This window comes from Luteimonas deserti (assembly GCF_013425765.1).
Taxonomy (GTDB): Bacteria; Pseudomonadota; Gammaproteobacteria; order Xanthomonadales; family Xanthomonadaceae; genus Luteimonas; species Luteimonas deserti.
Window position 1 is genome coordinate 1 of the sequence record NZ_JACCJZ010000004.1, and the last position, 115343, is coordinate 115343.

Below are 115343 nucleotides of genomic sequence, written 5' to 3' on the forward strand. Positions count from 1 at the left end.
CCTCCTGGCGCGCGGCTTCGTCGCGCGCGGTCTGCTCGGCGGCGGCCTGCTGCTGGGCGAGCTGGGCCGCGGCCGCCGCCTGCTGCTGTTGCTGCTGCTGCGCGCGGTCACGCTCGAGCTGCTGCTGGCGCTGGGCTTCCTGTTCGGCCGTCAGCACCTGCTGCTCGGCGCGGCGGGCTGCCTGTTCCTCGGCGGCGGTGATGCTCGCACGCAGACGCTCGAGCGCCGGATGCCGGGCATCGGCACGCTCGATCAGGCCGAGCAGGCGGCGGGCTTCGGCGAAGTCCGCCCGGTCGCGGCTCTGCTCGGTGGCGATGACGGTCATCGGCAGCAGGTCGATCAGGGCACTCGATGCCGCGGCGTCACCGGCCTGCTTCTCGCGCAGGGCGAGGTAGTACTCCATCGCGCTCTGTCCGGCCGGCGAGTAGAGCCGGCTCTCCTGGTAGGCCGCGTTGGCGGCCGTGCGCAACTCGTCCACCGACAGGTCCGCCATCGCGCTGTCGGCTTCCTGCTGCTGCCGGGCGGCCTGTTCGGCCGCCTGCTGGCTGACCGCGGCGGCGTCCCCGGCCGCGGCGTCCGGCGCAGCGGCGTCGTCCTTGCTTCCGCAGGCGGCGAGCGCGAGTGCGGCGCAGAGCGTCGCAGCCAGCCGCGCCCGCGACGGCCATACGGACGTCGTTTGCTTCGAGACCATCATCTTTCCCCAAGGATGCATGTCAGCAGATTGCGTAGGACGCGTCAGCGGCGTCGATTTGTCAACCTCTTCACGCGTTTCCGCCGCATCCGGCCGCGACGACGTGAATACGCGAGGCGCCTATTTGCCGATGCAGAAGCTCGAAAAGATATGGCCGAGCAGATCGTCGGGCCGCACCCGTCCGGTGATGGCACCCACCGCGTCGTGCGCGGCGCGCAGCGATTCGGCGGTCAGTTCCAGCGCGCCGCCGTCCACGGTGGCCGCGGCATCGGCGAGCGCGGTCGATGCCTCGCGCAAGGCATCGACATGGCGTTGCCGCGCGGTGAACGCGCCTTCGCCCCCGCCGCCCCCGTCGAGGCGCTGCGCCAGTGCGGCGCGCAACCGGTCCAGGCCGGCGCCGGTGCGCGCCGAGACCGGCACCGCGTCGGCGGCCTCGTGATCCTCGACGAGATCGATCTTGTTGTGGACGAGGAGGCGATCCGGCACCGCGGCGAGATCGTCGGCCACCGTGGACAGCCCGCCGGCCACGTCGCGCGCGTCGAGGACGACCAGGGCCAGGTCCGCACGCTGCAGCTCCGCCCGCGCCCGCCGGATGCCCTCGCGCTCGATGGCATCGCCGGCGTCGCGCAGGCCGGCGGTATCGACCAAGACCAGTTCGGCGCTGCCGATGCGGACGGTTTCCTGGAGCAGGTCGCGGGTGGTACCGGCGATGTCGGTGACGATCGCACGGTCGCTGCCGGCCAGCGCATTGAGCAGCGAACTCTTGCCGGCGTTGGGCGGGCCGACGATCACCACGTGCAGGCCGTCGCGCAACCTGCGTCCGCGTTCGGCGTCCTGCTCCAGCGCCGAAAGCGCCGCGCCCAGCGCGGCGATGCGCCGGGCGACCTCGTCCCCGCCGAGCGTATCGATCGGCTCGTCGGAGAAATCGATCATCGCCTCGACATAGACACGCAGCTGCAGCAACGCGTCGGCGAGCGACGCGCAGCGCTCCGAGAACACCCCGTCGAGCGAGCGCCGCGCGGCGCGGGCGCCACGTACGTCGCCGGCTGCGATCAGGTCGGCCACGGCCTCGGCCTGGGCCAGGTCCAGGCGCCCATTGAGGAAGGCCCGCTCACTGAACTCCCCGGCACGTGCCAGGCGCGCGCCGAGCATGCGGCAGCGGCTCTGCAGCTGCTGCAACACGACCGGGCTCCCGTGCGCCTGGAGCTCCACCACGTCCTCGCCGGTGTAGCTGGCCGGACCGGCGAAGGCGATCGCGATGCCGTCGTCGAGCACCTCGCCGTCCTCGTCGAGGAAGCGCACGTGGTGGGCACGGCGGGGCTCGAGCCGCCTGCCGCAGACCGCGTGGGCGACGTCCCGCGCGCGCGCGCCCGACAGGCGGACGATGCCCACGCCGCCGGCGCCTGCGGGCGTGGCGATCGCGACGATGGTGTCGGTGTCGGCGTGCGTGGTCATGAGGCGATTGTGCCCAAACGCGCGAGCCCGCCGGTGGGCGGGCTCGCGGTGCAGCGCTGGTCCGGGCATCAGGCCTTGGCGGGCACCGGTGCCTCGCTGTAGCGGCGGATCATCCACCACTGCTGCAGCAGGCCGAGGCCGCCGTTGGTCACCCAGTACAGCACGAGGCCCGACGGGAAGAAGATCATGATCACGCCGAACACCAGCGGCATCAGCTGCATGATCTTCTGCTGCATCGGATCCATGCCGACCATCGGCGTGAGCTTCTGCGTGCCCCACATGATCGCGATGTTGAGCACCGGCAGGATGAAGTACGGATCGCGCGCGGTCAGGTCCTGGATCCACAGCATCCACGGCGCGTGGCGCAATTCCACCGACTCCAGCAGCACCCAGTACAGCGCGAAGAACACCGGCATCTGCAGCAGCACCGGCAGGCAGCCGCCGATCGGATTGATCTTCTCCTTCTTGTAGAGCTCCATCATCGCCATCTGGAACTTCTGCTTGTCGTCGCCGTAGCGCTCCTTGAGCTGGGCGATGCGCGGCTGGAACTTGCGCATCTTCGCCATCGACTTGTACTGGGCGACCGACAGCGGATACAGCGCGAGCTTCACCAGCAGCACCAGGCCGATGATCGACCAGCCCCAGTTGCCGAGCAGCCCGTGCAGCTTGGCGAGGATCCAGAACAGGCCCTCGCCGAGCATCGCGAAGATCGAGAAACGGCTGTAGTCGACGACGCGGTCGAGGCCGCGGACACCCTGTGCACGGATCAGGTCGACCTGCTTGGGCCCCACCCAGAGACGGGCGCTGGTGGCGGCCTGCTGGCCCGGGGCCACGGCGAGCAGCGGGCCGAGTTCGCGGATCAGGTAACGCGGCGCACCGGTGCTGCGGTCGACCTGCATCGAGATCTCGCCGGGGTCGTCGGCGCGCGGCACCCAGGCACTGAAGAAATGATGCTGGACCATCGCGATCCAGACCTGGCGGTCGCGCGCATTGAGCGGGCCGTCGTCCTCGAAGTCGCCGAGCTGGCGTCGGCCGTATCCGATGTCGGCGCCGAACCAGGTCGCGCCGATCAGGCTGTACGACTCCGGATTGGTCATGCCGCGCTTGACTTCCGGGGTGGTGCGGATCAGCTGGCGGTAGGCGAAGCCCTGCCAGGGCGCACTGCCGGTGTTGGCGATCTCATCGCGCACCTCGATGGCGTAGTCGCCACGTGTCAGCACGAACTGGCGACGGATCGTGACGCCGTCGGCGCCGGTCCAGACGAACGGCACGACGACGGCGGTTTCGCCATCGACGAGGCTGTGCGTGGTCGCGGTGCCCTCGGGCACGAAGGCGCCCTCGTGGCTCGGGGCCGCATGGCTGCCGCTGACCCAACCGCTCTGCGCAGCGTAGAAGCGCTGCGGATCGGTGTCGAACATCCGGACCGGCGGCGCGCCGTCCGCCCGCGTCTGTGGATACGCCAGCAGGTCGGCCTGGACGACGTTGCCGGCGTCCAGCACCACCCGCAGCACGTCGGTCTGGACCACCACCTGGCGCGATGCCGGCGCGGCACTGGCGCCGGCGCCCGGGACCGAAGCAGCGGGGGCAGCGTCGGTCGGCGCGGTGGGCACGGCCGCGCTTCCCGGGACCGCACTGGGCACCGTGGTCGACGGCGCGGCCACCTGGGTGGACCCCTGCGGTGACACCGCGGGCGCCGCCTTCTCCTTGCCCCATTCCATCCACAGAAGCACGGCCACCATCAGCCAGGCGAGGATCAGGAAGGTACGGATCTGGTTCATCAGGCAGGCAGGCTCATGCGCCGGGCGACGCCGGCGAAAGGGGAATCGGGGAGTCGGGCATTGTGCCGTCCGGGGCCCTCAGCGGCAACGCACGCGCACGCCTGAGCGCTGCTTCGAAGGCGGCGCGCAACGCGGCAGCGTCCGCCGTGGCCGCGGCTGGACGGGCGACGACGACGTAGCTTCCGGGGGCGAGCTGGGGACGCATCAGGCGAAAGGCCTCGCGCAGGATGCGTTTGATGCGATTGCGGCCGACGGCCCGCTTGTCGACCTTGCGCGAGACGGCCAGCCCCATGCGGGCGGCACCGGGTTCGCGAAGCAGATGCACGGCGAGCAGCGGCGATGCGGTGCGCGCGGCGGCGGCGAAGATGCGGTCGAAATCCGCCCGCGCACGCACCCGCGCCTGCCGCGGATAGCGGGCAGTCCGGTTCACAGGACGTACGCGGGTCGGCCGGCGAGCAGGACGATGCAGCTCACCGGCCCGGCAGGATCAGGCCGAGAGGACCTTGCGACCCTTGGCGCGGCGACGCGCGAGGATCTTGCGGCCGTCGGCCGTCGCCATGCGGGCACGGAAACCGTGGTCGCGCTTGCGCTTGAGGTTGCTGGGTTGGTAGGTGCGCTTGGTAGCCATGGTGAGCCCTTGGGGCGACGCGACAAAAAGGAACCGGAAATTCTAGCGGCGCACGTGCGCCCCGGTCAAGCCGGAGTGACGGTGGGCACGGCGGGATGCGGGTCTTCCCGGTCCGGCCACGCAGGGCAGCATGATAGGCTGCCTGCCCTTCTTCCGGCACCGCTGCGCACCCTGCGCGGCCGTGCCCGCTTTTGTCGAAAACCCCGATGACGGATGCCTGGCCCCGCTGCCTCCAACGCCTCGAAGCCGAGTTTCCGGCCGAGGATGTCCATACCTGGCTCAAGCCCCTGCAGGCGCGCGGCGATGCCCACAGCACCGTGCTGTATGCGCCCAATGCCTTCGTTCGCGACGAGGTCCAGGCGCGCTACATGCCCCGCATCCGCGAACTGCTCGAACATTTCGCCGGCACCGCGGATGTGAGCCTCCAGGTCGGCTCGCTGCCCCGGGTGCCGGCGCCAGTCCCGTCCGCGTCCGGCGAGCTGCGCTCCACGACGACGGCCACGCCGATCGAAGCCTTCGCCGGAAACATGGACAGCCACTACACCTTCGACAACTTCGTCGAAGGCCGCAGCAACCAGATGGGCCGCGCCGCCGCCTGGCAGGCCGCGCTCAAGCCCGGCGACCGGGCCCACAACCCGCTGCTGCTCTACGGCGGCACGGGCCTGGGCAAGACCCACCTGATGTTCGCCGCCGGAAACGCGATGCGGCAGGCCAATCCCCGTGCACGCGTGCTGTACCTGCGTTCGGAGGAGTTCTACAGCGCGTTCTTCCGCTCGATCCAGGAGAAGACCTCGGACCAGTTCAAGCGCCAGTTCCGCCAGATCGACGCGCTGCTGATCGACGACATCCAGTTCTTCGCCGGCAAGGACCGCACCCAGGAAGAGTTCTTCCACACCTTCAATACGCTGTTCGACAGCAAGCAGCAGATCATCATGACCTGCGACCGCTACCCGCGCGAAGTGGACGGCCTGGAGCCGCGCCTGAAGTCGCGCCTGGCCTGGGGCCTGTCGGTGGCGATCGATCCGCCCGATTTCGAAACCCGCGCGGCCATCGTGCTGGCCAAGGCCGCCGAGCGCGGGACCCAGGTGCCGGACGACGTCGCGTTCCTGCTGGCCAAGAAGATGCATTCGAACGTGCGCGATCTCGAGGGCGCGCTCAACACGCTGGCCGCACGCGCCAATTTCATGGGCCGCGCGATCACCGTCGAGTTCGCCCAGGAGACGCTGCGCGACCTGCTGCGTGCCCAGCAGCAGGCGATCAGCATGTCCAACATCCAGAAGGTCGTGGCCGACTACTACGGCCTGCAGATCAAGGACCTCCTCTCCAAGCGCCGTACGCGCTCGCTGGCGCGCCCGCGCCAAGTGGCCATGGCGCTGTCCAAGGAACTCACCGAGCACAGCCTTCCGGAGATCGGCGAGGCCTTCGCCGGACGCGACCACACGACGGTGCTGCATGCGTGTCGGCAGATCCGGACCCTGATCGAAAGCGACGGCAAACTGCGCGAGGATTGGGACAAGCTCATCCGCAAGCTCAGCGAGTAAGCTGCGCACGGGCGGGCCGTGGACAAAACCGGGACGGCAGGTGCACAGGGTGTGGACAAGTCGAGGGGCCTGAACTTGTCCACAGGTTCATCCCCTGCTCCCGGGTCTGCTGTCCACCGGGTTTTAAGGTCCAGAAAAGCTCGCAGAATCAAGGGGTTGGATGAGATATCACCCGATTCCGACCTCACCCAGCACCACCAGATTTAGATTTATATCCTTTCGTTAAAAGCACGGACCAAGGGGATAACACCGACATGCGTTTCAGTCTGCAACGCGAAACTCTGCTGAAGCCGCTGGCTCAGGTCGTCAATGTCGTCGAGCGTCGGCAGACCCTGCCCGTGCTTGCCAACCTGCTGGTGCAGGTGACAGATGGGCAGCTGTCGCTGACCGGTACCGATCTCGAAGTGGAGATGGTCTCGCGTCGGGCGGTCGAGGAAGCCCAGGATGGTGAGACCACGATTCCGGCGCGCAAGCTGTTCGACATCGTCCGTGCGCTGCCGGACGGCAGCAAGGTTGCGATCTCGCAGGCAGGCGACAAGATCACCGTGCAGGCGGGCCGCAGCCGCTTCACCCTGGCGAGCCTGCCCGCGGGCGACTTCCCTTCGGTCGACGAGGTCGAGGCGACCGAGACGATCGCGGTGCCCGAGGCCGCGCTGAAGGAGCTGATCGAGCGCACGGCGTTCGCGATGGCGCAGCAGGACGTGCGGTATTACCTCAACGGCCTGCTGTTCGACCTGGGCGATACCCGGTTGCGCTGTGTGGCCACCGACGGTCACCGCCTGGCGCTGTGCGAGACCACCCTGGACACGGCGGTCCAGACCAAGCGTCAGATCATCCTGCCGCGCAAGGGCGTCACCGAGCTGCAGCGCCTGCTCGAAGGCGGCGACAAGACGCTCGAGCTCGAGATCGGCCGCAACCATCTGCGGGTCAAGCGCGACGATGTGACCTTCACCAGCAAGCTCATCGACGGCCGGTTCCCCGACTACGAGGCAGTGATCCCGATCGGCGCCGATCGCGAGGTGACGATCGACCGCGAGTTGCTCCGTGCCGCCTTGCAGCGCGTGGCGATTCTGTCGAACGAGAAGTACCGGGGCGTCCGGATCGAGGTCTCGCCCGGCATGCTGCGCATCAATGCACACAATCCCGAGCAGGAAGAAGCCCAGGAAGAAGTCGAGGCCGACACGAAGGTCGATGAGCTGGCAGTAGGGTTCAACGTGAACTACCTGCTCGACGCCCTGACCGCGTTGCGTGGCGAGAACGTGGTCCTGAAGCTGCGCGATGCGAACTCGTCCGCTCTGGTGCGTGAGGCGACCGACGAGCGCAGTCGACATGTCGTCATGCCGCTGCGCCTCTGACCCCGGCAGACGCGCCTAATACGTTTCACGTGGAACATGACGCCCGGTTCGCCGGGCGTCGTCCGTTTCAACTCTCTTTGGACAGTCGTGCGCCTGACCCGTCTCGATCTCCGCAATCTGCGCAACCTGCAGGACGTCTTGCTGGTGCCCGGCGCCGGCGTCAATCTCCTGATCGGCGACAACGGTGCGGGGAAGACCAGCGTCCTCGAAGGCCTGCACCTGATGGCCTACGGACGCAGTTTTCGCGGGCGCGTGCGCGACGGGCTCGTGCGGCGGGGGGCCGAGGCGCTCGAGGTGTATGCCGAGTGGGTCGAGGCCAGCGGAGGCGATGACCTGCGCGAGCGCCGCGCGGGCCTTCGACACAGCGGACAGGCGTGGTCGGGTCGCCTGGACGGCCAAGATGTCGCGCAACTCGGCGATCTGTGCGCCGCGCTGAAGGTGGTCACGGTCGAGCCGGGCAGTCACGCCCTTGTTTCGGGGAGCAGCGAGATCCGCAGGCGGTTCCTGGATTGGGGGCTGTTCCACGTGGAACACGGTTATCTGCCCCAATGGCGGCGCTACGCGCGCGCGCTGAAACAGCGGAATGCCCTGCTCAAGGTCGGGGGTGCCAACGGTCAGCTCGACGCCTGGGACCAGGAGCTCGCCGATGCCGCAACACCCCTCGATCATCGACGGGATGCGTATCTCGGCCGCCTGCAGAGTTCGTTGCGCATCGTTGCGTCACGGATCGCACCCGGGCTGGTCGCGCCCGAGCTGGAGTTCATCCCGGGCTGGCGCCGCAGCGACCTGTCGTTTGCCGATGCCCTTCTCGTCGCCCGGGAGCGCGACCGCACCGCGGGCTACACGAGCGTCGGCCCCCATCGCGCCGATTGGCGGCTCCGGTTCGAAGGCGGCATCGAACAATCGCTGCTGTCGCGGGGGCAGGCCAAGCAGGCGGCACTGTGTTGCCTCATGGCGCAGGCGCTCGATTGCGCAAGCGAGCAGGCCGGTCACTGGCCTGTCGTCGCGCTGGACGATCTCGCCTCCGAGCTCGATCGGCACCATCAAGCCGAGATTCTCGACTACTTGCGGGCCGGAGATGCGCAGGTATTCATTACCGGGACCGAGATCCCCGCGCACTGGTCCGCGGAGCTTCGCCGGCAGGCGCACATGTTCCACGTGGAACACGGCGTCGTATCGCGTCTCAGTAAGACCTCAGGCTGAACGCATCGCCGTGTTCCACGTGGAACGATGCGGACATCGGACACTGCGACGAGGCGACAACTTCCCGGAGGCGATATCGCCGCCCCGTAAGGCGACGGCGCAACGCGGGGCGGGAAGGCAGCCGGCAGAAGGCGGCTGGACCCCGATGGTACAATGCGTCTCTTGCGGATTCCCCAGCTCGCAGCCGCCGGCCTTCCGGCTTCCGGCTGGTGGACTGGCACCGCGTCCGGCCAGACAGCGAACCGAATGAGCGACGAGACCATCGGCGGCGTCCCCGCCAGCACCGAATACGATTCCAGCCGCATCACCGTGCTGCGCGGCCTGGAGGCCGTCCGCAAGCGCCCGGGCATGTACATCGGCGACGTGCACGATGGCACCGGCCTGCACCACATGGTGTTCGAGGTCGTCGACAACTCGATCGACGAGGCGCTGGCGGGACATGCCGACGACATCGTCGTGACGATCCACGAGGACGGCTCCGTCTCGGTTTCGGACAACGGCCGTGGTATTCCGGTCGACATCCACAAGGAAGAGGGCGTGTCCGCGGCGCAGGTCATCATGACCCAGCTGCATGCGGGCGGTAAGTTCGACGACAACAGCTACAAGGTCTCGGGCGGCCTGCACGGCGTCGGTGTGTCGGTGGTCAATGCCCTGAGCGAGAAGCTCACGCTCGACATCTGGCGTGACGGCTTCCATTACCACCAGGAATACGCGATGGGCGAGCCGGTCGCCCCGCTGGAACAACGCGATGCGTCGAGCAAGCGCGGCACCGTGCTGCGCTTCTGGCCGGCGGTCGCCACCTTCAGCGATGTCACGTTCCACTACGACATCCTGGCGCGGCGCCTGCGCGAGCTCTCATTCCTGAATTCGGGAGTGAAGGTGACCCTGATCGACCTGCGCGGGGACGGCAGGCGCGACCGGTTCGAGTACGAGGGCGGCATCCGATCCTTCGTCGAGCACCTCGCCCAGCTCAAGACGCCGCTGCATCCCCATGTGATTTCGGTCACCGGCGAGCAGAACGGCATCACCGTGGACGTCGCGCTGCAGTGGACCGACGCCTATCAGGAAACGATGTTCTGCTTCACCAACAACATTCCGCAGAAGGACGGCGGCACCCATCTGCAGGGGTTCCGTGCGGCGTTGACCCGCACCCTGACCAACTACATCGAAGCCAACGGCATCGCCAAGCAGGCCAAGGTGGCGCTCTCCGGCGACGACATGCGCGAGGGCATGATCGCTGTGCTCTCGGTTAAGGTGCCTGATCCGAGCTTCTCCTCGCAGACCAAGGAAAAACTGGTCTCCTCCGAGGTGCGTCCGGTGGTCGAGAGTTCCTTCGGTGCCAAGCTGCAGGAATTCCTCGAGGAAAACCCCGGTGAGGCCCGCGCCATCGCCGGCAAGATCGTCGATGCCGCGCGTGCGCGCGAGGCCGCACGCAAGGCGCGCGATCTCACCCGGCGCAAGGGTGCACTCGACATCGCGGGCCTGCCCGGCAAGCTGGCCGACTGCCAGGAGAAGGATCCGGCGCTGTCGGAACTCTTCATCGTCGAGGGCGATTCCGCCGGTGGCTCGGCCAAGCAGGGCCGCAACCGCAAGAACCAGGCGGTGCTCCCGTTGCGCGGCAAGATCCTCAACGTCGAGCGTGCGCGCTTCGACCGCATGCTCGCCAGCGCCGAGGTCGGCACGCTGATCACTGCGCTCGGCACCGGCATCGGCAAGGACGAGTACAACCCCGACAAGCTGCGCTACCACCGCATCATCATCATGACCGACGCCGACGTGGACGGCTCGCACATCCGCACGCTGCTGCTGACGTTCTTCTACCGGCAGATGCCGGAGCTGATCGAGCGCGGCCATGTCTACATCGGCCTGCCGCCGCTCTACAAGATCAAGCAGGGCAAGAACGAGCTGTATCTCAAGGACGACGGTGCGCTCGACGCCTATCTGGCCGGCAACGCCGTCGAAGGCGCGCAGCTGGTGCCAGCCGAGGGGGATCCGCCGATCGAAGGCGTGGCGCTCGAGCGTCTGCTGCTCGACTTCGCAGCGGCGCGCGACGCGATCACGCGCAACGCCCACCGCTACGACCCGGCCGTCCTCGAGCTGTTGCTCGATGCCAAGCCCCTCACCGGCGAGCCCGCCGACGTGCAGACCGCCCTGGCCACCATGGAGGCCAGGCTCAACCAGAACGGGCTCGGCCGGCCGCGTTACCGGTTCGGCATGCAGCCGGCCACCGAAGCCCGGGGTCCGGTGCTCACCATCGACCGCCGCCACATGGGGCTCGACGTCACCCAGCTGCTGCCGCTGGCGTCGCTCGAGAGCGGTGAGCTGCGAGCCATCGGGGAGGCGGCACGGCAGCTGCACGATCTGATCGGCGATGGCGCCCAGATCATCCGTGGTAACCGCGCGCAGCCCGTGCGGAGCTTCGCCGAGGCGCAGGCCTGGTTGCTCGAGGAGGCCAAGCGCGGCCGCCAGATCCAGCGCTTCAAGGGCCTGGGCGAAATGAACCCGGAGCAGCTCTGGGACACGACGGTGAATCCGGAAACCCGTCGCCTCCTGCAGGTGCGGATCGAGGACGCCGTGGCTGCGGACGAGATCTTCAGCACGTTGATGGGCGACGTGGTGGAGCCGCGCCGGGCCTTCATCGACGACAACGCACTCAAGGTCGCGAACCTCGACGTCTGAAGCACGGTGATGGCCGGGTCCCGTCATTGACGGGCCGTTAATCCACCGCGCACTACAACGGTCGTCCTTGAACAGGGGACGACCGCCCATGAAAGCGCTGACCGCCGCACTCGCCACCGCGCTCACGCTCGCCGGCTGCGCCACCACCACGTCGCCCACGGGTCGCACGCAGTACGTGGGCGCGGTGTCGCAAGCCCAACTCAACCAGATGGGCGAGCAGGCCTTCGCCGAAACCAAGAGCAAGATGCGCGCCTCGCCCGACGCCCGGCAGCAGGCCTACGTACGCTGCCTCGTCACCGACATCGTCCGCGAACTGCCTGGCGACTGGCAGCGGCTGAACTGGGAGTCGATCGTGTTCGTGGACGACAACCCCAACGCCTTCGCGCTGCCCGGCGGCAAGGTCGGCGTGCATACCGGCATCCTCAACGTCGCCAAGACCCAGGACCAGCTCGCGGCGGTGATCGCGCACGAGATCGGCCACGTCTACGCCAACCATCACGACGAGCGCATCACCCGGCAGATGGGCGCGCAGGGCGCACTGGGCGTCGCCGGCGCACTGCTCGGCTCGCGATACGGTGAAGGCGCGCAACAGTCCACGAACCAGCTCGGTGGTGCGGCGCTGCAGGCGACCTTCCTGCTGCCGGGCACGCGCATGCAGGAAACCGAGGCCGACGTCGTCGGCCAGGAACTCATGGCCAAGGCGGGCTTCGATCCGCGCGCGGCCGTCGGCCTGTGGCAGAACATGATCGCCGCGAGCGGCGGAAACCGCCCGCCGCAGTGGCTGTCGACCCATCCCAATCCCGAAAACCGCATCAGCGAACTGCAGGCACGTGCGACCTCGCTCGTGCCCACGTTCGATCAGGCGCGCGCGGCCGGGCGTCGACCGAACTGCGGCTGATCCGCGGCCGCATCGCACGCGCTGTGTAACCCGCGGCCGCATCCGCTCGTCCATAATCGCCGTATCCAGTCCATGCCGGCACCGCGCTGCGGTGGCGCCGTCCACGAGGTGATCCGATGTCGAAGTCCCGTCTCTCCAACTCCCTGCTGACCGGCGCCATCGCGACCGCGCTCTTCGCGTTCGCCGCGCCGGTCACCGTGCACGCGCAGGACGAAGGCAGCGACCGCGGCGATCGCAGCGAGCGCGCCGCGCGCGGCGCGCGTTCGAGCGACCGTACCGAGCAGCGCGCCGAGCGCCGCAGCTCGCGTCAGGCGCAGGCACCGAAGGAGGCGCTGTATCCGAACGCGACTCGCGCCGCACCGGGGGTCAGCGCGAGCCAGCGTCTGGCCAAGCAGCTCAATGCCCTGTCCGAAGCCAATACCGCGCAGGATGCCGGGAAGGGTCTGCCACTCGCGGAGGAAATTCTCGCCAACGAGCGCGCCAACGAGTACGACCGGTCGATCGCCGCACTGCTCGCCGGCCAGCTGCTCCTCAACGACGACAACGAGCGCGCGATCACCTACATGCAGCAGGCGATCGACCTCGGTGGCCTCGACAACGACAACCACTTCCAGGCCATGCTCATCATTGCCCAGCTGCGTGCCCAGGAGCAGGACTACGCCGCTGCGTTGACGATGATGGAGCGCTTTCTCGCCGAGTCGGGCTCCACCGATCCGAAGGACCTGGCGCTCAAGGGCAACCTGCTCTATCGCCTGGAGCGTTATCCCGAGGCCATCGCCACCCTGAAGCCGCTGGTGGACGCGGGCGGCGAGGTCGATCCGCAGTGGACGCAGCTGCTGATGGGTGCGTACGCCGAGTCGGGCAACACCGCCGAGGCCACGCGTCTGGCCGAGCAGGTCGCCCAGGCCACGCCGAGCGACAAGCGCTCGCAGATCAACCTCGCGGTGTCGTACCTGCAGACCGATCAGAACGACAAGGCCATCGAGGTCTTCGAGCGTCTGCGCGCGGCCGGCCAGCTCACGGAAGAGAGCGAATACCGCAACCTGTACGCCCTGTACCTCAACGGCGACAGCAAGGAACGCGAAGCGATCGCGGTGATCAACGACGGTCTCGAGAAGAACGTGCTCAAGCCTGACTACCGCACGATGTCCGCGCTCGGTCAGGCGTATTACTTCTCCGAGCAGATTCCGCAGGCGATCGATGCGTGGGGCAAGGCCGCGCCGCTCGCGGAGAACGGCGAAACCTATCTCAACCTGGCGCGCGTGTTGCACCAGGAAGGGCGCAGCGCGGAAGCGAAAGACGCCGCGCGCCAGGCCATCGCCAAGGGCCTGCGTTCCAACACGGATGCTGAACGCATCATCTCGTCACGCTAAGGAAAAATAGGTGCGTGCCACGGATGGTGCACGTCGCTTCTCTTGGTATAAGCTTTAGGGTTCCTGCCGCCCGTAAGGGCGGCGGATCGACTTTCCACCGGGCCCGCCCGGCCTCACCAGAGTTCTTCGCATGACGCCACGTTCGACCACGACCAACAGGAACGACGAAGACGAGGGCTTGAACTGGGCTCGCATCGCCGGCTTCACGATGGTGGTCGCGTTCCATGCCGCCGCGGTCATGCTGCTGCTGGCGCCCGTGAACCCGCCCAACGCAGCGCCGGATGAAGAGATGGCCACGCGTGTCGTGATCATCGAGCCGCCGCCGCCGCCGCCGCCGCCGCCGCCGCCGCCGCCGGAGCCGCCGAAGCCGACCCCGGTGAAGGAGCTTTCGCCGCCGCGGCCGACCCCGGTGCCACCGCCGCCGCAGCAGCCGCCGGTGGTCTTCGACGACCCGTCGCCGATGTCCATCCCGCCACCGCCGCCTGCCCCGCCGGCGCCGCCCGCTCCGGTGTCCAACATCGGCGCCAGTGTCGATATCGCCTCGAAGAACATGAATCCGCCGCGTTACCCGCCTGCCGCCGCGCGCGCGCAGATCGAGGGCACGGTGATCCTGATCATCGACGTCGATGCCAACGGCAACGTCACCAACGTGTCGGTCGAAAAATCCAGCCGCAATCGCGACCTCGATCGCGCTGCGATCGAAGCGGCTCGCAGGTGGTCGTTCGCGCCTGCGATGGAGAACGGCAAGCCGGCCGCTGGCCGGGTGCGTGTGCCGGTCGACTTCAGCCTCAGCTGAGTCGGCAACCCGAACAACGTGCAGGCGTCCCGTCCGGGACGCCCACTCGATCCGCGTCAACGTTCCATACTTCAAACCACTACATCTAGAAGGTACGCGTCATGCTGCAGGAAACCACTAACGCCGCTGTGTCCAATGCTGCAGGTCTGTCGCAGATGGGCTTCGCCGACATGATCGAGCACATGGACGCGGTCAACTGGACCGTGCTCATCGTCCTGATCATCATGTCCGCGATGTCGATCTTCTGGATCATCTTCAACGCGATCAAGAACGCGCGTTTGCGTGGCAGCTCGGATCGCGTGATCAACACGTTCTGGGAAACCCCGAACGCACAGGACGCGATCCGCTTCATGGAAGAGCAGCCCAAGAGCGAGCCCTTCTCGAAGGTCGCCCTCGACGCCGCCCAGGCGGCGGCCCACCACCAGCGTCACGAAGGTTCGCGTCTGGTCGAGTCGCTGAACCGTTCGGAGTTCGTGGACCGCGCCCTGCGCCAGGCCGTGACCCGTGAATCGCTGAAGCTGGAAGACGGTCTCACCCTGCTCGCCACCGTCGGTGCGACCGCGCCGTTCGTGGGTCTGCTTGGTACGGTGTGGGGCATCTACCGCGCCCTGATCCGCATCGGCGCCAGCGGCCAGGCCGACATCGGCGCCGTGGCCGGTCCGGTCGGCGAGGCGCTGATCATGACCGCGATCGGTCTGGGCGTCGCGATCCCGGCGGTGCTGGGCTACAACTTCTTCGTGCGCATCAATCGTGGCCTGAACAACAAGCTCGACACGTTCGCCCACGACCTGCACGACTTCTTCGCCACCGGTTCGCGCGTCGGCGACGTCGCCCCGCCGGCGCCGAAGGTCTGATCAAGAACGTCTCGTAGCAGTCAGCGACAACGGAGTTCCGATATGGCTTTCAGCTCAGGTGGTGGCAACGACAAGGTCAACGCCACGATCAACATCGTCCCGCTTGTCGACGTCATGCTGGTGCTGCTGATCATCTTCATGGTCACGGCGCCGCTGATGGCGCACAAGGTGCAGGTCGACCTGCCGGAAGCCAATCTCGACGAGCGCCCGGAAGGGCCGCCGGCACCGCCACTGACCGTGGCGGTGACGGACACCGGCGAGATCTTCCTCAACGACGAGCCGGTGACCCTCCAGCTTCTGGAGAGCACCTTCTCGGTCGAGGCCCAGAAGACGCCGCAACCGCCGATCAACATCCGCGGCGATGCGACGACGAAGTACAGGACGATCCAGGACGTGGTCAACGTGGCGCAGTCGCAAGGCCTGCGCAAGGTCGGCTTCATCGCAACGATCGAATCCAGGTAAACCGGAGCAACACGCATGGCATTCTCATCCGGTGGCGAAGGCCCGATGGCCGACATCAACATCATTCCGCTCTGCGACGTGATGTTGGTGCTGCTGATCATCTTCATGGTCACAGCGCCCAAGGCGTCCTATCCGATCGATATCGATCTCCCGCAGGCATCCATCACGCCGCCCGACAACCCGGTGGAACCACCGGAGCCGATCAAGCTCCGGATCGACGGGTCGGGCCAGGTGTACTGGAACGACAGCCCGACGCCGATTTCGGCGCTGCGCAACATGATGGAATCGGAAGTCCAGCGCGATCCGACCAACCAGCCGACACTGGAGATCGATACCAGTGGCGATGCCGATTACGGTGTCCTGGCCAAGGTTCTCGCCGAGGCCAAGAACGCGCAGATGCAGAAGATCGGTTTCGTTCGGCAGTAAGGCATCACCCGTCGGCGCGGGCCTGCAGCACGCGCGACGCGATCTTGATCCAGTTGACGCCGCCTTCGGGCGGCGTTTTTTTATGCCAGGCACCGGGAGCGCGCGCGCGGCGATGCGCGTCGTGGTGGCGAGAACCAGCCGGTCATGCCGATCCGGACGCATCCGCGTCGAGCGCGGACTCCTGTCAGCGCGCTGCGGCGAGGATGGCCAGGTACCGGCGCACCGTCACCTCGAGACCCTGGTACAAGGCCTCGCTGATGAGCGCATGCCCGATCGAGACCTCGTCGACGCCGCCGAGCGCCGCGACGAACGCCGCGAGATTGCGCTGGCTCAGATCGTGCCCCGCGTTCACGCCGAGTCCGGCGGCGCGTGCGCGCCGCGCGGTCTCCGCGAACGCAGGCAATACGGTGTCCGGCGTTCCTGCGGCGAACGCGTCCGCCCACGGGCCGGTGTAGAGCTCGATCCGATCGGCGCCGGTGGCGGCGGCGGCGCCGATGTCGCAGGCGGCATCCGCGAACAGGCTGACCCGGCATCCGAGCGCAGTGAACCCGGCCACCATCGGACGAAGCCGCTCGAGCTCGGCTGCGAAATCGAAACCGTGGTCCGACGTGAGCTGACCATCCCCGTCCGGCACCAGCGTGACCTGGGCCGGCCGCGTCTGCTCGCACAGGATCCGAAGACCCGGATAACCGGGACGCGGAGGTGCGAAGGGGTTGCCCTCGATGTTGAACTCGACGCCACGCGCGGCGGTCAGCGCGGCCAGTGCGTACACATCGTCGGCGCGGATGTGCCGTCCATCGGGCCGGGGATGCACGGTGATGCCGTGCGCCCCCGCGTCGAGGCAGGCCTCCGCCACGCGGACCACATCGGGCTCCGCGCCGCCGCGGGAGTTGCGCAGCACCGCGATCTTGTTGACGTTGACGCTCAGGCGGTTCAACGCCCGGACCCCCGTCCGGTCCGCATCAGACGCAACGCATCAGCGCGGCTCGGTCGGCGGCACTGCAGGCGGCGCGGCACCGGCCGTCTCCGCGCGACGGGCCTCGGCCTGTTCGCGCAAGCGGCGCAGCTCGACCGGGTCGACCATCATGGCTTCGCTCCGGCTCTGGTTGCCGACGCGCTGCGCCAGCAGGCCGAGCACGCCGATCACGATGAAGACCAGGGCCAGCAGCAGGGCGATCGCAGCCAGCGGGACCGAGGTGGTGGAGAACGCGAGCACGAGCGCGCCGAGTGCGAGCAGCAGGAACAGCCAGGGCATGCAAGGGTCTCCGCCGGACGTGGGCGCAGTCTAAACCACGGAAACGCCGGACACGCCGCCGGCGGCTCGCCCTCCGTCGGGGCGAGGCCTCCGGCTGTCGGCCGATGGCGCAGCGTCGGCGGCTCGAAGGCGTGGGCCTCTTCGATGCAGGCGACGCAGCAGCGAGTCACCGCCAGGCCTCCGGGTCGCGTCGCGATCGGACATCAGTCAACTGGGCGGATGTGGCCCAGGCCTGCAAGCCCGGATGCCGAGGCACGCGATGACAGGCCCGGGAAGCGGCGCCGCGACAGTGCGATCGGCCCAGTCGCCCGCGCGACGGTGCCGGGGTCGTGCACGCCCCTCCGCGCATGACGGGCGCAGTGCGATGCCCGTGCTTGCGATCGCGCGCTCCGGCCCTGCACGACGGGTGCGATCACAGCGATCCGCGGAAACACCGACGCCATCGCGCTTCGCCGAGCCGCTCCGTTGGTGCAGGAGACATGCACCGGCTGGGGACCGCCAACGGCCGCGCAGATGCAGGCGCGCGGACGTGGGCATGGACCTGCGCGTCCCGGCGAGGGCGACGATGTGCAGCAGCGCATTCGCCGATGCGAGCCCCTTCGAGCTGCCGTGCGCGCGGATCCGCGGTGCTCGCCGCGCGCCTGCGTGCGGGCGCGGCCCTAACTAGAGCAGGGGCGAACACAAGCGGGCGAGCGCCTCGGGCACGCGCGCGGTGAGCAGCGGGCGCCGCCGCCCGCGATGTACGCGGGGCGCGTGCGCGAATTCGCTCTCGATCAGACGCGCGAGCGCACCGGCCACGCCGGGATCGTCGAACAGCACCGACAGCTCGAAGTTCAAGCGGAAACTCCGGTGGTCGAAGTTCGCGCTGCCGATGATCGCGATGTGGTCGTCGACCAGCAGCGATTTGCTGTGCAGCATCCGCGAGCGATACTCGTAGATCTTCACGCCCGCGACCAGCAACTGTCCGAAGTACGAGCGGGCGGCGAGCGTCACCAGCCGTGAATCGCTGACCCGGGGAACCAGCAGGCGTACGTCGAGTCCGGCCAGGGCCGCCGAGGTCAGCGCCATCATCGCCGCCTCGCCGGGGACGAAGTACGGGGTCGTCATCCAGACCCGCTCGCGCGCCGCATGGATGGCACCGACATGCGCGCGATGGATCGCCTCCCACATCGAGTCGGGACCGGACGTCAGGATCTGCGTGCGCACCGGGCCCGGATCGGCCGGGGGCGTCTGCTGCTCCACCTCGGCGAGGAAATCGCGGCGCCCCGTGGCATAGGCCCAGTCCTCGGCGAACACCAGCTGGAGCACGCGCACCGACTTGCCCGTCAGGCGCATGTGCAGATCCCGATAGGCGTCGCTGCGCAGGCGCTCGTCCTGTTCGTCGGTGATGTTCATGCCACCGGTGTAGCCGATGCGCCCGTCGATCACGACGATCTTGCGGTGCGTGCGCAGGTTGGTCCACGGTCGTTTCCAGATGCGACCGAACCGCATCGGATGGAACCAGGCGACCTCGCCGCCGGCCTCCACCAGCGGAGCGAAGAACCGGCGCGAGGCACCCGAACCGACGAAATCCATCAGCAGGCGGACCCGCACGCCGGCGCGCGCGCGTGCCGTCAAGGCATCGCGCAGCGCGGTTCCGGTCGCGTCGGGTTCGTAGATGTAGTACTCGAGGTGCACGTGATGCCGTGCTGCAGCGATGTCCGCGAGCAGCGCGTCGTATTTGGCGGCGCCGTCGACGAGCAGGTCGACGCGGGCCGAGCAGGTCACCGGCAGACCGGTCGTCGCCTGGGCCAGGCGCACCAGCTCGGCGGCCTCGCCGTCCTCGGCGGCGAGCGCGGCATTGTGCATGGCCGCGCGGCTGCGACTGCGGCGCAACCGGTTGCGGCGGATCTTCTGCGGTCCGAAGACGTGATAGATCAGAAAGCCCAGGTACGGCAGCAGTGCCAGGCCGAGCAGCCAGCTGAGCGTGGCCACGGGCTCGCGCTTCTGCAGCACGATCCACGTGCCCAGCACCACGAGATACAGCAGCCAGCCGCCGACCAGCAGCGCGATCAGCGTGGGCGTGGACACCAGCGCGTCCCACGCGCGCATGACGGTTCCGGACATGGGGCACTCGGACACGGCGCACGACGCGCCACGCACAGGGTAGCGGCGCCGCGGCGCGGGTGCCGTCGCGACATGTCACTCGAGGGTGTCACAGCGCGGTGACACCCCGCCACGGCGCACGCCGATGCGGCTGCACCCGCCGCCGGCACGTGGGGATGCCACATCAGTGCGACGCCGGCCAGCGGGAAACAGCCGGGCCACCGATCCCAAACAATTGATTCAAAAGGAAAATAACGACTGGCACGGCGTCTGCGTAATCAGGTCCAACACGTCACAGGGGACCGCCATGCGCCAGCCAATCCAGACCGTCGTCGGCCTGCTCGGTCTAGGGGTCCTCTGCGCGGCACCGATGGTCCATGCAGCCGGCGCGCGGACCGGAGTCGAGCCCCGCCACGGCGAGATGGTGCTGCTGCGTGAGGTCGGCGCGCGGCATGCCGTGCGCCCGGCGCCGCCCGGCATCGCACTGATCGCCGACCCCACGCCCAACCGGCAGCTCCTTCCCGTGCTCGCCGATGGCGAGCTCAGCGACGCCGATTTCCGCGGCCTCGACACCGGGCCCCAGACCGGAGGCGCCGCGCCGAGCGGCGCGGGCCTGGCCGCGCCGATGGTGCGGACACTGGGCAGTGCGGGCCTCGGCGGCCCGACGCGCGACGCAGGCGGACTGCAGGCCACGGGCACCCTTGCAGGTGCGGGCGGGCCCCTGGGCGCGGTGGGTCAGGCCACCCGCGGTATCGCCGGCCACGTCACCGGCGCACTGTCGCAACTGCCTCTCGGTCAGCCGGCCGGCGGGCGCGGACCGTGAGCCGCCGCCTCGCCCTGCTGCTGGCCGGACTGATGGCCGGATCGGCCTCGGCCGACGAGTACGGCGCGATGCTCGGCTATCTGACCGAGTCGCGTGTCGACGGTCAGGCCTTCGCCGGTGCGTCGGGCGCGATCGCACTCAATCTCGCCTCGGGCGATCTCAACCAGCAGGTCAACCTGCGCGCGATCTCGACCGGCCCGCGGGCGCTCGCCCACGCCGACGTGCGCCAGGCGCGCAGTCGCGACGCGGCCGACGCTCCGGACGTGGCCGCAGCGGTCATCGCGGACGGCGCCTTCGCCGGCGCATCCGGACTCGCGGGCATCAATCAGGCCAGTGGCAGCGGCAACTCCGCGTTCAACGCGGTGGCCGTGGCCCTGGCGCAACAGGGCATACGCGAAAGCGACGACGACGGCACGTTGGCGTCCGCGTTCGCGTCGGCGGGGCAACAGCACGGTTTCGAACGGGGGGGCACGACGGCGGGTCGTCGCGTGGCATCCGTCGAGTCCACTGCGCTGCAGGGCTTCGAAGGTGTGTTGCAGCTCAACCAGGTCGCGGGCGCGGGCAACGACACCGGCAATGCATTGTCGATGTCGCTGGCAAGCGGTCCGTGACCCGGCACTTCAACGGGTCATCCACGTGAATCACAAGAGAGAGAGAACGATATGAAGACCATGAAATGGACCGTCCTGGCGCTGGCCGTCAGCGCCGCCGCCGCAAGCACGGCGCACGCGCAGGAGGTCGACTGGCAGATCGTCGACTACGACATCACCATCGACGACGCCCGCAACTACGAGACCAACGTCAGCAACACGACCACCAATCTGGAGCTCAATGCGACCGCCGATCTCGCGCTGACCGCGACCGCGGACCTGTCCCTGCGCCAGAGCCTCGACCAGAGCCTGACCGAGTCGACCGAGCGCCGGATCACCGAAACGATCGACCGCAGCCTGACCGACACCCAGACCGCCAGCGACAATTTCGACCGGAGCGTGAGCATCGACGAGGCGCATCGCCTGCGCACCAACCAGGTGTACGAGACCATCGACCGCAGCGAGAACGTCAGCTCGGACATCCGCCGCGAGCGCAACGAGCACGGCGTGTCGGTGAACCTCGAGAAGAGCCTGTCGCTGAGCTCGGACATCGCGTTCACCGGCGATCCCACGCTCAGCGGCGAGATCGAGATCGATTCGGCCGCGATCGCGGTGGTCGACAACCGCCAGTCGGTCAGCGGCAATCTGGGTCTCAACGAGGCGCTGGAGAACGACGCCGCCATCGACGGCGATGTCGCTTCCGGCGCGTCGGGCAACCTGCTGTTCAACGTCGCCGCGGGCGACAACAACGTGCAGGACAACGCCGCGGCCCTGTCGGCGGCGGATGCGGGCTTCGCCTTCGGCCTGGCCGATGCCGAGGTCTTCGTGAACCAGGCGGGCAGCGGCAACGTCACGATGAACGAGGGCGTCGCCAACAGCGCGGACCTCGCCGGCAGCGCGTTCTCGGCGGCCACCGGCAACATCGGCGTCAACGTCGCCTCGGGCAACAACAACGCACAGAAGAACGCGATGGCCGCCTCGGTCGCCACGGCCGCCTATGCGCAGGCGAGCGTGAGCTCCAACCAGGCCTCGTCCGGCAACCTGACCAGCAATGCGGGCAGCTACGAGTCCTTCACCGACACGGTGGACGTCTCGCTCAGCGGCACGATGAGCGGCGGTTCGATCGCGATGGGCTTCGGCGCCTACGAGGGTTCGACCAGCGGCGAATCGACCAGCCGCGGCAACGCCTACCAGCAGTCGAACTTCTACGCCGACATGTGGGAAGGCCAGGATCACCCGGCCGGCCCGGTGATCGGCCATGCCGACTTCGACGGTGCGTCCCAGGGCGCGGTGCGCAACCCCTACCGCGGTTCGGACGAGCACGGACCCATCGGTGGCCTGGCCTTCGACACCGATTCCGAGGGCAGCTACACGGGCAGCGAATCCGGCGGCCTGGCCTTCATGGAGCTCGGCTACAGCGAGCTGGAAGCGGCATTGAGCGGCGAAGTGACGACCACGCGCTGGGTCGCGGTGGCGGCCACCAACAGCGCCGGCCTGTCCGGCAGCGCCTTCAGCAACGCGTCGGGCAACATCGGCGTCAACGTGGCGGCAGGCACCGGCAACCTCCAGGCCAACAGCCTGGCGATGGCGGTGGCCCAGCCGGGCGCAGCGGCACCGCCCCCGGGCGGCGGCGGCGAGTAAGCGCCACGAGGTGTGAACCCGGCCCCTTCCCGGCCGGGCTCTCCCGGAGCCCCGCGCCACCTGCCCCGTGGCGCGGGGCCTCCTTCCCCACGAGGTCGACGATGATCCGTCTTCTTGCGGCGGTGACGCTGGTCCTGCTGGTGCTGGTGGTCGCCGCCCGCGCGCGCGCGGCCGACGTGCAGGTGCACGGCATTCTGCCCAACGGAGCGGTCATGCCGGTGCGGGTGGAAAGCATGCGCGAGGCACGCTTCCGCCACATCGTGCGTCAGCACACCGATTACAGCTGCGGCGCGGCCGCACTGGCCACGGTGCTCAAGTACGCCTATCGGCTGGACGTCGACGAGGCCACGGTCATCGAAGGCATGCTCGGGCTGGCCGATGTCGAGGTGGTGCAGGCCCGCGGGTTCTCGTTGCTCGACATCAAGCGCTACGTCGAATCGCTGGGCATGCGCGGACGCGGCTACCGCATCGAGGAAGCTCGCCTGCGGGCATTGCGGGTGCCCGGGCTGGTGCTGATGGACGTGCGCGGCTTCCGCCACTTCGTCGTGCTCAAGCAGGTGGTCGGCGACATCGTCGAGGTTGCGGATCCGATCCTGGGCAACCGCAGCGTGCCGATGGCCGAGTTTCTCGACTCGTGGCCGTCCCGCGCCATTTTCATCGTCATAGCGAGTGATTTCGACCGCGACAGCGTGCTGCTGCAGCCGGTCGCGCGTCCGAGCGCAAAGGCGCTCTTCGCGCGCCAGGGACCGCTGACCGATGCCGAGCTGCTCGACTTCGGCTTCAGCCATGCGGATCTGTTCTGAGACGAGGTGTCCGATGTCCACATCCATTCAATGGCGCGTGATGCTGCTGCTGATCACCGCATTTCTCGCGGCTCCCGCGTGCGCGGAGGTCGACGCCGTCGCCAGGCCTGCCGCGCTCCAGGAGATTCCCGACGCCGAACTCGGCGCGATGCGTGGCCGCTACATCGTGGGCGACGACCGCATCGCCTGGTTCGGCGTCACCATGGTGTCCGACTGGCTCACCGCCGGCGGACAGCGCCTGCAGGGCGCCATGACGATCGGCTTCGACCTGCGCGGTGCGCGCCCCGAGGTCAGCTTCCTGCCGAGTGTGACCATCACCGGTGTCGACACGGCGGCCGCGACGGGGACCGGAGAGGTCGACGGCAGCGGCCTGGCCAACGTCGGGGGACTGATGCAGGCGGTGCAGGTCGCCGGCGACGGCAACACCGCGCGCAATGCGCTGTCGCTGCGCGTGCGCGAAGGCGTGATCCCGGGACGAGCCGGCGGCGAGGCCGCAGCCAGTGCCGAGCTCCGGGTCGACGGTGCGCACGCACGCGCCGCGCTCGACGATGCAGGCGCTCGCGTGCTGCTGCAGGTGGCCGGACAGGGCGCGGTGGAGCAGTGGATCGACGCGCGTGCGATCGGCCAGAGCATCCGCCTGACCGGCGACGGGCACATGGCGGGCAACCGGTTGCAGCTCGATCTGGTCCGCCAGCGGGCGCCGGCCAGCCAGACCATTCACCAGAATCTCGTGCAGGCGATCGGCATGACCCGCGTCGGCGGACTCTGATCCACGCACATCACGCGTCGATGCGGGAGGGGGCAATCTTGAAATCGACAATCGCAGGCGCGCGGCGGCCATTGGCCATCGCGCTCGGGTTGACATTGCTGGCACCGATGGCTGCCACCGCGCAGGAAGGCGCGGCGTTCACGGCCGAGGACCGGGCCCGGATGCAGCAATTGCTGCGCGAGCTGTCGGACCTCAAGCAGAGCTATGCACAGGAAGTGCGCCGGCTCCGCGAGCTCGACATGCAGATCCAGGCGCTGCAGGCACGCGTGGGCGGCGTGGCCGCGGCGGCGCCGCGCGAGGTGCCGCAACCCCTGGCCCACGCTCCTGCCGACAGGCAGCAGGATCAAGCGCCCGGCCCGGCCGGCACACCCCCGGCCGCGCGCCAGGACGAGGGCTACGCGAGCAGCGCCGAGGATGCGCAGCGCGCTCGGGAGGCCGAGTCGCGCAGCGTGGCCGACGTCAAGCAGCAGAGCACCGCGCTGTTCAACCGCCGGCTCACACTGGAGAACGGGCTGAGCTACAACCGCTACGACCGCAAGCAGGTCACGCTCAACGGCTTCCTTGCGCTGGATGCGATCTTCCTCGGCAACATCGCGATCGAGAACGTCGAATCCGACACCGTGAACTACAACTTCGCCGCACGCTGGGGCGTGAGTCCGCGCCTGAGCCTCAACCTCGACGTGCCCTACATCGCCCGCAAGACCGTCTACCAGAAGGGCGGCGCCGGCGGTGCGGCCGCGGCGATCGCGCAGGAACAGACCGACGGCGCGGGCCTGGGCGACATCAGCGCGAGTGCGAACTGGAAACTCTTCGGCGAACGCGGCGCCTGGCCGGAAACCGTGCTCAACGTCGGCGTCACCGCGCCCACCGGCCGTGAGCCCTACGGCATTCCGTGGCGCGTGCTCGAACGCGACGAGGACAACTTCATCCGGTTCGCGGTGCCCGAAGAACAGCCCACCGGCAACGGCCTGTGGCAGGCCACGGTCGGGCTGTCGGCGGTGAAGACCACGGATCCGGCCATCCTGTTCGGGAATGTCGGTTACGTGCATTCGTTCGCGCGGAACTTCGGCGATCTCGACAACAACCCGCTGACGGTCAATCCCGGCCGGGTGGCGCTGGGCGACGCGTTCTATTTCGGCGCGGGCCTGGCGTTCGCGTTCAACGAACGCACCAGCCTGAGCATCGCCTTCAGCGACCGGCTCAGCGCACGTGCGCGCACCCGCTACGAGGGGGGCGACTGGGTCAAGCTCATCGGCAGCGATGCCAATGCCGCGACCATGAGCCTGGGTGTGACCCATGCGATGACGCCCAGTGCGACGTTCGTCGGGGTCCTCGGCATCGGCCTCACGCCCGACGCGCCGGATTTCAACCTGACGGTGAAGGTGCCCTACGCGCTGTGACGCCTGCCCTGCGCGATCGCGAGTGGCGCGCGCTCACTCCCAGCGGCAGGCGTCGAGCGAGACGCCGTGCTTGCGGCACAGGCGGTAGACGGTCATTCGCGAAATGCGCAGTCGCTGGGCGCAGGCGCTGACGTTGCCGCCGGTCGCACGCAGCGCGTCGAGCAGCGCGTCGCGATCGGTGCGGTCGCGGTGGTCGTCGAGAGCCACCACGCGCGCGCTGGTCGGACCGAGCTGGAGATCCTCGGGCTCGATCAGCGCATGCTCGGCCACCACAGCCGCCCGACGGACGCGATTGAGCAGCTCGCGCACATTGCCGGGCCAGGCGTGGCGGCGCAGGCACAGCCGCGCCGCGGCACTGAAGCCGCGCGCCTGCACCGGATGCGTGGCGCGGAACGCGTCGAGGAACTCGCGCGCCAGCAGCTCGATGTCGTCCCCGCGTTCGCGCAGCGGCGGCAAGCGCAGGCGCAGCACGTCGAGGCGGTAGTACAGGTCGGCCCGGAAGCGGCCCTGCGCGATCGCTGCCTCGAGATCGACATGGGTGGCGGCGAGTACCCGCACGTCGACACGGATCGCATGGTGGCTGCCCACCCGCTCGAGGGTGCCTTCCTGCAGGACACGCAGCAGGTTGGTCTGCGCCTCCAGCGGGAGGTCGCCGATCTCGTCCAGGAACACGGTGCCGCCGTCGGCGGATTCGAACAGACCGACGCGCCGCGCCGTGGCTCCAGTAAAGGCACCACGCTCGTGACCGAACAATTCCGACTGCACCAGCGTCGGCGCGATGGCGCCGCAGTTCATCGCCACGAACGGCCGCGCGCGACGCGCGGAGAGCGCGTGCAGGGCGTGCGCCGCAAGCTCCTTGCCGGTTCCCGATTCGCCGGTGATCAGCACCGGCAGCTCGACCTGGGCGTAACGATGCAGCATCGCGCGCACCCCGAGGATGGCGGGACTGCGACCGCCGATGCTGTCGATGTCGCGTTGCGGCCTGGCGACCAGCGCGGCGAGTGCGCTTACGAGGCGTTCGGCATCCAGCGGGGCGGCCAGCACGCGCCCGCACTGGGCAATCACCGCCTGCTCGAGCGGATCCTGCGACGCGTCGTCCGTGTCGTCGACGACCGCCAGCGACGGCAGGTCAGCGTGTTCAGCGAGCGTGCGCTGCATCTCCAGCAGGTGCGCGGAATCGGCCCCGCGCAGGTCGACCACCAGCACGACCAGATCCGCGCCGCGCATGCCGACCTGATGCGCCGGCCCGGCCACCCGCAGATGCCAGCCGCCTGCAGCCAGCTGGGCCTGCTCGCGCCGGGTGGGTGCGCCGAACCAGATCGCGCAGCGCTGCGCCGTCGGCGCGCTCACCGACGCCATGCCGGGTGCCCGGTCGACGTCGCCATGCCGGTCCGCTCCGGCCGATCCTCCACGGACATGCCCTCTCCCTGCCCCCCGGTGTCGGCCTGCTATACGCAGGAAGCGACCCGCACCGGCCATCACGCGCCCGCGTCGCAGCGACTGAGACCGGCGGCTGCGAGACTCGCGCGATGCCTGCCGGCCCGCCCCGTCCGCCCGTCGCGACCGTCCGCAAGGGGCGCGGCAGCGCCTCGTGGGTGGCCAGCCGTTTCGACAGTCGCAGCGCGGTTCCCGAGGACGACGGCTGGAACGGGCTGCAGGCCCTGCAGGACGAGGCCGGGGCCCCGGCGACGGTGGTCACGGACGAGCGCGCCCGCAGCATCGTCAGTCGCAATGCCTCGCCGGACATCGGGTTTTCGCAGTCCGTCAATCCCTATCGCGGCTGCGAGCACGGTTGCATCTACTGCTTCGCGCGCCCCTCGCATGCCTACCTCGACCTGTCGCCCGGGCTGGACTTCGAAACCCGGCTGTTCGCCAAGACCAACGCGGCCGAACGCCTGCGCGCCGAGTTCGCGCGGCCCGGCTATGCGTGCTCACCGATCGCGCTGGGCATCAATACCGATGCCTACCAGCCGCTGGAACGCGAGCGGGGGATCACACGGGCGCTGGTCGAAGTCATGGCCGAAGCCCGGCACCCCTTCAGCGTGGTGACCAAGAGTGCCGGCGTCGTGCGCGATTTCGATCTGCTCGCACCGCTCGCAGCGGACGGGCTGGTGTCCGTCTACCTGTCGGTGACCACGCTGGACAACCGGCTCTCGGCCCGGATGGAACCGCGCGCCGCCGCGCCGCACGCCCGTCTGCGCACCATCCGCCGCCTGGCCGATGCCGGGATTCCGGTCGGTGTGCTGGTGGCGCCGGTGATCCCGGCCATTACCGACCACGAGCTGGAAGCCATCCTGGGCGCGGCCCGCGAGGCCGGCGCCGCATCCGCCGGCTACGTGCTGCTGCGCCTACCGCACGAGCTCAAGACCCTCTGGCGCGAGTGGCTCGAGCTGCACTACCCCGAGCGCGCCGCGCACGTGATGAGCCTAGTGCAGCAGCTGCACGGCGGCAAGGATTACGACAGTACCTTCGGCCGCCGGATGCGCGGACAGGGGCCCTTCGCCGACCTGCTGGCCGCCCGGTTCGCACGTGCCCATCGCCGCCTCGGCTTCGCCCGCCTGCCGCCGTTGCGCACCGACCTGTTCCGGCCGCTGCGCAACGCGTCCCCGCAAGGCGTCCTGTTCTAGCGTCGGCTGGCCCGCCACGGCGCCTGTTCACGCCGTCTCCACCACACGTCCACGCCCGCATTTCCTACACTGCGCGTCCGCCGTACCGCGCCGTACCCCCGATGTCCGATGTCGCCTGTCTGCGTTCGCCCGTCGAACTCGGATCCAGCCAGCTCCTCGATGCCCTGTCGGTGGCCGCCGTCCTGCTCGGCCGGGATGGACGCTGGCTGCACGCCAATCCGGTCGCCGCGGCCCTGCTCCAGGCCGAACCCGGCGCACTGGCCGGCCTGCCCGCCCATCGCCTCCGGTTGCCCGGGCTCGCCGGGCAGATCGACGCCGCACTGGCGGATGACGTGCCGTTGCGCGATGCCTCCGCCAGCCTCGACGAGCCCAATGGCCGCGCCCGTCATCTGCAGGTGCGGCTGCAACCCCTGGGTGACGGCAGCACGTGGCTGCTGGAGCTGCACGACCACAGTGCGTTACGCGATCTGGAAGTCCTGCAGGAGACGCTGGGCTTCGGCATCTCCCACGAGCTGCGCGCCCCCGTCCGTGCGATCGAGCAGTTCTCGCGCCGGCTCGAGGCCCAGGTCGACGCCCCCGAGCCGGCCGCGACCCTCGACCACCTGCGGCGGATCCGTCATGCCGCCGCGCAGGCGGGTCGCCTGATCGACGGGCTGCTGGACACGATGCGCGCCTCGCGGCCGCCACGCGCACCGGGACCGGTCGACGTGAGCATGCTCGGCGAGTGGGTCTGCGCCGAGCTGCAGGATGCCGCGCCCACGCGCGCAGCCGACATCCACGTGGCGCCCGACCTGTGGGTCTGGGGCGACGAGCATGCGCTCAAGCAGATGCTCGGCAAGCTGATCGACAACGCCTGGCGATTCTCCGCGCAGCGCGAGCGGGTGCGGATCCATCTCGATGGCGAGCGCAGGGGCGAGCGTCAGGAACTGCGACTTCGCGACGAGGGCAGCGGTTTCGACATGCGATATGCTGACCGACTGTTCGTGCCGTTCAGGCGGCTGCACGGTGTCGAGGCGGGTGCCGGCCATGGTCTCGGCCTCGCCATCGCGCAGCGGATCGCCCAGGCGCACGGCGGCCACATCCGGGTGCATTCCGAACCGGACGTGGGCACGACCTTCACCATCGATCTGCCGGCGGTGCCGGCCGAGGACGCCCGATCCCCATGACCGAACATACGATCCTGCTGATCGAAGACAACCCCGACGACGCCGAGCTCACCCGGATCGCGTTCGCCGAGGCCGGCATCGACAGCCAGCTGGTCGTGGTCGGCGATGGCGCCGAAGCGCTGGACTATCTGTTCGCGCGCGGCGGACACGCCGACCGTGCCGGCGCGCAGCTGCCGTCCATCGTGCTGCTGGACCTCAACCTGCCCAAGCTCGACGGTCGTGAAGTCCTGCAGGCCCTGCGCGCCAATCCCGCGACCCGCGGTCTGCCGGTCGTCGTGCTCACCACCAGCACCGAGCCGTTCGATGTCGAGGCCAGCTATGCGCTGGGCGTCAACAGCTACATCCGCAAGCCGGTCGATTTCGGCAAGTTCGTCGAGGTGGTGAAGCAGATCGGCATGTACTGGCTGGTGTTGAACCACCCGCGGGGGTGAGGGTGGTCCGCTAGGCGGTGCGCGTCGGCGCGAACCTCGCCCTTGGGCGGCGTCTTCTGATCGGATCTGCGCGTTTCCGACGGAATATCTGATCGGGCCGCGTGTTCGAATGGAGGCAACGCGTCGAGGAGGAACCGCGCGCGACGCTTCGTTGCCGTTGCCGTTGCCGTTGCCGTTGCTTTTGCCGTGCTGTTGGCTCCGGCTTTTGGCCGTTGCTTGTCTGCTTTTGGATGACGAGCCGTCAAGCGAGCCGAGCATCGCAGGGCGGCGGGGCCGTAGAGCAGCCCATGCCCGAGCGCAGCGAGTTTGGGCTGCGTCACCGTGAAAGTGACAATGTGCCCCGTCGACCGAGAAGCGCAGGGGCCCGCCGCGGCTTCATGCGGCGGATCGCGTCCGGCGACGGCGGTTTGACTCGCGCCTCCGGCACTCGCCCTGCGGGCCGGCTTCGCCGTTCGCCAGCGCATCGGCGCTGTCGTGCTTACTTTTGACAAGACAAAAGTAAGCCGCGCGAACAGCGCGGAAGCTCTGTTCTTCGCGGTTAGGCGTGATCACGCAAGACAAGCAAACGAAGCAAGTGCACGGCTTTCGCCCGCTACGCGTGCGAGCCCCTTTTTGAAGGACCAAAAAGGAACCAAAAAGTCCCTTCGCCGGACGCGATCCGATGCGATGAAGCCGCATCGGTCCCCTGTGCTCCTCGCCTGACGCGGCACATTGTCACCTTCACGGTGACGCAGCCCAAACTCGCTTCGCTCAGACATGGGCTGCTCTTCGGCCACGCCAGGCTCCGGTGCTCGGCTCGCTCTACGGCTCGAACGTCAAACGCTGAAAGCCAAAGCCAAAGCCAAAGCCGAAGCCGAAGCCGAAGCCGAAGCCGAAGCCGAAGCCGAAGCCGGGCTGCGGGCGACGGCAAGAAAGGACGACGGGAACAATGTCAGCGGACAGCGCTCTTAACCGGTGCCGGCCTGGACGTGCGATCCAATGCAGCGCGACGACGAGACGCTCAGCGCCAAGGCGAGCGCACGCCGAACGCCGATGCCGGCCCTGGTCGCCTGCGACGCGACCATCACCCCCCGTACAACGTCTCCGCCCGCTGGAACAGGATCCAGCTCGTCGCGATGAACTTGTCGCCGTGCAACGGCATGTTGCCGCGATGCGTATGCGTGAACGCCGTCGGCGCGATCAGCAGGTCGCCGGTACGCGGTGCGATCCTGCGATGCTGGAACAGGAATTCGGTCTCGCCGGCGTCGAAGCCGTCGTTGAGGTAGATCGTCCACAGCAGGTGGCGGTGCAGGGTTTCGGCGCTGCCGTCGCGCGGAAACAGTTCGCAGTGCCAGTACGGGTAGCCGCCCTCGCCGCCCGTGTACCACTGCAGGTTGATCGCGCCCGGGCGCAGGCAGGTCTGCAGCAGGCTGCCGAGGTGCGCGTCGTCCATGCCGGCGAAATCCTCGGCCACCAGCCGGCGCAGCTGCCCGTCGGCGCCGGGCTGCTGCAGCATCAAGGGCGCGATGAGCACCTGCGGGTACTTGCGCAGATAGGCCATCAGGCCGCCGTAGACGGCGACGTTGAGTTGCTGCACGACGTCGGCCCAGTCGGCGCGGTCGTTGATCGACAGGTCGCGGCTGCGCTTGAGTTCGGGATAGATGCCGCCGCCCACCTGGCCCGGCTGCAGGTCCCCGCTTCCGCGCAGGCGCGCGACGATCGCCGCGCAGGCCTCGGGCGACAGCGCGCCGGGCGTGACCTCGATGAAGTCGGCGGCGCTCATGCGGCCGCGCCGTCGTGCTGCAGGTGGTAGCGCGTCGCCGCGTCCACTTCGTCCTTCGAACCGAGGAACACCGGCACGCGCTGGTGCAGCGAGGTCGGCTGCAGGTCGAGGATGCGTTCACGTCCGGTGGTCGCCGCGCCGCCGGCCTGCTCGACCAGCATCGCCATCGGATTGGCTTCGTACATCAGCCGCAGCTTGCCCGGCTTGCCGGGGTCCTTGGCGTCCCACGGGTAGATGAAGATGCCGCCGCGGGTGAGGATGCGATGCACGTCGCCGACCATCGCGGCCACCCAGCGCATGTTGAAATCCTTGCCGCGCGGGCCGGACGTGCCGGCCAGCAGGTCGTCCACATAGGCCTGCATCGGCGGCTCCCAGTGGCGCTGGTTCGACATGTTCACCGCGAACTCGCGGGTCTCCTGCGGAATCCGCAGGTCCGCTTTCGTCAGCACGAACGAGCCCTGCTCGCGGTCCAGCGTGAACGCGTGCGTGCCGTGGCCGATGGTCAGCACCAGCATCGTGCTCGGCCCGTAGAGGCAGTAGCCCGCCGCGACCTGGGTGCGACCCGGCTGCAGGAAGTCGGCATCGCCGGCCGCGGTGACGCCGTCGGGGCAGCGCAGTACCGAGAAGATCGTGCCCACGCTGGCGTTGATGTCGATGTTCGAGCTGCCGTCGAGCGGATCGAACACCAGCAGGTAGTTGCCGCGCGGAAAGCCGTCGGGAATCGGCTGCGAATGCTCCATTTCCTCCGACGCACACGCCGCCAGATGGCCGCCCCAGGCATTGGCCTCGAGCAGGATGTCGTTGCTGATCACGTCGAGCTTCTTCTGCGCCTCGCCCTGCACGTTGATGCTGTCGCCCTGGCCGGCTTCGCCGAGCACGCCGCCCAGCGCGCCCTTGCCCACGGCGACCGAGATCCGCTTGCAGGCGCGCGCGACCACTTCCAGCAGCAGCTGCAGGTCGGGCGTGAGCTGGCCCTGGCGCTGGGCTTCGATCAGGTGGCGGGTGAGGGAAATGCTGGCCATGGCGACATCCGGTGCGACGGGAGCCGCCATTGTCGCCGCATCGCGCGGGCGGTGTCCGCGGCCCAGGTTGTATTCTGGGCGGGTTTCGCACGCCGTTCCGGCTGCGGAATCCGCCCCCTCCGTCGTACAGGCCGTTTCCGTGTCCACATTCTTCGCAGACGTCGAACTCGTTCCCGGTGATCCCATCCTCGGTCTGAGCGAGGCCTACAACGCCGACAGCCGCGTCACCAAAGTCAATCTCGGTGTGGGCATCTATTACGACGAGAGCGGCCGCATTCCCGTGCTCGACGCCGTGCGCGAGGTCGAACAGCGCTTGGCCGCCGAGGCCAAACCGCGCGGCTACCTGCCGATCGACGGCCTGCCCGACTACACACGGGCGACGCGCGAACTGCTGTTCGGCGCCGAGTCGCCGCTGCTGGGCGCGGGTCGCGTGGCGACCACCCAGACCATCGGCGGCAGCGGCGCATTGCGCACCGGCGCCGACCTGCTGAAGAAGACGCTGCCGCACGCGACGATCGCGATCAGCAACCCGAGCTGGGAGAACCACCGTGCGGTGTTCGGCGCGGTCGGCTTCGACATCCTCGATTACACCTACTTCGACAACGCCACGCACGGCGTCGATTTCGACGGCATGCTTGCCGACCTGCGCAGGCTCGACGCCGGCACCGTCGTGCTGCTGCACGCCTGCTGTCACAACCCCACCGGCGCCGACCTCACCGAGGCCCAGTGGCGTGAAGTCATCACCGTGCTGTCGGAGCGCTCGCTGTTTCCGTTCATCGACATGGCCTACCAGGGCTTCGACCGCGGGATCGATGAAGACGCGACGGCCGTGCGCCTGCTGGCGGAATCGGACATCGCGGAGTTCGTCGTCGCCAGCTCGTATTCCAAGTCGTTCTCGCTGTACGGCGAGCGCGTCGGCGCATTGACCGTGGTCTCGGCGACCGCCGAGGCCAGCCGCGCGGTCCAGTCGCAGATCAAGCGCATCGTGCGTGCGAACTATTCCAGCCCGTCCACGCATGGCGCGGCGCTGGTCGCCGGTGTACTCGGCAGCGCCGAACTGCGCGCGCGCTGGGAGACCGAACTCGGCCAGATGCGCGAGCGCATCCACGCCCTGCGCGCCGGGCTCGTCGAGAAACTCGCCGAACACGGCGCGCCGGAATTCGCCTTCATCCAGGACCAGGCCGGCATGTTCTCGTACTCGGGCCTGAGCCGGGCCCAGGTGGACCGGCTGCGCGACGAGTTCGGCATCTACGCGGTGGGCACCGGGCGCATCTGCGTGGCCGCGCTGAGCCTGAGGACCCTGGACTACGTGGCGGACGCGGTCGCGACGGTCAGCCGCGGCTGATCACGCTCGCCGTCCTCCCCGCGTGCGGGGAGGCGGCTGTCACGGGTCACAAGCGACGGCCGTAACCGCGCTGCGCCTTCCGTCACGTCGGGCGCCGCGCGCGTGCCCGCCGGACCGCGCGCAGCTCGCGCGTCAGCAGTGCGAGCAGGACGCCCGGTGCGACGAACTGCACCGCGATCTGCACGCTGCGCCGCACGGTGAGGCGGATCGCCTCGCGCACGTCGTCGCGTGCGATCCACGGGTCGAAGTCGCGCCAGCCGACCCACACGCACAGCACCAGGACGGCGCACAGCGCGAGGACGCGCCAGCCGTGCGCACGGTCCGACGGATTCATGCCGCGGCCTGGGCGAAATGCCCGTGGAAGCCCAGCGGAAACGCGTACGGCAGCCACGCGGTCGCGAGCGGACCGTCACCGATGCGCTGCGCATCCAGCACCGCGATGCCGCTGCGGTCGCGGGTGGGGTCGAGCAGGGTGCCCACCAGCCAGCCGTCGTCGGGCCGCGTGCTGCCCGGGCGCGGCACGAAGACGTGCTCCTCGACGAGGATGTCGCGCCCGTACCGGTGCACCGTACGGAGGTCCGCCGCCGCGTCGATCATCTGCACCGCATTGAAATAGGGCGCGCTCGCCTCGCCGACGGTAGCGGGCATGTACAGGCGCGCGCCGCTGTCGCCCGCCGTGCGGGCATCGAAGAGCGGAAACTCCATGCCCGGCACGCCGAGCATGTGCCACCGCGCACGGCCCGTGCGCAGGTCCAGCCGCAGTTCGGCCAGCTGCGCCGGCGAGGCGGCGCCGGCATGGCCGAACATCGCGGCGCGATGCGGCGAGCGCGCATGCTCCACGTCGTCGTGGTGCGCGGCCCGCACGATGAGTTCGCTGCCGCGTTCGAAGGCATCGCCGAAGTGGTAGATCGCCGCGAAGTCGACCTCGAACCGGCGCATCACCCGGTCGGGCGCGGTCTTGTCGATCACCAGTGCCGTGCACGGGCGCTGCGGGGCGAACGCCATGCTCTCGAAGAACGAGCCGCCGGCCGTGCGGTCGAACGGCGTCATCAGGAACACCAGGTACCGGTCGGTCTGCGCGAAGGCATGCAGATAGCCGGGTGCATCGAGGGCGTGCACATGCGCGTCGATCAGGCGCGCGTCCGCACCGATGTGCCACAGCAGCAGCCCGCCGCCGCCCATCAGCGACAGCGCACCGAAATTCCACCAGCTGCCGTCGCGGTCGCGCAGCGGATGCGCCGAGAACGGCAGCGCCTGAAGATCGGGCCGCCACGTCGTCGGCTCCAGCGTGGCCAGTTCGTCGGGATCGAGTTCGAATGCCGAGCCGCCCTCGTACAGCGCGAACAGGCGCCCCCCGATCGTCACCACCGAGGTGTTGGCGGTATTGGCGTCGTCGTTGTTGCGGATGGCCACCGGCTCGGCGATCGTGGTGCCGGCGGCCGGCGTGTTGAAGCGGCCGGCGCGCTGCTCGCGCTGGAACTTGGGCGTCTGCACCATGCGCCCGCGATGGGTGACCGCGCCGTTGCCGAAGTGCCAGCCGTGGACCATGCCGTCACCGTCGAACCAGTGTTCGTAGCGGAAGCCGTCGCGCTCGAACCAGGCCGGGCCGTTGCGATACAGCGTGCCGGCGAAGTCGGCCGGCAGCCGCCCTTCGAGCTGCACGGTGGTGGGGCCGAAGGCCTCGGCGGCGACCTGGCGCCAGCCCGCGAGATAGGGACGCTCGCGCAGGCCGGCGGCGAACTCGGCCGGGTCTCCGGCCAGGGCCTCGCCGCCGCGCAGCAGCGCGGGGCCCAGCGCGGCGACGGTGGCGCCGGAGAGCAGAGTGCGAAGGAAGCGGCGACGGTCCATGGCGGGCTCCTGGGGCGAGGGCGGATCAGCGGATCGCGATGTCGAGCGCCAGCGCGTCGGCGCCGATCTCGAACGCGGCTTCGTCGAAGGTCGGCTTGCGCATCACCCGCGGATTGTTGCTGAAGCCGTAGCCCTCGACCGGCATGCCGATCACGTTCGTGTCCAGCGTGCCGTTGCCGTTCTCGTCGTGGATCACCATCAGCGCGTAGCGGCCCGCCGGCAGGTCGGCGAAGGTGACCGGGGTGACGGCGCCCGCCGGCGCGACCCGCTGCGCGGCGACCGGCCCGCTGCGGCCCGCGTAGCCGTCGGCGTCGACCAGCGCCACCTGGAACTGGCCGCTCTGGCTGCGCGCCTCGTGGATCGTGACCGTGACGTCGCCCGCATGCGCGGGCGCGGCGAGAACGGCGGCCGCCAGCAGGGCGACGGGGATGAAGAAGGGTGCGGGGATGCGGCGCATGGCGATGTTCTCGTTGGGTGTGGTGCCAGTGTCGGCGGCTGCCCCGCCGGTGCCAGCTGCCGGTGGTCATCGATCCGCCGTGCCGGAAGTCACTTTCGCCGCGCCGCCCATTGCCGCCGCGCGGGGCGGGCGGCAGCATGCCTCCATGGACCGCAGCCGCCTGCTCAATCCGCTCAACCTCGCCGCGCTGCTGACCCTCGGCGCGATCTCGCTGTCGATCCGGTACTTCGACGACGGCAGCCGGCTGCTGGCGTGGTGCCTGCTCGGGCTGTTCGCGGCCGGCTTCCTGTCGCTGTCACTGTGGCCGCCCCGGCTGCGCTTCGCCGAGCACGCGGTGATCACGGCGCTGCCGGTGATCGCGCTCGCCCTGATCGCGCTCGACCCGCGCATCGGCACCGCGCCGGTGCTGCTGGTGATCTGGGCCGGCGTGGTCTTCGCCGACTGGCCCGCGCGCCGGGCGGCGCTCGCGGTGCTCGCGGTCAACGTCGCCTACTACCTCGTGCTCAAGCATGCCGGCGGGCTGCGTGCGCCGTTGATGTCGGTCCTGATCTTCATCGGCTTCCAGGCCTTCGCCGCGCTGTGCATGCATTACGCACGCAGCGCCGAGCGTGCGCGCGATGCGCTCGCCCAGGTCAACGCCGATCTTCTGGCCACCCGTGCCCTGCTCGCCGACAGCGCCCGCGATGCCGAGCGCCTGCGCGTGGCGCGGGAACTGCACGACGTGGCCGGGCACAAGCTCACCGCGATGCGGCTCAACCTGCGCGCGCTTGCCGACGATCCGGGCTTCGCCGGCAACGCGCAGCTGCGCATCGCCGAACAGCTCTCGGGTGAACTGCTGGGCGACATCCGCAACGTCGTCCAGGCCCTGCGCGACAGCGGCGGTCTCGACCTGGCGACCGCGCTGCGCGCGCTGGCGGCGCCGATGCCCCGCCCGCGCCTGCAGCTCGACATCGCCGACGACGTGCGCGTGACCGACCCGGCAATCGCCGAGGCCGTGCTGCGTCTGGTGCAGGAAGCGCTGACCAATGCTGCCCGGCATGCCGACGCGGACACGCTCGATGTCGCGCTTCACCGCGAGGGCGACGTGCTGCACGTGACGATCCAGGACGACGGCCGCCTGCGCGAGGGCTGGCGGGAAGGCAACGGGATCGCCGGCATGCGCGAGCGCCTCGCCGCGCTGCACGGCCGCGTGCGCCTCGCCCGCACGGAAGCCGGTGCGATGCGCATCGACGCGGAGCTGCCGGCATGAGCGGAGCCTTCATCCGGGTGGCCCTGGCCGACGACCAGGCGCTGGTGCGCGCCGGGCTGCGCGCACTGCTCGAGCGCCTGGGCATCGTCATCGTGTTCGAAGCCGACTCCGGCGCAACGCTGCTCGAAGGCCTCGTCGCGCACCCGGTGGACGTGGTGCTCAGCGATATCCGCATGCCCGGGCTCGACGGCATCGAGGCGCTGGCCGCGCTGCGTGCGCGCGGTGATCGCACGCCGGTGCTGCTGCTGACCACGTTCGACGACAGCGACCTGCTGCTGCGCGCGACCGATGCCGGCGCGCAGGGGTTCCTGCTCAAGGACGCCGCGCCCGAGGACCTGCGCGACGCGATCGCGCGCGTCGCGGCCGGCGAGACCCTGCTGCTGCCGGTCAGCACCGAACCGGTGCGTGCGCGCTACCGCTTCCACGACGACAATGCCCCGCGCGAAACCTTCACCGAGCGCGAGGTCGCGATCCTGCGCCTGCTCGCCGGCGGCTACTCGAACAAGGAGATCGCCCGCAGCCTGTTCCTCGCCGAGGGCACCGTGAAGAACTACGTGTCGGCGATTCTCGAAAAACTGGGCACTCGCGACCGCACCCGCGCTGTGCTCAAGGCGATCACCCTGCAGGTGATCTGAAGGACCGGCCGCCATTCCCGGGATACCCGCCCGGGACCGTATCCACAAGTTCTTCCGTGAGGACAGGCGAAATCCTCGAGAGCGATCGGCGCGCGCTGGTGAAGCCCGCCGGGATCGCGGCGCCTCGTGCCGGATCGCGCAGACGGATCTGTGTGTTGCAGCCGCCGCCGGGCAGGCGATCCGGCGTTTCGAGACGGGCTCCGATTGCAAAGCGACAGGCGCGATCAGGCCACGACATCCACGCCTGCCCTTCGCGGCAATCGCGCAGAACCGCCCACGCCCGCCCCCTGCGACACACCGTCCCGGGCCGTTCACGCTGCGCTTTGCGACAATGCGCAGCGCGATGCGTCGCATTGCGGGCTCATACGTTCTCCGGAGATGTCATGCCGAACCGCGCCTGGCGCGGCGCGCTCGCGCTGCTGCTGTTGTTCCCCGCCACCGGCGCACTCGCGCGAGTCTGTCCGCTCACCGTCGACAGCAACGACTCGATGCGTTTCGCGCAGACGGAGTTGCGGGTCGCCGCCGACTGCACCCAGGTGCGGCTGACCCTGCGCCACGGCGGCCGCGTACCGGCCACGGCCATGGGTCACAACTGGGTGCTCACGCGCACGGCCGACTATCGCCAGGTCGCGCTCGCCGGCGGGCGCGCACGTCTGGCCGACAGCTACCTGCCGAAGGACGATGCGCGTGTCATCGCGCATACCAAGGTGATCGGCGGCGGCGAATCGACCACGATCACCTTTCCCGTGCGCGGCCTGCAGCGCGGCGGTGACTACACCTTCTTCTGCTCGTTCCCGGGGCACTGGAACGTGATGCGCGGCAAGCTGGTGATCGAATGAGTCGCGTCGTCTCCCGCTCGTTGCTGGCGATGGCACTCGCGACGGCCGGCATGCCGGCCTGGGCGCAGGCGGTCGCCGACGCGGCCGCCGCATCTGCACAGCCGGTGACGCTGGAGCGCGTGCGCGTCGATGCGACGCGCCTGCGCGGCGTCAGCGATTTCGACACGCCGGCCTCGGTCGATGCAATCCGCCTCGACGATGCGGACAGCAACCGCGCCGGCACCGTCGCGTCCGAGCCGCTGTCGGGCGTGCCCGGCCTGCTCGCGCGCGACCGCCAGAACCACGCGCAGGACACGCAGCTGTCGATCCGCGGCTTCGGTGCGCGTTCCACCTTCGGCGTGCGCGGCGTGCGTCTGTTCGCCGACGGCATCCCGGCGTCGATGCCGGACGGCCAGGGTCAGCTCTCGCATTTCAGTCTGGTCGGCGGCGACCGCATCGAGATCATGCGCGGCCCGTTCTCGGCGCTGTACGGCAACTCCTCCGGCGGTGTCGTGCAGCTGTGGAGCGCCGACGGACAGCCCGGCGATCCCTGGCGCTTCAAGGCCAGCCACGGACGCGACGACACGACCAGCCTGTCGACGCAGCTGCGTGGCGGCACGGAAGTCGTCGGCTACAACCTCGCGCTGTCGCGTTTCGACACCGACGGCTGGCGCGACCACAGCGCCGCGCGGCGCGATTCGGCGAACGCGAAACTGCGCTTCGATTTCGGTGATCGTCGCCGGCTGGACCTGGTCGCAAACCATGTCGACATCGACGCGCAGGATCCGCTCGGCCTGACCGCCGCGCAGGTGCGCGAGAACCCGCGCCAGGTCGCGTCGGTCGCGCGCCAGTTCGACACGCGCAAGACCGTGCGCCAGAGCCAGGCCGGCGCGGTCTACGAACACGGCATCGGCGAGGCGCACACGGTGCGTGCGATGGCCTACGGCGGCGAGCGCGCGGTGGTGCAGTACCTGCCGATTCCACCCGCCGCGCAGGGCAATCCGTTGAACTCGGGCGCCGTCATCGATCTCGACAACGCATACGGCGGGCTGGATCTGCGCTGGAGCTGGGAAGGCACGCTGGCCGGACGTCCGCTGGAAGTCACCTTCGGCGCGAACGCCGACCGGCAGCGCCAGGACCGGCAGGGCTTCGAGAATTTCGTCGGTGACACGCTCGGCGTGCGCGGGCGGCTGCGCCGCGACGAGCGCAACACGGTCGAAAACCGTGACCAGTTCGCGCAGCTCTACTGGACCTTCGCGCCGCGCTGGTCACTGCTGGCCGGCGTGCGCCACAGCGAGGTGGAGTTCGTCTCGCGCGACGCGTTCGTGACCGCGACCAACCCGGACGACAGCGGCCGCATCGCGTTCCGCCAGACCTCGCCGGTGGCGGGCGTCACGTTCGCGCCGCGCGAGGATCTGCGCGTGTACGCGTCCGCCGGACGCGGCTTCGAGACGCCGACCTTCAACGAACTCGGTTATCGCGCCGACGGCGGCGCCGGGCTCGCCTTCGATCTGGCGCCGGCGGTCAGCGACAACCTCGAGATCGGCACCAAGTGGCAGGCGCGTTCGGGCACTACGCTCAACGCCGCACTGTTCCGCGCCGACACCGATGACGAGCTCGCGGTCGCGCGCAACGTCGGCGGCCGCAGCAGCTTCCAGAACATCGGCCGCGCACGTCGCCAGGGCGCGGAACTGTCGCTGCGCCAGCCGCTGGGCGAATCGCTCGATCTGAGCATTGCCGCGACCTGGCTCGATGCGACCTTCCGCGACGACTATCTCGTCTGCACCGGTGCGGGCTGCACCGTGCCGGCGACTCCGGTGGCGGCGGGTGCGCGGATTCCCGGCGTTCCGGCCCGGCAACTGTTCGCACGGCTCGACTGGAGCGGCGGACCGTGGAGCGCGGCGATCGAAGGCGTGGGCGTCGGCGATGTCGTCGTCGACGACCTCGCGACCGGTCGCGCGGCCGGCTACGCACTGCTGCACCTCGAAGGGGCGCGCCGCTGGCGCTTCGATGCCGGCGAGCTGCGCAGCTTCGTGCGCGTCGACAACGTGCTCGACCACGCCTACATCGGCTCGGTGATCGTCAACGAAGGCAACGGCCGGTTCTTCGAGCCGGGCCCGGGGCGTGGGGTGATGGTGGGGGCGCAGTGGACGTGGAACCGGTGAGGCGAGCGGCGCGAGCGTTCGCTGTCCTTCCTGTCTCTTCATTCCGGCGAACGCCGGAGTCCGCCGCCGTCGTGGCTGTGATGCAGTCACCCGCCACCCGTGAAGCGGAGGCTCCGGAAGATTGCGTTGTCGTCCGTTGAACGTCGCCGTTCGTCGAACCGACACTCTCGGATCCCATTGGATGCGCGCCGTTCGCCCGAAGCATCGGCATCCGCTCGCTGACCGACGCATCTCCGGCGACGCCGGGCGCCATCTTCGCGGCCCGTCTCTTCGCGTCGAAGTGCAGAATCGCAAGCGGGCGTCCGCCTGCGCCATCGCGACGGACTGCGCGGTGTTCGTGCCCGGCTGACACGCCCCGAACCACACCTTGCAGAGCCGGTCATCCCGTCGGCTCCGCATTCGGGTGACGCGTGCGTGGAACGGGTAACGGTCGGGCGCTTGGCGCCACATCCCGTTCATCCCGAATGCACCCGGCACGGCTGTCGACAGGCACAGGCTGCTCATCGCTCTTCGCGCTGATACGCCGCTGCGGGTTGGAGACGCAGGACCGAGGGCCCTCAGCTTGCGGGGCCACGGTCTTCACAGGGCGTCGTCCTCGAGTCGTCGATGCGCTGCGCAGCGATCACGGAACCCGACGGCGGAACGGCATCGTTCTCGGCGCAAACGTCGGTGACGCGCGTGATGGTCCAGTGCGGTCACCCGAGCGTCTCCCGCGAACGATCGCTATGCCCCGACCGCGACAGGCGGTTCAACCGTCTCGCGGTACGACGTCGTTCCGCATCGGAACGCAGAGACGAGAGATCGCCTGCGTGCACCGGAACGACGGGATCGCACTGGTGACGACTGGTCTACGCGTCGCGAGTCACAGTGTCGGGCACGGCTCGGCGCGATTGCCGACGCCTTCGATCAGACGTCCCCACCGGCCGTCCAGCCTTCGCCGGTGCCGCGATGAAACACGCGATCTTCGTCGCGCACCGTGCCCGCGCCCACCGTGTCCTGCGTCGCCAGCCGCGCATAGATCGGCGTGAAGTCCGGGCGGGTCGCGTCCATCAGCTGCTCGAAGCTGTCGATGACGAAGTAGGTCTTCTGGTAGGTGTCGATGCGGTAGCGCGTGCGCATGATCCGCTCGAGATCGAAGCCGATGCGGTTGGGCGCGTCGGATTCCAGCGAGTAGATCGACTCCCCCTTCGACGACACGATGCCCGCGCCGAAGATGCGCAGGCCATCGGCCTGGCGGATCAGCCCGAACTCGACCGTGTACCAGTACAGCCGCGTCAGGTTCTGCAGCGCGTCCGGGCCGATGCCATGCGCCTTCACCCCGCCCTTGCCGTAGGCCTCCATGTAATCGGCGAATACCGGATTCATCAGCAGCGGCACATGGCCGAACAGGTCGTGGAAGAGGTCGGGCTCCTCGATGTAGTCGATCTGGTCCGGGCGGCGGATCCACCAGGTCACCGGGAAGCGCCGGTTGGCGAGGTGGTCGAAGAAGTCGAGTTCCGGCAGCAGGCCTTCCACACCCATCAGCGTCCAGCCGGTCGCGGCTTCGAGGACCTCGTTGAGTTCGGAGAACTTCGGAATCGCATCGGGGGTCATGCCCATCGCGTCCTGGGCCTGCAGGAACTCGTCGCAGGCGCGGCCGAGCAGCAGCTCGCGCTGACGCGCGTACAGCGTGGCCCAGGTCGCGTGGTCGGCGGCGCTGTAGGTGTCCCAGGGCTGCTCGACGATGCCGGTGGCGTAGACCGGCACCCGACCCTTGTCGGTCTGCAGGTTCTCGACGCGGCGCGGAGCGTTCGACGGCTGGGCGGACATGGCGGACTCCGATGACATTGCGTGACGTATCGACAATACCGCCGATCGGCCGCAACAGGCTTGCGTCATTGCAGAACTCAGCCTCACCTGCGCAATAATCGTGCGCATCGCGCCGATTCAGGACAACAACCATGTCTGCCGCTACGTTGGACCGCATCGACCTGCTGTTGTTGGCCGAACTCCAGCGCAACGGCCGGCTGACCAACACCGACCTCGCCGAACGCGTCCATCTTTCGCCGTCGGCCTGCCTGCGTCGGGTGCAGCGTCTGGAGCGTGACGGGGTGATCGCAGGCTACCGTGCCGACGTCAGTGCCGAACGTCTGGGCCTCGGCCTGCAGGCCTTCGTGCGCGTCCAGCTCAAGCACCACGACAGCGCGGCCGTCGCGGGCTTCGCAGACCTGGTCAATGGCTGGGACGAGGTGATTGCCTGCCATGCGCTGACCGGCGACATGGACTACCTGCTGCAGATCGCCGTGCGCGATCTGGAACACTTCTCCGGCTTCCTGCTCGATCGGCTGCTCAACCAGCCCGCGGTCGACGACGTGAACTCCAGTTTCGTGCTGCGCACGGTCAAGGCGAATCGGGGGATGCCCCTGTTGCGGTGATCCACAGCTCAGTGCGCGGACACCAGGTCACAGGCCTCGGCCGCGGCGCGCAGGCCCGACAGCGCTGCGCCCTCCATGAAGCCTTGCCATTCGTAGAAGCTGCTGGTCTGGTCGCCGGCGAAGAGGATGTTGCCCAGCGGCGGTGCTTCGCGATGCGCGATCCGGGTGAAGTAACCCGGTTGCGGCCTGGGCATCGCGCCCCGGCTGTTGCGATTGATCTGCCAGTTCTCGCTCGCCGCAACGACTCTGCCCCGGTTGCGCGCCACCGCATCACGTGCGCCCGGCAGCACTTCCTCGAGCGCTGCAAGGAAACCGGCCGCATCGGACTGCACACTGGCTGGCACCAGCGCGCGCGCTGCCGCGCCGCCGACCTGCTGGGCGAGTACCGCGCCCTGTCGGCCCGCCCCCGAAGGGTTGGTTTCCCACACGTTCTGGATATAGGGAAGATCGGCATTTCCGCCGCCGCTTGCCCCGCTTTCGCGCCAGTAGGGCCGCGTGAAACCGACCAGCAGGCGACTGGCATCACCCATCTCCGCGCCTCGAATGGCCATGTGCTTCCACGCCGGCATGTCGATCGCTGCACCGAACTGTACGTCGCGCAGCACGCTGAAGGGCAGCGCCAGCACCACTGCCTCATGATCGGACTGGACGCGTTGTCCGCCGATATCGAAGGTCAGGCGTACGCCGCCGGTAAACCGGCGGTTGATGGCCACCAGTCGATGCCCGTGCACGACCGGCTGCGGCAGCTGACGGGCGAGTCCGGTCGTGATCAGGTCGTTGCCGCCCACCACGCGCAAGGCGTCGCCCGGGGCCGCGTAACCGAAAGTGCTGCGGCGGTCGCCGTAGATGAAACGCAGAAACGCCAGCGCGCTCACCTCGTCCAGCTCGCTGCCGAACTCGGCGAGGAACGCGGTGCGCAGGACGCTGCGCAGCAGGCCGCTGGCGCCGTAGAGCACCAGATACTCGTCGAGCGTCATGAAGTCGAACACTTCCGCCTGCGGCGTGAAATGGTCTGCATGCGGCGCGCCGATCGCCTCGACATCGTCGCGGATGATGACGGCGAACTCCCGGAACTCCGCTGCGATTTCGGCTTCCGAATAGCGCATGCCCGCGTAGTGGTGGAAGCCGCCGCTGGTGCCGTCGACAGTTTCCAGGCGCAGCCCCAGTGCGCGCGCGTAACCTAGCATCGCGTGGTGCGAGCTGCCGATGAACTCGGCGCCACGTTCCGCGACCTGGCCTGGAAACGTGTCGCGCAGCGACCAGCACCGGCCACCCACCCGGGCCGAAGCCTCGAACACCGTCGCCGGGATCCGTTTGCGTGCCAGCTCGGTCGCGCACGCGAGGCCGGCGATACCGGCGCCGATCACGGCGACCCCGCGACCACCGGTGGCGCGTGCGACGAGTGCGCGCGCCTCGTTGCTGCCGGCGGCCGCGAGCAGTGGCGGCGCCAACGCGCCCGCACACAGCGTCGTCGTGCCGGCCAGTGCGACACGCAGTACCCGGCGTCGCCCCGCGTCGTGCGGCATGCCAGGGCCAATCGTCTGCGCGACCCCGGTACCGGGGTCACCCGTGGCCCGATCTGCGCGGGCCATTCGCAACACCTGTTCCATCCAGCGGGAGCGGACCATCATCATCGTCCTCGAAGACGCTCCGTCGCCGCATCGGGCGACGGCGGAGCGGAATGTTGTCCGGCGCGCGTCAGCGGCCGGTCCGGAACATCAGCTGCAGAGCACTGTCGCGCTGCTCACCACTGCCCACGAGCCCCCGGTAGTCGAACTGCAGCGAGTAACCCGTGAACTGGAACGATGCGCCGAAACCCAGTAGCAGGCGACTGCGGTCGTAACCGCGGACGCCGGTCACGTAGACCGGACCCAGCAGGTCCGCGTACTGCATCGATGTCGTGGCGTCGGCATCCAAATCGTGCTGGTACTCGATCCGGAGTTGCGGCGCGAAGGCGCCCCACCCGGTCACCCGGCGGAACGCGGAACGCAGCCCCAGACTGCCGGTCGTGGTGTCCACATCCTGCTCACCGTAGGCGAGGTCATGGACGCCGCCGCCATGCTCGACGTAACCGTCGAGCGTGCCGCGCATCGCGTCCACCCGCGCGTACGGTGTGTGCTGCCACTGGCCACCAACGAGATCGGCGCCGAGCGCTATCGAGGCCATGCGTTGATCGCCATCGCGGCGTCCGCGGGCGATGCTGCCGCCGGCGAGGAACCGGTCGACATCATAGGAAAGCGCCTGATAGCCCAACACGCCATCGACGAAGAACGTGCCGCCCGGCTGCAGGCTCGCGTACAGCGCGAGCGTGCGTGCGTTACCGCGCAGGTGCGAGCCGTTGCGGCCGATCGATGTACTGTCCTGACCGTAGCCGAGGCCGGCGCCGATCACGAGGAGAGGGTGCACGCGCATGTCCGCACCCGCGCTCACGCCTTCGGTCTCGAAATCGAAACCGCGTGCGCCGGCCTGGCCGTCGTGGTTACCCGAGCGCAGCGTGCCGCCGATCCAGTACCCGATACGACCGCCGCTGCCGCTTGCGGCAGGCGCCCCGGCGTTTCCGGACCCCGGGCCGCCGTCATCGAAGGGGCCACTAACGTCTTCGTTCTGCCGCCGCTGGCGCGCTGCCATGCCGCATGGGCTGTCGGGCGCGTGGAACCGGTTCTCCGCGCACAGCTCGCGGGCCGTGAACGCCAGTGCGCTGTGCACGCCGCTGGCGTGTCCACCATGCAACTGCTCGAGGCGCTGCTGGAAGTTGTCGAGCTGGCTGGTCGCAAACCGGCGTGTCGCCGCAGCCTGCGCATCGAGCAGACCGCGCACTTCAGGGTCGCGCGTCGGATCCGGTCGCTCGATGACCCCCAGGACATAGGTGCGCGTGCCGGTGAAGCCGAGCGCATCCGTCGCCTGTATCGAGACGGTGAAGCTACCGGCGACGGTCGGGGCGCCGGACAGAACGCCGCCGGTCGAGAGCGCGAGACCCGCTGGCAGCGCGCCGCTCGCAACCCCGTACGTGTAGGGCGCAGTGCCGCCTCGCGCGACCAGCGTCTGCGAATAGGCAAGTGTCGTCTGCGCCTGCGGCAATGTCTCGGGCTCGATCGAGATCAGCGGGGCGGACACCGCCAGGGTGTAGGCGACCGTGACGCTGCCGGGCGTCCCGCCCGTGCTGTCGGTCGCGGTGATCGAGAAGCTGAAGCGACCGGCTTGCGTCGGCGTTCCGGACACGACGCCGGTGTCCTGCGCGAGCGCCAGTCCTGCAGGCAGCACGCCCGCGCTGATCATGTAGCGATAGCCGGGTATGCCACCGGCAGCGGTGAATTGCTGACGGTAGGGCGAGCCGGCCGTGCTGTCGGCGAGCGTCTCCGGGGTCATGGTCAGCGCAGGCACGGCCACCGACATCGCATAGGTTCGGGTGGCGCTCTGACCGTTGGCATCGGCCGCGGCAACGCTGAACGTATAGGTGCCGGTCGCGGTCGGCGTACCCGACAGCCGGCCCTCGCCGGTCAGGTTCAGACCGGCGGGCAGCGCACCGCCGCTTACCGAAAACAGATACGGGGCGACGCCCCCGCCGGCCGAAAGTGCTTGTGCGTAAGCCACGCCTGCGGTCGCGTCGGGGAGCGCGGGCGGTGTGATCGTGATGGCCGGTTGCGGCACCTCGAGGGTGTAGCTCCGGGTGAGCGAGAACGGCGCGCCGACGCCCGTGGCGCCGCTGTCGGTGACCGTGATGTCGAAGGCGTAACTGCCCGGCGCCGTCGGCGTGCCCGACAGGGTGTCGCCGACGAAGGTCAGCCCCGGGGGCAGGGCGCCGGTCACTGAATAGCCATACGGACCGACGCCGCCCGACGCGCCGAATGCCTGCGAGAAAGGTGTCGCATAGGGCGCAGTCAACGGACCCGACCCTGGCGTCAGGCCGAGTTGCGGCGACTGGACCAACAGCGTGTAAGTGCGCGTTCCCGTTTGCCCGTTGGCGTCGGTCGCTACGATGCCAATGGAAAAAGTGCCGGCTGCAGTCGGTGCGCCCGACAGCGCACCGGCATCGGACAGTGCGAGGCCGGCGGGCAGGGCGCCGGCCGTCACCGCAAAGGTATAGGGCGCCACCGCGCCGCTGGCTGACAGCGTCTGGGAGTAAGGCTGGGCGACGGTCAGGTCGGGCAATACCCCCGGTGCGATCGAGACCACCGGGGCGCTGACGGTGACCGTGACCAGTGCCGGCGCGGACGTGCCGCCGCTGTTGGTCGCCAGGTAGGTGAAGGCGTCGGTCCCGGCGAACCCCGCCGCGGGTTGATACGTGATGCCGGTGCCCGTCGCGACCGCCGTTCCCGACGCGGGTAGCGTGCCCAGCGACACCGAGGTGGCGGCGCCGCCGGTGATGTCGAGCGTCACGGCCGTCGCGGGGGCTCCGTAGGCGACAGCGAACGCGACCGGATTGGCGACCGGCGCCGCGTCGACGACTGTGATGCGGTAGGTCTGGGTGACGGTGTACGGCCCGCTGCCCGTGCTGGTATCGGTCGCGGTCACACTGAAGTCGAAGTCGCCCAGCGCCGACGGTGCTCCGGTGATGGCGCCGCTCGACGCGTCGATGGCGAGGCCCGCCGGCAGTGTCCCGGACGTCACCGCATAGGTGTAGGGCGCCGTGCCGCCGGATGCGGGCGTGATCGCGGCGGCATAGCCGACGCCGAGCGTGCCGGCGGGCAGCATCGAGGTCGGCAGGACCAGGACGGCGGGCGCAACGGAGATCGAATACGCACGCGATGCGGTGAACGGTCCGGGCACCGGGCTGCTGTCGGTCGCGGTTACGGTGAACGTGAAGGAGCCGCCTGCGGTGGGTGTGCCGGCCAGCGTGCCGTTGGTGGCGAGCGACAGGCCCGCCGGCAACGCGCCTGCGCTGACGGCGAACGTGTACGGTCCGGTGCCGCCCGAGGCCACGATGGACTGACTGTAGCCGGCGGCCACCGCGGCACTGGGCAACGTCGGCGGCCCCACCTCGACCGGCACGTCGTCGTCGACGATCGTCCCGAGGCCCTGCGCGTCCGCCAGCGTCGCGTTGACGGGGGCGCCGAGATTGACGAAGAACGTCTCGTCGGCCTCCGGCACGATGTCCCCGACCACCGACACCGCGATCGGCAGGCTGGTGATGCCGGGTGCGAAGGTCAGCGTGCCGCTGGTCGCGAGGTAATCGGCGGGCGCACTTGCGGTCCCGTCGGCAGTCGCATACCCGACGGTGACTGTCCGACCACTGGCGACGTTCAACGCCACCGCGAACGTCGCGATGGTCATGCCCGTATTGCCCTCGACGACCGTGACATCGCCGATCGCGAGGCTGGGCAGGGGGTCGTCGTTGAGAATCGTGCCGAGCCCCTGGCCGTCGGCCACGACCGCACCCGAGACGTTGCCGACGTTGACGAAGAACGTTTCGTCCGCTTCGTTCAGGGTGTCGCCCGTGACCGCGACGCTGAAGGTGTAACTGGACGCGCCGGCGGGAATGCTCTGCGCGCCCAGGCTGCGCGCGACGTAGTCTTCGCCGGCGACCGCGGTGCCGTCCGCTGTCGCGATGTCGAAGCTGACACCGCCGGCTCCGGCCGGTGCGCTCAGGTTCACGGTGAATTCGAACGCGGTGGTGCCGGCATCACCCTCGGCGAGCGCCACATCGCCTATCGACAGCGCGGGCAGCTGGCTCACGGTCAGCGTGAACGCCTCGACCTCGAAATAGCTGCCGCCTCCCGCACTCGAATCGGTGACCCGGATCGTCACCGGGTAATCGCCAACAGGCGCTGCGGTGCTGCCACTGAGCACACCGGCCGAAGACAGCATGACCCCGGCGGGCAGGCTGCCCGTCTCGAGCTGATAGCTGTAGGGCGCGACGCCGCCGAGCGTGGACAGCGACTCGGAGAATGCAGCGCCCTGCTGGACGATCGCGGTCGCGGGCACGAGCGTCAGCGACGGGTTCTGCACCGTTCCGGCGTAGCTCTTCACCACGGACTCGCCGGTGCTGTCCTCCGATCGCACGCCGAAGCTGTACCCGCCCCGCGCAGTGGGTGTACCGGACAGGACGCCGGCGGCGTTGAGCGAGAGGCCCGCCGGCAATGCGCCACTGCCGAGCGCGTAGCTGTAGGGCGCTTGCCCGCCATCGGACGCCAGCGTCACGCTGAAGGGCGTGCCCGCGGTCAATGCGGGGAGGGACGCGGGGGTCACCACGATCGCGGAATTCGACGGCGTGATGGTGATGCTGAAGAGCACCAGGTCGTTCTCCTCGTCGAGCAGCGTGAAGCTGTCGGTGGGATCCGTACTGATGCCGTCGTGGGTATAGGTGACCTGCTGGAAGCCGCCACTGTTCGGTCCGATCACATACGTCCCGGAGGTCGGCGGTGTCGCGGGTGGGCCGTCGCTCATGCCTCCGTCGAAACTGCCGTCGCAGTTGCTGACATCGAACGTCGCGGAGCCACCGCTGGTGATGGTGGCCGTGAACGGCGTCGGACAGAACGCCGACGTCTGGGCACTGACACTGCCGGGCCACACCAGGCCGATGAGCATGAGCCAGCACGCACAATAGAATGCGCCCGCGACTCCACGGCGCGTCGACAACGTCTGCATGCTCTGTTCCCCTGATGGCGTCGGCACTGCTGTACCGGACTTCCAGCCCCATACCGCGACGGGCGATCGCAGTCCCACCCGCGGCCCAGTCGTCCCCCAACGCACGCATTACAGCAGCATTCCGCATCCTTCGCACATCGGGTCGAGGTCGACCCCGGGGCGCTGCTGGTCATGCCGCGGGATTTGCGACTACGCTAGCCACCGTCGGCACCGCGAGTCGACCACGGGGAGGGGCGGCATGAGTGAGTTCTTCATCGGTCAGATCATGATGACCGGCTTCGGCTTCGCGCCCCGAGATTGGGCGCAGTGCAACGGACAGTTTCTGCCGATCAACCAGAACCAGGCGCTGTTCTCGCTGCTCGGAACCCAGTATGGCGGCGACGGCATGACCCTCTTCAGGCTTCCCGACCTGCGCAGTCGCACGCCGGTCGGCTATGCGTCGTCGGTCGACCCCAATTGGCAGCCGTTGCCGATGCAGGCCGGCGAAAGCGGCGGTGTGGAAAGTGTGGCGCTGCGATCGTCCGAAGTTCCATCGCACGGTCATGCCGTGCATGCGGCGTCGGGCCCCGCCAACAGTCGCCTGCCCGGCGGCCGCGCCTTCGCGGCGAGCACCAATAGCGCCGGCGCGGCCGTTCCGATCTACGGCGCCGCCTCGGGGCCGAAGGTGACGCTGGCGCAGCAGTCGGTAGGGACGATCGGCGCCGCGCAACCCCATTCGAATATGCAGCCCTATGCCGCGATCAATTTTTGCATTGCTCTGCAGGGCATCTACCCGTCGCGAAACTGATCGGACGGCGCGGGGAGCATCCCGCGCCCCACCGGAGCGCCCATATGAGTGACTGCTACGTCGGCGAAATCCGCATGTTCGGATTCAATCGCCAGCCCATCGGTTGGGTCGCCTGCGATGGCCGACTGCTTCCGATCTCAGAGTACCAGACATTGTTCCAGCTGCTCGGCGTCGCGTATGGCGGCGATGGGCAGATCACGTTCGCCGTCCCCGATCTGCGCGGTCGGCTTCCGGTGCATCAGGGCCAAGGGCCGGGTCTGGGCAATTACGCACTTGGACGGATGGCAGGGACGGAGACGGTGACCCTGCTCGCGTCGCAGCTTCCCCCGCATACCCATCCACTGTTGGCGACCACGGCCGCCGCCACTGCCACCGCGCCAGGCCCCACGCTCGTGCCCGCGGCCGTCAGCGGTGACAACTTCTACGTCAGCAGCATTGCAGGCAATACGGCTGCGGCGATGGGCGCGCAAACGGTCGGGGTGGCGGGCGGCAGCCAGCCGCACGAAAACTGCATGCCCACGCTGGCGGTTCAGTTCTGCATCGCCTGGGCGGGCCTCTATCCGTCGCAGAACTGACCCTCTTCAAACGCACGTCCGATCCGCACCCGGAGCGATCCCATGACCGAACCCTTTGTCGGACAGATCCAGTTGTTCGGCTTCAACTTCAATCCTATGGGCTGGGCGTTCTGCAACGGCGCTGCCGTGCCGATCCAGCAGAACACCGCGCTGTTCTCGCTGCTGGGTGTGAACTATGGCGGGAACGGACAAACCGTGTTCCGGCTGCCCAACCTGGCCGGCCGCGCAGGCTGCGGTTCCGGCCAGGGGCATGCGCTGACACCTCGGAGCGTCGGGGACACGTTCGGGACCAATACGGCCACCTTGACCGCCGCGCAGATGCCCGCGCACGGACACCCGATCAACGCCTATTCGCAGTCGGCCGTGGGCAGCGGGCGTTCCGCCCCGGTCACCGATGGCGGGCTCTCGTTTCTCACAGTGAACACCAGTGCGCGAACCTTCGCGTCGGGTGCACCGGACACGACGCTCGCCCCCGATATGCTCCAGCCCGAAGCGGGCGGTGGCCAACCTCATGCGAATAGGCAGCCCTACCTCGCTCTGAACTTCTCGATCGCGCTGCAAGGGGTCTTCCCGTCGTTTCCGTGACGGCCGGGGACGCCCTTCTTGCCGGCACGCCGGACGACGGGCTCCAGGCGCTGCCCGCGCTCGCTGCGCAGGGCTTGACGATTCGGCGCCTGTGCGAGCGCGATATGGCATGGTTGCCCGCGCTGTATGCCAGCACCCGCGAAGACGAAATGTCCCGGCTGCCGTGGCCGGATGCCATGAAGCATGGTTTCCTCGCTCAGCAGTGCGCGGCGCAGCACCGCCACTACGTCGCGGTCTTCGCCGATGCCGAGTTCTATGTCGTCTGTGATGGTGACCGCCCGGTGGGGCGCTTCTATCTACAGCCAACGCCCCCCCTGCACCGGATCATCGACATCGCGCTGCTTCCAGGCGCGCGTGGACGCGGGGTGGGTACCGCACTGATCGTGGCGTCCCAGCGCAGGGCATACGCCCAGGGATGCGGCATGGAGTTGCACGTGTTTCACTCGAACGCTGACGCGGCGCGCCTCTACGCCCGGCACGGTTTCGTCGGTGTCGAGGGTGATCCGGCGGCGTCCCATCGCCTGATGCGGTGGAACCGGCCCGAGCCGTCGTGACTGCGTTCGTCAGTTGAAGACGGCCTGGTAGACGAAGCCCTCGCGGTTCTGTGCGATGGGTACGAGGAAGATGCCGACATCACCCAGCCGCGGATGGCGCATCCGGAAGGTCTGCTGGGGAAACAGCAAGGGAGACCCGTTGTGGAATAACAACGAGAACGGGGTGCGCTGCGCACCCGGTAGCGTCGCTTGCACCGGCGCCGCTTCGACCAGCACGAAGGGCGCCTCGAGTCCCTGGATGTCCGCCATGAATGTCTCGTTGAGACAACCGGCGAAGTGTTCGAGCGTCAGCAGGTCCATTCGGCGACAAGGCAGGAAAGAAGGCGAACATCATCGCGCCTCGTATCCCGTTTGGCACGCCGGAGCGCGGGTCGGTCGCCAAGGCAAGCACCAACGGGGTGCGGGGACATCTCCCTGCATTATTGTGGTGCAAAAGCCGCGGGGCGATGGCGTCTGGCATCGGCTAAGCCATTGTTTTCTTGTTGCGAATGGTTGGCACGCTCATTGCGTCGCTGCATGCACTCCCAAAGCAAGGTGACCGTTTCCGATGTCCATCGACACCGTCGAAAAGCTGATCAAGGACCACAAGATCGAATTCGTGGATCTGCGTTTCACCGACATGCGCGGCGTGCAGCACCACGTGACGTTTCCGCAGTCGGTGGTCGAGCCGGGCCTGTTCGAGGACGGCAAGATGTTCGACGGCTCGTCGATCAGCGGCTGGCGCGGCATCCAGAACTCGGACATGGTGCTGTTGCCCGATCCGTCCACCGCGTTCGTCGATCCGTTCACCGCCGATCCGACCCTGGTGCTGACCTGCGACATCCTCGATCCGACCACCATGCAGGCCTACGAGCGCGATCCGCGCGGGATCGCCCGCCAGGCCGAGGCCTTCCTGAAGTCCAGCGGCATCGCGGACCAGGCCTTCTTCGGTCCCGAGCCCGAGTTCTTCATCTTCGATTCGGTGCGCTACGCCAACGAGATGGGGCACACCTTCTTCCACATCGAGTCGGAAGAAGCGCACTGGAACTCGGCCAAGGAATACGAGGGCGGCAACAGCGGCTACCGTCCGGGCATCAAGGGCGGTTACTTCCCGGTCGCGCCGCTCGATTCACTGCACGACATCCGCGCCGAGATGTGCAAGACGCTGGCCCAGGTCGGCATCGAGGTCGAAGTGCACCACCACGAGGTGGCGAATGCGGGGCAGTGCGAGATCGGCACGCGCTTCAACTCGCTGGTCAAGAAGGCCGACGAGCTGCAGACGATGAAGTACATCGTCAAGAACGTCGCCTTCCGCAACGGCAAGACCGCGACCTTCATGCCCAAGCCGATCGTCGGCGACAACGGCAGCGGCATGCACGTGCACCAGAGCCTCGCCAAGGGCGGCACCAACCTGTTCACCGGTGACGGCTACGGCGGCCTGAGCCAGACTGCGCTGTGGTACATCGGCGGCATCTTCAAGCACGCCCGCGCGATCAACGCGTTCTCCAATGCGTCCACCAACTCCTACAAGCGTCTGGTGCCGGGTTTCGAAGCGCCGGTCATGCTGGCCTACTCGGCCTCGAACCGCTCGGCCTCGTGCCGCATCCCGTACGTCGCCAACCCGAAGGCGCGCCGCATCGAAATGCGTTTCCCCGATCCGATGCAGTCGGGCTACCTGACTTTCGCCGCGCTGATGATGGCGGGCCTGGACGGCATCAAGAACCAGATCGATCCGGGCGGCCCGAGCGACAAGGACCTCTACGACCTGCCGCCCGAGGAAGAGAAGAACTTCCCGACCGTGTGCCATTCGCTCGACCAGGCGCTCGACGCACTCGACAAGGACCGCGACTTCCTCAAGGCCGGCGGCGTGTTCTCCGACGACTTCATCGATGCCTACATCGCGCTGAAGATGAAGGAAGTCACCGCGTTCCGCGGCGCGACCCACCCGCTCGAATACCAGATGTACTACGCGATCTGATTTCCGCCGTCGTAGCGCCGCGTGCGGCGCGACGGGACGTACCACGCCGGCGGCGTTCGACGGCCGGCCGCAGGACCCGGGCGCATCGCCGCCCGGGGTGACACCCGCAGACGGCGACGCCTTCCCTCCCCCACGGTCGGGGGCGTCGCCCGATGCATCTGCAATGACGATCAGGCCGAAGCCGGATCGACGGGGACACGGCCCGGGGGTGGGCCGCGTGCGACCCACAAGCGCCGCAGAGCGCAGGTCGCCGAACCAGGACGCCAGGGGCGGCGTCGACACGTATCACGCGCTACGTACCACGCAATGACCGGGGAGGGCTTTCATTCATTGAGGAGCCTGTGTCATGCCGTCTCGCCATCGTGTTTCCGCAACAATCCTGTGGCTCGGCCTGCTCGCCGCCGGCGGTGCACAGGCCGAGGTGTCGGGGTCGCTCACGCTGACCAGCGACTACCTGTTCCGTGGCATCACCCAGACCGACGGGAAGCCCGCCCTGCAGGGTGGCATCGAGTGGGCGCACGACAGCGGGTTCTACGCCGGCGCCTGGGGCAGCAGCATCAGCTGGCTGTCCGATTCCGATCCCGACATTTCCAGCCAGGTCGAACTCGACGGCTATCTCGGCGTCCGCGGCGACTTCGGTGACAGCGGCGTCGGCTGGGACGTCGGCGCCGTGCATTACTGGTATCCGGGCCGCTATCCGGCCGGCTTCAACAAGGCCGATACCACCGAGCTGTATGCCGGGCTGAGCTGGAGCGTCCTCGGCGCCAAGTATTCCTATGCGGTCACCGATCTCTTCGGCATCCCCGACTCCGACGGCAGCAGCAATCTCGACGTCACCGTCGGCTGGGAGTTCGCGCCCGGCTGGAGCTTGAACGGGGCCGTCGGCAAGCAGTGGGTCGCAGGCACCGCCGGCACCGCGACCTATGCGTTCTGGTCGGCCGGGGTGGGCAAGACCTTCGACAACGGCTTCGACGTCGCCTTGGCCTGGAACGACAACGACCTGATCGGTCCCGACGAGACCATCACCTTCGCGGTCACCAAGTCGTTCTGACGGCGTGACCCTCCACAGGAGAGCTGCATGAAACTGATCATCGCGATCATCCGGCCGTTCAAGCTCGACGAGGTGCGCGAAGCGCTCGGCGCGGCCGGCGTGTCCGGCCTCACCGTCACCGAGGTCAAGGGATTCGGCCGACAGAAGGGCCACACCGAGCTCTACCGCGGCGCCGAGTACGTCGTCGACTTCCTGCCCAAGATCAAGCTCGAGTGCGCCGTCACCGATGACGTGTTCGAGGCCGCGATCGAAGCCATCACGCGTGCGGCCGGCACCGGAAAGGTCGGCGACGGCAAGGTGTTCGTCGTCGCACTGGAGCAGGTCCTGCGCATCCGCACCGGCGAAATCGGCGCCGACGCCCTCTAAATCCACGGAGATTCCCATGACCACGACGACAACCCGCGGGTGGGCGACCCGGACCCGGGCATTCGGCCTGACCCTGCTGTGTGCGCTGGCGCTGCTCGGCGTCGCCGGCGGCGCCCTGGCGCAGATGCCGCCGACCGATCCACCGGCGGTTCCGGTGGCGGCCACCGCCGAGGCATTGACCGCCGCCGACACCCCACTCGAAGTCGCCGCGTTCGACAGCGGCAATGTCGCCTGGATGCTCACCTCGACGCTGCTGGTTCTGCTGATGGTGGTACCGGGGCTGGCGCTGTTCTACGGCGGCATGGTGCGCGCCAAGAACGTGCTGTCCGTACTGATGCAGGTGCTGGTGGTGTATTCGCTGGTGATCGTGCTGTGGGTGGCCTACGGCTACAGTGCGGCGTTCACCGAGGGAAATGCCTTCTTCGGCTCGTTCACCGAGAAAGCATTTTTGCGTGGCATCACCGCCGACACGGATGCCGACGGCCTGCCCGAATTCCTGTTCGTGATCTTCCAGGCGACCTTCGCCGGCATCACCACCGCGCTGATCGTCGGCTCGTTCGCCGAGCGCATCAAGTTCGCCGCAGTGCTGCTGTTCTCGATCCTCTGGGTGACCTTTGCCTACCTGCCGATGGTGCACATGGTGTGGAGCGGAGATGCGGGCTTTCTCGCCCACCGCGGCGTGATCGATTTCGCCGGCGGCACCGTGGTCCACATCAATGCCGGTGTCGCCGGGCTGGTGGGCGCCTACTTCATCGGCAAGCGGCTCGGCTACGGGCGTGAGGCGCTCAAACCACACAACGTGCCCTTCACCTTCGTGGGCGCGTCACTGCTGTGGGTCGGCTGGTTCGGCTTCAACGCCGGCTCGGCGCTGGCCGCCGACGCCAGTGCGTCGCTGGCGATGATCAACACCATGGTCGCCACTGCCGGCGGCGTGCTCGCGTGGAGCCTGGTCGAAGCGTTCACCAAGGGCCATCCCTCTGCGCTGGGCGCGGCCTCCGGCGCGATCGCAGGACTCGTCGGCATCACCCCGGCGGCGGGCACGGTGGGGCCGATCGGTGCACTGGCGATCGGCCTCATTGCCGGTGCACTGTGCGTGTGGGGCGTCACCGGACTGAAGCGGCTGCTGCGCGCCGACGACAGCCTCGACGTCTTCGGCGTGCACGGCATCGGCGGCATCGTCGGTGCGCTGCTGACCGGCGTCTTCAGCGCGCAGTCGCTCGGCGGCACCGAAGCGGATCTCGCGATCGGCGCCCAGGTCTTGGTGCAACTGGTCAGCGTGGTGTTCACCATCGTCTGGTGCGCCGTGGTGACCGCGATCGCGATCACAATCACCCGCCTGGTGACCGGCCTTCGCGTCAGCGAGGACGACGAGCGCAACGGGCTCGACATCGCCTCGCACGGCGAGTCCGCCTACGAGAACTGAGACCGGGGTCTCTGCGTCGGTCGCGCCGACGCAGAGGCCGGTCGGTCGCGCGCCGACCGCGGAGAGCTCTGGCGATCGTGGCGGCCGCTGCGCGGCTTGCGCCCGTGCACCGGAGCGGGTGCAATGCGCCATGCGCCTGATCTCCGTTCTCCTCGCCATGGCCCTGCTGTCGGGCTGCGCCCATCAGGCAGCTCCACGCAATCCGCTCGCGACCTGGGTGCCTTCGGGCAACCACGACGCGCGCCGCCCGTTGCTGGTGGTGCTGCATTACACCGAGCAGGACTCGGTGCAACGCAGCCTCGACACCCTGCGTACCGGCAACAGCGGCGGCCGGGTGAGCGCGCATTACCTGGTCGGCCAGCGCGGCGAGCGCTACCAGCTGGTCTCCGATCTCGACCGGGCCTGGCATGCCGGGGCCGGTCGCTGGGGTGCGATCGGCGACGTCAATTCGGCATCGATCGGCATCGAACTCGACAACGACGGACGCACACCGTTCGCCGAGCCGCTGATCGAAAGCCTGCTCGTCCTGCTCGATGATCTGACCACGCGCTGGCGGATTCCGCCCGGGAACATCATCGGACACTCCGACATGGCGCCGACGCGCAAGATCGACCCCGGCGTGCACTTTCCGTGGAAACGCCTGGCCGAACACGGCCATGGCCTGTGGCCGCGCGACGACACACCGCCGCCACCGCCCGGCTTCGACGCCATGCAGGCATTGCGCCTGCTGGGGTATCCGACCGACGACCCGGAAGCCACGGCCCGCGCGTTCCGCATGCGCTATCGCGCGCTGCGCGAAGGACCGCTGGACGGCGAGGACCATCGGATCCTGCATGCGCTCGTGCAGGGCTGGACGATTCCGGCACATCCGCGGGCGCGCGCCCGATGACCGGCACCGAGCAGGCCAAGGCGCTGTTCTTCGAAGGCCTCGAGCATCACAACCGGCACCGGTTCCTGGCGGCGGAAACCTGCTACCGCCGGGCGCTGGACCTGGTGCCCGAACGCGTGTCCGTGCTGGTCAACCTCAGCGCCGTGCTCATCGCGCAGTCGAAGTTCGACGAGGCGGCCGCACTGTGCCGGCGGGTGCTGGCCATCGAGCCGGGCAATACCGAATGTCGCGCGCACCTCGACGTGTGCCGCCACGCGGGCGCGACGACGCGTCAGCGCTGGCTGCAACTGGAGCAGGCGGTGGTCGCGCATCCCGATGACGCCGGCGCGCACGACAGGCTGGGCAGGGCCTGGCTCGACAATGGCGATCCCCGACGTGCGCTCGCCTGCTTCGAGACCGCGCTGCGCCTGTCGCCTGGCGATACGTCGGCCGGCGTCCACCGCGCCCAGACGTTGCTGGCCCTGGGCCGCGCGGACGATGCCCTGCGTGCCTACCTGGACTGTCTCGCCACCGCGCCCGGTTCTCTGGTCATCGCCCAGGCGGCGCTCGCCGTGCTGCTCGAACACGGGCACGCGATGGCCTGGACCCTGCACGATCCTCGGGTCGTACGCCTCCTCATCGAGGGGCTGGCCACCCCGTTGCTGATACCGCAGCTGCTCGCGCCGCTGGCCATGGCCCGGGTGCTGCTGGATCTGCAGCAGGGCGGCCCGCAGCAGGTGTCGCTCGACGCGCTGGCGGACATGCCGGTGTTGATGCGGGTGCTGGTGCACGCGCGCATCGCCACGCCGGAACTCGAAAGCCTGCTCACCGACGTCCGGTGTCGCCTGCTCGCGCAGCTGGCGGCCGTCGACGGCGTCGGGGCGCTGGATCCGGTCGTGCGGCTGGCGGTCGCGATCGCCACGCAATGCTGGCGGAACGAATACTGCTGGTACGAGACGGAAGCGGAGACCGCGCAGGTCCACGTGCTCGCGACGCGAATCCGGGGCGGCGATGCAATGCCGTTCGACGTGCTCGCGTTGGCCATGTACGCACCCCTCGACACCGTGCTCGGCGACGACCGCGAGCGCCCCGCGGCGGCATGGCCCGACGCCCTGACCCGGCTGGTGTCGCAGCAGCTGGCGCTGGATGCGCAGGCACGGTCGGCCGCCGCGTCGGTGCCGCAGCTGACCGCGATCGACGACGCCACCGCCGCGCGCGTACGGCAGTGGGACGACCACGCGCCATCCCCGCGCTGGACGGCCCTGCCGGCACAGGCCGCCCGTACCCCGCTGGCGCAATTCGCACGCCAGGCCATCGCCGGCGCGCCTGAGCTCGGGATCACGCCTGGTCCGGGCGGCGTTCGTGCATTGAATGCCGGCTGCGGGACCGGCCAGCATGCGGTCGACATGGCGCTCCGGATCGACGGTCTGCACCTGCTCGCGATCGACCCGAGCCGCGCCCGCCTCGGCTACGCGATGGCGCTGGCGCGTCGCCACGACGTCCACGGCATCGAGTTCGCCCAGGCCGACCTGTCGCGGCTGCGCACGCTGGACCGGCAGTTCGATTACATCGAGTCCGCGGATGCGCTCCAGCACCTGGAGGCGCCCGAAGCGGGACTCGCGGCGCTGGTGGACTGCCTGGCACCGCGGGGACTGGTGCGCATCGCGCTCCACAGCCGGCGCGGTCGCCAGTGCATCCGGCATTGCCGGGACTGGACGAGCGCGCAGGAGCCATCGCAGACCATCGCTAGCATCCGGGCGCTGCGCCAAGCGATCCTGGCGCTGCCCCCGGGCGATCCGCGGCGCGAGGTCACACGCTTCAGCGACTTCTACGCCACCGGCGAATGCCGCGACCTGCTGCTGCGGACCGGAGAACCCCATTACGATCTGGTCGAGGTCCACGCGATGCTCGAGCGGCAGGGTGTGCGGCCGCTCGGCCTGGAGGCACCGGACGCCATGCAGCAGGCCTTCGTCCGCACGATGCCGGGCGCCCGCCTGGACGACTTCAGTGCATGGGACCGCTTCGAGGCCGCGCACCCGCGCACGTTCGAACGGATGTTCTTCGTCTGGGCGCAGAAACCCGGCTGATCCCGTGCACGCGACGCGCGTGCCATCGCGTCGGCACCTTCGCGTCCCGATCGATCCTCGGTCGGCGATCAGCGCGCCCGCAGCGTGAACTGGCGGGCCTCGCCTGCCTCGGCATGCGGTGCGATCCACACATCGAACAACCCGGGCTCGGCGGTGAACGCGCCGCTGCGCGTGGTGAAGGCGAGCTGCTCGCGGTGAAGCTCGAAATGCACCGTCGCCGACTCGCCGGGCGCAAGGGCGATCTTGCGGAAGGCCTTGAGCTCGCGCATCGGGCGCACCCGACTGGCGACGCGGTCGTGGATGTAGAGCTGCACGACCTCCTCGCCGGCGCGTGCGCCGTCGTTGCGCACCTCCATCGAGGCGGTCAGCGTGCCATCCCAGTCCAGCGTGTCGCTCGACAACCGGAGATCGCCGTAGACGAAGCGCGTGTACGACAGGCCGTGACCGAAGGGATACAAGGGGCGGTGCGACATCTCGCGCCAGCGGCTCTTGAACTCGGTCATGCCGGGCAGCTCGGGCCGCCCGGTCCGCTGGCGGTTGTAATAGAGCGGTTGCTGGCCGGAATCGCGCGGAAAGCTCACCGGCAGCCGCGCCGAGGGGTTGTAATCGCCGAACAGCACGTCGGCAACCGCGGGACCGGTGGCGGTGCCGAGAAACCAGGTCGCGAGGATCGCCTGCGCATCGCGCACCGCGCCGTGCAGCGCGAGTGCGCGGCCGTGACGCAGCAGGACGACGACGGGGGTGCCGGTGGCGGCGACCGCCTCGGCCAGCGCCTGGTGTGCCGGCGGAATCACGATCTGCGTGCGCGACTGCGCCTCGCCGCTGAAGCCTTGCGGCTCGCCGATGGCGAGCAGTACGACGTCGGCACGACGCGCGGCCTCGACCGCCGCATCGATCCCGCCGTCGATCCCGTCCTCCATGCCGCAGCCGTCGACGACGTCGAGCGCGGCGCCGTCCTCGAGCGCGGCGCGCAGCCCGTCCTCGAGGGTGACGTGCAGGCGCGCATCGCCGAACAGCGTCCAGCAGCCCTCGATGTTGGCGCGATCGCGGGCGTAGGGGCCGATCAAGGCGATCCGCTGCCCGGACGTGCGCAGCGGCAGCAGGTCGCCCTCGTTCTTCAGCAACACGATCGAGCGGCGGGCGGCATCGCGAGCGAGGTCGAAATGCAGCGCGTGCGGATCGAGCGCGGCTTCGACCCCGGCATCGAGGGAGCGGTAGGGATTGTCGAACAGGCCGATCGCCTGCTTGACCGCGAGCACGCGGCGCACGCCCTGATCGATGGTCTGCATGGAGACCTCGCCGCTCGCGACCAGATCCGGCAGGTGCGCGGCGTACAGGCCGCTCTGCATGCTCATGTCGACGCCGGCGGAGAACGCGAGCCGGGTCGCATCGCGATCGTCGGCGGCGAAGCCGTGCGCGACCAGCTCGAAATCCGCCGTGTAATCGGACACCACGAACCCCTCGAACCCCCACTCGCCGCGCAGCAGGTCGGTGAGCAGGCCGTCGTGGGCGGAGGCGGGCACGCCGTTGATGTCGTTGAAGGCGCTCATGACGGTAAGCGCGCCGGCATCGAGCGCCGCCTTGAACGGCGGCAGGTGCACGTCGCGCAGCGTGCCGTCGGAAATCTCGACGCTGTTGTAGTCCAGGCCGCCCATGACCGCGCCATAGCCGACGAAATGCTTGGGCGTGGCCAGCAGCGAATCGTCCGCCGTCAGGTCGTCGCCCTGGAAGCCACGCACGCGCGCGGCGGCGAACGCGTTGCCGAGCACCACGTCCTCGCCGGCCGCTTCCGCCACCCGGCCCCAACGCTGGTCGCGGGCGATGTCGAGAGTCGGTGCGAAGGTCCAGTGCAGGCCGCATGCGGTGGCCTCCACGGCGGCCGCGCGTGCGGTGCGCTGGGCCAGCTCCGGCTCGAAGCTCGCGGCTTCGCCGAGCGGAATCGGAAACACGGTGCGCATGCCGTGGATGACGTCGGCGCCCATCAGCAGGGGAATACCGAGCCGGCTCTCCTCCACCGCGATGCGCTGCGATTCGCGCCCCTGGGCCGCGCCCACGCCGTTGAATACCGCGCCCACACGGCCCGCACGGATCTGCTCGCGCAGTTCACCGGCATTGCGCTCGTTCATCTCCGGATTCACGTCGGCGGCGAACGGGCGCAGCGTGTCGGCGAAGATGCCCAGCTGGCCGATCTTCTCCTCGAGTGTCATCCGCGCCACAAGCGCGTCGAGGAAGTCATCAGGACGCATCGCCACTCCGGTGTAACCGATTTCAGCTGGCGATTATAGGGCGCACCGGCGAATGCGTCCGGCGCCGGGCGCGGCCGCCTTCAGTCGGGGCGGCGGGCGGGAACGAAGGGCGAGACGGGGTCGCTGGCGGGAAACGTCTCCTCCAGCGCCTCGTCATGGATCTTCTCCTCGTGTCGCTCGCGCGGGCCGCGCTGGTCGCGGGCGTCGTCGGGCGTCGGCGAAGATCCTGGCTCGCGCGGGGGGTCGGTCGGCGTCGTGTCGTGGTCGGGGCTCATGCGCGCACCTTCCGCCCCGCGGGCTCAAACGGGTGTGAACGGACCGCACGGGTGCGCTTGACGCGGGAACGACGTGCACGATGCAAGCCTGCGCCTCCGGCAGGCGCACCGGCGCCGCGACCCCGTGGTGCGTCGCGCCGCCGCGTCAGGAGTTCTCCATGGCACGTCCCATCTGGTCCGGTTCGCTGTCGTTCGGCCTGCTCAACATCCCGGTCTCGCTGATGTCGGGCGAACGCCGCACCGATCTGAGTTTCCGCATGCTCGATTCGCGCGACAAGAAGCCGATCCGCTTCGAACGCGTGAACGCCGATACCGGCGAGGAGGTGCCGTGGAAGGAGATCGTCAAGGCCTTCGAGTACGACAAGGGAAGCTACGTCGTCATCGAGAAGGAAGACATCGCATCGGCCGCGCCGGAGTCGCACGAGTCCGTGGACGTGGAAGCCTTCGTCGACGCCGGCAGCATCGGCACCCGGTTCTTCGAAAAGCCCTATGTCCTCGTGCCCGGCAAGAAGGCCGAGAAGGGCTACGTACTGCTCCGCGAGACCCTCAAGCAGACCGGAAAAGTGGGCATCGCCCGGGTGGTCATCCGCACCCGCGAGTACCTGTGCGCGGTGTTGCCCGAGGACGATGCGCTGATCCTGATGCTGCTGCGCTATCCGCAGGAGCTGGTGGAACCCGGTGACTACAAGCTGCCGTCGGGTGCGCTGTCGAGCTACCGCATCGCCGACAAGGAAGTGCAGATGGCCACCCAGCTGGTGGAATCGATGTCGGCCGAGTGGGCTCCGGACGGCTACCACGACGAGTTCCGCGAACGCCTGGCCGCGATCATCCAAAAGCGCATCAAGGACAAGGGGGCGACCGCGAAGGTCACGGAGGATGCACCCCACCGTGAGGATGCGGCCACCAACGTGGTCGATTTCGTGTCCCTGCTGCAGCAGAGCCTGCAGACCAACAAGCGCACGCCGGCCAAGTCGGCGCCGGCGGCCAAGACACCGGTCAAGAAGGCGGCTGCGAAGAAGACCGCCACGCGCAAGACCCCCGCGAAGAAGGCCGCCAAGAAGAAGACGGCCGTGCGCAAGGCCTCGTAGGCCATGACCCTGGCCGAGTACCGGCGCAAGCGCCGGTTCGACAGTACCCGCGAACCCGAGCCGGGCAAGCGTGCCCCGCGGGGCACGCGCCCGATCTTCGTGGTGCAGCTGCATCACGCCAGCCGACGCCATTACGATTTCCGCCTGCAGGTCGGCGATGCGCTCAAGAGCTGGGCGGTGCCCAAGGGCCCCAGCTACGATCCCGGCGTCAAGCGCATGGCGGTCGAAGTGGAGGACCATCCGCTCGACTATGCGGGGTTCGAGGGCGAGATTCCCAAGGGCCAGTACGGCGGCGGCCACGTGGCGCGCTTCGATACCGGCACCTGGGCCACGGACGACGACGTCGAGGCCGCGCTCGCGAAGGGCCACCTGCGCTTCGAACTCTTCGGGCGCAAGCTCAAGGGTGGCTGGCACCTCGTCCGTTCGGGCAAGCCGGCGAGGCAGCCGCAGTGGCTGCTGTTCAAGGATCGCGATGCCTACGCCGGCACGCTGGAGGCGGACGACCTGCTGGGCGATGTCGAAGCCCCGCCACCGGACGATGCCAGGCGTGCCGGGACCGGAAAGGCACGCAAGCGCGGTGCGACCGAAGTGCCGGTCGCGACGCGTCCCAGGCACGACTGGGCGGCCGCTGCCCGCAAGCTGCCCGAGGCGCGCCGCGCCGCTGCGCCGGACGGACCGTTCACACCGCAGCTGGCCAAGCTCGGCGACTCGGCGCCGGTCGGCGAGCCCTGGCTGCACGAGCTGAAGTGGGACGGCTACCGTCTGCTCGTGACCATCGCGCGGGGCCAGGTCCGGTTGTGGTCGCGCAACGCGCTGGAGTGGACGGACAAGGTGCCCGAGATCACCACGGCGCTCGCGCGACTGGGGCTGCGCTCGGCCGCCTTCGACGGCGAGCTGATCGCCGGCCGGGGCTCACGGGAGGATTTCAATCTCCTGCAGCAGACATTGTCGGGCGAACGCCAGGGCGGGCTGGCACTGGTGCTGTTCGATCTGCTGCACGTCGACGGTGTCGACATCACCGACGCACCGCTGTTCGCGCGCAAGGCGCTCCTGCAGCGGATGCTCGGCCAGACGCCGCCGGCGCACCTCGCCTTCAGCTCGCACATCGAAGGCGATGCCGGCGCGGCCGTCGAGCTGGCATCCGAGGCGGGATTCGAGGGCGTCATCTCCAAACGCGGCGACCGGGCCTACCGGCCGGGGCGCGGCGACGACTGGCGCAAGACCAAGGAGCTGGCCAGCGACGAATACGCGGTGGTCGGCTACACGCCACCCAAGGGCAGCCGCAGCGGCTTCGGATCGCTGCTGCTCGCGCGGCCCGATCCCGAACACGGCTGGCGCTACGCCGGGCGTGTCGGCTCCGGCTTCAGCGACGCTCTGCTGGACACGCTGACCGCGAAGATCGGCAAGGCCGGGCGTGATGCGCCCACCGTGCATGTCCCGCCCAACGATACGGATCTGCGCGCTGCACGCTGGTTCGAGCCGCGCTTCGTGGTCGAAGTGTTCTCGCGCGGCACCGGTGGCCACGGCCTGTTGCGCCAGCCGTCGCTCAAGGCGGTGCGCCCCGACAAATCCGTCGACGACCTGTCCGACAGCGACCACGATCCAGGAGACAGCGGCATGCCGACGCCCCCACGCACTCCGGCCAAGCGCGCGGCCAAGCAGGCACCCCGACGCGCTGCGAAGGCGCCCGAGCCGGCCCCGGGCACGCGGCCAGCCGCGCGCGCGCGCGGCAAGGCCGCGCCGGCCCGCACACCACCCGAGCTGTCGAGCCCCGACAAGGTGCTGTTTCCGGGCGATACGCTGACCAAGCGCGATGTCGGCGACTACTACACCCGGGTCATGGACTGGCTGCTACCGGAGATCGCCGGGCGGCCCCTGTCGGTGATCCGCTGCCCGGGCGGCATCGACAGCGCCTGCTTCTTCCAGAAGCACCACACCGCCGGCATGCAGCTGGTGGAAACCGTGCGGTTGAAGGAGGAATCGGGGGCCGGCGACTATCTGGTGGTGACCGACGCGGCGGCCGCCCTCGAGCTGGTGCAGTTCAATGCGCTGGAGTTCCATCCATGGGGTGCGCAGGCGAAGACGCCGGATACCGCCGACCGCATCGTCTTCGATCTCGACCCGGGCGACGGCGTGGCCTGGACGGAGACCGTTGCCGCCGCACGACAGGTCCGCGACCTGCTGGCCCGGGTCGGCATGGAGTCCTTCGTGCGCACCACCGGTGGCAAAGGCCTGCACGTGGTGGTGCCGTTGAACCCGGGCGCGCCGTGGACGCGGGTCAAGCCCTTCGCCCAGGCCTTCGCCCAGAGCCTGGTGCAGATGGAACCGCTGAAGTACGTCGCGACGGCCACGAAGAAGTTCCGGGCCGGCAAGATCTTCATCGACTACCTCCGCAACGGGCGCGGGGCGACATCGGTGGCGTCGTTTTCGCTGCGCGCGCGCAGCGGCGCGCCCGTCGCCATGCCGCTGCGCTGGGAAGATCTGGGTCGCGTGAAGTCCGGTGACGCCTGGACGTTGCGCAATGCGCCGGCCCGGCTCGCGCGGCTCAAGGCGCATCCCTGGGGCCGGTTCGGCGACCTGCGTCAGGTGCTGCCCGAGGGGTTCGGCGACGACTGAGGCGCGGACATTCCAGCGCGGACGTTTCGAGGCGACTGCATCCCAGGGGGCGCGGAGCAGCCAGACCGCCTCGCCGCGTCCACAGCACGCCGGCCAACGGCTGCGCCCGCGTTAGACTCGGCGATCCGTTCGCCTCATTGCCCGCCCATGCACGGATCGCCTGGCGTTTCGATCATCCATCCCCGTGTCGTCGATGACGCCGACGAACTCGGCAAGCGCTTCGTCGCCGCGTCACCGTTTCCGCATCTGGTGATCGACAGTTTTCTGGCTCCCGGCCTCGCCGAGCGCCTGCTGGCCGAGTTTCCGTCGTTCGAGCACGGCAACTTCGTCGGTGACGATGGCCGCCCGGGTGGAAAGTCCACGTCCGACAAGGTGCGCGAACTCGGCCCGGCCTACCGCGAGCTGGACGATGCGATCCAGAGTCCCGATTTCCTGCAGGTGCTCTCCCGCCTGACCGGCATCGACGGCCTGCTCTACGACCGCTGGTACCTGGGCGGGGGCACGCACGAGAACCGCGACGGGATGAGCCTGGATCCGCACGTGGATTTCAATTTCCATCCCAGCGAACGCTGGCATCGCCGCCTGAACCTCATCGTCTATCTCAATCCGGTATGGCAGCCCGAGTGGGGTGGCTGTTTCGAGTTGTTCCGCGATCCCCATGCAACCCCGCGTGCGGACGTGAGCATCACGCCCGCATTCAACCGCTGTGCCTTGTTCGAGACGTCGGAACGATCGTGGCACGGCTTCGACACGATCCGGCTGCCACCGGACCAGGCGCACCTGACCCGTCGTTCGATCGCGCTGTATTTCTACACGCGTGATCGCCCGGCCGACGAGATCGCCGATCGCCACACCACCTACTACGTCAAACGCCAGCTGCCCGAGCGCTTCGTCGAAGGGCGCGAGCTCGACGCGTGCGACATCGCGGAGATGCGCGCGCTGATCGCCCAGCGCGACGAACACATCCGCATGCTCTACGCCGAGAACACGGCGCTGCGCAAGGCACAGGATGTGGGGCTCGCCGGTCACGTCCTGTACCTCGCGAAACGCGCCTACGTCCGTTTCCGACGCTGACGACGCAACGTCCGCTGGCCATCGCGTCGGCGAAATGGCTCCGCGGTGCCGGCGGCCAGCGCGGTGGGCCTGCGCGCGCGCGGATGTCGGTGCGGCGAGATATCCGTCCTCCGGTCATGTGGCAGGGCGACCGCGGCACCGCGCAGCGAGCGCAATGCGCCGGCGCGCATGGTCCGGCTCACGCGCCGCAACGCGGCCGATGGCAATGGCGAAACCCCAGGCTCGACGGAGTCAGCGATCCGGGCTGATCTGCGCGCCCCGACCATGGCGACACCGCATGCTGGCCTGCCGCCACACCGGGACAGGCGCGTCGTAACGCCCTCGGGCCGCGTCACCGGGCATCACGCCAGTCGGCACGTGTCGCGCTCGGCGGCTGCCTCGCATTGCTGCGGCTGCTGCCCCGTCGCGCAAAGCGCTGGTGCAAGACGTGGTGATCTGCATGCCGGCGATCGCGGGGAGCACCCGTCTCTCGCGCCGTCGCTGGTACGGATGGACCGACCCGCGTGCGCTGGCGACGGACGCGGAGGCTCGAAGCGAGCTTTCGACCGGCACCGCGCGCGCGCAATCGATCCGACGCGATGAAATGCCTAAAGAGCCGGGTGGTGTACGCACGCCACGCGCGATCCGGTTCCACGAGGTGCGCACGCGCGCGACCGTTCGTCTATTGCCACTTGCGATTAATTGATCGCAAATTTAATTCTGGTCCCATGCCTACGCCATCGAACCAGACCCCCACCGACGCGCCGGCCCCCGCCGCGAGGACGCCGCGCAAGCGTGCCCGGGGGCGCCCCTCGGCCCGCTCGCCGGATCTGCGTCCGCAACTGCTGGATGCGGCCCTCGCCTGCTACGTGCGGCACGGCATGGCTGCCGCAAGCCTGCGTCAGATCGCCCGCGAGGCGCTGGTGACCCCGGCTCTGCTCCACTACTACTTCGGCGATCGCGTCCAGCTGCAGCAGGCGGTGATCGAAGAACGCGTTCTGCCGCTGGTGCTGCAGTTGCGGGGCCCCGTCGCGCAGGCCGGTGACGACATGGCCGGACTGATCAGCGGCTTCGTCCGCGGCATCGGTCGGCTGGTCGAGCACCACCCGTGGTTGCCGACGCTCTGGGTCCGCGAGGTGCTCTGCGAGGGGGGCGCGATGCGACAGACGATGATCGACACCATCGGTCCGAGACTGCCGCGGATCATGGTCGAGCGCTTCGCCGACGCCCAGGCGCGCGGCGCCCTCAATGCCGATCTCGATCCACGGCTGCTGATGGTGTCGCTGATCGGATTGAGCATGTTTCCGCTGGCGGCCGCGCCGCTGTGGCGCGCGATGTTCGGTGCGCACGACCTGTCGCCCGATGCGCTGAACCACCACACGCTGGTCCTGCTCGACCGCGGTCTGGAGCTCGACGGTGCACGCTGAGCTTGCCGCGCTCCGCCCCGCGCGGTGGCCGTATTCCTTGATGCCTGCGCTCGCCCTGTGGATCGCACTTGCGCTCTCTGCGTGCGCGGAACAGGCACCTCAGGCGCTGGGCACCATCGAATACGACCGGATCCTGATTCCCGCGCCCGCATCGGAAGCGATCACCGATGTGGATGTGCGCGAAGGCCAGCAGGTCGCGGCAGGCCAGCGTCTGGTCCAGCTGGAGGTGGCACGCGCCCGGACCCGCCTGTCGGCGGCGCAGGCCCGCACCCGGCAGAGCGCGGATGCACTCGAGGAGCTGCGGTCGGGTCCACGCACCGAGGCCATTCTGCTGGCCCGCGCCAATGTGTCCCGTGCGCGCGCGCAGGCAGTGCGGGCCCGGGACGACTACGCGAGAGTGCGTCCGCTCGGCCGGCAGCAGCTGGTCGCGGACGCCGATGTCGCGCGCGCCCGCGCGGAGGCCCAGGCGATGGACGCGCAGCTCGAGGCTGCCAACGCCGAGCTGCTGCTGCTCGAGCGAGGCACCCGCAACGAGCAACTCGACCAGGGTCGGGCGGCCCTCGCAGCGGCCGAGGCGGACGCGCAGGCGCAGGTCGTCTCGTTCGAAGAACTTGCGGTCAGCGCGCCGCGGGCGGGACGCGTCGACAGTCTTCCCTACCGCGTCGGCGACCGTCCACCGACAGGCGCCGCCGTGGCGATCCTGCTGGTGGGCGATGCCCCCCATGCGCGCATCTATGTGCCCGCAACGCTGCTGCCGCACGTCCGGGTGGGCACTGCAGCGCGCGTGAGCATCGAAGGCCACGACCAGGCGTTCGCGGGCACGGTGCGCATGCTGCGCAGCGAGCCCAGCTACACGCCCTACTACGCCCTCACCGGCGCCGACGCCGCGCGGCTGAGTTATCTGGCGGAAGTGCAACTCGACGATGCCGCGGCCGCACTCCCTGCGGGATTGCCGGCTCGCGTGACCTTCGGGGCATCACGACCGTGAGCGCGCACGCAGCGCCGGCGATCGTCGCCCGCGGCGTGACCAAACGCTTCGGCTCGATGGTGGCGGTGGACGGCGTGGATCTCGAGATTCCGCGCGGAAGCGTCTACGGCTTCCTCGGCCCCAACGGCTCCGGAAAATCCACCACCATCCGCATGCTCTGCGGCCTGCTCACGCCCGATGCCGGAACGATCGACGTCCTCGGTCTGCGCATTCCGGAGCAGGCCGAGCGCCTGCGTCTGCGCATCGGCTACATGACCCAGCGTTTCTCGCTCTTCGAGGATCTCACCGTTCTCGAGAACCTGCAGTTTCTCGCCGCGGTGCAGGGGCTGCCCCGACGTGATGCGCGCGAACGCATCGACGAGCTGGTACGCCGCTACGCGTTCGAAGACCGGCTCGACCAGCTGGCCGGCTCGATGAGCGGCGGGCAGAAACAGCGCCTCGCGCTCGCCGCGGCCGTCATCCACCGGCCGGAGTTGCTGTTTCTCGACGAACCGACCAGCGCGGTCGATCCCGAATCACGCCGTGACTTCTGGGAAACGCTGTTCGATCTGGCCGACGCGGGCACGACGATCATGGTGTCCACCCATTACATGGACGAGGCCGAGCGCTGTCACGCCCTGGCGATCCTCGATCGCGGCGAGCTGGTGGCCGAAGGCACGCCGGCGGCGCTGACCGCAGCATTGGCCGGGCGCAGCCTGCTGGTGCAGGCCGTCTTCACCCGGCGTGTCCAGCAGGCGCTGTTGCCGCTGCCCGACGTGCTCAGCGTGGCGCAGGTCGGCACCGCACTGCGCGTCCTGACCGGGGCCGGCGGCCGTGAAGGCGAGCGCATCCTCGATCGCATACGTCGGACCCTGGCCGACAGCGGACTCGAGGGCTCGGTCGAGGCGTGCGCGCCGAGTCTGGAGGACGTGTTCGTGGCGGCCACCCGCGTGCGTGATCGCGAGGCCATCGGGGCGACCGCGTGACCCCGCGGCGCCTGCTCGCCGTGACCGTCAAGGAGCTGCGCCAGCTGCGTCGCGACCGCGTCACCCTCGCGATGGTCGTGATGATCCCGGTCATGCAGCTGCTGCTGTTCGGTTACGGCATCAACACCAATCTGCGCGCGCTCCCGGCCGGAATCGCCGATGAGGCGGGCACGGCCGGATCGCGTGCCCTGGTGATGGATCTTCTGGCCACCGGCGTGGTGAGGGCCGGGACGGAGGCCGGAACGCCACAGCAGCTGATGGACGCGTTGCGCAGCGGGGATATCGCGGTCGGCATCGCGATCCCGCCCGATTTCGAGCGTCGCCGCATCGAGGGGCGGACGGTTGCGCAGATCCTGGTCGACGGCAGCGACAACGCAGTGCAGTGGGCGGCGGCACAACTGGCGCAGCTGCCGGTGGAAGTCGATGCCGCCGCGGTGTCCCGTCACCCGCACGCCAGCAGCCGGGGCGGCGAGCCCGCCATCAGCGTGGTCGGTTTCTACAACCCCCAGCGACGCTCGGCCCTGAATGTCGTGCCGGGGCTGATCGGCGTGATCCTCACCATGACCATGATCCTGTTCACGGGTGTCTCGATCGTGCGCGAACGCGAGCGCGGCAACATGGAATTGCTGATCGCCACGCCCATCAGCAGTGCCGAGTTGATGATCGGCAAGATCACGCCCTATGTGGTGATCGGCCTGCTGCAGACCAGCGTGGTCCTGGTGCTGGGCATGTGGCTGTTCGATGTCGCGGTCGCCGGCAGCCTGTGGGAGGTGTACGTGGCGGCGAGCCTTCTGATCCTGGCCAACCTCACGCTCGGGCTGCTGATCTCCACGCGCGCGCGTTCGCAGTTCCAGGCCATGCAGATGACCTTCTTCCTGTTTCTGCCGTCCATTCTCCTGTCCGGTTTCATGTTTCCCTTCGCGGGCATGCCGCCGGCCGTGCAGTGGTTCGCCGAGCTTCTGCCCCTGACCCACTTCGTCCGTCTGATCCGCGGCATCGTCCTGCGCGGGGCGGGCCTCGCGGACATGTGGCCCGATGTGCTGGCGCTCGTCGCATTCACCCTGGTCATGATGTCGGCCGCGGTCGCGCAGTTCCGCAAGCGGTTGGACTGAGCGAGGACGCGACCCGGAGCCCGATCCTTCGTCCGTGCACTCCCGGGGCGTCGTCCCGGGCGTTCGACGTCGATGCACACCGGGCTGGTGCGGGCAGGCGGGTCCGCCGCGGCACCTTTGGCTCCCCGCGGCATTGGTCAGCAATCCGTCTCCGCGAAACATTTTTTTCAACTTCTTCCCGGCTTATCGCGGGCTTTATGCCTCGGCGTTGATTCACCATCTTGCGCAGTGCTGCCCGCGATGTCCCGCGACGCACGCTGCCACCCTCCGCCACCGCTCGGACGTGGAGCGGCCTGCATCAAGCGCAGTCTGCGCTGGCGTGGCAGGCGCTGGTCTCCGCTGCGCCAACCAAGCCTGAAATGCACTCGTCGCGGACCTCGGGTCATACCCGGCTGGGCGCCGCTTTGCGACATCCGCGCTCAGGAGGACGGCAGGGAATAAGCCTCGTAGTGGCTGATCGAGTTGATGAGGCCATGCAGAACGATGCAGGCCCAAAGGTTGCGCCCGCCCAGGAGCCACATCAGACCGAACAGCACGCCGATCGTGCCGGTGACGATCACACCGCCGAGGCCCTGATGAACGTGGAGACTCCCGAACACGGCAGCCTGGAGCACGATGGAGACCAGTACAGCCGGCAGACGCGACGAACCGATCACCTTGATGATGCGATCGAGAATGAACCCGCGAAGCAGCAGTTCCTCACCGAAGGCCGCCGTTCCCCAGCTGACCGGGCCGGCCCAGTACAGGTATTCGATCAGGTCGCCGCGCAGAGCAGTGTGGTCGACGCGCGGGGGCTCGATCCCGAGCGCACCCAGAACCGGGTAGATCGTCAGCGCAATCACGAGGAATGCGCTGGTCCCGGCGACGAGCAGCAGCGGAACCGACCACCACCGGGCCGGTCGACGCAGGCCGACGTCAGCCCATCGCTCTCCGCCCCGATGGAGCAGCCATGTGCACAGCAGTAGGAGCGCCGCCATGCGCACCAGCACGAAGATCTTGGGCCCCGGGCCGCTGCCTATAGCCTGATCGATGGTCATCATCGCGAGCAGGCCGCCGAACACGGCGACAACGAGCACAAGTTCGACAAGGAAGCGACGGCGCGATCCGAGCGATAGCGTGGCCAAGGGATCTTGCATGCATCGGGGTCCGGGAACGGCAGGGCGCCAGGTCCGCAACGGTTGCAGCTTCCTTCGGAGAAACGAAGGGCCGTTCGTCACCGTGTCCAGATGCAGGGTGGGCCCAGGTGTAATGGACCGGTGCCGAATGCACGTCGGTGTGCGCTGCGGACTTGGCGCACCCCAGGCCGGGCGCGTGCGTCCTCGCGCCCGGAAGACGCGTCCGCAGTGCTCTGACACCGTCGCCGCGGGACGGCCATACTGGGTCTCGACCCGCGCATGATCCGGGTCGTCTGTCCACATACTCTGCTCGCCGCAGCGTTGGCGCGCTTACTACGAAGAGCCCGATGACCCACTTGCGAACGATCATCGCGCCGCCGGCGTCGCATCGCGTTCCCTGGTGCACGCTGCTGTTGTGTGCGGCAACCGTCGCCTTCAGCATCCACGCCGCGATCGAAATCAGCGGTGCGTGGCTCGGACGGGTCCGGATTGTCGAGATGGAGCGATACGGACTGCGCTTCGAGCACATCCTAGACCTCGAGCTTTGGCGACTGGTCACCGCCCAGCTCGTCCATGTCAGGCAGCCACACATGGTCTCGAACGTCTTCTGCCTGTTCCTGGTGGGCACGGCCGTCGAGCGTCATATGGGCGCGATCCGCGTGCTGGCGGTCTGGCTGATCGGCGGCTCGATGGCGATGCTGGTCAGCACGCTGTTCGCCATACCCCCGTGGAACCTGGGCACAGGCGCATCCCAAGCAATCATGGCGATTACCGGCGCCGGCCTCTGGTTGACGCAGACGGGCGCCGATCGTTCGAGGTTTCTGATGCTGACGCTTGGATTCACGCTCGCCTTGGCGCTCGTACTCGATCTGATCTATGCCCACTATCCGAAACCCGGACACATCGCGGGCGTGCTGTTCGGCTATCTGATCGCCTCGCTGTCCCGAAGAACAATCCGGGAGAGCGCCGCCTGAACCGCTGGCGACGCGCTCCGCGTCCGGTCGCGTGCGCACGTCGGTCCAGACCCCGCCCGACGCCGTGCGGACTGCCGCCGTCGGTCTCAGTGTCTGCCGTTTCACCCCCGGTGCCCGAGAGGCGAGCTGGACCCTCCGCGCTGACGGTCTGACGCGGGCGATTCGCAGCGCCTCGGCGCTCGCGCATCGTGCGCACGGCGACAACTTCGGGGGTGCTGTTCCGCAACCTGCCAGGGTCGCGCTCGAGTCGCGAAGCCGGCGGTCGAGTTGGACTGTCGGCGCTCGGAATCCCGCCGTGACGACATCCCTCGAGTCCCGGGCGTTCGAGCGTGGTGCGGACGGTTCGCTCACGCGAGTCCGTCTGTGTCGCGCATGGGCCAAGCGGCTCCCCACCACAGGCAATGTCCGCCATCTTCCGGCCGCGGCCATCCCTGCACTACATTGGTGCGATGTCCGTTGCACCTCCCCCATCGGGTTTCCCGTTCGATTCACTGACCACGCCACTGGCGTGGGCGGACGCCGATGGCCGCATCCGTGACTGCAATCTCGCCTTCGCGCGCTGGCTCGGCGTCGGACGTCGGCGTCTGATCGACCAGCCGCTGGCGGCGCTGGAAGCGGAGGGCGACGTGCTGCGCAGCGCCCTGCGCCAGCCGGGCGAGTCGAGCGAGGGACCCTTCCGGGTCCGGCGCCTGGCATTGGCTTTTCTTGGCGGCGAACCGCGGTTTGCCGATGCGTGGCTGTCGCGCGATGTCGATGGCGGCGTGCTGCTCGAAGCGCACCCGGTGGACGAGTTCCCGGGCGCCGATCCCACCCAGGCCATGCCGCTGGCACTGGCGGCCGCCCTGCGCGGTCTGGCCCACGAGTTGCGCAACCCTCTGGCCGGCCTGAAAGGGGCCGCGCAGCTGCTGGCCCGGCGGGTGGGGCCGGGCGAGCCGCGCGAGCTGGTCGCCCTCGTGGAAACCGAGGTTGCACGCCTGGCCGCGCTGGTCGACCAGCTGCTGTCGCCGGTGGCGCCGCAGCCGCACCGGCCCCTGAACATCCACGGCGTACTCGAACAGGTGTTGCGCCTGGCCGAGGCGGATGCGGGCTGGGCCGTACGCATGGTGCGCGACTACGATCCCAGCCTGCCGGACCTCAGCGGCGACGCCGACCGCCTCACCCAGGCCATCTGGAACCTCGTCCGCAACGCCATCCAGGCCGGCGCGGCCAACATCACGCTGCGCACGCGCGCGGCGAATGGCGTGCGCATCGGCGACGCGGTGCATGCGATGGCCCTGCGCCTCGAGGTGGTCGACGACGGGCGCGGTGTGCCGGACGACATGGTCGAGCAGATCTTCCTGCCGCTGGTCTCCGGTCGGGCCGACGGCAGTGGCCTCGGCCTGGCGCTTGCGCAACAGGTCGCGCGCGAACACCGCGGTGCCCTCGTCTACCGCTCGCGACCCGGCCACACCGTGTTCACCCTGCAATTGCCTTTCCCCGCGGACGACGTGCCGCAGTTCGCCGACATCGGAGCACCACTGCCATGACGTCCACCGCGCAACGGGTCTGGGTGGTCGACGACGACCGCACGGTGCGTTTCGTCCTCGCCACCGCCCTGAGCGAGGCCGGCTACGAGGTCTCGAGTTTCGACGGCGCCGATGCGGTGCGCGATGCACTGGGCAACCGGGCGCCGCCGAACCTTCTGTTCACCGATGTGCGCATGCCGGGCGATACCGGCCTGCACCTGCTCGAAGCGCTCAAGCGCGAGCATCCGCGGCTGCCGGTCGTGGTGATGTCGGCCTACACCGACGTCGCCAGCACCGCAGGGGCCTTCCGTGGAGGCGCCCACGAATTCCTGTCCAAGCCCTTCGATCTCGACGAGGCCGTGGCGCTGGCGGCGCGGGTCCTGGGTGATGGCGACGCGGCGGCCGGCACCGCGCCCGAAGGGACCCCCGCGACGGACCACGACGCCCTGGTCGGCGACACGCCGGCGATGCGCGAGCTCTTCCGTGCGATCGGGCGCCTCGCCCAGGCGCCGGTTCCGGTTCTGGTCACGGGCGAAACAGGCACGGGCAAGGAGCTCGTGGCGCGCGCGTTGCACCGCGAGTCGCCGCGCGCGGCGCGGCCGTTCGTGGCCCTGAATACCGCGGCGATCCCGGCCGAACTGCTCGAGAGCGAACTGTTCGGCCACGAGGCGGGTGCGTTCACGGGAGCAGCCAAGCGTCACATCGGGCGCTTCGAGCAAGCCAACGGCGGCACCCTGTTCCTCGACGAGATCGGCGACATGCCGGCGTCGCTGCAGACCCGCCTGCTGCGCGTGCTGGCCGAGGACGAGTTCTTCCGCGTGGGTGGGCGCGAGTTGATCCGGGTGGACGTCCGTCTGGTCGCGGCCACCCATCAGGACCTGGAGCGCCGGGTCGGGGACGGTGGATTCCGCGCCGACCTGCTGCATCGGCTGGATGTCGTGCGCCTGCGCCTGCCGCCGCTGCGGGACCGGCGCGAAGACGTGCCCCGGCTGGCCGAGCGGTTTCTTCAGGCCGCGGCCGTACGGCTGCAGGCGCCCCCCAAGCAGCTGGGCCGTGCCGCGATACAGCGGCTGCTGGAGCACGATTGGCCCGGCAACGTGCGCGAGCTGCAGAACCTGTGCTGGCGCCTCGCGGTGCTGGCGCCCGGCGACCGCATCGCGGTCGCCGATCTCGACGGCCTGCTGCCGGCCGGCGCCGCGCCGGCCGCGCCCGCGGTGTCCGCGGATGGCGAGGCCTGGGAACAGGCGCTGCGCAGCTGGGCCGATCTGCGCCTGCGTGCAGGCGCGACCGACCTGCACGCACAGGCGCGCGAGCGTCTCGACCGCGCGCTGCTCGAGACCGCGCTGGGGCACACCGGCGGTCGACGCGCGGAAGCGGCCGCGCGTCTCGGACTCGGTCGCAACACGCTCACCCGCAAGCTCGGAGCGCGCCGACGTGGCGGCTGAGTCCATGCCTTCATCCGCGGCTGAGCCGCGCATCGGTATCGTGCCGCGCATGCCTGGTCCGTCCCTCCGCCCGCTCTGCATCGTGTTCGCCCCGCTGCTGCTGGCGGCCTGCGCGAGTGCGCCCCGCTCTGTCCCCGCCACGGCGCCGGCCGATGCGGTGCCGCCTGCGCCGCTCGCCGCGACCGGCAGTGCGCAGAGCGCGGTCGCCAATCTCGCGTCGGCGTCGGGCACCCTGGTGAGCGGGCGACTGATGCTGCAGGCGGCGGACGGCGGCGTACGCGTACGCGGCGACGTCGGCGGCCTGGTCCGCAACGGCACCCATAACCTCCGCCTGCACGCGCGCGGCGACTGCAGCGCCGTGGATGCGGCGAGCGCCGGACCCGAGTTCGACCCGGTGCGTGGCACGCCCTCGCGCGAGCCCGATCCGGGCCAGCGGGGGCGCATCGTCGCCAACGCGCAGGGCGTGGCCTCGATCGATCTCATGCTCCCGGGCGCGGTGCTCGGCGGCGGCGCGGGCAACGACATCGTCGGGCGCGCGCTCCTGGTACTCGGCGCCACACCGGGTGCGATCGGTGCGCGGGTCGCCTGTGGCGTGATCCACATTCCCTGATCGTCCCCGTGCATACGCTGCTCGCGGCCGATGCGCGTTTAACTCGTGAGGAGCTTCCGATGACCTGCATGCCTACCCGACTGCTGACGCCCGCGCTCCTCGCGCTCGCGCTTGCCGCCTGCGGCGTCGATGACGGCGGTTCCGGTGAGAACGCAGCAGCCGAAGCCGACCGCGCTGCCGAGACGGCCGGACCCACCACGCGTCCCGATGCCACCGCGCCCGTCGCGATCGCCCGCCTCGAGCCCACCGAGGGCAGCGCCACCCGGGGTGACCTCCGCTTCGTGGCGTCGCGCGACCGGATCGAAGTCACCGGCACGCTGACCGGCCTTCCTGGCGGGGGCACCCACGGCTTCCACGTGCACGAGACCGGCGATTGCAGAGCGCCGGATGCGACCAGCGCCGGCGGCCACTTCAACCCGGCCGACACCGCACACGGCCGCGTCGGGCGAGGCGACCATCACGCCGGCGACAGCGACAACATCAGGGCCGGTGCGGATGGCCGTGCGCAGGTGCAGGGCTGGCTCGAAGGCGCGACGCTGGGCGATGGCGCGGCGACCGACATCGTCGGCCGGGCGGTCATCGTGCATGCCGACGCCGACGACTACACGACGCAGCCGACCGGCAACGCCGGCGACCGCGTGGCCTGCGGCGTGATCGAGCGTGGGCCGGACTGAATTTCGGCGGGCGCGACGCCTCGGGGCCTCGGTCGGCACATGACCGCGTCCCGCAGCGCTACCCGGCCTGCCGCGTGCCGTACCTGACAGCCGGCCTGGCGCGACGTGCTCGTCGGCGCGCGTCGATCGCGTGACCCCGTCGGACTCGAAGCCGATCCGCTCCGTCGACGATGCACTGAAGCGAATTCGCTGTCTGCGACGTCGTCACCGTGCACGCCGCCGCGAACGACGACACGACCAACCGATCTGTAATGCCGCCGACCGCCTGGCCTGCAGCGTGATCGAGCGCGCGCAGGACCGCGCTCCGCGGGCGTGCGGCGTCCGGGCACCCGTCGCGACCCGACCGCGCGGTGCCCCGTATCGCCGGCCAGCTCTGCAACGGCAGCCACTGACAGACTCCTGCTGCGCGGCGTGTTCATCTCGCGCGGCGACACCATCCGCCGACGTAATCGAGGGGATTCTTTTTGGCGACCCGGCGCTACGACGCCATCGTCATAACGCATCGTCGTAACGCAGCGTCGAGACCGCGCTCTTCCGAAACGGAAGATGCGTTCCGCGAGCCGCGGCTGGACACTACGCGCGCGAGGCCCTGGATGCCCGCGATTCTCGAAGCGCGCGTCATGCCACCACCGCCGGGCGGCGTCCGCAACGTGGCCCGGCGCATCGGTCTGTCGCGCCGCGTGCCGCAGCTGTGCAAGGTGGCGCCGAATTCGCCCGACTATCACGTCAAGGACGTGCACCGGTCGGTCGAGGGCGTCCGACGCAGGGCGCGGTCGCGGCCCCGGCGCTGCGCGAGCGGCTCAGCGCAGGGCGTCGGCGGCGTCCTGACCGGGCGCCACGTGGACGAACTCCAGCGGGATGTCGTGCGCCTGCAGCACGGCGGCGAACTGGCGCTGACGCGCCTCGAACATCGCAAATCCGCGCGCCAGTCGGGCTTCGTCCTCGTCGTGCGCCGCATTGCGTGCGCGCCAGTCCGCCGGCGAGAGCAGGGCCATGCGCACCGCGCCCGCATGCTGGCGCAGCAGCGGCTCGGGCGGCGCATCGAGCCAGGCGTCGCTCGACGGTGCGAGCAGCGCGGTCTCGAGGATCTCCCACAGGGGCTCGAGGCCCTGGTTGCTGTACTGCAGGGCGGTCATCGCCAGCAGGTCGTGCACGGTGAGATAGCGCGCATGCTCGATCCGGGCGCCGAATGCCTCCTGGGCGAGCAGCGCGGTTTCCGCCTGGGCCATGCCCAGATCCAGCAGCGACGTCTCCATCTCCTCCGCGACGGCCCGGGCCGCTGCGGCGTCGCCGTGCAGCAGATAGGGCAACACGCGCAGGCGGCCGCCCGCCAGCAGGGGATCGGCCTGGAACGGCAACGGTACGTCGCCGCCCTCGTCGGCGCCGAAGGCGATGATCCTGGGGGCGGCGGCACCGGGTGCGCGCGCGCGCAGTTCGTCGAGCCGGCGATGCACGGGCCAGCCGGGCCGCAGCAGTTCGGCCGGGTCGAAGTGCGCGGCGGCCAGCACCAGATCCAGCCCGCACACGCCCGGCACCAGCCGGCCCAGATCGTGGCCGACCCGCGTGGCCAGCTGGCCGGCGAGGCTCGCATCCAGCGCAGCGCGCGCCGGTTCGGCCTCGCCACTGAGCTCTAGGGCGAGCACGCCGAGCACCTGCATTGCAGGATCGTGTCGGGAAATGTCGGGATCTGCGGTCATTGGCCGTGCACACCGGCAGCGATACACTCGTTCACATTATGCCCGTCCCGGCGTGGCGCCGGGGTCCACGCTTTCGTCCCGCGAGGAAGTCCAATGCTGCAAGGTCGTCCCGTCGCCGTGCTGGGTGGCGTTCGTATCCCGTTCTGCCGGCAGAACACCGCCTACGCGGACGTCGGCAATCTCGGCATGTCGGTGCGCACGCTGGGGGCGCTGGTGGAGCGCTTCGGGCTTCACGGCCAGCAGCTGGGTGAAGTGGCGATGGGCGCGGTGATCAAGCATTCGAGCGACTGGAACCTGGGACGCGAGGCGGCCTTGTCGTCGGGACTCTCCGCGCTCACCCCGGGCATCACCCTGCAGCGGGCCTGCGGCACCTCGCTCGACTCGATCATCACCATCGGCAACAAGATCGCGACGGGACAGATCGAGTCGGGAGTCGGCGGCGGATCGGACACCACGTCGGACGTTCCGATCGTCTACGGCCGCGTGCTGCGGCGCCGTCTCCTGGCCGCCAACGCGGCCAAGACGATGAAGGACCGCATGGCGGCGTTCCGCGGCTTTCGTCCACGCGAGATCAAGCCCGACTTCCCCGGCGTGGCCGAGCCGCGCACCGGCAAGTCGATGGGCGAGCACTGCGAGGACATGGCCAAGGAATGGAACATCTCCCGCGATTCGCAGGACGAGTTGGCGGTCGCGTCGCACCATAAGCTGGCCGCCGCCTACGAACGTGGATTCTTCGACGATCTGGTCGTGAGCTTCCGCGGCGTCGCGCGCGACAACATCCTGCGGCCGGACACGTCGCTCGAAAAGCTCGCCACGCTGAAGCCGGCCTTCGATCGCGTGTCCGGACGCGGCACGCTCACGGCGGCGAACTCCACACCGCTGACCGACGGCGCCTCGGCCTGCCTGCTGGCCAGTGACGACTGGGCCGCGCGCCACGGTCACGAGGTGCTGTGCCACATCCGCGACGCGCACGTGTCGGCGGTGGACTTCGTGCATGGCGAAGGTCTTCTGATGGCCCCCACCGTCGCGGTCGCCGAGATGCTGGCGCGCAACGGGCTCACGCTGCAGGACTTCGACATCTACGAGATCCACGAGGCATTCGCCGCCCAGGTGCTGTGCACGCTGCGCGCCTGGGAGAGCGAGGATTACTGCCGTACGCGGCTCGGCCTCGACGCGCCGCTCGGCCGGATCGACCCCGCGCGCCTCAATCCGCTCGGGTCGTCGCTGGCCACCGGTCATCCCTTCGCTGCGACCGGTGCGCGGGTGGTCGCGACGGCCGCCAAGCAACTGGCCGAGCGTGGCGGCGGGCGTGCGCTGATCTCCATCTGCACCGCCGGCGGCATGGGCGTTGTCGCGATCCTCGAACGCTGAGCCGACCCGTCCCTGTTCGCAGGCGACTCATTCCGACAGGATCCGCCGTGATGCGTCTGACGACTCCGTTCTCCGTCCTGGCCTGCGCCGCCGCACTGGTGCTCGTCGCCTGCGGCGCTAGCGACGAGCCGCCTGCCGCAACCGGCCCGCAGATCATCGCGGCCCCGGTGCCGCCCGAGGCATTGCCCGGCTGCGCGGAGATCGCCGAGGCACTCGGTGCACTGGTGCAGGACCTGCAGGCCGTGGAACCGGCAGGTTCCCGCCAGTCCGGGCCGGACTCGCACGACCTCCGTTGCACCTGGCGCCACGCGGATGACGGTGGCGCGCTGGGCGCGATCGTGATCGTCGATGCGCAACCGCTCACCGAGCAGGACATGCGGCGCGCGGGACTCTACGTCGATGACCCGCGCGCGGCCGCGCTGGGCGGTTTCATCGCGTTGCCCGACGGCGCGTTCGACGGCGGGGCGGTGCTCGGACCGGTCGGTCCCCAGGTCATCGTCGGCGCGGTCACCGTCACCCTCGCCGGCAACGCGAGGGGTTCGACGGCCGAGGTGACGATGGACCAGGCCGTCGACGGTGCGATCGCCGTCCACCGGTTGATGCGCTGACCGGAACAGACCGAGGTCGCGGAGTGGACGAGCCTGCGTGAAGCAGGTATCGGGCGCTTTGCGAGCCGGTCACCTTCGCAACGAAGGCCTCGGTTCACGGGCATGGCTGGACAGGTGCGGTCGTCCGGCTCGCCGAGCAGGCAACGGGGCGATGCGATTGCGGTGAACGGGTCGGCATCGCCCCGAACACGCAGCCCGGTCGCGTCGGTCCAGGCATCGGCGGCAGCCCCAGACAGCCGCCGATGTTCGGCTGCGCTAGACGCGCGGCGGGAGATCCCGGTCGTCTGGCAGCGTGGGCAGGCCGTGGGAATCGCGCCGCTCGGCATCGATCGACACCGGCGGTTCCTGCGACGACGGCAAGGCCACGATCGGCTGGTTGTCGGCGGCCCGCAGGGCGTTCGCGTAGCACAGGCGCGCATTGCGCTCGTCGCCACTTGCCGCGTAGTTGTCGCCCAGCTGCACCCAGGCGTCGCGCCCCGCGCCCTGTTCGATTGCACGTTGCAGGTAGTCGCGGGCCTGCGGCCAGTCGCGCTGTGCGTGATGCAGACGCGACAGGCCCAGCATCGTTCCGGAGCTCGCGGGGTGGGTCTGCAGCCAGCGTTCCAGGCGGGTACGCCGGTGTGCCGGGTCACCGGCCTCGAGCGCCGCGTAGCGGCTGACCAGGCGTTCGTCCCAGCGCGCATCCAAGGCGGTTTCCAGCGCGCGGGTCGCCGCGTCGTGCCAACCTAGGGCCACCGCCCGATCGACATAGGCCAGCACGACCGGGGTCTCGGTACGCACCCCCTTGGGCAGGGCCTCCCAGCGCTCGGCGAGTCCGTTGCCGTCGTCGGCCTCGCGCAACGATGCCGCGGCCCAGCGCACCTCGCGATGGGCGAGCTGGCTGTCGGGCAGGGCGTGCTGGCGTCGCAACGCACCGAGCAGGCCGTAGGCCTCGGAGGCGTGCCCGGTCAAGGCCCACGCGTCGGCGCGCAGTGCCAGGCCGCGGGGCGGCAGGGGCTGCGCGGCCGGCGCTTCGAGTGCCGCCAGGGCATCGATCGGACGTTCGTCGCGCATCGCCAGCTCGGCCAGCGCGATCGCACGCGTCGCCGGATGCCGCTCGCCCAGGCGATTGAGATGTGCCTGGGCCGCGGGGGCGTCGTCCCGGGCCAGTGCCGCCTGGGCCGCAGCGAGGCGCGCGGCGGACTCGTAGTGCGGCGTCTCGTCCGCCGACTGCGCAAGCAGCTTCTCCGCTTTGGTGTAATGCCCGTGGTGCAGGGCTTCGAGGCCCTCGCCGAAGCGGCTCTGGGCCCGGGTCTCGCGGTAGCGGCCCCAGCTCCGGAACGGCAACGCGATCAGCGTGACCACCAGCCAGAACAGCACCATCGCCCCGAGCGCGATCACGATGGCGTTGACCAGGGTGGTGGTGCGATCCATGCCGCCGTGACGGATCAGGACGTAGCCGGGGTCGGCGGCCAGGAAGAAATGCGCCGCCAACGCGCCGACCAGGGCGATGACGATCCAGACCAACAGGACACGGAGCAGGGACATGGCGGCGGTTCCGGTGAATGGCGGGTGCGGCAGAGCGCCACCCTGCCAGAGCCCGGCGTGATGGCCCCGTCGCGAACCTTCGGCCATTCAGGACGCCGGGCGGGGCGCCATCGCAGCCTGCAGCAATGGTGCCGGGCGGGCGTCGTTCGCGCATCGGACATCCCGGAAGCCCAAGGCTTGGGCGCGCGCTGCGAGCCGCGGGCTCGCGGCCACGACACCGGCGCGCAGCAGCCGCGCGGCAGCGGCCTCGGGCAGGGTGGCCAGGGTCCGCTCCAGCGCCTCGGCGCTGCTGAGCGGCAGCAGCCACGGGTCGGGCAGCTGCATCAGTGCTGCCAGCCTGGCCGGACCGGGCGTCACCGGTTGGCGCGTGTAGACATCGGCGCGCAGCACCTCCGCGCCGCCGGCGGCGAGGGCGGGGGCGAGGACACCGCGTCCTCCGGGCGCCGTGACCAGGCCGACGCGGCGACCGCGGACATCGGCCAGCGCGGGGAGGGCGAGCAGACCCTCGCTGGTCATGCGCACGGGCGAGCAGGCATTGCCGATCCCCGCGCGGCGCAGGGCCGCGGCCGTCGTCGCACCCACCGCAAGCCAGTCCTGGGCGGGGCATGCCGGCGCCAGGGGCTGCAGGGCCCGGGCGGCGCGGACCGCGGCAGGACTGGTGAACACCACCACATCCGCGTCGAGCGCGGCGGCCAGGGTGCGCCGGGTGCCGGCGTCGTCGAGTGCGACCAGGCGCCACGGCGGCAAGGCGAACACCCGTGCGCCGAGGCGGGCCGCGGCACGACGCAGCCCGCCGTGCATGCCGGCCGGTCGCAGGGAGATCACGTAGTATCCCGCCGGACGCGAGGAAGCTGGCGCAGCGTGCATGCGCGAGAGCTTGGTGGCTGCCGGCACCCGGCGCAAGCCGCCGCGAACCGCTCCCTGACAGGACCCCCATGACCGACGATCCGCTGACCGCCCTCGAGGCGCATTACCGTTCCATGCCGCCCGTGGCCGCGATGCAGATCCGCATCGCCGGGTTCGATGGCGATCACCTTCACCTGCAGGCCCCCCTGGCGACCCACGTGAACGACAAGGGCACCGCCTTCGGTGGCAGCCTGACCTCGTTGATGACCCTCGCCGCATGGGGTCTCACCACGCTGCAGGTGGAAGCGGCCGGGCTGGACGCGGAGGTCTACGTGGCCGACTCGGACGTACGCTATCTCGCCCCGCTGCGTGGGGACCTTGAAGCCCGCGCCGAACTCGCGGGCGGTGACTGGGAGGCGTTCCTGAGGACATTGCGCCAGCGGGGGCGCGCCCGGGTGAGTCTCACGGCGCAGGTCGCACTGCCCGAGGGCGGCGTCGCGGCCGAGATGCAGGCACGCTACGTGGCGATCCTGCGGCCGTCTGCGGCGGCCTGAGGCTGCACTTGCGCGCGGCCTGCGGGCTGCCAGAATGCCGCGCCACCTTCCACCGCGGTTCCCGATGTCGCATCCCTGCCTGACCTGTGGTGCCTGCTGTGCATTCTTCCGGGTCAGCTTCCACTGGAGCGAGGCCGATTCCGCTTTGGGCGGGACGGTGCCGGTGGACCTGACCGAGCCGTTGCGCACGCACGAGCGGGTGATGCGCGGGACCTCCCAGGCGCATCCACGCTGCGTGGCGCTGGATGCCGACATCGGCCGGTACTCGCGCTGCAGCATCCATCCGGTGCGGCCTTCCGTCTGCGCCGCGGTGCCGGCGTCGCTCGAGGCGGGCGAGCGCAGCGCACAGTGCGACAAGGCCCGCCTCGCGCACGGCCTGCACCTGCTGGAGGCTACCGACTGGGCCTGGCGCGACGATCCGGCAGCGGGCGGAGCGGCCTGAGCCGACGCGTCCGACCGAACCTCCGCGGGTGCCGGTCCCCGCCTCCCCTCGCGGCGGTGTCGCTTCCGCCGCGGGGCTCAGACCGCGGGGGCGTGGAGCGGGTGACGGTCGAGGAAGGCGCGGATCCGCGGCACGAGCACCTCGTGCCGGTCCTCCAGCACGTAGTGCCCCGCATCCTCGAATTCGACCCGCTCGGCCTGGGGCAACGCGGCGCGGAACCGCTCGAGGAAGTGCCGGTCGAAGACGAAATCCTTCAGGCCCCAGCCGATGAACGCCGGGCGATCCGCGTACTCGGGCAGACGTCGGCCTGCGGCCTCGAGCAAGGTCCAAGCGCGATCGTTCGGCCTCAGCGGAATGTCCTGCATGAAGCGGACCGTGCTGATCCGATGGCCCCAGGAGTCATAGGGGGCCACGTAGGCCCGGCGCACGTCGGCCGGCATGCGTCGCTCCACACCCAGCCACGATGCGCCCGCCGAGAACGCGTTGAAGCCACGGATGATCCACTCGCCTACGGTGTAGTCACGACCGAGCGCGATCTGCCACGGCATCTGTTTCTCGGCCGGCATGGGGAATGCCGCCGTATTGGTGATCACCAGGCGTCGCACGCGGTGCATGTGCTCCAGCGCCCAGCCGAAGCCGATCATTCCGCCCCAGTCGTGCACAGCGAGCGTGATCGGCCCGTCCACGTCCAGATGCGCGAGCAGCGTCTGCAGGTCCTCGATGCGCGAGGCCAGCGTGTAGTCGTAGCGCGGCTCGGCGCGTGCGCCGTCATCGGGCTTGTCCGACAGGCCCATCCCGACGTGGTCGGGCACGATGCAGCGATAGCGGTCGCGCAGGCCCAGCACCAGATGCCGCCAGTAGTAACTCCAGGACGGATTGCCGTGCAGCATGACCACGATCTCGCCGTCGCGCGGACCCTCGTCGAGGTAATGCATGGCGACGCCGCGACGTACCTCGAGACGGTTCGGGTTGAACGGATAATCAGGAAACTGCACGGCGATTGACGCCCGGATTTGGTGATGAACAGCGGGCATTGTAGTCATCGCGACCCGCGACCACTCCATGTAGTGGCACGGAGACGGCGCTGGTGCCCGATTCATGCCTGTTCATAAGCGGGAAAATGAACAGAAGAAACACGCATCGCTCGGTAGACTTCATCCGGTGACTACATCCGATCGCCAAATGGAGTCCTCGCTCTCGAGCGCTGACAGTGTGCGGGATCGCCTGCGCGCGGCGACGCATGCGCAGCATGCCGAGGTGGATGCGAGTTTCCCCCAGGGACTGCGCGATCTCGCGGACTACGCGCGTTACCTGCGCGGCATGCACCGCTTCGCTGTGGACTTCGAGACCGCCGTCGGCGCGCCTGCGCGGCAGTCGCTGTGGCTGGCGCGCGATCTGGCGACGAACGACCTGGCACCGCTGCCCGTTCTCGTCGCGCAGACGCGCGTCGGCGCCGACGAGGGACTCGGCTGGTCCTACGTGATGGCCGGCAGCAGTCTCGGCGCGCGTCATCTCGCCAAGGGCGTGCGCGGACTCGGCCAGACGCCGGAGCGCGGCGCGTGTTTTCTCGCGCGTCATTCCGGCGGCGCCGACTGGCGCGACATGCAGGCGCAGCTCGCCGCGCTGGATGTCGACGACGCACCGCGGGTCGACCGCATGGTGCGTGGCGCGCGCGATGCCTTCCACCACGTCGCCGCGTGTCTTGCGGGCGGCGTCACCTTCCAATCCCTCGCCAAGGAGAGCGCCGCATGAATCCGGCCCTTCAACGCGCCCTCGACGCCTGTTCGAGCGAGCAGATCCACCTGTCGGCCGCGATCCAGCCGCATGGACACCTGATTTCCTGCCAGCTGCCCGACTGGACCATCCGTCACGTCTCGGCGAATGTCGAATCGCTGACCGGCGCGCCGCCCGAGGCGATGCTCCGGCATTCCCTGCGCGAGTTCCTGACCGACGACCTGATCCAGTCCATTGCCGAGACCATCGGTTTCGGCGAACCCGGCGCGCCGCCGCAGCGCGCGGCGGTCGCCAACATCGGCCTGCTGGCACACCTGTGCGACGTGAGCGTGCACGTGGCCGACGGCCTGGTGCACATCGAGATCGAACCACAGCCACGCAGCGCGGGCGAACGCTCACCCACGGTGGTCGCGCAGACGATGATCGCGCGTGTCGCCAACAGCGCCAACATCGCGGATTTCAACCAGCGGGTGGCCGAACAGGTCCGTCTGCTCACGGGCTACGACCGGGTGATGGTCTATCGCTTCCGCCACGACGATGCCGGCGAAGTGGTGGCCGAATCCCGTGATTCGGAGCTGACGTCGTATCTCGGCCTGCGCTATCCGGCATCCGACATTCCCGCGCAGGCGCGCGCGCTGTACCTGCGCAACCGGATCCGGGTGATTCCCGACGCGCGCTACACGCCGGTGCCGATCGTGCCGGACCGCGATGCGCGCGGCATGCCGCTGGATCTGAGTCAGCATGCGCTGCGCAGCGTCTCGCCGGTGCATCTGGAATATCTGGCGAACATGGGCGTGGCGGCGTCGATGTCGATCTCGATTATCGCCGGTGGCCGCCTGTGGGGCCTGATCGCCTGCCACCACCGGGTGCCGCGGCGCGTGCCGCCGGGCGTGCGCGCGGCGGCTGACCTGTTCGGCCTGTTCGTCTCGATGCGCATCGCCTCGCGCGAGCAGCAGCACGCGGCCGCGGTCGAGGAGGAGGCGCGCAGCGTGCGCGATACCCTGGCGCTGCGCCTTGCGAATGCAAGTACGCCGCGGATGGCGCTGGCCGGCGAGCTCGACCTGCTGGTGCGTGCGGTCGACTGCGAGGGCGCCGGACTGCTGCAGGACGGGCACTGGCACAGTGCGGGCAGGGCACCTGCCGAGACCAGCGTGCCCAGCCTGCTGGCATGGCTCCGACGCGAAGGCGTCGGCACCGGCGGTGTGGTCAGCACGGAGCGGGCGGAGACCTGGGCCGGCTCTCTGGAGGCCGCAGACGGGCTGGCCGGAGTGCTCGCCGTGCCCCTGGACCTCGGCCGCGACGAGTGGCTGTTCTTCTTCCGCTGCGAGCAGGTGGAGGACGTGCGCTGGGCGGGCAGTCCCGAAACGCCGTTCGTGATCGACGAGGAGGGCGACAAGATCGGCCCGCGCGCGAGCTTCGCGGCATGGCACGAGACCGTGCGCGGCCTGAGCGCACCGTGGTGCGATGCCGATTTCCGCGTGGTCGAGCGCCTGCATCTGGTCGTGCGCGAACGCTACCGGAGGACCGGCCCGCAGGTGGACGCCTCGGACATCCACAGTCGCCATGCCCGCCTCGATCTGCGCAGCCAGCGGCATCGCCTGATGCAGCTGTCGGAACTGCTCAACGGCCTGGTTCACGTCAGTCCGGAAGAGGCCGCGAAGCTATCCCAGCGCATCAACCTGCTGGAGACCGAACTGCAGGGCCTGATCGGCCCCATGGCGGCCGAGGCCTGAGTCGCGCCGCCTGCGTGACGGGCATCGCCCGCGTCGGGCACGCGATGTGGTCGGGGATCCGGGAGAGGTCGATGCCGGTCCGGATCGCGCGCGGTCGATCCGTCCGTTGCGTCGAGGCCCGATCGGCCGGGACGCCGTGCCGAAGGTCGCGGCGCCGCGAACACGGTGACATGCGCAGGGCCGCGGCGGCGTCCGACACGAAAAAGGCCGGACATGCCGGCCCTCATCACAACCGGCGCTGACGGCCGGCCACTACGCCGCAGGCGTCACCACTCGACCTCGGCCATCGAACAGTTCAGCCCCGATCCGATGCCGAGCAGGGCGATGCGGTCGCCCTTCTTCAACCGGCCGAGGGCCTTGAGCTTGCTCAGCACGATCGGCACCGACGCCGGGCCGATGTTGCCGTGCTCGCCGAAGATGGTGTGCACCTTCTTCGGATCGATGCCGAAGGTCTGCACGAAGGCGCCGGTGTGCACCTTGCTCACCTGGTGGATCACGAACTGGTCCAGCTCCTCGACCACCCAGCCCATCGCTTCGCGCGCGGCGATGAAGGTCTTCTGCGCGAGCTTCATGCCTTCCATCAGCAGCATGCGGGTATCGGTGACCATGCGGTCGAGGTTGCCGCGGCACAGGGTGTTCCACTCGGTCGCCGAGCGCGTCACGCCGCCCTTGTAGCGCGGTGCGTCGGGGATCAGGTCGGCACGCGCCAGCACCATCGCCGCCGAACCGCAGCCGAGCGTGAGCGTGGCCAGCTCGTTGCGGAAATCGTCCTCGGTGGTCTCCGGACGCAGCAGCCGCTCGATGGTCTTCTCGTAGGCGAGGTTCGCGGTCTCGCCGTCGACGATCAGCGCGTAGTCGATCTCGCCCAGCTCGATCATGCGGCTGGCGACATCCATGCCGTTGACGAAGGCGAGGCAGGCGTTGGCGAGGTCGTAGTTCTGGCAGGTGTCGGGGATGCCGAGGTTGCCGCCGACGATGCTGGCCGTCGACGGCTCGAGATAGTCGCGGCTGACCGAGGTATTGACCAGCAGCCCCAGCTTGCCCACCTCGATGCCGGCATCGTCGAGCGCCTTGCGCCCGGCCATCGTCGCGGCATCGGAGGCCAGCACGTCGTCGTCCCAGAGACGACGCTCGTGAATGCCGGCGATGTCCTTGAGCACGTCGGTCTTGATGCCGAGTCGGTCGAGTGTCGGCTTCAGCCGTGCGTTGATGTCGTCACTGGTGACGCGGCGCGGCGCATCGACATGGGCGAGGCCGGCGATGGCGACGTTCTTGAAGAGCATGGGCTGGGCGCCGGATCTGGCAAGGGAGCCGCATAGGGTAACCGCTTCGGCAGATCGGCGCATTCCGCGCGGTCGCATCGGCGCGGCGCGTTTCGCGACGTCGTTGGCGTCACTCCGATCTGCGCTCGCAGGCGCGCCCGTTCAGCCGCCGCAGCGCCAGGCCGCGAAGCGCTGGGTGCCGCCCGACGGCTCGCCGAGCGGACTCATCGTATCGGCGCCCATGCCGGGCGCCTCGTTGCGCGCCAGCGTCTCGAGTTCCTCGAGCACGCGCAAGGCGTTGCGCTCGATGAATGCGATGTTGTGGGTCACCGAAACCTCCACCTCACCGCGCTTCTCGCACCCCGTCGGGGCCACGCCGGTCACGCGGACCGCGCTCGCGCCGGGCGCCATGTGCACCCAGGTGCAGCCGCTGGCGGACAGGGACAGCAGCACGACGAGCAGGGACTTGCGCATGCGGATAGCCTCCAGAAAAGTGGGGATGGAACGATGCCCGCCATTGTGGCCGGCATCGTCTGAGCGTGCGATCACGGCTGCACCCTCCAGGATCGGTCGCGAGCGCAGCCGGACTCATCGCAGGCGCGCAGGCCGCCGAGACACGTGGCACGCGCCGCGTGCCCGCCTCGCCGGCGACCACGGCGTCCCACCTGCACCCGGCGCGGTCAGGAACCGCCTCCAGGCGGCTCCGCCGAGCGCCGCGCGCCCACCGGCTGGCAAGCGCAGCAGACCATCCGGCAGGTCTCAGCGCGCGACCGGCCTGCCGTCGGCGTCCAGCACCTGCACATCGCCAAGCCCGAGAGCGCGCACCGGCGCCTCGATCTGGCCGAGATCGCCGACGACCACCCAGGTCAGCGCCTTGGGGTCGATCGTGGCCGCCACGCCGGCGAGGTCTTCGATGGTCATCGATTCGATCTCGGCCTTGCGCTGGAACACGTAGTCGTCCGGACGGCCGAAGCGCACGTTGCCACCGATGGTGTTCATCACCGCCCACGCGGTCTCGTAGGCACCCGGCAGGCTCAGCGTGTTGATGGCGCGCGCGCGCGCGAGCTCGGCGTCGGTCGGCGGACGCCGGCCGCTGGCCAGATCGTCCAGCTCGCGCTGGATCTCGGCCATGGCGTCGGCGGTCTTGTCGATCTGCACCGGCGCCGAGGCCATCCACGGACGCTGGCCCAACGCGCCGCTGGCCGAGCTGCGTGCGCCGTAGGACCAGTGCTTGTCCTCGCGGAGATTCATGTTCAGGCGCGCGGTGAAGTCGCCGCCGATCACGGTATTGGCCATGTCGAAGCGGGTGGACGACGCATCGTTGGTCGGCGGAATCACCTGCGCGGCGAAGATGTTGGCCTGCACCGCGCCGGGCTGGTCGATCAGGAACACCCGTGCCTGCTGCGGTCGGGCGACCTCGGCCACGGTGATCGGTGCCGGCGCTGCACCGGTGCCGCGCCAGTCGCCGAAATGGCGTTCGAGCATCGGCACGATCTCGTCCAGCGTGGTGTCGCCGACCACGATCAGCGCGGCGCCTTCCGGACGCACCCAGTCGCGGTGGAACGCGACCAGTTCGTCGCGGGTGAGCCTGGCGATCGCGTCCTCGTTGCCGCTGCCGGTGAACGGAATCGCATACGGATGCCCGGCGCCGTAGACCAGCGGCGGCAGGACGCGCATCGCGACACTGTTCGGGCGGGCCTTCTCCTGGGCGATGCCGGCGATCCAGGTGGCCTTGATGCGGTCGATCTCCGTCTGCTCGAAGTTCGGCCGGCGCAGCATGTCGGCGAACAGTGCCAGCGACGGGTCGAGGTTCTCCTTCAGCGCCGAGACGTAGGCATTGCTGCCATCGAGCGAGGCGCCGGCGCCGAGGCTCGCGCCCAGCGCTTCCACCCGGTCGGCGAAGTCGAGCGCGCCCAGACCGCCGGCGCCTTCGTCGAGCACGTTCATCGTGAAGCTCGCGGTGCCCGGCGTGCGGCCCTGGTCGGCGGTGTAGCCGCCCTTGAACTCGTAGCTCAGCTGTACCACCGGAATCTCCGGGCGGCGCGCCAGGATGACCTCGGTCCCGTTCGACAGCGTCGCGCGCTGCAGCTCGGGGAACTTCAGGTCGGGGAACGAGGCGGTCTTCGGCACGCCGGCGCTGCGGTCGACGCGGCTGCGCGTGGTCCGGTACTTGGGATCGGGCGCCGGCAGCGTGAACGGCGCCGGGGTGACCGCGGGCTCTTCGACCAGCGGCGTGCGTGCGCCCGGAACGACGGTGAGGGTGTGGCTGCCGACATCGAGCCACCTGGCGCCGACGGCGCGGACATCCTCCGCCGTGGTGCTGGCGACGTTCTGCAGCGATGCGCGGAAGCAGCCCGGGTCACCGGCGTAGACGGTGCATTCGGCCAGTGCGTCGGCCTTGCCGCCGAAGCCGCCGATGCGCTCGATGCCGCGAACGAAACCGGCGCGGAACGAGGTTTTGGCGCGCGCCAGCTCGGCCTCGGTGGGGCCTTCGGCGATCAGCCGGGCGAGTTCCTCGTCGATCGCCGCCTCGACCCGCGCGGGGTCCACGCCCTGCTTCACGGTCGCCATCACGATGAAGGTCGAGCCGAGCTGCGAGGCGTAGGCGCCGGCGCTGACGTTGTCGACCAGGCGGTCGCCGTGGAGCAGACGCCGGTCGAGCCGCGAGGCCTTGGCCCCGCCCAGCACGCTGCCGAGCACCTGCAGCCGGTCGATGTCGGCGGTACCGAGCTCGGCCACGTTCCAGGCGCGGTAGATGCGCACCTGCGGCACCTGGTCCTCCAGGGTCTCGCGGGTATCGGCGGGGCGTCTGGCGACGTCCACCGCGGGCTGTGCCATGGTCGGCCCGGCGGGGATGTGGCCGAAATACTGCGCCACCTTGCGCCGCGCCGTAGCGACGTCGATGTCGCCCGCCAGCACCAGTACGGCGTTGTTCGGTCCGTACCAGGTGCGGAACCAGGTCTTGACGTCGTCCAGTGAAGCCGCGTTGAGATCGTTCATCGAACCGATGACGCCGCGGTGATAGGGGTGGCCCGCGGGATACATGGCGCGGGTGAGGCGGTCCCAGACCTGGCCGTAGGGCTGGTTCTCGCCCTGGCGCTTCTCGTTCTGGACCACGCCGCGCTGCTCGTCGAGCGCCGCCTGGTCGACCGCGCCGAGCAGGTGGCCCATGCGGTCGGATTCCATCCACAGCGCCATGTCGAGCGCGGTGGTCGGCACGTTCTGGAAGTAGTTGGTGCGGTCGGTGTTGGTGGTGCCGTTCTGGTCGGTCACCCCGACCTGCTTGAAGGGATCGAAGAACTCGCCGTCGTGATTCTCGCTGGCCTGGAACATCAGGTGCTCGAACAGGTGCGCGAAGCCGCTGCGGCCGGCGGGTTCGTCCTTGCTGCCCACGTGGTACCAGATGTTGACCGCGACGATCGGCGCCTTGCGGTCGGTGTGCACCACCACGCGCAGGCCGTTGGGCAGGGTGAAGCTCTCGAAGGGGATGTCCACCGTCGCTGCAGCGGGAGACGGAGCGGCGAACGTCGTCGGGGCGGCGCCCAGGCCGGTCAGGGCCAGACCGGTCGCCAGCGCGAGCAGCGCCCGACGAGGACGGGACGGGGACGAAGCGGTGCGTGCGTGGCTCGCGGACATGCCGATCCTTGGGATTCGTGCGGAATGGACCGGCATCGTAGCCAGCCGGCGCCCTCCGGGCACGGGCCGCAGGTCATGGTCGCCGCGGACGCGCGGCCGGCCGCGGCGCGCGCCGCGCGTCTCGAGGCCATCGTCCGGGCTCGCCATTGCCGCGGAGCTCCCACCGGCCGCGCTAGCATCGGGCGCTCCGACCGCGAGCACCGACGATGACCGACTGGACCCTGGTGACCGGCGCCAACCGCGGACTCGGCCTCGAGTTCGTCCGCCAGGTGCTCGCCGACGACGGGCACGTCCTCGCGACCTGCCGCCACCCCGGCAAGGCGACGGCGCTCAACCACCTGGCCGCCGAACATCCCGGCCACCTCAAGATCCTTCCGCTGGATGTCGGCGACACCCGCTCGCGCGACGAGCTGGTGCGCGAATGGCCGCTGGCGACCGCCGAGGGCGCGCGGATCGGTCTGCTGGTCAACAACGCCGGCGTGCTGCACGGCGGCGAGCGCTTCGGTGCGCTGGAGGCCGCCGGTCTGGAGGACAGCCTGCGCACCAATGTCGTCGGACCGCTGCTGCTGACCCAGGCCCTGGCGCCGCTGCTCGCCGACGGCGCCCGCGTGGCCAACCTGTCCTCGCAGCTCGGCTCGATCGCGAACACCACGCACTTCGGCACGCCGAGCTATGCGATCAGCAAGGCCGCGCTGAACATGGCCACCGTGCAGCTCGCGCACGCCCTGCGTCCCCGCGGCATCGTCGTCGTGGCTCTGCACCCGGGCTGGGTCCGCACCGACATGGGCGGCGCCCGGGCGGACGAAACGCCCGAGGATGCGGTGGCCGGGCTGCGCCGGGTGATTGCCGGCCTGGACGACGCCGCCAGCGGTCGGTTCCTCGACTGGACCGGGGCCGCCCTGCCCTGGTGAGGGGGGATGCCGGACAATGGCGCCCCGCCCGAGGTGCCGCCCGGCCATGTTCGACGTCATCCTGCACACGCCCGAGATCCCGCCCAATACCGGCAACGTGATCCGGCTGTGCGCGAACACCGGCGCGCGGCTGCATCTGGTGCGGCCACTGGGCTTCGACCTCGATGACCGCAATCTGCGCCGGGCCGGGCTGGATTATCACGAGTACGCCGCCGTACAGGTGCACGACGACCTCGACGCCGCAATGGCCGCGATCGCGCCGCTGCGTCTGTTCGCCCTGAGCACGCGCAACGCCGTCCGGTTCGACACGCCCGTCTTCGAGCCGGGCGACGCCTTCCTGTTCGGCAGCGAGACGCGCGGCCTCCCGGACGCGGTCCTCGCCGCCGTGCCGGACGCGCAACGCCTCCGCCTGCCGATGCGGCCGGGCAATCGCAGCCTCAACCTGTCGAACGCCGTGGCGGTGGTGGTGTTCGAGGCGTGGCGCCAGCAGGGGTTCGAGGGCGGGGCCTGAGGTCACCCGAAGCGATCCGCGCGCGCTGGGCTGCCCGAGCGGCACTGAAGAACTTCTTGTTATTTTTTTGTGAAGGTGCCAAGCTCCGCGCCGCCGAGGGGGCGTGCGTCTGCACAGCTCGGCATGGGGTTCAACGCACAGGCATCGCTTCTGCCATCGCATGGCGGGTCGGCGTGTCCTGTGCGCGCTCAATCGTCCGAGGGAAGCGCGATGGGTCAGCAAGAAGGGACGCGCCTGCGCGTCGTGAAGGCATGTGTCGGATTCTTCACGGGAACGCGCAGGGCGGAACACGCTGCTCCGCGTCGCGCCGGCCTGTGGCGCACCGTCTGCCTGGCGGCGTGTTTCGCCTCGCCCGCGGCCTGGGCGGCTGACCTGCAGATCAGCAATCTGTCGGACACGGGCTTCGATCCCACGCCGGTGGGCGGCACGGTGGTCTACAACGTCATCGTGGAAAACGGCGACGTGGACACGGTGGCGAACGCTGTGGCCGTGTTCGACCTGCCCGTGGGCGCTACGCCCGGGGTACTGCCCGCCTTCTGCGCGAGCCTGGGCGGCTCGCCGGTCCGGATCCGGTGTGCGATTCCCACGTTGACCCAGGCCAGTCCCTCGGTCGCCTTCGACCTGGAAATGCGCACGGTCGGCATGACGGCCGGGACGGTCCAGATCGACGGTGCGATCGGCTTTGCCGGTGCGGAGCCGGACCCCGCGCAGGCGGTGCGCACGCTGGCCCCCGGGCATCCGTTTTTCCTCGGCGATACCGATCCTGCCAACAACCGGCTCTCCGAAAGCACCACGCTCCTGAATTCCGGCGATCTGCGCCTGACCAAGACGGCCTCGCCGTCACCGGTCACCGGTGGCGGCGAGGTGACCTACACGCTCCAGGTCTTCAACGACGGCCCCAACGCCTCCTCCGGTTTCAGCGTGGTCGACACGCTGCCGGCAGGAGTCAGCCTGGTCCCGAACAGCTTCGTCGGCGCGGGCTGGACCTTCAACGCGGCGACGGTGACGGCGACCTATGCCGGCACGCTCGCCAACGGTGGCAGCAGCGCCTTCAGTTTCCGGGCCCGGGTCAACGTCGGAAGCGGCAACATCACCAACTCGGCCACGGTCAACGCCGGTGCCACGCCGGACCCGAGCCTGGAGAACAACACCGCGACCGTGGTCACTCCGGTCACGCCGGGTGCTGACCTGGCCATCAGCAAGAGCGCCACTCCGGCGCCGGCGATCGCCGGTGAAACGGTCACGTTCAATGTCCAGATACGCAATCTGGGCCCCAGCGCAGCGACCAATCCGCGCTGGAGCGACACCCTGCCCGCGGGCTTCACCGTCGCCGGGGGTACCCAGCCCAACGGCTGGACCTGCGCTGCGAGCGGCGGCATCAGCGGATGGGGTTGCGCCTTCGCGGGTGACCTTCCGGTCGGCGCCAGCGTGGACTTCGCCATCGAGGCGATGGTGCCGTCCAACGGCCTCAACAGCAGCGGCGACGTCACCAATACCGCCACGGTGACATCGGACACGCCGGATGCGGTGCCGAGCAACAACGCGGGAAGCGTCACCTTCAGCGTCCTGCCCGACGGTGCCGACCTCGGCCTGGCCAAACGCAAGACCCCGGCGCTGGTCGCGATCTGGCCGGGCAGCGGCGACGACAGCGACAGTCTGATGACGTCCACCATCCAGGTGCGCAATTACGGCCCGCGTGCGGCGACCGGCAACGTCCAGGTGGTCGATACGCTCGCCCCGGGCGAGGAATTCAGAAGCGGCGGCGCGCCGGGCGTCTGGAACTGTGGGGTCACCCCTCCAGTGTGGAATGCCGGCGGCCCCAGACAGGTGGTCACCTGCAACCTCGACCCCTCGCAGTATCCACTGGCACGCGACAGCGACGCGCCGGTCCTGACCATCGTGACGCGCGCACGCACGGCCGACACCGCGCTTACCAACAACGCCTGCACCGGTGGTTCGGGCGGGTCGCTCGAGCCGGTCACCGGCAGCATCAACGAGGACCGCAACCCCGCGAATGACTGTGCGGGCGACGGCACGCGGACCACGAACGAGCGTGTCGATCTGCAGATCGAGAAGTGGACCAATACGCCGGATCCTGCCGACAACACCATTGGCGTCGGCGTGGCCAGCGTCACCTACACCCTGCGGGTCACCAATCTCGCGATCACCGACGCGGTGCCGGCCACCGGCATCGTGGTCAATGACACCTTGCCGGGCTTCGTGCCCGCTTCGAACAATCTGCCGGGCACCGGCATTTCTGTCGTCACCCCCACCGGCTGGGAATGCCCGGTCAGCGGCGCGTCGGTGGTCTGCCGCACCCTCGCCGGCACCAGTCTGGCGCCGGGGGCATCGGTCGACATCGTGATCTCGGCGGCCCGTCCCTTGTTCGACAGCATCGGCCAGAGTTCCGGTCCGTGCGGCGCGGGTATCGCGCCGTCCGGTGCGTTCTGCAACACCGCAGGGGTCGGGGTGGATCCGGCTGTCGCAGGCTCGGTCGGCGAGATCAACCCGGCCAACAATCGTGCGGGCGACTGGGTCCGTATCGAGCGCGAAGCCAATCTCCGCACAACCGCCAAGAACATCACCACGGGTGCAGTCGGCCGCGCCGGCGTCAACAGCCAGTACGTGATGTCCTATCTCAACGAAGGCACGGCCACGGTGCCGGCCGTCGTCTTCCAGGACACCTTCACGATTCCGGCCAATGACGCCGGCTTCGTGCTGGTCTCGGCCACCCGCACGCCGGGTGCGGTGACCTGTGGCGCCACCCCTGCGCCGGGCCTGACGACGACCATCACTGCGGGCGGCACGTCGTACGCCAATCCCACGGGTGCTCCGCTGGCGCTGGTGATCGCATGTCCCGCGCTGTCGATGGCGCATCGCCAGAGTGAAGACCTGCGGGTGACCATCCGCCCGAACGTCAACACAGGCAACGATCCGGCGGGCCGCCGGTTCGACAACACCGCCAGCTTCGTCATCCCCGGCGGTGCGAGCGGCAGCGACGCCAATGGCGCGTTCAACTACAACACCAATACCAGCGCGACCGATGACGAGCAGATCGCATCGCTGACGTTCGAACAGGGCGTGGCCGATCTGATCATCAACAAGACCGACCTGGGCTTTGCCGGTGGTGTCGACCCGCTCGGCTACGATGCGCTGAATCCCGCCAACAACCTGATCACGTACCGGATTTCCGTGCGCAACACGGGCCCGTCGGTGGCGACCGCCGTGCGGATCCTCGACACCTATCGCGCACCCGCCGGGCGCGAGGTCCGGTTCATGGGCATCGCACCGGGCCTGGTCAGCGGCCCGACCGGGCCGTTCAGTACGGCCGGCTGTACGACGACCAGCGCGAACCCGTTCACCGGCGCCGGCACGGCCGCGACGGACCCGGGGCTGAGTATCGAATGCGATGTTCCCGGCGCCGGCTTCGGTGCCAGCGATTCGCTGGGTGTGCTCAACGTAAGCGCGACGTCCTATGTCTACGTCCAGTACCGCTACGAGTCGCCACCGAGTGCGAACGGCGACACCGTGCGCAATGTCGCTGAAGTGCAGCTTGCCGAGTTCGATCCCAACCTCGCGAACAATCGCGTCGAGGAACCGACGTCGATCCGCGTGCGCGCGGATGTCGGCGTCACCAAGCATGTCTTCACCACGCTGCCCGACAGCGACCCGGACCTCGCATTGCCCGCGTCGCCCGCCACCACGGTCGCGCTGCGCCAGCCCTTCTACTGGGTGATCGAAGGCGTCAACGCAGGACCGGGCGCCAGCCTTTCGCGGGACCGCAGCGGGACCAGCCCCTTGAACGGGACGGGCACCGTGATCAGCGACACGCTGCCCCCGGGGCTCGAGGTCCTGGGCGCCGCCACATGGCAGAAGAAGGGGCCGCCCCAGGGCGGCGACGAGATTCCCAACGGGACCGGCGTCTGCACTGCGCTCGGTCAGGTACTGACCTGCCAGTTGGGCGATATGACCGGGGGCGGTCGTGCCCGCGTCGTCATTCCGGTGCGCTGGACCAGCTATCCCGGTACCGGGGCGCAGGTGAACACGGCGCGCATCGCCACCGAACAGGTGGACCCGAACCCGACCAACGACACCGCGACCAGGGACATCCTGGTCACGCGTTCGTCGCTGGCCGGCGTGGTGTTCGAGGACCGCGACCGCGTGGGCGCCAATGGCGGCACGCGCCAGTCTCCGGCGGCCGAACCGGGCATTGGCGGCGTGACCGTGACGCTGACCGGGACGGACGCGTTCGGCAACACGGTCAACCGGTCGGTCCTCACGGCCGCCGACGGCAGCTACAGCTTCAACAATCTGTCGCCGGCAGGAGCGGACGGTTACACGCTGACCCAGACCCAGCCTGCAGGCTTCATCAACAGCCCGGCGCCGCTGCCGGCGACCGGCGCGCAGGCGCCGTCCCTGGGTGGCACGTACACCGCGGGCACGCCGGACTCGGTAATCGCGTCCATTCCCGTGGGCGCGAGCGACACCGGTGTGCGCTACAACTTTCCGGAAGTGCGCCGGCCTTCGCTGTCGGGCTTCGTCTACATCGACGCCAACTTCAACAACACGCGCGACGCCGGCGACGGCGCGATCGCGGTGGCGACCGTTGAAGTGCTGGAGGCCGCCACGGGCACCGTGGTATCCACCACGACAACCGATGCCGCAGGCGCGTACGGCTTCACCAATCTCGACCCGCTCGTGGTCTACACCCTGCGCCAGGTATTGCCGGCCGGGAACTACCGCAATCGTCCCACCGCGGTGAATCCGGGCCAGATCGGCGGCGCGCCCTGCGCCACCGGCTGCACGCCGGCCACCGGCGTTGGCGGCGATGCCGCCACCACCGACCGCATCAGCACGATCGATCTGGGCACGGGCCAGAACGGCACCGCGTTCAATTTCGGCGAGGATGCGATCGCCGCCATCAGCGGCAGCGTTTATCTCGACCGCAACCGCAATGGCGATTTCGATGCCGGTGATGCCGGCAGCGAAAACTCCCGCCCCAACGGCGGCCTGCAGGACGTGACCATCACCCTGACCGGTGCGGGCGCGGACGGCATCTTCGGGACTGCCGACGATCCGGCGCCCGTGGTCGTGCAGACCGATGCCGATGGCGCCTATCGTTTCGAAGACCTCGTGGTCGGTCAGACCTACCGCGTCACCGAGACCCAGCCCACCGGCTACGCCCAGGGGCTGGAGAACCCGGGCGATGTGATCGACGTCGTCAACCTGCCGACAGCCGGTGTATCGGGGCAGGACTTCGGCGAAGTCCTGGGCTCGCTCGCAGGTCAGGTGTTCGAGGATTTCTCCTCGTCGCAGGCCACGACCAACAACGGCCTGTTCGATCCCGGCGAGAACCCGATCGCCAACGTCACCCTGACCCTGACCGGCACCGACGTGCTGGGCAACGCAGTCAACCGCACCGTGCAGACCGACGCGGCGGGCGCCTACACGTTCCGTGATCTGTTGCCGCCAACCGGCAGCTACACGATCACCCAGACCCAGCCGACCGGCTACATCGACGGCAGGCACACGCCGGGCAACGCCGCGACGCCGGGCAGCGCCACCACGCCCAACGTGATCGACGGCATCGTCATCAGCGCGGGCCAGGACGCGACCGGCTACCTGTTCGGCGAGCTCGCCAACGCCGTCATCAGCGGCACGGTCTACCTCGACCGCGACGACGACGGCACGCAGGGCAGCGACGAGCCGGGCATTCCCGGCGTCACCGTGGTGATCGAAGGTGCGGGTCCCGATGGCGTGTTCGGCACTGCCGACGACCTGCCGCCGGTCACCCTGACCACCGACGCCAGCGGCGCCTTCAGCTATGGCGGCGGCATCACCGGGCAGAACTACCGCATCACCGAAACCCAGCCCGGCGGCCTGGCCGATGGCCGGGAGAACACCGCCAACGTGATCACGGTGACCAACCTGCCGGCGGCCGGTTCCAGCGGCAACAACTTCGGTGAGCTGGCCGCATCGCTGGCCGGCAACGTCTGGCTGGATGCCAACAACAACGGCGCGCGTGATCCGGGCGAGAGCGGGATCGCTGGCGTCAGTGTGTCGCTGCCGGCAGGTACCGTGGACGCGCTGGGCAACCCGGTCGCAGCGGCGATCACCGATGCCAATGGCGACTATCGCTTCGACGATCTGCCGGGCGGCAGCTACACGGTGACCCAACAGCTGGCGCAGCCTGTCGTGGGCGGCGTCACCACCATCAACGGCATCACGGTGGCCGGCACCGTGGGCGGCAGCGTCAGCGGGACGGCGACCTCCGTCGCCACCACGCCGAGCGCGGTCTCGGGCATCGCGCTGCCTGCCGGTGGCGCATCGATCGGAAACGACTTCGGCGAAACGCTGGGCGTGGCGCTGTCGGGCCGCGTGTTCTTCGACGCCGACAACGATGGCGTGCAGGCGGGGCCGGCGGAAACCGGCATCGCCGACGTGAGCATCGTCCTGACCGGTACCGATGACACCGGCGCCAGTGTGTCGTTGAGCACCACCACCGGCGGCAACGGCGAGTTCGCGTTCGAAGGACTGCGCCCGGGCATCTATACGGTGACCGAGCCGAACCAGCCAGCCGGCACCAGCAACGGCCAGACCGTGGCCGGCAACGTCGGCGGCACGCCGGCGGGCACCGCGACGCCGATCACCGTCGTGCCGAGTGCGATCAGCGGCATCGACCTCAGCACGCCGGGCGCACGTTCGGTCGACAACCTGTTCGGCGAGATTCCGCTCAACAGTTCCATCGCCGGCCGCGTCTGGCTCGACACCAACAATGACGGCGTCGTCGCTCCCCAGGAGATCGGCATCGGCAACGTGGTCGTGCGCCTCACCGGCACCGACCTGGCCGGCAACGCGATTTCACGCGAGACCACCACGGATCCGGATGGCCGCTACGCCTTCACCGAGCTGGCGCCGGGCACCTACACCGTCACCGAGCCGGAGCAGCCGGACGGCACGCTGAGCGGCATCACCGTTCCCGGCACCGGCGGCGGCAACGTCACGTCGCCCACCACCACGCCATCGGTCATCAGTGGCATCACGCTGGGTGTGGGCCAGGACGTCACCGGCAACGATTTCGGCGAGGTGCCGGTCGGCTCGATCAGGGGCCGGGTCTACAACGACGGCAACAACAACGGCATCGTCGACGCCGGCGAAGGTGGCTATGCCGGGGTGCAGATCGTGCTCACCGGCACGGATGACCTCGGACAGGCGGTCAACGTCTCGACCCCCACCGATGCCGACGGCCGCTACCGCTTCGACGGCCTGCGTCCGGGCACCTATACGGTGACCGAGCCGACCCAGCCGCCGGAGACGCTCAACGGCATCACCACCGCGGGCACCATCGACGGCGCCCAGGTGGGCACCGCGACCCCGGTCGAGACCACGCCATCGGCGATCAGCGGCATCGTCCTGCCGCCGGGCGGCCAGTCGGTCGAGAACAACTTCGGCGAGATCGGCGACTCCCCGGACCTCGTGGTCAGCAAGACCGCGACGCCTGCGATCTTCACCGTCGGCAACATCGGCAGCTACACCCTGCGCGTGCGCAACATCGGCCAGCAGCCGACGGCCGGCGAGTACGTGGTCGAAGACCGCCTGCCGGCTGGCCTGACCCTGGTGGGCACGCCCGCCGGCGCCGGCTGGACCTGCAGCGGCGCAGCCGGTGAAGGCCGCTTCCGCTGCACCAGCAGCACGGTGGTCCCGGTCGGAGCGACCGCGGGCGATACGATCGTCGCGCAGGTGCGTGTCGACGCGTCGGCTGTGGGCAACAGCCCCGTGAGCAATGCGGTGATCGTGGAAGGCGGCGGCGAAAGCCCGTACCGGACGCCCACGCCGGAAGAGCGCGGACATTTCGAAGGCAGCATCGACACCTTGCCGGTCTGCGACCCGGCGATCACCCAGAACGCCTGTCGTCTGCCGACCCCGGTGCAGCTCGCGGCGTCGGTTTCCGGCACCGTGTGGTTCGACCAGGGCAGCGACACCGGGCTGATCGATGGCGGCGACCGTCGCCTGGCGGGCTGGATCGTCGAGATCGTCGATGCGGGCGGCCAGATCGTGGGCACAGCGACCACAGCGGCCGACGGCAGCTATGCGATCACCGGTCAGGTGCCCGGCGTTCCGCTGGACATCCGCTTCCGTGATCCGGCGAATGGCGTGGTCTGGGGCCTGCCGGTCAGCGGTGAGACCGCGGCCGGCCCTCCGGTGCCCTGCGATGCGGCCAATGCGCTCGCCAACGGAACGGCCAGCTCCTGTCGCAATAACGCAGATGGCAGCACGCGTCTGTCGGTCGTGCTGGCGCCGGGCCAGAACCTGCCGCAGCAGAGTCTGCCGCTGAACCCGGGCGGTGTGGTGTATGACGCCACGACGCGCACGCCGGTTGCCGGTGCCCGCGTCACGCTGACGCCGGTCGGCACCTGCGCGGGCTATGTGCCGGAGCAGCATCTGCTCAACGCCACGTTGGGCGGCTACACGGTGCAGGGCACGTCGGTCTCGATGACGGTGGGCGCCGATGGCGCCTACCAGTTCCTGATGGGCCCGGACGCACCTGCATCCTGCCGCTTCCAGCTCGCGGTGACGCCGCCGGGTGGTTACGCATTCCAGTCCGGGATGATTCCGGCCGAGCCCGCGCCGCTGTCGCCTCCGTCGACGCCGGGCACCGCGTTCCAGGTGCAGACCAATGCCACCGCGCCCACCGGGCCGGTGGGCAGCGCGACGACGTACTACCTCGAGCTGACCCTGGGCTCGGCCGTGGCCGTGCCGGTGCACAACCACATTCCGCTCGACCCGCAGGTCGCCCCGGGCCTGGTCATCACCAAGACCGGCGACCGCAAGACCGTGGACGTGGGCGACAGCCTGCTCTACACCATCACCATCCGGCAGACCGCCGGCGCGGCGATGGGCGTGGTCAACGTGATCGACCGCCTGCCACACGGCTTCACCTTCATCACCGGCACCGCGCGCGTCGACAACGCCGGCATCGCCGCACCGCTCGGCGCGCCGGGCCCGACCCTGGTGTTCGACGTCGGTCCGCTCGCGGTCGGCCAGCAGAAGGTGCTGACCTACCGGGTGCGTGTGGGCGTGGGCAGCCAGCAGGGCGATGGCGTCAACCGTGCACGCGCCTACGGCTGCTCGATCGATGGCAGTTGCGTGGATCCGATGACGCTGACGCCGTATCCGAGCGGCGGTGTCGTGGCATCCAACCCGGCCGAGTACCGCGTGGTCGTCGGCGGCGGTGTGTTCACCAACGAAGGCTGCGTGGTGGGCAAGATCTTCATGGACTGCAACGTCAATCACCTGCAGGACCGCGAAGAGCTCGGCATTCCCGGCGTCCGCCTGTATTTCCAGGACGGCACCTGGATGGTCAGCGACTCGGAGGGCAAATACAGCTACTGCGGCCTGCCCCCTCGCAGCCACACGCTGAAGGTCGACCCGTCGACCCTGCCCATCGGGGCCCGCCTGACCACCAGCAGCAACCGCAACCTCGGCGACGCGGACAGTCTGTTCATTGATCTTCGGAACGGCGAGCTGCACCGCGCCGACTTCATCGAGGGCAGCTGTTCCAACGCCGTCATCGAGCAGGTCAAGGCCCGCCGCACCCAGGGCGAGATCCGGGCGCCGGACACCGAAACCCGCCAGGCCCCGCTCCGGTTCGAGAGCAAACCGGCACGCGCGCCGCAGCAGGGCACCGACTCGGCCGACCAGTTGCCGCTCGTCGAACCGAGGCCCACCGGCGGCGATGCCGCCGCACAGCGGGAGGTGCAGCCGTGAGCCGCGCCACCTCCCGCCCCCTGACCGCCATGGACGTCCGTCGGATGCGTGTGACCCGCCAGTTCCTGCATCCCCTCGTGCTGGCCATGGCGATGACCCCGATGCTGGCGACCGCGCAGACCGTCTCGGGCGACCAGCGCTTCACGCCTGCGCTGGGCCAGGCCGCGCCCCTGTATCCGCAGTCGCCGGAACAGCGGGACCGCGCACCTCAACCGCTGTATGCCCAGCCGGGCAACGTCGGCTACAGCGTCAACGCGGCGGTCGACCGGGTGGTGGTCGAAGTCGACCGCGACGGGGTGCCGGCCGACGGGCAGTCGCCGGTCAAGGTGGTCGTGCAGCTGTTCGGTGCCGACGGCCGGCCGATGGCCGGCGAGGCGTTCGCCACCGTCGAGCACAGCGGTGGACGCATCAAGCTGCCCGACGGTCGCACCGACGAGTTCGGCCCGGGCCGCCTGGACGCCGACGAGGTCACGCCTGGCATCCAGTTGCCCGTGCGCGACGGCCGGGCAGAGTTCGAGCTGCTCGCGCCGTTCGATCCGCAGGATGTGCTGCTGCGCGTGACCTCCGGCGCGCACAGCGCCGAAGGCGTGGTCGGTTTCGTGCCGGAAATGCGCGATCTCATCGCGACCGGCCTGATCGAAGGCGTGATCAACTTCCGCCGCAACGGCGACGGCCTGATCGACGGGACGCGCCGCGGCGACGGCTTCGACCGCGAGATCCGCCGCTGGGAGCGCCAGTTCAACAACGGCAAGGCCAACGGCGCGGCGCGCGCCGCGTTCTTCGCCAAGGGCTCCATCAAGGGCGAGTACCTGCTGACCGCCGCTTACGACTCGGACAAAGACGTGCGTGCGCGGCTGCTGCGCGACATCCGTCCGGACGAGTTCTATCCGGTCTACGGGGACGCATCGCTGCGCGGCTTCGACGCGCGTTCGGCCGAGCGCCTGTACGTGCGCGTGGACAAGGACCGCAGCTATTTGCTGTACGGCGATTTCCAGACCGGCGACAACATCGTCACCCACAGCGGGGTCGACTTCGGCATGCAGGCCGGCCAGCGCGTGCTCGGCACCTACAACCGCACCGCGACCGGCCTGGGCTGGCACTTCGAGAATGCCCGCGTGCGCGGCAACGTCTTCGCCATCCAGGATTCCCTGCGCCAGGTGATCGAGGAACTGCCCACATCCGGCAGCGGGCCGTACGGCCTGCGCAACAACGCCGTGCTCGAAGGCAGCGAGCGTGTGGAAGTGGTGGTGCGCGATCGCAACCAGCCGTCGCGCATCGTCTCGGTACGTCCGCTGGGGCGTCTGGTGGACTACAGCTTCGAGCCGTTCTCGGGCCGCATCCTGCTCAACAGTTTCCTGCCGTCTTTCGACAGCGATCTCAATCCGGTCTCGCTGCGCATCACCTACGAGCTCGACCAGGGCACGGAGTCGTTCCTGGTGGCGGGCGCGGATGCGCAGCTGCGCCTCGGCGCGCGCAGCGAAGTGGGCGGCGCCTACGTCGACGACCGCAACCCCTTCGCCGGATTCGAAATGGGCAGCGCCAACATCGGCCACCGTTTCGGCGCCAATACCTGGGTGGTGGCGGAAGCGGCCCGCACCCGCAGTGAGGTCAACACCAACAGCGTCAACCAGTACGGCACACCGGCCCTGCAGGGTCTCAGCGGACTGGTGGAAGGCGATGCCTGGCGGATGGAGTTCGGCCATGTCGGACCGGTGTTCGATCTGCGGCTGTTCGCCGGCCAGTCCGACCCGGCGTTCAACAATCCGGCGTCGCCGTTGTACGGCGGCCGCGGCGAATACACCGCCGCGTCGCGCTGGCGTCTGCACGACCGGCTCGAACTCTACGCCGAGGCCCTGCGCAGCGAAGACCGCAATCCCGATGGCGGCGAGCGCGACGCGGCGTCGGCAGGCACGCGGGTGGCGGTGACCGATCGCCTGACCCTCGATTTCGGCTATCGCGCGATCCGCGAGACCGTCGGCGCCTACTACACCTGGGCCAGCAGCACCGGCTACGGCGACATCGGCGGCCTTTCGGGCGGCTACGCGACCGGGGCGGGCGGCGGCGCGCTGGGATACGGCCAGCAACCGCTGGATCCGCTGACCGGACTGCCGATCATCGCCAGCGGCAATCCGAACGACGTCGGCAGCGGCCTGCCGGTCGGAACCGAACTGTCGTCGGACATGCTGCGCATCGGCGCCGGCTACCGCGCAAGCGAGCGCTTCACCGTGGGCGGCGAGGTCGAACAGGACATCCACGGGGAGGACCGCAATCGTGTCGCGCTCGGCATGGACTACCAGTTGCGCGAACGCAGCCGGGTCTATGGCCGTTACGAAAAGCAGACCGGCATCAGCGGCGTGAACGGGCTGACCCAGGACGGGCGATCGGCCGATACGGTGGCACTGGGCGTGGACACGAGCTTCGTCCGCGACACCCAGCTGTTCTCCGAGTACCGCATGCGCGACGCGATCGCCGGCCGCGACATCCAGGCGGCCTCGGGCATGCGCAACCGCTGGGATGTGACCGAAGGCCTGCGGATCGACACCACGCTCGAGCACACCAATGTGATCGCCGGCACCGTCGGTGATTCCACCGGTGTCGGCGTGGCACTCGACTACAGCGCCAATCCGCTGTGGCGCGGCAACATCCGCATCGAGCATCGGGTGTCCGACGATGTCGCCGGCACGCCGACGAACGAGGCCTACGACACCACGCTGTTGATGTTCCTGGCAGCGCGCAAGCTCTCCCGGGACTGGACGGCGCTGTCGCGCAACTATCTGCTGCGCACCGATTACGAAGCGCGCGGCGATGTGCTGCAGAACCGCTTCCAGGTCGGCGCCGCCTATCGCGACACCGATACCAACCGGGTCAACGCCCTCGCACGCTACGAGTTCAAGCTGGAGAAGGACGAAAGCGGCATGGACGGCTCGGGCTTCGGATCCGATACCGGCCAGGACATCCGCAGCAGCGCCCACATCGTCTCGGCGCACGCGGACTGGCATCCGTCCCGCCCCTGGTGGCTGACCGGTCGCGTCGCAGCGAAGTGGCAGCGTGACAGCTTCTTCTACGCCGATACCGGCCGCGCCGATGACGACTTCAACGCGGTGCTGCTGTCGGGACGCGTCGTGTACGACATCACCGAGCGCTGGGACATCGGCGTCCTGGGTTCCACCTTCCGCGGCCGCGCTGGTGCCAACCAGTACGCGCTCGGACTGGAAGTCGGACGTCTGCTCCGGCAGAACCTGTGGCTGTCGGCGGGCTACAACGCGACCGGCTTCCGCGGCGACGACGATCTCTCAGGTTACGAGTACACCCAGCAGGGCGCGTTCGTGCGCCTGCGCTTCAAGTTCGACGAAGACCTCTTCCGCAGGGAAGACGCCCGCTACCGCGACCCGGTGCGCTGAGGACCCGACATGACCACGATCAAGACTTCCCTTCTGTGCGGCGCCCTGCTGGGCGCCCTCGCGTTCGGCCTGCATGCCCAGCAGACGCAACTGGCGCCCGCCCAGGCGCGCATCACCGACGAGGCGATCCACGCCGACCTCGGCAGTTACGAGCGCACCCAGCTGCGCATCAAGGCGCTCAACGATGCGGGCCGACCCGTCCGCGACTATCACCTGTCCAAGGCGCAGTGCTGGCTCGACGTCTCCTTCCACGAATACACGCGCAACGACCGCAGTGCGTTTCCGCAGGAAGCGTTGGGCGAATCGGAGACGCTGATCAATGGCATGGAGCAGGGCGTGTCACCGCTGCCGACCGATACGCCGCTGATCAACGGCGCCGCACGTGTGCGCGAGGACCTGTGGCAGCGCCTCGGCGCCATCCATGGCACACCGGGATTCGTCTGCGCCCAGCAGGCAGTCGCCTGCGGCGAGGTCGAGCTGGTCCACGCCGGCAACGAGTTCAACCAGCAGCAGTGGCGTCATTCGAAGCCGTACATCCAGATCGCCGAGGATCTGGTGAGCGACGCCGAGGCGCTGTCGCGGCAATGCGGCACGGGCCCGGGCGGCGGGGCGGATGTCCGGCCGGCCGAGACGGTGCTGACTGCCAACATCCTGTTCGAGTTCGACCGCACCGGAGCGGGTGATGTCCGTGCGTACTCGCTTCAGAGCCTCGACCGTGAACTCGGCCGGCTGCGCGAGGAGAACCTGCGCCTGGTCGCCGTGGAACTGGTCGGCCATGCCGATCGCCTCGACGGACGCGGCGCCCCCTACAACCAGCGCCTGTCCGAACTTCGCGCGCAAACGGTCCGTGGCCTGCTGCTCGCGCGTGGCGTCGATGCGGCGATCGTCACGTCCGCGTACCGCGGCGACACCGACCAGGTGCAGGCGTGCGACGGCGTCACCCCGCGGGCGGCGTTGCGTGAATGCCTGATCCCGAATCGTCGGGTCGAGGTCAGGCTGGTCGCGCGGCCCGGGTAAGCCGCGATTCGACCGACGGCCACTGCGGCCCGCGCCTGCGCTGCTCGGTCGTCACGCGTCGCCCCGGCGTTCCATGACCCGGGGCCGCCGCAGCCGGACTTTCGATGGGCGCCGGTCCCGGAGCGCGATGGCCGCGGCACACGGATGCCCGCACCGCGCAAGTCCGTGTGCTCTGGGCGCTCCCAGAAGTTCCTGTACTTCGTGGTTCACTATTCAGCTCGGGTTGTTCAGGCTTCGCGAGAATGCAGTCCTCGGCCCGGGCGGCCGTGCTTCCCCTCCCCCTGAAGTGCATCTCTCCCTCCTGCCCGGGCCGACTCTTTTTCCTGCCTCGAGACGCCGCACGATGACCCGAGTCCTTGCCCTGGCTGTATTGGCCGCCGGTCTTCCGCTCGGGGCGCAGGCCGCCGACGGTGTCTCGTATACCTATCTGGAAGGCGGCTACTCGGCCAGCAAATCCGACATCGCCCCGGTCAACCGCGAGGTCGACTCGGACGGCTGGTCGATCCGCGGATCCGCGGCGTTCCATCCCAACTTCCACGTGTTCGGCGATTACACGCGCGAAGGCATCGACGGCAGCGCCTTCGACCGCGACCAGTGGCGTGCCGGCGTGGGCTACAACCATGCCGTTTCCGACCGGGCCGACCTGCTGACCCGCATCGCCTACCAGCGCCTCGATTTCGGCCAGGGCTTCGATGCCGACGGCTATGCGGTCGAGGTCGGTGCACGCGGCGTGCTCCTGCCCGCGCTCGAGGGCTATGCGCTGGCCGGCTACGAGGATTACGGCAGCGGCTTCGACAGCGAGTTCTACGGCCGCGTCGGCGCGCAGTGGACCTTCACCCCGTCGTTCGGCGTGGCCGGAGACGTCAAGCTGGTCAAGGGTGGTGACACCCAGTGGTTCGTCGGCCCGCGTCTGCGCTGGTAACCGCGTCCCCCGTGGCATCCGGTCCGCGCTTCCCCGGCGCGTCCCCTCTCTCCCTCCCGGATGTCGCACCGCCCCGGCCTGTCGAACAGGCCGGGGTTTTTTATGCGCCGGGCGCAGTCCCCGGACGCTGGGCGCAGAACGCAGAACGCCCGGCCGGAGCCGGGCGTCGCCTGCGACCGGACGCGGGCGTCGGTCTAGCCGAACAGCGCCTCGGAGTATTCGGGTTTCTGTTCCCGGGCCATCAGGCGGGCAAGGCCCTCGGCCGGACTGATCTCGCCGTGCAGGACGGCCTGCACGTTGCTGGAGATCGGCAGCTCGATCCCGTGGCGCGTCGCCAAGCGCATGACTTCGTCGGCAGTCTGCACCGACTCCACCACCTGACCGATCGCGCGCACCGCGTCTTCGAGCTTTTCGCCGCGCCCGAGGGCGAGACCCAGGCGCCGGTTGCGCGACAGGTCGCCCGAGCAGGTGAGCACCAGATCGCCGAGGCCGGCGAGGCCCATCAGCGTTTCGGGACGGCCGCCGATCGCCCGGTTGAGCCGCAGCATCTCGTGCAGGCCACGGGTGATCAGGCCGGTCCGGGCATTGAGGCCCAGTGCCATGCCATCGGCCGCTCCGGTGGCGACCGCCAGCACGTTCTTCATCGCACCGCCGAGTTCGGCGCCGCGCATGTCGGTGCCGGTGTAGGCGCGGAAGCTCGGGCCGTGCAGCACGTCGGCAACGACCCGGGCGAAGTCCTCGTCTTCCGACTGCACGGTCACCGCCGTCGGCAGCCCCGACGCGACCTCCTTGGCGAACGAGGGGCCGGTGACCACCGCCAGCGGGACATCCGCGCCCACCAGATCACCGGCGACCTCGTGCAGGAACCGCCCCGAGCCCGGCTCGAAGCCCTTGGTCGCCCAGGCGACGCCCACATCGGCAGGACGCAGCGGCGCCAGCTCGGTGAGCGTCTGGGTGAAGGCGTGCGAGGGCACCACCACCAGCACCAACCCGGCACCATCGACGGCGCGGGCGAGGTCGACGGTGGCGCGAAGGCCGTCCGGCAGGGGAATTCCCGGCAGGTAACGCGGATTCTCGTGGCGCCCGTCGATGGCCTCCACGACCGTCCGGTCACGACCCCACAGCGTGGTGGGGTGCCCGTTGCGGGCGATCAGCGACGCGAGCGCCGTACCCCAGGAGCCCGCGCCCAGCACCGCGACCGCGGGCATGCCGCCGCTCACGCTCAGGCGTTGCCGATCTGGTCGGTCGTGGGCTGCTCGCCCGCCTGCTGCGCGCGCTGGCGCAGGCCTTCGGCGTACAGCGCGTCGAAGTTGATCGGCTGCAGCAGGAACGGCGGGAAGCCACCGGCCTGGATCAGATCGCCGATCATCTGGCGGGCGTAGGGGTAGAGCACGTTCGGGCACTGGGTGCCGAGCAGCGCATCGAGGGTGTTGCCGTCGAAACCGGCCAGGCCGAACACGCCGGCCTGCTTCACTTCGGCCACGTACACGGTATTCGCGCTGTCCTCGCCCAGGGTGCAGGTCAGGGTGATCGCCAGGACCACTTCGTAGGCATTGTCGCCGACGCGCTGCACGCTCTGGTTGAGGTTCATGTTGAGCTGCGGCTGTGTCTGCTCGTTGAAGATCGCCGGCGAACGGGGCGACTCGAACGAGACGTCCTTGACGTAGATCTTCTCGACGCTGAACTGTGCGCCGGTCTGTGCGGGAGGCGCGCCGTTGGCGCCGTTGATGGCCTGGTCTTCGGACATGGAATCAAACTCCGGGAATGGGATCGTCGAATTGGGATGTGAAGCGGACGGCCGATTATGGCATCGGCCCGGACGGGACGCGGTCAGCCGCGGCCCTTGACCAGCGGCAGGTCGGCCTGCTGCCAGCCGCCGATGCCGCCGTCGAGCACGGAGACGTTCTCGAAACCGGCCTTCTTCAGGCGCTTGGCGGCATCGCCGGCGGTGCTGCCGGTCTTGCACACCAGCACGACCGGAAGGGCCTTGGCGGCGCCGAGCTGCTTGCTCTCGGGATCGAACTGGCTCATCTGCACGTTCTTGGAGCCGGGGATATGGCCCTTGCCGAAATCCGCGCTGGGGCGCAGGTCGACCACCAACGCGTTCTCGCGGTTCATCAGGACCGTCAGCTCCGCCGGCCGCAGGGCCTTGAAGCCGCGGAACAGGCGGGCGATCTCGTTGTAGATGATCGCCACCGTGAGCACGGCGAGGATCAGCGACAGCATCTGGTTTCGGCCCAGGAAGGCCAGCAGTTCTTCGAAATTCACGACGGTTCGCGCAGCGTCAGCGGGCGGCGATTGTCGCATACCGCCGGGCGGCGGCGCCGGCTCGCACCGGTCGGGCTATTCGCCGGCCCAGAAGTCCGGCAGGCCCTCGACGTTCCACCAGGTCGCCGCCACCGGATCCCAACGCCAACGCTCGTGCAGGCGCAGCGTGCGCTCGGCCATCGTGTGCCGGTTGACCACGCGGACCTCGATCTCGCGGCTCGCCTCGGTGGCACCCACCTGCGCGCGCAGCTCCCGATACCCGGTGACCTGCACCTGGGCGTAGCGCTCGCGGGACAAGGCATCGAGCGGATGCGCCTGGCGACGGGCCGGGTCGATCAGCGGCACCGCCGCCTCGACGTCGTTCCAGCGGATCGCGCTGGCCCAGGCGGTCTGGTTGCGTTCGAGCGCATCGCGCTGCTTGCCGGCACTGGCGCAGCCCGATGCGACCAGCAGCAACGCGAACAGGAGCAGGGTGCCGGTGCGGATCGTGCGCATGGACAGGGGCCGGACTGGAGGAGAACGCCATCCTAGCGGCTGGCCCGCCGCCGCGTCCCGTTATCCTGTCGGCGATGCCCACCATTTCCGACCGCGCCACCGAACCCGTCAACATCGCGGCCGCCCTGCCGCGGCTGGCCCGGGGACAGCCCGCACGCATCGCGATGCGCTGCCCCGGACCCGGCGGCGACTACGGCGACGCCCATACGCTGAGCTACGCCGCGCTCGACGCACGCAGCGATGCGATCGCTGCCGGCCTCGCCGCGCGCGGCATCGTCCGCGGCACGCGCACGGTGCTGATGGTGCGGCCGACGCCCGAGTTCTTCCTGGTGATGTTCGCCCTGTTCAAGGCCGGCGCGGTGCCGGTGCTGGTCGATCCGGGCATCGACAAGCGCGCGCTCAAGCAGTGCCTGGACGAGGCGCAGGCGGAGGCCTTCATCGGGATTCCGCTGGCGCAGGTCGCGCGGGTGCTGCTGCGCTGGGCGACGTCGGCACGCGTGCGCATCACCACCGGGCGCTGGGCCCTGCTGAGTGACGCGACGCTGGCGGATGTCGAACGCGCGGGCGCAGGCGCCGGGCCGCAACTCGCCGCGACGGCCGGCGACGATGTCGCGGCGATCCTGTTCACCAGCGGCTCCACCGGGGTGCCCAAGGGCGTGGTCTACCGCCACCGGCATTTCGCCGCGCAGATCGACATGCTGCGCGAGGCGTTCGGCATCGGCGCCGGCGGCATCGACCTGCCGACTTTTCCACCGTTCGCGCTGTTCGACCCCGCGCTGGGGCTGACTTCGATCATCCCGGACATGGACCCGACCAAGCCAGCCAAGGCCGACCCGCGCAGGCTGCACGCCGCGATCGAACGCTTCGGCGTCGACCAGCTGTTCGGCTCGCCGGCGTTGATGGGCGTACTCGCACGCGACGGCACACCGCTGCCGACCTTGCGCCGCGTGACCTCGGCCGGCGCGCCGGTGCCGCCGGACACGGTCGCGAGGATCCTCGATCTGCTGCCCGACGACGCCCGCTTCTGGACGCCGTACGGCGCCACCGAATGCCTGCCGGTCGCGGTGATCGAAGGCCGCGAGCTGCTGCAATTGCGTACGCGCACAGAGCATGGCGCCGGCACCTGCGTCGGCCGCCCGGTGCCGCCCAACGAGGTGCGCATCATCCGGGTCGACGACGACGCGATTCCCACGTGGTCCGATGCGCTGTGCGTGCCCGGCACGCAGGTCGGCGAGATCACCGTCGCCGGGCCCAGCGCCACCGACACCTACTTCAACCGCGATGCGCAGACGCGCTTGGCGAAGATCACCGAGACCCTGCCCGACGGCCGCACGCGCATCGTCCACCGCATGGGCGACCTCGGCTACTTCGATGCCGAAGGCCGGCTGTGGTTCTGCGGCCGCAAGGGCCATCGCGTCGTCACGGCCACCGGCACGCTGTGCACCGAACAGGTCGAGCCGGTGTTCAACGTGCACCCCGAGGTGCGGCGCACGGCGCTGGTGGGTGTCGGTGCGAAGGGCGCGCAGATGCCGGTGCTGTGTGTGGAGCTGGAGGCCGGTGTCGCGAAGACCGAACAGGCGCGCATCGCCGACGAGCTGCGGCACATCGGCGAAGGCTTCGTCCACACCGGGCGCATCGAGCGCGTGCTGTTCCATCCGGGCTTCCCGGTCGACATCCGCCACAATGCCAAGATCGGCCGCGAGACGCTGGCCGTCTGGGCGGCGAAACACGCGCAGGACTTCGCATGAATCTTCTCGTCACCGGCGGCGGCGGCTTCCTCGGCCAGGCGCTGTGCCGCGGCCTCGTCGAACGCGGCCATGCCGTCACCAGCTTCAACCGCGGGCATTACCCCGAGCTCGACGCACTCGGCGTGCGCCAGGTGCGCGGTGATCTCGCCGATGCGGACGCGGTGCGCGCTGCCGCGCTGGGCATGGATGCGGTCTTCCACAACGCGGCCAAGGCCGGCGCCTGGGGCAGCTACGAGAGTTATCACCTGGCCAATGTGGTCGGCACGCAGAACGTGCTGGATGCCTGCCGCGCGCACGGCATCGGCCGGCTGGTCTACACCTCGACGCCCAGCGTGACCCACCGGGCCACGCATCCGGTCGAAGGCGGCACCGCCGACACCGTGCCGTACGGCGAGGGCTTCAAGGCGCCGTACGCGACGACCAAGAAGATCGCCGAACAGGCGGTGCTCGCGGCCAACGGGCCCGACCTCGCGACGGTCGCCCTGCGACCGCGGTTGATCTGGGGCCCGGGCGACCA

Annotated in this window: 93 protein-coding genes and 1 pseudogene (1 of these 94 running past the window's edge); 62 read left to right on the forward strand and 32 right to left on the reverse strand. The window is 69.4% G+C overall.

The genetic code is table 11. From position 1 onward, the window contains the following. The 5 genes from H0E82_RS00710 to rpmH all read right to left on the reverse strand — a co-directional run. Positions 1-712, reverse strand: a 712-nt coding sequence (locus H0E82_RS00710) for an energy transducer TonB (RefSeq protein WP_180543060.1), incomplete at its 3' end; no start/stop codon positions are given. A gap of 99 nt (positions 713-811) precedes the next feature. Further along, positions 812-2146, reverse strand: coding sequence for a tRNA uridine-5-carboxymethylaminomethyl(34) synthesis GTPase MnmE (gene mnmE, locus H0E82_RS00715; protein ID WP_180543061.1), 1335 nt, complete (start codon positions 2144-2146; stop codon positions 812-814). A 68-nt stretch (positions 2147-2214) separates the two neighbouring features. Continuing rightward, positions 2215-3924 carry a membrane protein insertase YidC gene (yidC, locus tag H0E82_RS00720; protein WP_180543062.1) on the reverse strand — a complete coding sequence of 570 codons (1710 nt, stop codon included), beginning with the start codon at positions 3922-3924 and terminating at the stop codon, positions 2215-2217. 13 nt (positions 3925-3937) lie between these two features. Continuing rightward, positions 3938-4354 (reverse strand): ribonuclease P protein component, encoded by a 417-nt coding sequence (rnpA, locus tag H0E82_RS00725; RefSeq protein WP_180543063.1) that lies wholly within the window; start codon positions 4352-4354, stop codon positions 3938-3940. Between the two features lie 57 nt (positions 4355-4411). Next, positions 4412-4552 carry a 50S ribosomal protein L34 gene (gene rpmH, locus H0E82_RS00730; RefSeq protein WP_047138036.1) on the reverse strand — a complete coding sequence of 47 codons (141 nt, stop codon included), beginning with the start codon at positions 4550-4552 and terminating at the stop codon, positions 4412-4414. A 206-nt stretch (positions 4553-4758) separates the two neighbouring features. Between rpmH and dnaA the strand changes: the two genes are divergently transcribed. The 10 genes from dnaA (at position 4759) to H0E82_RS00780 (ending at position 16139) form a co-directional block, all read left to right on the forward strand. Then, entirely contained in the window at positions 4759-6093 is a 1335-nt protein-coding gene (gene dnaA / locus H0E82_RS00735; protein ID WP_180543064.1) for a chromosomal replication initiator protein DnaA, read from the forward strand. A gap of 254 nt (positions 6094-6347) precedes the next feature. After that, positions 6348-7448 carry a DNA polymerase III subunit beta gene (gene dnaN / locus H0E82_RS00740; protein ID WP_180543065.1) on the forward strand — a complete coding sequence of 367 codons (1101 nt, stop codon included), beginning with the start codon at positions 6348-6350 and terminating at the stop codon, positions 7446-7448. A 36-nt stretch (positions 7449-7484) separates the two neighbouring features. Continuing rightward, the gene (gene recF / locus H0E82_RS00745) at positions 7485-8651 is read left to right on the forward strand and encodes a DNA replication/repair protein RecF (RefSeq protein WP_180543066.1); all 1167 of its coding nucleotides are present in this window, start codon (positions 7485-7487) and stop codon (positions 8649-8651) included. Between the two features lie 246 nt (positions 8652-8897). Beyond that, complete coding sequence (gene gyrB, locus H0E82_RS00750) at positions 8898-11330, forward strand: DNA topoisomerase (ATP-hydrolyzing) subunit B (protein WP_180543067.1); 2433 nt, start codon at positions 8898-8900, stop codon at positions 11328-11330. Between the two features lie 88 nt (positions 11331-11418). Then, positions 11419-12228 (forward strand): M48 family metallopeptidase, encoded by an 810-nt coding sequence (locus H0E82_RS00755; protein ID WP_180543068.1) that lies wholly within the window; start codon positions 11419-11421, stop codon positions 12226-12228. A gap of 116 nt (positions 12229-12344) precedes the next feature. Continuing rightward, on the forward strand, positions 12345-13601 hold the full coding sequence (locus tag H0E82_RS00760) for a tetratricopeptide repeat protein (protein WP_180543069.1): 1257 nt from the start codon (positions 12345-12347) through the stop codon (positions 13599-13601). A gap of 130 nt (positions 13602-13731) precedes the next feature. After that, the gene (locus H0E82_RS00765) at positions 13732-14397 is read left to right on the forward strand and encodes an energy transducer TonB (RefSeq protein WP_180543070.1); all 666 of its coding nucleotides are present in this window, start codon (positions 13732-13734) and stop codon (positions 14395-14397) included. A 101-nt stretch (positions 14398-14498) separates the two neighbouring features. Beyond that, positions 14499-15251: a MotA/TolQ/ExbB proton channel family protein gene (locus tag H0E82_RS00770; protein WP_180543071.1), complete on the forward strand. Its 753-nt coding sequence runs from the start codon at positions 14499-14501 to the stop codon at positions 15249-15251. A 42-nt stretch (positions 15252-15293) separates the two neighbouring features. After that, positions 15294-15713 carry an ExbD/TolR family protein gene (locus H0E82_RS00775; RefSeq protein ID WP_180543072.1) on the forward strand — a complete coding sequence of 140 codons (420 nt, stop codon included), beginning with the start codon at positions 15294-15296 and terminating at the stop codon, positions 15711-15713. A 15-nt stretch (positions 15714-15728) separates the two neighbouring features. Continuing rightward, the gene (locus tag H0E82_RS00780; RefSeq protein WP_180543073.1) at positions 15729-16139 is read left to right on the forward strand and encodes an ExbD/TolR family protein; all 411 of its coding nucleotides are present in this window, start codon (positions 15729-15731) and stop codon (positions 16137-16139) included. A gap of 184 nt (positions 16140-16323) precedes the next feature. Here the strand turns inward: H0E82_RS00780 and H0E82_RS00785 are convergent, their stop codons facing one another. The 3 genes from H0E82_RS00785 to cls form a co-directional block, all read right to left on the reverse strand. Then, positions 16324-17076 carry a pyridoxine 5'-phosphate synthase gene (locus H0E82_RS00785; protein WP_180543074.1) on the reverse strand — a complete coding sequence of 251 codons (753 nt, stop codon included), beginning with the start codon at positions 17074-17076 and terminating at the stop codon, positions 16324-16326. A 39-nt stretch (positions 17077-17115) separates the two neighbouring features. Beyond that, positions 17116-17394 (reverse strand): hypothetical protein, encoded by a 279-nt coding sequence (locus H0E82_RS00790; RefSeq protein WP_180543075.1) that lies wholly within the window; start codon positions 17392-17394, stop codon positions 17116-17118. Between the two features lie 663 nt (positions 17395-18057). Further along, entirely contained in the window at positions 18058-19500 is a 1443-nt protein-coding gene (cls, locus tag H0E82_RS00795; RefSeq protein ID WP_180543076.1) for a cardiolipin synthase, read from the reverse strand. Between the two features lie 286 nt (positions 19501-19786). Here cls and H0E82_RS00800 point away from each other — a divergent pair, with 286 nt between their 5' ends. The 6 genes from H0E82_RS00800 (at position 19787) to H0E82_RS00825 (ending at position 25505) form a co-directional block, all read left to right on the forward strand. Continuing rightward, on the forward strand, positions 19787-20302 hold the full coding sequence (locus tag H0E82_RS00800) for a hypothetical protein (protein WP_180543077.1): 516 nt from the start codon (positions 19787-19789) through the stop codon (positions 20300-20302). Beyond that, positions 20299-20913: a hypothetical protein gene (locus H0E82_RS00805; RefSeq protein ID WP_425600299.1), complete on the forward strand. Its 615-nt coding sequence runs from the start codon at positions 20299-20301 to the stop codon at positions 20911-20913. Before H0E82_RS00800 ends, H0E82_RS00805 begins: the two co-directional genes overlap by 4 nt. A gap of 60 nt (positions 20914-20973) precedes the next feature. Next, a complete protein-coding gene (locus H0E82_RS00810; RefSeq protein ID WP_235974115.1) occupies positions 20974-22533 on the forward strand; it encodes an adhesin in 1560 nt (519 codons plus the stop codon). A 101-nt stretch (positions 22534-22634) separates the two neighbouring features. Continuing rightward, positions 22635-23336 carry a C39 family peptidase gene (locus tag H0E82_RS00815; RefSeq protein WP_180543079.1) on the forward strand — a complete coding sequence of 234 codons (702 nt, stop codon included), beginning with the start codon at positions 22635-22637 and terminating at the stop codon, positions 23334-23336. Positions 23337-23349: 13 nt separating this feature from the next. After that, entirely contained in the window at positions 23350-24105 is a 756-nt protein-coding gene (locus H0E82_RS00820; RefSeq protein ID WP_235974116.1) for a hypothetical protein, read from the forward strand. A 107-nt stretch (positions 24106-24212) separates the two neighbouring features. Beyond that, positions 24213-25505: a hypothetical protein gene (locus H0E82_RS00825; RefSeq protein ID WP_328796934.1), complete on the forward strand. Its 1293-nt coding sequence runs from the start codon at positions 24213-24215 to the stop codon at positions 25503-25505. 33 nt (positions 25506-25538) lie between these two features. Here H0E82_RS00825 and H0E82_RS00830 read toward each other — a convergent pair whose 3' ends face one another. Beyond that, positions 25539-26864 (reverse strand): sigma-54 interaction domain-containing protein, encoded by a 1326-nt coding sequence (locus tag H0E82_RS00830; protein ID WP_180543081.1) that lies wholly within the window; start codon positions 26862-26864, stop codon positions 25539-25541. 170 nt (positions 26865-27034) lie between these two features. On the opposite strand from H0E82_RS00830, the gene H0E82_RS00835 reads away from it, so the two are divergent. The 3 genes from H0E82_RS00835 to H0E82_RS00845 all read left to right on the forward strand — a co-directional run bounded on the left by H0E82_RS00835 (position 27035) and on the right by H0E82_RS00845 (position 29729). Beyond that, on the forward strand, positions 27035-28132 hold the full coding sequence (locus tag H0E82_RS00835; RefSeq protein WP_180543082.1) for a PA0069 family radical SAM protein: 1098 nt from the start codon (positions 27035-27037) through the stop codon (positions 28130-28132). A 101-nt stretch (positions 28133-28233) separates the two neighbouring features. Then, positions 28234-29298 (forward strand): PAS domain-containing sensor histidine kinase, encoded by a 1065-nt coding sequence (locus tag H0E82_RS00840; RefSeq protein WP_180543083.1) that lies wholly within the window; start codon positions 28234-28236, stop codon positions 29296-29298. Next, positions 29295-29729 carry a response regulator gene (locus tag H0E82_RS00845; protein WP_180543084.1) on the forward strand — a complete coding sequence of 145 codons (435 nt, stop codon included), beginning with the start codon at positions 29295-29297 and terminating at the stop codon, positions 29727-29729. The genes H0E82_RS00840 and H0E82_RS00845 overlap by 4 nt, the downstream gene beginning before the upstream one ends. A 1063-nt stretch (positions 29730-30792) precedes the next feature. Here H0E82_RS00845 and H0E82_RS00850 read toward each other — a convergent pair. Next, complete coding sequence (locus H0E82_RS00850; RefSeq protein ID WP_180543085.1) at positions 30793-31491, reverse strand: 2OG-Fe(II) oxygenase; 699 nt, start codon at positions 31489-31491, stop codon at positions 30793-30795. Next, positions 31488-32513, reverse strand: a complete 1026-nt coding sequence (locus H0E82_RS00855) for a class 1 fructose-bisphosphatase (protein ID WP_180543086.1) — start codon at positions 32511-32513, stop codon at positions 31488-31490. The genes H0E82_RS00850 and H0E82_RS00855 overlap by 4 nt, the downstream gene beginning before the upstream one ends. Positions 32514-32652: 139 nt before the next feature. Between H0E82_RS00855 and H0E82_RS00860 the strand changes: the two genes are divergently transcribed. Further along, complete coding sequence (locus H0E82_RS00860) at positions 32653-33858, forward strand: amino acid aminotransferase (RefSeq protein WP_328796919.1); 1206 nt, start codon at positions 32653-32655, stop codon at positions 33856-33858. A gap of 82 nt (positions 33859-33940) precedes the next feature. Here the strand turns inward: H0E82_RS00860 and H0E82_RS00865 are convergent, their stop codons facing one another. From H0E82_RS00865 to H0E82_RS00875, 3 genes are read right to left on the reverse strand one after another with little or no spacing between them, the layout of a single operon-like run. Next, a complete protein-coding gene (locus H0E82_RS00865; RefSeq protein ID WP_180543088.1) occupies positions 33941-34192 on the reverse strand; it encodes a hypothetical protein in 252 nt (83 codons plus the stop codon). Continuing rightward, the gene (locus H0E82_RS00870; RefSeq protein ID WP_180543089.1) at positions 34189-35706 is read right to left on the reverse strand and encodes a carotenoid oxygenase family protein; all 1518 of its coding nucleotides are present in this window, start codon (positions 35704-35706) and stop codon (positions 34189-34191) included. Before H0E82_RS00870 ends, H0E82_RS00865 begins: the two co-directional genes overlap by 4 nt. Before the next feature lie 25 nt (positions 35707-35731). Beyond that, positions 35732-36163 carry a DUF2141 domain-containing protein gene (locus H0E82_RS00875; RefSeq protein ID WP_180543090.1) on the reverse strand — a complete coding sequence of 144 codons (432 nt, stop codon included), beginning with the start codon at positions 36161-36163 and terminating at the stop codon, positions 35732-35734. A gap of 49 nt (positions 36164-36212) precedes the next feature. On the opposite strand from H0E82_RS00875, the gene H0E82_RS00880 reads away from it, so the two are divergent. From H0E82_RS00880 to H0E82_RS00895, 4 genes are all read left to right on the forward strand, one after another. Further along, the gene (locus tag H0E82_RS00880) at positions 36213-37412 is read left to right on the forward strand and encodes a sensor histidine kinase (protein WP_180543337.1); all 1200 of its coding nucleotides are present in this window, start codon (positions 36213-36215) and stop codon (positions 37410-37412) included. After that, entirely contained in the window at positions 37409-38047 is a 639-nt protein-coding gene (locus H0E82_RS00885) for a response regulator (protein WP_180543091.1), read from the forward strand. The genes H0E82_RS00880 and H0E82_RS00885 overlap by 4 nt, the downstream gene beginning before the upstream one ends. Positions 38048-38430: 383 nt before the next feature. After that, the gene (azu, locus tag H0E82_RS00890; RefSeq protein ID WP_180543092.1) at positions 38431-38886 is read left to right on the forward strand and encodes an azurin; all 456 of its coding nucleotides are present in this window, start codon (positions 38431-38433) and stop codon (positions 38884-38886) included. Positions 38887-38915: 29 nt separating this feature from the next. Next, on the forward strand, positions 38916-41030 hold the full coding sequence (locus H0E82_RS00895; protein ID WP_425600301.1) for a TonB-dependent receptor family protein: 2115 nt from the start codon (positions 38916-38918) through the stop codon (positions 41028-41030). Between the two features lie 906 nt (positions 41031-41936). On the opposite strand, the gene phhA is transcribed toward H0E82_RS00895, so the two are convergent. Next, a complete protein-coding gene (phhA, locus tag H0E82_RS00900) occupies positions 41937-42839 on the reverse strand; it encodes a phenylalanine 4-monooxygenase (RefSeq protein WP_180543094.1) in 903 nt (300 codons plus the stop codon). Positions 42840-42970: 131 nt separating this feature from the next. Between phhA and H0E82_RS00905 the strand changes: the two genes are divergently transcribed. After that, positions 42971-43444 carry an Lrp/AsnC family transcriptional regulator gene (locus H0E82_RS00905; protein WP_180543095.1) on the forward strand — a complete coding sequence of 158 codons (474 nt, stop codon included), beginning with the start codon at positions 42971-42973 and terminating at the stop codon, positions 43442-43444. An 8-nt stretch (positions 43445-43452) separates the two neighbouring features. On the opposite strand, the gene H0E82_RS00910 is transcribed toward H0E82_RS00905, so the two are convergent. Together H0E82_RS00910 and H0E82_RS00915 are read right to left on the reverse strand one after the other, a co-directional pair. After that, positions 43453-44970 (reverse strand): flavin monoamine oxidase family protein, encoded by a 1518-nt coding sequence (locus tag H0E82_RS00910; RefSeq protein ID WP_180543096.1) that lies wholly within the window; start codon positions 44968-44970, stop codon positions 43453-43455. A 172-nt stretch (positions 44971-45142) separates the two neighbouring features. Then, positions 45143-49624, reverse strand: a pseudogene (locus H0E82_RS00915) (putative Ig domain-containing protein); the annotation flags it as partial. 643 nt (positions 49625-50267) lie between these two features. Here H0E82_RS00915 and H0E82_RS00920 point away from each other — a divergent pair. The 4 genes from H0E82_RS00920 to H0E82_RS00935 are packed head-to-tail and all read left to right on the forward strand — an operon-like array spanning position 50268 to position 52530. After that, the gene (locus H0E82_RS00920; RefSeq protein ID WP_180543098.1) at positions 50268-50816 is read left to right on the forward strand and encodes a phage tail protein; all 549 of its coding nucleotides are present in this window, start codon (positions 50268-50270) and stop codon (positions 50814-50816) included. A 44-nt stretch (positions 50817-50860) separates the two neighbouring features. After that, positions 50861-51391: a phage tail protein gene (locus H0E82_RS00925; RefSeq protein ID WP_180543099.1), complete on the forward strand. Its 531-nt coding sequence runs from the start codon at positions 50861-50863 to the stop codon at positions 51389-51391. Between the two features lie 42 nt (positions 51392-51433). Beyond that, positions 51434-51976: a phage tail protein gene (locus tag H0E82_RS00930; protein ID WP_180543100.1), complete on the forward strand. Its 543-nt coding sequence runs from the start codon at positions 51434-51436 to the stop codon at positions 51974-51976. Continuing rightward, the gene (locus tag H0E82_RS00935; protein ID WP_180543101.1) at positions 51973-52530 is read left to right on the forward strand and encodes a GNAT family N-acetyltransferase; all 558 of its coding nucleotides are present in this window, start codon (positions 51973-51975) and stop codon (positions 52528-52530) included. Before H0E82_RS00930 ends, H0E82_RS00935 begins: the two co-directional genes overlap by 4 nt. Before the next feature lie 9 nt (positions 52531-52539). Here the strand turns inward: H0E82_RS00935 and H0E82_RS00940 are convergent, their stop codons facing one another. Further along, positions 52540-52830: a DUF6916 family protein gene (locus tag H0E82_RS00940; protein WP_180543102.1), complete on the reverse strand. Its 291-nt coding sequence runs from the start codon at positions 52828-52830 to the stop codon at positions 52540-52542. Between the two features lie 247 nt (positions 52831-53077). On the opposite strand from H0E82_RS00940, the gene glnA reads away from it, so the two are divergent. The 6 genes from glnA (at position 53078) to H0E82_RS00970 (ending at position 60282) form a co-directional block, all read left to right on the forward strand. Beyond that, the gene (glnA, locus tag H0E82_RS00945) at positions 53078-54487 is read left to right on the forward strand and encodes a type I glutamate--ammonia ligase (protein WP_180543103.1); all 1410 of its coding nucleotides are present in this window, start codon (positions 53078-53080) and stop codon (positions 54485-54487) included. 346 nt (positions 54488-54833) lie between these two features. Further along, the gene (locus H0E82_RS00950) at positions 54834-55538 is read left to right on the forward strand and encodes a TorF family putative porin (protein WP_180543104.1); all 705 of its coding nucleotides are present in this window, start codon (positions 54834-54836) and stop codon (positions 55536-55538) included. Between the two features lie 27 nt (positions 55539-55565). Beyond that, a complete protein-coding gene (locus tag H0E82_RS00955) occupies positions 55566-55904 on the forward strand; it encodes a P-II family nitrogen regulator (RefSeq protein ID WP_180543105.1) in 339 nt (112 codons plus the stop codon). 16 nt (positions 55905-55920) lie between these two features. Continuing rightward, on the forward strand, positions 55921-57327 hold the full coding sequence (locus H0E82_RS00960) for an ammonium transporter (protein ID WP_180543106.1): 1407 nt from the start codon (positions 55921-55923) through the stop codon (positions 57325-57327). A 130-nt stretch (positions 57328-57457) separates the two neighbouring features. After that, positions 57458-58216: an N-acetylmuramoyl-L-alanine amidase gene (locus tag H0E82_RS00965; protein ID WP_180543107.1), complete on the forward strand. Its 759-nt coding sequence runs from the start codon at positions 57458-57460 to the stop codon at positions 58214-58216. Continuing rightward, positions 58213-60282 (forward strand): class I SAM-dependent methyltransferase, encoded by a 2070-nt coding sequence (locus tag H0E82_RS00970; protein WP_180543108.1) that lies wholly within the window; start codon positions 58213-58215, stop codon positions 60280-60282. The genes H0E82_RS00965 and H0E82_RS00970 overlap by 4 nt, the downstream gene beginning before the upstream one ends. 68 nt (positions 60283-60350) lie before the next feature. On the opposite strand, the gene H0E82_RS00975 is transcribed toward H0E82_RS00970, so the two are convergent. Together H0E82_RS00975 and H0E82_RS00980 are read right to left on the reverse strand one after the other, a co-directional pair. After that, positions 60351-62528 (reverse strand): glycoside hydrolase family 3 N-terminal domain-containing protein, encoded by a 2178-nt coding sequence (locus tag H0E82_RS00975; protein WP_180543109.1) that lies wholly within the window; start codon positions 62526-62528, stop codon positions 60351-60353. An 80-nt stretch (positions 62529-62608) separates the two neighbouring features. Further along, positions 62609-62803 carry a hypothetical protein gene (locus H0E82_RS00980; RefSeq protein WP_180543110.1) on the reverse strand — a complete coding sequence of 65 codons (195 nt, stop codon included), beginning with the start codon at positions 62801-62803 and terminating at the stop codon, positions 62609-62611. A 158-nt stretch (positions 62804-62961) separates the two neighbouring features. Between H0E82_RS00980 and ku the strand changes: the two genes are divergently transcribed. The 8 genes from ku to H0E82_RS01015 all read left to right on the forward strand — a co-directional run bounded on the left by ku (position 62962) and on the right by H0E82_RS01015 (position 72052). Further along, entirely contained in the window at positions 62962-63891 is a 930-nt protein-coding gene (gene ku / locus H0E82_RS00985; RefSeq protein WP_180543111.1) for a non-homologous end joining protein Ku, read from the forward strand. Positions 63892-63894: 3 nt separating this feature from the next. Next, positions 63895-66507 carry a DNA ligase D gene (gene ligD, locus H0E82_RS00990; RefSeq protein ID WP_180543112.1) on the forward strand — a complete coding sequence of 871 codons (2613 nt, stop codon included), beginning with the start codon at positions 63895-63897 and terminating at the stop codon, positions 66505-66507. 147 nt (positions 66508-66654) lie between these two features. Continuing rightward, entirely contained in the window at positions 66655-67581 is a 927-nt protein-coding gene (locus H0E82_RS00995; protein WP_180543113.1) for a 2OG-Fe(II) oxygenase, read from the forward strand. Between the two features lie 439 nt (positions 67582-68020). Beyond that, positions 68021-68266 (forward strand): hypothetical protein, encoded by a 246-nt coding sequence (locus H0E82_RS16640; protein ID WP_219338350.1) that lies wholly within the window; start codon positions 68021-68023, stop codon positions 68264-68266. Between the two features lie 22 nt (positions 68267-68288). Beyond that, entirely contained in the window at positions 68289-68987 is a 699-nt protein-coding gene (locus H0E82_RS01000) for a TetR/AcrR family transcriptional regulator (protein WP_180543114.1), read from the forward strand. Positions 68988-69027: 40 nt separating this feature from the next. Then, positions 69028-69975 (forward strand): HlyD family secretion protein, encoded by a 948-nt coding sequence (locus H0E82_RS01005; protein WP_180543115.1) that lies wholly within the window; start codon positions 69028-69030, stop codon positions 69973-69975. Positions 69976-69995: 20 nt separating this feature from the next. Further along, positions 69996-70940, forward strand: a complete 945-nt coding sequence (locus H0E82_RS01010; RefSeq protein WP_180543338.1) for an ABC transporter ATP-binding protein — start codon at positions 69996-69998, stop codon at positions 70938-70940. Further along, the gene (locus H0E82_RS01015) at positions 70937-72052 is read left to right on the forward strand and encodes an ABC transporter permease (RefSeq protein WP_180543116.1); all 1116 of its coding nucleotides are present in this window, start codon (positions 70937-70939) and stop codon (positions 72050-72052) included. Before H0E82_RS01010 ends, H0E82_RS01015 begins: the two co-directional genes overlap by 4 nt. Before the next feature lie 419 nt (positions 72053-72471). Here H0E82_RS01015 and H0E82_RS01020 read toward each other — a convergent pair whose 3' ends face one another. Further along, positions 72472-73188 carry a CPBP family intramembrane glutamic endopeptidase gene (locus tag H0E82_RS01020; RefSeq protein ID WP_180543117.1) on the reverse strand — a complete coding sequence of 239 codons (717 nt, stop codon included), beginning with the start codon at positions 73186-73188 and terminating at the stop codon, positions 72472-72474. A 326-nt stretch (positions 73189-73514) separates the two neighbouring features. On the opposite strand from H0E82_RS01020, the gene H0E82_RS01025 reads away from it, so the two are divergent. The 5 genes from H0E82_RS01025 (at position 73515) to H0E82_RS01045 (ending at position 78375) form a co-directional block, all read left to right on the forward strand. Next, positions 73515-74141, forward strand: a complete 627-nt coding sequence (locus H0E82_RS01025) for a rhomboid family intramembrane serine protease (protein ID WP_180543118.1) — start codon at positions 73515-73517, stop codon at positions 74139-74141. A 449-nt stretch (positions 74142-74590) separates the two neighbouring features. Further along, a complete protein-coding gene (locus H0E82_RS01030) occupies positions 74591-75667 on the forward strand; it encodes a two-component system sensor histidine kinase NtrB (protein ID WP_180543119.1) in 1077 nt (358 codons plus the stop codon). Then, positions 75664-77091 carry a nitrogen regulation protein NR(I) gene (gene ntrC, locus H0E82_RS01035; RefSeq protein WP_180543120.1) on the forward strand — a complete coding sequence of 476 codons (1428 nt, stop codon included), beginning with the start codon at positions 75664-75666 and terminating at the stop codon, positions 77089-77091. Before H0E82_RS01030 ends, ntrC begins: the two co-directional genes overlap by 4 nt. 49 nt (positions 77092-77140) lie before the next feature. Next, positions 77141-77701 carry a superoxide dismutase family protein gene (locus tag H0E82_RS01040; protein ID WP_180543121.1) on the forward strand — a complete coding sequence of 187 codons (561 nt, stop codon included), beginning with the start codon at positions 77141-77143 and terminating at the stop codon, positions 77699-77701. A gap of 59 nt (positions 77702-77760) precedes the next feature. Further along, positions 77761-78375: a superoxide dismutase family protein gene (locus H0E82_RS01045; protein ID WP_235974118.1), complete on the forward strand. Its 615-nt coding sequence runs from the start codon at positions 77761-77763 to the stop codon at positions 78373-78375. 800 nt (positions 78376-79175) lie between these two features. Here the strand turns inward: H0E82_RS01045 and H0E82_RS01050 are convergent. Then, entirely contained in the window at positions 79176-80054 is an 879-nt protein-coding gene (locus H0E82_RS01050; protein WP_180543340.1) for a hypothetical protein, read from the reverse strand. Between the two features lie 111 nt (positions 80055-80165). Here H0E82_RS01050 and H0E82_RS01055 point away from each other — a divergent pair, with 111 nt between their 5' ends. Then, positions 80166-81443 carry an acetyl-CoA C-acetyltransferase gene (locus tag H0E82_RS01055; protein ID WP_180543122.1) on the forward strand — a complete coding sequence of 426 codons (1278 nt, stop codon included), beginning with the start codon at positions 80166-80168 and terminating at the stop codon, positions 81441-81443. A 50-nt stretch (positions 81444-81493) separates the two neighbouring features. Then, entirely contained in the window at positions 81494-82051 is a 558-nt protein-coding gene (locus tag H0E82_RS01060) for a hypothetical protein (protein WP_180543123.1), read from the forward strand. 255 nt (positions 82052-82306) lie between these two features. Here the strand turns inward: H0E82_RS01060 and H0E82_RS01065 are convergent, their stop codons facing one another. Together H0E82_RS01065 and H0E82_RS01070 are read right to left on the reverse strand one after the other, a co-directional pair. Next, a complete protein-coding gene (locus H0E82_RS01065; RefSeq protein WP_180543124.1) occupies positions 82307-83578 on the reverse strand; it encodes a heme biosynthesis HemY N-terminal domain-containing protein in 1272 nt (423 codons plus the stop codon). Between the two features lie 87 nt (positions 83579-83665). Continuing rightward, a complete protein-coding gene (locus H0E82_RS01070; protein WP_180543125.1) occupies positions 83666-84445 on the reverse strand; it encodes a uroporphyrinogen-III synthase in 780 nt (259 codons plus the stop codon). A 68-nt stretch (positions 84446-84513) separates the two neighbouring features. Here H0E82_RS01070 and H0E82_RS01075 point away from each other — a divergent pair, with 68 nt between their 5' ends. Beyond that, positions 84514-84978: a YiiD C-terminal domain-containing protein gene (locus tag H0E82_RS01075; protein WP_180543126.1), complete on the forward strand. Its 465-nt coding sequence runs from the start codon at positions 84514-84516 to the stop codon at positions 84976-84978. Between the two features lie 64 nt (positions 84979-85042). Beyond that, positions 85043-85420: a YkgJ family cysteine cluster protein gene (locus tag H0E82_RS01080; protein ID WP_180543127.1), complete on the forward strand. Its 378-nt coding sequence runs from the start codon at positions 85043-85045 to the stop codon at positions 85418-85420. Between the two features lie 77 nt (positions 85421-85497). Here the strand turns inward: H0E82_RS01080 and H0E82_RS01085 are convergent, their stop codons facing one another. Next, positions 85498-86415: an alpha/beta fold hydrolase gene (locus tag H0E82_RS01085; protein ID WP_180543128.1), complete on the reverse strand. Its 918-nt coding sequence runs from the start codon at positions 86413-86415 to the stop codon at positions 85498-85500. A gap of 187 nt (positions 86416-86602) precedes the next feature. Here H0E82_RS01085 and H0E82_RS01090 point away from each other — a divergent pair, with 187 nt between their 5' ends. Both H0E82_RS01090 and H0E82_RS01095 read left to right on the forward strand, forming a co-directional pair. Beyond that, positions 86603-87172, forward strand: a complete 570-nt coding sequence (locus H0E82_RS01090) for a biliverdin-producing heme oxygenase (RefSeq protein ID WP_180543129.1) — start codon at positions 86603-86605, stop codon at positions 87170-87172. Continuing rightward, the gene (locus tag H0E82_RS01095) at positions 87169-88887 is read left to right on the forward strand and encodes a GAF domain-containing protein (RefSeq protein ID WP_180543130.1); all 1719 of its coding nucleotides are present in this window, start codon (positions 87169-87171) and stop codon (positions 88885-88887) included. Before H0E82_RS01090 ends, H0E82_RS01095 begins: the two co-directional genes overlap by 4 nt. 266 nt (positions 88888-89153) lie before the next feature. On the opposite strand, the gene H0E82_RS01100 is transcribed toward H0E82_RS01095, so the two are convergent. The 3 genes from H0E82_RS01100 to H0E82_RS01110 all read right to left on the reverse strand — a co-directional run bounded on the left by H0E82_RS01100 (position 89154) and on the right by H0E82_RS01110 (position 93785). Next, positions 89154-90170 carry a 3-oxoacyl-ACP synthase III gene (locus H0E82_RS01100; RefSeq protein WP_180543131.1) on the reverse strand — a complete coding sequence of 339 codons (1017 nt, stop codon included), beginning with the start codon at positions 90168-90170 and terminating at the stop codon, positions 89154-89156. A gap of 141 nt (positions 90171-90311) precedes the next feature. After that, complete coding sequence (locus tag H0E82_RS01105; RefSeq protein WP_180543132.1) at positions 90312-90623, reverse strand: DUF4156 domain-containing protein; 312 nt, start codon at positions 90621-90623, stop codon at positions 90312-90314. A 285-nt stretch (positions 90624-90908) separates the two neighbouring features. Continuing rightward, positions 90909-93785, reverse strand: coding sequence for a M16 family metallopeptidase (locus H0E82_RS01110; protein WP_180543133.1), 2877 nt, complete (start codon positions 93783-93785; stop codon positions 90909-90911). A 206-nt stretch (positions 93786-93991) separates the two neighbouring features. Between H0E82_RS01110 and H0E82_RS01115 the strand changes: the two genes are divergently transcribed. From H0E82_RS01115 to H0E82_RS01140, 6 genes are all read left to right on the forward strand, one after another. Continuing rightward, the gene (locus H0E82_RS01115) at positions 93992-94696 is read left to right on the forward strand and encodes an SDR family oxidoreductase (RefSeq protein ID WP_180543134.1); all 705 of its coding nucleotides are present in this window, start codon (positions 93992-93994) and stop codon (positions 94694-94696) included. Between the two features lie 46 nt (positions 94697-94742). Further along, positions 94743-95207 (forward strand): tRNA (cytidine(34)-2'-O)-methyltransferase, encoded by a 465-nt coding sequence (locus H0E82_RS01120; protein ID WP_180543135.1) that lies wholly within the window; start codon positions 94743-94745, stop codon positions 95205-95207. A gap of 210 nt (positions 95208-95417) precedes the next feature. Beyond that, entirely contained in the window at positions 95418-104975 is a 9558-nt protein-coding gene (locus H0E82_RS01125; RefSeq protein WP_180543136.1) for an SdrD B-like domain-containing protein, read from the forward strand. A 29-nt stretch (positions 104976-105004) separates the two neighbouring features. Then, positions 105005-108376, forward strand: coding sequence for a hypothetical protein (locus tag H0E82_RS01130; protein ID WP_219338353.1), 3372 nt, complete (start codon positions 105005-105007; stop codon positions 108374-108376). Between the two features lie 9 nt (positions 108377-108385). Next, positions 108386-109393 carry an OmpA family protein gene (locus H0E82_RS01135; RefSeq protein WP_180543138.1) on the forward strand — a complete coding sequence of 336 codons (1008 nt, stop codon included), beginning with the start codon at positions 108386-108388 and terminating at the stop codon, positions 109391-109393. A 343-nt stretch (positions 109394-109736) separates the two neighbouring features. After that, positions 109737-110315 carry a porin family protein gene (locus H0E82_RS01140; protein ID WP_180543139.1) on the forward strand — a complete coding sequence of 193 codons (579 nt, stop codon included), beginning with the start codon at positions 109737-109739 and terminating at the stop codon, positions 110313-110315. Positions 110316-110509: 194 nt separating this feature from the next. On the opposite strand, the gene H0E82_RS01145 is transcribed toward H0E82_RS01140, so the two are convergent. From H0E82_RS01145 to H0E82_RS01160, 4 genes are all read right to left on the reverse strand, one after another. Continuing rightward, a complete protein-coding gene (locus H0E82_RS01145) occupies positions 110510-111523 on the reverse strand; it encodes an NAD(P)H-dependent glycerol-3-phosphate dehydrogenase (protein WP_180543140.1) in 1014 nt (337 codons plus the stop codon). A 14-nt stretch (positions 111524-111537) separates the two neighbouring features. Continuing rightward, complete coding sequence (secB, locus tag H0E82_RS01150) at positions 111538-112062, reverse strand: protein-export chaperone SecB (RefSeq protein WP_180543141.1); 525 nt, start codon at positions 112060-112062, stop codon at positions 111538-111540. 83 nt (positions 112063-112145) lie between these two features. Next, positions 112146-112583 (reverse strand): rhodanese-like domain-containing protein, encoded by a 438-nt coding sequence (locus tag H0E82_RS01155; RefSeq protein ID WP_180543142.1) that lies wholly within the window; start codon positions 112581-112583, stop codon positions 112146-112148. Positions 112584-112658: 75 nt separating this feature from the next. Beyond that, positions 112659-113078: a hypothetical protein gene (locus H0E82_RS01160; protein ID WP_180543143.1), complete on the reverse strand. Its 420-nt coding sequence runs from the start codon at positions 113076-113078 to the stop codon at positions 112659-112661. A gap of 74 nt (positions 113079-113152) precedes the next feature. Here H0E82_RS01160 and oleC point away from each other — a divergent pair, with 74 nt between their 5' ends. Together oleC and oleD are read left to right on the forward strand one after the other, a co-directional pair. Continuing rightward, positions 113153-114826 (forward strand): olefin beta-lactone synthetase, encoded by a 1674-nt coding sequence (gene oleC, locus H0E82_RS01165; RefSeq protein ID WP_180543144.1) that lies wholly within the window; start codon positions 113153-113155, stop codon positions 114824-114826. Next, positions 114823-115343 carry the 5' portion of a 2-alkyl-3-oxoalkanoate reductase gene (gene oleD / locus H0E82_RS01170; RefSeq protein ID WP_180543145.1) on the forward strand. 481 nt of this gene lie beyond the right edge of the window, so only the first 521 of its 1002 coding nucleotides appear in the window; its start codon is at positions 114823-114825; its stop codon lies beyond the right edge, outside the window. The genes oleC and oleD overlap by 4 nt, the downstream gene beginning before the upstream one ends.

Bases quoted from the DNA above. Each gene is read 5' to 3' on its own strand.
- mnmE (WP_180543061.1), bottom strand. From the start codon at position 2,146: ATGACCACGCACGCCGACACCGACACCATCGTCGCGATCGCCACGCCC.
- yidC (WP_180543062.1), bottom strand. From the start codon at position 3,924: ATGAACCAGATCCGTACCTTCCTGATCCTCGCCTGGCTGATGGTGGCC.
- rpmH (WP_047138036.1), bottom strand. From the start codon at position 4,552: ATGGCTACCAAGCGCACCTACCAACCCAGCAACCTCAAGCGCAAGCGC.
- dnaA (WP_180543064.1), top strand. From the start codon at position 4,759: ATGACGGATGCCTGGCCCCGCTGCCTCCAACGCCTCGAAGCCGAGTTT.
- dnaN (WP_180543065.1), top strand. From the start codon at position 6,348: ATGCGTTTCAGTCTGCAACGCGAAACTCTGCTGAAGCCGCTGGCTCAG.
- recF (WP_180543066.1), top strand. From the start codon at position 7,485: ATGACGCCCGGTTCGCCGGGCGTCGTCCGTTTCAACTCTCTTTGGACA.
- gyrB (WP_180543067.1), top strand. From the start codon at position 8,898: ATGAGCGACGAGACCATCGGCGGCGTCCCCGCCAGCACCGAATACGAT.
- H0E82_RS00755 (WP_180543068.1), top strand. From the start codon at position 11,419: ATGAAAGCGCTGACCGCCGCACTCGCCACCGCGCTCACGCTCGCCGGC.
- H0E82_RS00760 (WP_180543069.1), top strand. From the start codon at position 12,345: ATGTCGAAGTCCCGTCTCTCCAACTCCCTGCTGACCGGCGCCATCGCG.
- H0E82_RS00765 (WP_180543070.1), top strand. From the start codon at position 13,732: ATGACGCCACGTTCGACCACGACCAACAGGAACGACGAAGACGAGGGC.
- H0E82_RS00770 (WP_180543071.1), top strand. From the start codon at position 14,499: ATGCTGCAGGAAACCACTAACGCCGCTGTGTCCAATGCTGCAGGTCTG.
- H0E82_RS00775 (WP_180543072.1), top strand. From the start codon at position 15,294: ATGGCTTTCAGCTCAGGTGGTGGCAACGACAAGGTCAACGCCACGATC.
- H0E82_RS00780 (WP_180543073.1), top strand. From the start codon at position 15,729: ATGGCATTCTCATCCGGTGGCGAAGGCCCGATGGCCGACATCAACATC.
- H0E82_RS00790 (WP_180543075.1), bottom strand. From the start codon at position 17,394: ATGCCCTGGCTGTTCCTGCTGCTCGCACTCGGCGCGCTCGTGCTCGCG.
- cls (WP_180543076.1), bottom strand. From the start codon at position 19,500: ATGTCCGGAACCGTCATGCGCGCGTGGGACGCGCTGGTGTCCACGCCC.
- H0E82_RS00800 (WP_180543077.1), top strand. From the start codon at position 19,787: ATGCGCCAGCCAATCCAGACCGTCGTCGGCCTGCTCGGTCTAGGGGTC.
- H0E82_RS00810 (WP_235974115.1), top strand. From the start codon at position 20,974: ATGAAATGGACCGTCCTGGCGCTGGCCGTCAGCGCCGCCGCCGCAAGC.
- H0E82_RS00815 (WP_180543079.1), top strand. From the start codon at position 22,635: ATGATCCGTCTTCTTGCGGCGGTGACGCTGGTCCTGCTGGTGCTGGTG.
- H0E82_RS00820 (WP_235974116.1), top strand. From the start codon at position 23,350: ATGTCCACATCCATTCAATGGCGCGTGATGCTGCTGCTGATCACCGCA.
- H0E82_RS00825 (WP_328796934.1), top strand. From the start codon at position 24,213: ATGGCTGCCACCGCGCAGGAAGGCGCGGCGTTCACGGCCGAGGACCGG.
- H0E82_RS00830 (WP_180543081.1), bottom strand. From the start codon at position 26,864: ATGGCGTCGGTGAGCGCGCCGACGGCGCAGCGCTGCGCGATCTGGTTC.
- H0E82_RS00835 (WP_180543082.1), top strand. From the start codon at position 27,035: ATGCCTGCCGGCCCGCCCCGTCCGCCCGTCGCGACCGTCCGCAAGGGG.
- H0E82_RS00840 (WP_180543083.1), top strand. From the start codon at position 28,234: ATGTCCGATGTCGCCTGTCTGCGTTCGCCCGTCGAACTCGGATCCAGC.
- H0E82_RS00845 (WP_180543084.1), top strand. From the start codon at position 29,295: ATGACCGAACATACGATCCTGCTGATCGAAGACAACCCCGACGACGCC.
- H0E82_RS00850 (WP_180543085.1), bottom strand. From the start codon at position 31,491: ATGAGCGCCGCCGACTTCATCGAGGTCACGCCCGGCGCGCTGTCGCCC.
- H0E82_RS00855 (WP_180543086.1), bottom strand. From the start codon at position 32,513: ATGGCCAGCATTTCCCTCACCCGCCACCTGATCGAAGCCCAGCGCCAG.
- H0E82_RS00865 (WP_180543088.1), bottom strand. From the start codon at position 34,192: ATGAATCCGTCGGACCGTGCGCACGGCTGGCGCGTCCTCGCGCTGTGC.
- H0E82_RS00870 (WP_180543089.1), bottom strand. From the start codon at position 35,706: ATGGACCGTCGCCGCTTCCTTCGCACTCTGCTCTCCGGCGCCACCGTC.
- H0E82_RS00875 (WP_180543090.1), bottom strand. From the start codon at position 36,163: ATGCGCCGCATCCCCGCACCCTTCTTCATCCCCGTCGCCCTGCTGGCG.
- H0E82_RS00885 (WP_180543091.1), top strand. From the start codon at position 37,409: ATGAGCGGAGCCTTCATCCGGGTGGCCCTGGCCGACGACCAGGCGCTG.
- azu (WP_180543092.1), top strand. From the start codon at position 38,431: ATGCCGAACCGCGCCTGGCGCGGCGCGCTCGCGCTGCTGCTGTTGTTC.
- H0E82_RS00895 (WP_425600301.1), top strand. From the start codon at position 38,916: ATGGCACTCGCGACGGCCGGCATGCCGGCCTGGGCGCAGGCGGTCGCC.
- phhA (WP_180543094.1), bottom strand. From the start codon at position 42,839: ATGTCCGCCCAGCCGTCGAACGCTCCGCGCCGCGTCGAGAACCTGCAG.
- H0E82_RS00905 (WP_180543095.1), top strand. From the start codon at position 42,971: ATGTCTGCCGCTACGTTGGACCGCATCGACCTGCTGTTGTTGGCCGAA.
- H0E82_RS00910 (WP_180543096.1), bottom strand. From the start codon at position 44,970: ATGCCGCACGACGCGGGGCGACGCCGGGTACTGCGTGTCGCACTGGCC.
- H0E82_RS00920 (WP_180543098.1), top strand. From the start codon at position 50,268: ATGAGTGAGTTCTTCATCGGTCAGATCATGATGACCGGCTTCGGCTTC.
- H0E82_RS00925 (WP_180543099.1), top strand. From the start codon at position 50,861: ATGAGTGACTGCTACGTCGGCGAAATCCGCATGTTCGGATTCAATCGC.
- H0E82_RS00930 (WP_180543100.1), top strand. From the start codon at position 51,434: ATGACCGAACCCTTTGTCGGACAGATCCAGTTGTTCGGCTTCAACTTC.
- H0E82_RS00940 (WP_180543102.1), bottom strand. From the start codon at position 52,830: ATGGACCTGCTGACGCTCGAACACTTCGCCGGTTGTCTCAACGAGACA.
- glnA (WP_180543103.1), top strand. From the start codon at position 53,078: ATGTCCATCGACACCGTCGAAAAGCTGATCAAGGACCACAAGATCGAA.
- H0E82_RS00950 (WP_180543104.1), top strand. From the start codon at position 54,834: ATGCCGTCTCGCCATCGTGTTTCCGCAACAATCCTGTGGCTCGGCCTG.
- H0E82_RS00955 (WP_180543105.1), top strand. From the start codon at position 55,566: ATGAAACTGATCATCGCGATCATCCGGCCGTTCAAGCTCGACGAGGTG.
- H0E82_RS00960 (WP_180543106.1), top strand. From the start codon at position 55,921: ATGACCACGACGACAACCCGCGGGTGGGCGACCCGGACCCGGGCATTC.
- H0E82_RS00965 (WP_180543107.1), top strand. From the start codon at position 57,458: ATGCGCCTGATCTCCGTTCTCCTCGCCATGGCCCTGCTGTCGGGCTGC.
- H0E82_RS00970 (WP_180543108.1), top strand. From the start codon at position 58,213: ATGACCGGCACCGAGCAGGCCAAGGCGCTGTTCTTCGAAGGCCTCGAG.
- H0E82_RS00975 (WP_180543109.1), bottom strand. From the start codon at position 62,528: ATGCGTCCTGATGACTTCCTCGACGCGCTTGTGGCGCGGATGACACTC.
- H0E82_RS00980 (WP_180543110.1), bottom strand. From the start codon at position 62,803: ATGAGCCCCGACCACGACACGACGCCGACCGACCCCCCGCGCGAGCCA.
- ku (WP_180543111.1), top strand. From the start codon at position 62,962: ATGGCACGTCCCATCTGGTCCGGTTCGCTGTCGTTCGGCCTGCTCAAC.
- ligD (WP_180543112.1), top strand. From the start codon at position 63,895: ATGACCCTGGCCGAGTACCGGCGCAAGCGCCGGTTCGACAGTACCCGC.
- H0E82_RS00995 (WP_180543113.1), top strand. From the start codon at position 66,655: ATGCACGGATCGCCTGGCGTTTCGATCATCCATCCCCGTGTCGTCGAT.
- H0E82_RS16640 (WP_219338350.1), top strand. From the start codon at position 68,021: ATGCCGGCGATCGCGGGGAGCACCCGTCTCTCGCGCCGTCGCTGGTAC.
- H0E82_RS01000 (WP_180543114.1), top strand. From the start codon at position 68,289: ATGCCTACGCCATCGAACCAGACCCCCACCGACGCGCCGGCCCCCGCC.
- H0E82_RS01005 (WP_180543115.1), top strand. From the start codon at position 69,028: ATGCCTGCGCTCGCCCTGTGGATCGCACTTGCGCTCTCTGCGTGCGCG.
- H0E82_RS01020 (WP_180543117.1), bottom strand. From the start codon at position 73,188: ATGCAAGATCCCTTGGCCACGCTATCGCTCGGATCGCGCCGTCGCTTC.
- H0E82_RS01025 (WP_180543118.1), top strand. From the start codon at position 73,515: ATGACCCACTTGCGAACGATCATCGCGCCGCCGGCGTCGCATCGCGTT.
- H0E82_RS01030 (WP_180543119.1), top strand. From the start codon at position 74,591: ATGTCCGTTGCACCTCCCCCATCGGGTTTCCCGTTCGATTCACTGACC.
- ntrC (WP_180543120.1), top strand. From the start codon at position 75,664: ATGACGTCCACCGCGCAACGGGTCTGGGTGGTCGACGACGACCGCACG.
- H0E82_RS01040 (WP_180543121.1), top strand. From the start codon at position 77,141: ATGCCTGGTCCGTCCCTCCGCCCGCTCTGCATCGTGTTCGCCCCGCTG.
- H0E82_RS01045 (WP_235974118.1), top strand. From the start codon at position 77,761: ATGACCTGCATGCCTACCCGACTGCTGACGCCCGCGCTCCTCGCGCTC.
- H0E82_RS01055 (WP_180543122.1), top strand. From the start codon at position 80,166: ATGCTGCAAGGTCGTCCCGTCGCCGTGCTGGGTGGCGTTCGTATCCCG.
- H0E82_RS01060 (WP_180543123.1), top strand. From the start codon at position 81,494: ATGCGTCTGACGACTCCGTTCTCCGTCCTGGCCTGCGCCGCCGCACTG.
- H0E82_RS01065 (WP_180543124.1), bottom strand. From the start codon at position 83,578: ATGTCCCTGCTCCGTGTCCTGTTGGTCTGGATCGTCATCGCCCTGGTC.
- H0E82_RS01070 (WP_180543125.1), bottom strand. From the start codon at position 84,445: ATGCACGCTGCGCCAGCTTCCTCGCGTCCGGCGGGATACTACGTGATC.
- H0E82_RS01075 (WP_180543126.1), top strand. From the start codon at position 84,514: ATGACCGACGATCCGCTGACCGCCCTCGAGGCGCATTACCGTTCCATG.
- H0E82_RS01080 (WP_180543127.1), top strand. From the start codon at position 85,043: ATGTCGCATCCCTGCCTGACCTGTGGTGCCTGCTGTGCATTCTTCCGG.
- H0E82_RS01090 (WP_180543129.1), top strand. From the start codon at position 86,603: ATGGAGTCCTCGCTCTCGAGCGCTGACAGTGTGCGGGATCGCCTGCGC.
- H0E82_RS01095 (WP_180543130.1), top strand. From the start codon at position 87,169: ATGAATCCGGCCCTTCAACGCGCCCTCGACGCCTGTTCGAGCGAGCAG.
- H0E82_RS01100 (WP_180543131.1), bottom strand. From the start codon at position 90,170: ATGCTCTTCAAGAACGTCGCCATCGCCGGCCTCGCCCATGTCGATGCG.
- H0E82_RS01105 (WP_180543132.1), bottom strand. From the start codon at position 90,623: ATGCGCAAGTCCCTGCTCGTCGTGCTGCTGTCCCTGTCCGCCAGCGGC.
- H0E82_RS01110 (WP_180543133.1), bottom strand. From the start codon at position 93,785: ATGTCCGCGAGCCACGCACGCACCGCTTCGTCCCCGTCCCGTCCTCGT.
- H0E82_RS01115 (WP_180543134.1), top strand. From the start codon at position 93,992: ATGACCGACTGGACCCTGGTGACCGGCGCCAACCGCGGACTCGGCCTC.
- H0E82_RS01120 (WP_180543135.1), top strand. From the start codon at position 94,743: ATGTTCGACGTCATCCTGCACACGCCCGAGATCCCGCCCAATACCGGC.
- H0E82_RS01125 (WP_180543136.1), top strand. From the start codon at position 95,418: ATGGGTCAGCAAGAAGGGACGCGCCTGCGCGTCGTGAAGGCATGTGTC.
- H0E82_RS01130 (WP_219338353.1), top strand. From the start codon at position 105,005: ATGGACGTCCGTCGGATGCGTGTGACCCGCCAGTTCCTGCATCCCCTC.
- H0E82_RS01135 (WP_180543138.1), top strand. From the start codon at position 108,386: ATGACCACGATCAAGACTTCCCTTCTGTGCGGCGCCCTGCTGGGCGCC.
- H0E82_RS01140 (WP_180543139.1), top strand. From the start codon at position 109,737: ATGACCCGAGTCCTTGCCCTGGCTGTATTGGCCGCCGGTCTTCCGCTC.
- H0E82_RS01145 (WP_180543140.1), bottom strand. From the start codon at position 111,523: ATGCCCGCGGTCGCGGTGCTGGGCGCGGGCTCCTGGGGTACGGCGCTC.
- secB (WP_180543141.1), bottom strand. From the start codon at position 112,062: ATGTCCGAAGACCAGGCCATCAACGGCGCCAACGGCGCGCCTCCCGCA.
- H0E82_RS01160 (WP_180543143.1), bottom strand. From the start codon at position 113,078: ATGCGCACGATCCGCACCGGCACCCTGCTCCTGTTCGCGTTGCTGCTG.
- oleC (WP_180543144.1), top strand. From the start codon at position 113,153: ATGCCCACCATTTCCGACCGCGCCACCGAACCCGTCAACATCGCGGCC.